This is a genomic window from Parageobacillus sp. NEAU-HV-2 (assembly GCF_059115485.1).
Window position 1 is genome coordinate 56012 of record NZ_JBXUJJ010000001.1, and the last position, 113133, is coordinate 169144.

Annotated in this window: 119 protein-coding genes, 2 pseudogenes and 3 riboswitches (2 of these 124 only partly in view); of the genes and pseudogenes, 85 read left to right on the forward strand and 36 right to left on the reverse strand. The window is 45.4% G+C overall.

Annotated elements, in window-relative coordinates; genetic code table 11:
- The 9 genes and pseudogenes from AC1WMD_RS00380 to ybaK all read left to right on the forward strand — a co-directional run.
- Nucleotides 1-542, forward strand: partial view of a zinc-dependent alcohol dehydrogenase family protein gene (locus AC1WMD_RS00380; RefSeq protein WP_043903647.1) — the 3' portion only. It extends 499 nt beyond the left edge of the window; the window shows 542 of its 1041 coding nt (coding positions 500-1041); the start codon falls outside the window, past its left edge; the stop codon is at nucleotides 540-542.
- A 348-nt stretch (nucleotides 543-890) separates the two neighbouring features.
- The gene (locus tag AC1WMD_RS00385) at nucleotides 891-1175 is read left to right on the forward strand and encodes a C40 family peptidase (RefSeq protein ID WP_052351411.1); all 285 of its coding nucleotides are present in this window, start codon (nucleotides 891-893) and stop codon (nucleotides 1173-1175) included.
- A gap of 11 nt (nucleotides 1176-1186) precedes the next feature.
- Nucleotides 1187-1282: a hypothetical protein gene (locus AC1WMD_RS00390; protein ID WP_088124101.1), complete on the forward strand. Its 96-nt coding sequence runs from the start codon at nucleotides 1187-1189 to the stop codon at nucleotides 1280-1282.
- 328 nt (nucleotides 1283-1610) lie between these two features.
- Nucleotides 1611-1922: pseudogene (locus AC1WMD_RS00395) on the forward strand (acetaldehyde dehydrogenase); the annotation flags it as partial.
- Nucleotides 1923-2337: 415 nt separating this feature from the next.
- Nucleotides 2338-2640 (forward strand): ArsR/SmtB family transcription factor, encoded by a 303-nt coding sequence (locus AC1WMD_RS00400; protein WP_043903648.1) that lies wholly within the window; start codon nucleotides 2338-2340, stop codon nucleotides 2638-2640.
- 448 nt (nucleotides 2641-3088) lie between these two features.
- Entirely contained in the window at nucleotides 3089-4039 is a 951-nt protein-coding gene (locus AC1WMD_RS00405) for an LLM class oxidoreductase (protein ID WP_494255960.1), read from the forward strand.
- 493 nt (nucleotides 4040-4532) lie between these two features.
- A complete protein-coding gene (locus AC1WMD_RS00410) occupies nucleotides 4533-4670 on the forward strand; it encodes a hypothetical protein (protein ID WP_494255724.1) in 138 nt (45 codons plus the stop codon).
- Between the two features lie 84 nt (nucleotides 4671-4754).
- Complete coding sequence (locus AC1WMD_RS00415; RefSeq protein ID WP_088124102.1) at nucleotides 4755-6155, forward strand: acetaldehyde dehydrogenase (acetylating); 1401 nt, start codon at nucleotides 4755-4757, stop codon at nucleotides 6153-6155.
- Nucleotides 6156-6412: 257 nt separating this feature from the next.
- Nucleotides 6413-6889, forward strand: a complete 477-nt coding sequence (gene ybaK / locus AC1WMD_RS00420) for a Cys-tRNA(Pro) deacylase (protein WP_043903650.1) — start codon at nucleotides 6413-6415, stop codon at nucleotides 6887-6889.
- A 240-nt stretch (nucleotides 6890-7129) separates the two neighbouring features.
- On the opposite strand, the gene cdr is transcribed toward ybaK, so the two are convergent.
- Complete coding sequence (gene cdr / locus AC1WMD_RS00425) at nucleotides 7130-8782, reverse strand: CoA-disulfide reductase (RefSeq protein ID WP_494255725.1); 1653 nt, start codon at nucleotides 8780-8782, stop codon at nucleotides 7130-7132.
- Nucleotides 8783-9152: 370 nt separating this feature from the next.
- On the opposite strand from cdr, the gene AC1WMD_RS00430 reads away from it, so the two are divergent.
- From AC1WMD_RS00430 to AC1WMD_RS00445, 4 genes are all read left to right on the forward strand, one after another.
- Nucleotides 9153-9515 (forward strand): VOC family protein, encoded by a 363-nt coding sequence (locus AC1WMD_RS00430; protein ID WP_017436650.1) that lies wholly within the window; start codon nucleotides 9153-9155, stop codon nucleotides 9513-9515.
- 193 nt (nucleotides 9516-9708) lie between these two features.
- Complete coding sequence (locus AC1WMD_RS00435; RefSeq protein WP_043903652.1) at nucleotides 9709-10149, forward strand: Rrf2 family transcriptional regulator; 441 nt, start codon at nucleotides 9709-9711, stop codon at nucleotides 10147-10149.
- A 100-nt stretch (nucleotides 10150-10249) separates the two neighbouring features.
- Nucleotides 10250-10417 carry an NAD(P)-dependent oxidoreductase gene (locus tag AC1WMD_RS00440; protein WP_260676105.1) on the forward strand — a complete coding sequence of 56 codons (168 nt, stop codon included), beginning with the start codon at nucleotides 10250-10252 and terminating at the stop codon, nucleotides 10415-10417.
- A 17-nt stretch (nucleotides 10418-10434) separates the two neighbouring features.
- Nucleotides 10435-11295 (forward strand): VOC family protein, encoded by an 861-nt coding sequence (locus AC1WMD_RS00445; protein WP_494255726.1) that lies wholly within the window; start codon nucleotides 10435-10437, stop codon nucleotides 11293-11295.
- Nucleotides 11296-11356: 61 nt separating this feature from the next.
- On the opposite strand, the gene AC1WMD_RS00450 is transcribed toward AC1WMD_RS00445, so the two are convergent.
- A complete protein-coding gene (locus AC1WMD_RS00450) occupies nucleotides 11357-11836 on the reverse strand; it encodes a DUF6141 family protein (protein WP_043903654.1) in 480 nt (159 codons plus the stop codon).
- A gap of 106 nt (nucleotides 11837-11942) precedes the next feature.
- Nucleotides 11943-12045, forward strand: a riboswitch (guanidine-I (ykkC/yxkD leader).
- A gap of 57 nt (nucleotides 12046-12102) precedes the next feature.
- Between AC1WMD_RS00450 and AC1WMD_RS00455 the strand changes: the two genes are divergently transcribed.
- Nucleotides 12103-12423: a DMT family transporter gene (locus tag AC1WMD_RS00455; RefSeq protein WP_494255727.1), complete on the forward strand. Its 321-nt coding sequence runs from the start codon at nucleotides 12103-12105 to the stop codon at nucleotides 12421-12423.
- A 28-nt stretch (nucleotides 12424-12451) separates the two neighbouring features.
- Here AC1WMD_RS00455 and AC1WMD_RS00460 read toward each other — a convergent pair whose 3' ends face one another.
- From AC1WMD_RS00460 to AC1WMD_RS00475, 4 genes are all read right to left on the reverse strand, one after another.
- Nucleotides 12452-13999, reverse strand: a complete 1548-nt coding sequence (locus tag AC1WMD_RS00460) for a DUF4179 domain-containing protein (RefSeq protein ID WP_494255728.1) — start codon at nucleotides 13997-13999, stop codon at nucleotides 12452-12454.
- The gene (locus AC1WMD_RS00465) at nucleotides 13996-14556 is read right to left on the reverse strand and encodes an RNA polymerase sigma factor (RefSeq protein WP_043903656.1); all 561 of its coding nucleotides are present in this window, start codon (nucleotides 14554-14556) and stop codon (nucleotides 13996-13998) included. Before AC1WMD_RS00465 ends, AC1WMD_RS00460 begins: the two co-directional genes overlap by 4 nt.
- A 118-nt stretch (nucleotides 14557-14674) precedes the next feature.
- On the reverse strand, nucleotides 14675-14983 hold the full coding sequence (locus AC1WMD_RS00470) for an antibiotic biosynthesis monooxygenase family protein (RefSeq protein ID WP_043903657.1): 309 nt from the start codon (nucleotides 14981-14983) through the stop codon (nucleotides 14675-14677).
- 12 nt (nucleotides 14984-14995) lie between these two features.
- On the reverse strand, nucleotides 14996-15886 hold the full coding sequence (locus AC1WMD_RS00475; RefSeq protein WP_494255729.1) for a DMT family transporter: 891 nt from the start codon (nucleotides 15884-15886) through the stop codon (nucleotides 14996-14998).
- Nucleotides 15887-16264: 378 nt separating this feature from the next.
- On the opposite strand from AC1WMD_RS00475, the gene AC1WMD_RS00480 reads away from it, so the two are divergent.
- Together AC1WMD_RS00480 and AC1WMD_RS00485 are read left to right on the forward strand one after the other, a co-directional pair.
- On the forward strand, nucleotides 16265-16537 hold the full coding sequence (locus AC1WMD_RS00480) for a YkvA family protein (protein WP_043903659.1): 273 nt from the start codon (nucleotides 16265-16267) through the stop codon (nucleotides 16535-16537).
- Between the two features lie 14 nt (nucleotides 16538-16551).
- On the forward strand, nucleotides 16552-17226 hold the full coding sequence (locus tag AC1WMD_RS00485; RefSeq protein ID WP_494255730.1) for a TerC family protein: 675 nt from the start codon (nucleotides 16552-16554) through the stop codon (nucleotides 17224-17226).
- Between the two features lie 14 nt (nucleotides 17227-17240).
- Here AC1WMD_RS00485 and AC1WMD_RS00490 read toward each other — a convergent pair whose 3' ends face one another.
- The 4 genes from AC1WMD_RS00490 to AC1WMD_RS00505 all read right to left on the reverse strand — a co-directional run bounded on the left by AC1WMD_RS00490 (nucleotide 17241) and on the right by AC1WMD_RS00505 (nucleotide 21517).
- Nucleotides 17241-18281 carry a ribonucleotide-diphosphate reductase subunit beta gene (locus AC1WMD_RS00490; protein ID WP_494255731.1) on the reverse strand — a complete coding sequence of 347 codons (1041 nt, stop codon included), beginning with the start codon at nucleotides 18279-18281 and terminating at the stop codon, nucleotides 17241-17243.
- Nucleotides 18282-18300: 19 nt separating this feature from the next.
- Nucleotides 18301-20586 carry a ribonucleoside-diphosphate reductase subunit alpha gene (locus tag AC1WMD_RS00495; protein ID WP_494255732.1) on the reverse strand — a complete coding sequence of 762 codons (2286 nt, stop codon included), beginning with the start codon at nucleotides 20584-20586 and terminating at the stop codon, nucleotides 18301-18303.
- Nucleotides 20543-20692, reverse strand: a complete 150-nt coding sequence (locus AC1WMD_RS00500) for a hypothetical protein (RefSeq protein WP_494255733.1) — start codon at nucleotides 20690-20692, stop codon at nucleotides 20543-20545. Before AC1WMD_RS00500 ends, AC1WMD_RS00495 begins: the two co-directional genes overlap by 44 nt.
- A gap of 22 nt (nucleotides 20693-20714) precedes the next feature.
- Nucleotides 20715-20912, reverse strand: a riboswitch (cobalamin riboswitch).
- A 143-nt stretch (nucleotides 20913-21055) separates the two neighbouring features.
- Nucleotides 21056-21517 (reverse strand): hypothetical protein, encoded by a 462-nt coding sequence (locus AC1WMD_RS00505; protein WP_494255734.1) that lies wholly within the window; start codon nucleotides 21515-21517, stop codon nucleotides 21056-21058.
- Nucleotides 21518-21844: 327 nt separating this feature from the next.
- On the opposite strand from AC1WMD_RS00505, the gene AC1WMD_RS00510 reads away from it, so the two are divergent.
- The 6 genes from AC1WMD_RS00510 (at nucleotide 21845) to AC1WMD_RS00535 (ending at nucleotide 29412) form a co-directional block, all read left to right on the forward strand.
- Nucleotides 21845-23923 carry a carbon starvation CstA family protein gene (locus AC1WMD_RS00510; protein ID WP_494255735.1) on the forward strand — a complete coding sequence of 693 codons (2079 nt, stop codon included), beginning with the start codon at nucleotides 21845-21847 and terminating at the stop codon, nucleotides 23921-23923.
- The gene (locus tag AC1WMD_RS00515) at nucleotides 23916-24119 is read left to right on the forward strand and encodes a YbdD/YjiX family protein (protein WP_494255736.1); all 204 of its coding nucleotides are present in this window, start codon (nucleotides 23916-23918) and stop codon (nucleotides 24117-24119) included. The genes AC1WMD_RS00510 and AC1WMD_RS00515 overlap by 8 nt, the downstream gene beginning before the upstream one ends.
- Nucleotides 24120-24252: 133 nt before the next feature.
- Nucleotides 24253-25179: a ketopantoate reductase family protein gene (locus AC1WMD_RS00520; protein ID WP_494255737.1), complete on the forward strand. Its 927-nt coding sequence runs from the start codon at nucleotides 24253-24255 to the stop codon at nucleotides 25177-25179.
- A 137-nt stretch (nucleotides 25180-25316) separates the two neighbouring features.
- Nucleotides 25317-26993, forward strand: a complete 1677-nt coding sequence (locus AC1WMD_RS00525; RefSeq protein ID WP_494255738.1) for a glycoside hydrolase family 13 protein — start codon at nucleotides 25317-25319, stop codon at nucleotides 26991-26993.
- Between the two features lie 416 nt (nucleotides 26994-27409).
- Nucleotides 27410-27940 (forward strand): YfiT family bacillithiol transferase, encoded by a 531-nt coding sequence (locus tag AC1WMD_RS00530; protein WP_494255739.1) that lies wholly within the window; start codon nucleotides 27410-27412, stop codon nucleotides 27938-27940.
- 257 nt (nucleotides 27941-28197) lie between these two features.
- Nucleotides 28198-29412 (forward strand): MFS transporter, encoded by a 1215-nt coding sequence (locus AC1WMD_RS00535; protein WP_494255740.1) that lies wholly within the window; start codon nucleotides 28198-28200, stop codon nucleotides 29410-29412.
- 27 nt (nucleotides 29413-29439) lie between these two features.
- Here the strand turns inward: AC1WMD_RS00535 and AC1WMD_RS00540 are convergent, their stop codons facing one another.
- Nucleotides 29440-30624 carry a class I SAM-dependent rRNA methyltransferase gene (locus AC1WMD_RS00540; RefSeq protein ID WP_043903669.1) on the reverse strand — a complete coding sequence of 395 codons (1185 nt, stop codon included), beginning with the start codon at nucleotides 30622-30624 and terminating at the stop codon, nucleotides 29440-29442.
- A gap of 158 nt (nucleotides 30625-30782) precedes the next feature.
- Here AC1WMD_RS00540 and AC1WMD_RS00545 point away from each other — a divergent pair, with 158 nt between their 5' ends.
- The 15 genes and pseudogenes from AC1WMD_RS00545 to AC1WMD_RS00615 all read left to right on the forward strand — a co-directional run bounded on the left by AC1WMD_RS00545 (nucleotide 30783) and on the right by AC1WMD_RS00615 (nucleotide 42784).
- Nucleotides 30783-31097, forward strand: a complete 315-nt coding sequence (locus AC1WMD_RS00545) for a YbjQ family protein (RefSeq protein WP_494255741.1) — start codon at nucleotides 30783-30785, stop codon at nucleotides 31095-31097.
- Nucleotides 31098-31164: 67 nt separating this feature from the next.
- Nucleotides 31165-31272: riboswitch (TPP riboswitch) on the forward strand.
- Between the two features lie 110 nt (nucleotides 31273-31382).
- A complete protein-coding gene (gene tenA, locus AC1WMD_RS00550; RefSeq protein ID WP_494255742.1) occupies nucleotides 31383-32081 on the forward strand; it encodes a thiaminase II in 699 nt (232 codons plus the stop codon).
- The gene (locus tag AC1WMD_RS00555) at nucleotides 32065-32655 is read left to right on the forward strand and encodes an ECF transporter S component (protein ID WP_494255743.1); all 591 of its coding nucleotides are present in this window, start codon (nucleotides 32065-32067) and stop codon (nucleotides 32653-32655) included. Before tenA ends, AC1WMD_RS00555 begins: the two co-directional genes overlap by 17 nt.
- Before the next feature lie 94 nt (nucleotides 32656-32749).
- Nucleotides 32750-33097: pseudogene (locus AC1WMD_RS00560) on the forward strand (ABC transporter ATP-binding protein); the annotation flags it as partial.
- Nucleotides 33098-33397: 300 nt separating this feature from the next.
- On the forward strand, nucleotides 33398-34126 hold the full coding sequence (locus AC1WMD_RS00565; protein WP_494255961.1) for an ABC transporter ATP-binding protein: 729 nt from the start codon (nucleotides 33398-33400) through the stop codon (nucleotides 34124-34126).
- A gap of 12 nt (nucleotides 34127-34138) precedes the next feature.
- Nucleotides 34139-34921 (forward strand): energy-coupling factor transporter transmembrane component T family protein, encoded by a 783-nt coding sequence (locus AC1WMD_RS00570; protein ID WP_043903673.1) that lies wholly within the window; start codon nucleotides 34139-34141, stop codon nucleotides 34919-34921.
- Between the two features lie 16 nt (nucleotides 34922-34937).
- Complete coding sequence (gene tenI / locus AC1WMD_RS00575) at nucleotides 34938-35579, forward strand: thiazole tautomerase TenI (protein WP_043903674.1); 642 nt, start codon at nucleotides 34938-34940, stop codon at nucleotides 35577-35579.
- Nucleotides 35566-36699, forward strand: a complete 1134-nt coding sequence (thiO, locus tag AC1WMD_RS00580; RefSeq protein ID WP_494255744.1) for a glycine oxidase ThiO — start codon at nucleotides 35566-35568, stop codon at nucleotides 36697-36699. Before tenI ends, thiO begins: the two co-directional genes overlap by 14 nt.
- Complete coding sequence (gene thiS, locus AC1WMD_RS00585; RefSeq protein WP_043903676.1) at nucleotides 36696-36899, forward strand: sulfur carrier protein ThiS; 204 nt, start codon at nucleotides 36696-36698, stop codon at nucleotides 36897-36899. The genes thiO and thiS overlap by 4 nt, the downstream gene beginning before the upstream one ends.
- A gap of 1 nt (nucleotide 36900) precedes the next feature.
- Nucleotides 36901-37668, forward strand: coding sequence for a thiazole synthase (locus tag AC1WMD_RS00590; protein ID WP_043903677.1), 768 nt, complete (start codon nucleotides 36901-36903; stop codon nucleotides 37666-37668).
- Complete coding sequence (locus AC1WMD_RS00595; RefSeq protein ID WP_043903678.1) at nucleotides 37665-38690, forward strand: thiazole biosynthesis adenylyltransferase ThiF; 1026 nt, start codon at nucleotides 37665-37667, stop codon at nucleotides 38688-38690. Before AC1WMD_RS00590 ends, AC1WMD_RS00595 begins: the two co-directional genes overlap by 4 nt.
- 434 nt (nucleotides 38691-39124) lie before the next feature.
- Nucleotides 39125-40390 carry a hemolysin family protein gene (locus tag AC1WMD_RS00600; protein WP_043903679.1) on the forward strand — a complete coding sequence of 422 codons (1266 nt, stop codon included), beginning with the start codon at nucleotides 39125-39127 and terminating at the stop codon, nucleotides 40388-40390.
- Between the two features lie 140 nt (nucleotides 40391-40530).
- Nucleotides 40531-41343 carry an amino acid ABC transporter substrate-binding protein gene (locus tag AC1WMD_RS00605; RefSeq protein ID WP_494255745.1) on the forward strand — a complete coding sequence of 271 codons (813 nt, stop codon included), beginning with the start codon at nucleotides 40531-40533 and terminating at the stop codon, nucleotides 41341-41343.
- Entirely contained in the window at nucleotides 41330-42031 is a 702-nt protein-coding gene (locus tag AC1WMD_RS00610) for an amino acid ABC transporter permease (RefSeq protein WP_043903681.1), read from the forward strand. The genes AC1WMD_RS00605 and AC1WMD_RS00610 overlap by 14 nt, the downstream gene beginning before the upstream one ends.
- A gap of 18 nt (nucleotides 42032-42049) precedes the next feature.
- Nucleotides 42050-42784 carry an amino acid ABC transporter ATP-binding protein gene (locus tag AC1WMD_RS00615; RefSeq protein WP_043903682.1) on the forward strand — a complete coding sequence of 245 codons (735 nt, stop codon included), beginning with the start codon at nucleotides 42050-42052 and terminating at the stop codon, nucleotides 42782-42784.
- Between the two features lie 63 nt (nucleotides 42785-42847).
- Here AC1WMD_RS00615 and AC1WMD_RS00620 read toward each other — a convergent pair whose 3' ends face one another.
- Nucleotides 42848-43057, reverse strand: a complete 210-nt coding sequence (locus tag AC1WMD_RS00620; protein WP_043903683.1) for an alpha/beta-type small acid-soluble spore protein — start codon at nucleotides 43055-43057, stop codon at nucleotides 42848-42850.
- A 243-nt stretch (nucleotides 43058-43300) separates the two neighbouring features.
- Between AC1WMD_RS00620 and AC1WMD_RS00625 the strand changes: the two genes are divergently transcribed.
- Nucleotides 43301-43543 (forward strand): hypothetical protein, encoded by a 243-nt coding sequence (locus tag AC1WMD_RS00625; protein WP_043903684.1) that lies wholly within the window; start codon nucleotides 43301-43303, stop codon nucleotides 43541-43543.
- Between the two features lie 59 nt (nucleotides 43544-43602).
- Here AC1WMD_RS00625 and msmX read toward each other — a convergent pair whose 3' ends face one another.
- The 3 genes from msmX to AC1WMD_RS00640 form a co-directional block, all read right to left on the reverse strand.
- Nucleotides 43603-44715, reverse strand: coding sequence for an oligosaccharide ABC transporter ATP-binding protein MsmX (gene msmX / locus AC1WMD_RS00630; protein WP_043903685.1), 1113 nt, complete (start codon nucleotides 44713-44715; stop codon nucleotides 43603-43605).
- A gap of 298 nt (nucleotides 44716-45013) precedes the next feature.
- Nucleotides 45014-45922 carry a PucR family transcriptional regulator gene (locus AC1WMD_RS00635; RefSeq protein ID WP_494255746.1) on the reverse strand — a complete coding sequence of 303 codons (909 nt, stop codon included), beginning with the start codon at nucleotides 45920-45922 and terminating at the stop codon, nucleotides 45014-45016.
- 90 nt (nucleotides 45923-46012) lie between these two features.
- Nucleotides 46013-46201, reverse strand: a complete 189-nt coding sequence (locus AC1WMD_RS00640; RefSeq protein WP_186003903.1) for a hypothetical protein — start codon at nucleotides 46199-46201, stop codon at nucleotides 46013-46015.
- Between the two features lie 101 nt (nucleotides 46202-46302).
- Here AC1WMD_RS00640 and AC1WMD_RS00645 point away from each other — a divergent pair, with 101 nt between their 5' ends.
- Nucleotides 46303-46707, forward strand: coding sequence for a hypothetical protein (locus tag AC1WMD_RS00645; protein WP_043903686.1), 405 nt, complete (start codon nucleotides 46303-46305; stop codon nucleotides 46705-46707).
- Here the strand turns inward: AC1WMD_RS00645 and AC1WMD_RS00650 are convergent.
- From AC1WMD_RS00650 to AC1WMD_RS00665, 4 genes are read right to left on the reverse strand one after another with little or no spacing between them, the layout of a single operon-like run.
- Nucleotides 46664-47839, reverse strand: a complete 1176-nt coding sequence (locus tag AC1WMD_RS00650; protein WP_494255747.1) for a YheC/YheD family endospore coat-associated protein — start codon at nucleotides 47837-47839, stop codon at nucleotides 46664-46666. The genes AC1WMD_RS00645 and AC1WMD_RS00650 overlap by 44 nt on opposite strands.
- Nucleotides 47836-49185: a spore coat-associated protein YheD gene (gene yheD, locus AC1WMD_RS00655; RefSeq protein WP_494255748.1), complete on the reverse strand. Its 1350-nt coding sequence runs from the start codon at nucleotides 49183-49185 to the stop codon at nucleotides 47836-47838. The genes AC1WMD_RS00650 and yheD overlap by 4 nt, the downstream gene beginning before the upstream one ends.
- Nucleotides 49182-50249 (reverse strand): YheC/YheD family endospore coat-associated protein, encoded by a 1068-nt coding sequence (locus AC1WMD_RS00660; protein WP_494255749.1) that lies wholly within the window; start codon nucleotides 50247-50249, stop codon nucleotides 49182-49184. The genes yheD and AC1WMD_RS00660 overlap by 4 nt, the downstream gene beginning before the upstream one ends.
- Nucleotides 50250-50255: 6 nt before the next feature.
- Nucleotides 50256-51344 (reverse strand): YheC/YheD family endospore coat-associated protein, encoded by a 1089-nt coding sequence (locus AC1WMD_RS00665; RefSeq protein WP_043903690.1) that lies wholly within the window; start codon nucleotides 51342-51344, stop codon nucleotides 50256-50258.
- 260 nt (nucleotides 51345-51604) lie between these two features.
- Here AC1WMD_RS00665 and AC1WMD_RS00670 point away from each other — a divergent pair, with 260 nt between their 5' ends.
- From AC1WMD_RS00670 to AC1WMD_RS00680, 3 genes are all read left to right on the forward strand, one after another.
- Complete coding sequence (locus tag AC1WMD_RS00670; protein WP_043903691.1) at nucleotides 51605-51970, forward strand: YlbF/YmcA family competence regulator; 366 nt, start codon at nucleotides 51605-51607, stop codon at nucleotides 51968-51970.
- A 300-nt stretch (nucleotides 51971-52270) separates the two neighbouring features.
- Nucleotides 52271-53137, forward strand: a complete 867-nt coding sequence (locus AC1WMD_RS00675; protein WP_494255750.1) for a Cof-type HAD-IIB family hydrolase — start codon at nucleotides 52271-52273, stop codon at nucleotides 53135-53137.
- A 99-nt stretch (nucleotides 53138-53236) separates the two neighbouring features.
- Nucleotides 53237-54742 carry a coproporphyrinogen III oxidase gene (locus AC1WMD_RS00680; RefSeq protein WP_494255751.1) on the forward strand — a complete coding sequence of 502 codons (1506 nt, stop codon included), beginning with the start codon at nucleotides 53237-53239 and terminating at the stop codon, nucleotides 54740-54742.
- 380 nt (nucleotides 54743-55122) lie between these two features.
- On the opposite strand, the gene AC1WMD_RS00685 is transcribed toward AC1WMD_RS00680, so the two are convergent.
- Nucleotides 55123-55308, reverse strand: a complete 186-nt coding sequence (locus AC1WMD_RS00685) for a YhzD family protein (protein ID WP_017436761.1) — start codon at nucleotides 55306-55308, stop codon at nucleotides 55123-55125.
- A 529-nt stretch (nucleotides 55309-55837) separates the two neighbouring features.
- Here AC1WMD_RS00685 and AC1WMD_RS00690 point away from each other — a divergent pair.
- From AC1WMD_RS00690 to AC1WMD_RS00720, 7 genes are all read left to right on the forward strand, one after another.
- Nucleotides 55838-56737 (forward strand): ABC transporter ATP-binding protein, encoded by a 900-nt coding sequence (locus tag AC1WMD_RS00690; protein ID WP_043903695.1) that lies wholly within the window; start codon nucleotides 55838-55840, stop codon nucleotides 56735-56737.
- Nucleotides 56730-57968 carry an ABC transporter permease gene (locus AC1WMD_RS00695; protein ID WP_043903696.1) on the forward strand — a complete coding sequence of 413 codons (1239 nt, stop codon included), beginning with the start codon at nucleotides 56730-56732 and terminating at the stop codon, nucleotides 57966-57968. The genes AC1WMD_RS00690 and AC1WMD_RS00695 overlap by 8 nt, the downstream gene beginning before the upstream one ends.
- 89 nt (nucleotides 57969-58057) lie before the next feature.
- A complete protein-coding gene (yhaM, locus tag AC1WMD_RS00700; RefSeq protein WP_043903697.1) occupies nucleotides 58058-59026 on the forward strand; it encodes a 3'-5' exoribonuclease YhaM in 969 nt (322 codons plus the stop codon).
- A gap of 34 nt (nucleotides 59027-59060) precedes the next feature.
- On the forward strand, nucleotides 59061-59186 hold the full coding sequence (locus AC1WMD_RS00705; protein ID WP_088124103.1) for a phosphohydrolase: 126 nt from the start codon (nucleotides 59061-59063) through the stop codon (nucleotides 59184-59186).
- A 111-nt stretch (nucleotides 59187-59297) separates the two neighbouring features.
- Nucleotides 59298-59483: a sporulation YhaL family protein gene (locus tag AC1WMD_RS00710; RefSeq protein ID WP_043903698.1), complete on the forward strand. Its 186-nt coding sequence runs from the start codon at nucleotides 59298-59300 to the stop codon at nucleotides 59481-59483.
- Between the two features lie 106 nt (nucleotides 59484-59589).
- Nucleotides 59590-60672: a 3-phosphoserine/phosphohydroxythreonine transaminase gene (gene serC, locus AC1WMD_RS00715; RefSeq protein ID WP_043903699.1), complete on the forward strand. Its 1083-nt coding sequence runs from the start codon at nucleotides 59590-59592 to the stop codon at nucleotides 60670-60672.
- Between the two features lie 117 nt (nucleotides 60673-60789).
- Nucleotides 60790-61314 carry a tryptophan transporter gene (locus tag AC1WMD_RS00720; RefSeq protein WP_043903700.1) on the forward strand — a complete coding sequence of 175 codons (525 nt, stop codon included), beginning with the start codon at nucleotides 60790-60792 and terminating at the stop codon, nucleotides 61312-61314.
- A gap of 48 nt (nucleotides 61315-61362) precedes the next feature.
- Here the strand turns inward: AC1WMD_RS00720 and yhzF are convergent, their stop codons facing one another.
- Nucleotides 61363-61554 carry a membrane protein YhzF gene (yhzF, locus tag AC1WMD_RS00725; RefSeq protein WP_494255752.1) on the reverse strand — a complete coding sequence of 64 codons (192 nt, stop codon included), beginning with the start codon at nucleotides 61552-61554 and terminating at the stop codon, nucleotides 61363-61365.
- Between the two features lie 161 nt (nucleotides 61555-61715).
- On the opposite strand from yhzF, the gene AC1WMD_RS00730 reads away from it, so the two are divergent.
- Nucleotides 61716-62321 (forward strand): HTH-type transcriptional regulator Hpr, encoded by a 606-nt coding sequence (locus tag AC1WMD_RS00730; protein WP_186003904.1) that lies wholly within the window; start codon nucleotides 61716-61718, stop codon nucleotides 62319-62321.
- Here the strand turns inward: AC1WMD_RS00730 and AC1WMD_RS00735 are convergent.
- The gene (locus AC1WMD_RS00735; protein WP_043903703.1) at nucleotides 62314-62655 is read right to left on the reverse strand and encodes a YhaI family protein; all 342 of its coding nucleotides are present in this window, start codon (nucleotides 62653-62655) and stop codon (nucleotides 62314-62316) included. The genes AC1WMD_RS00730 and AC1WMD_RS00735 overlap by 8 nt on opposite strands.
- 195 nt (nucleotides 62656-62850) lie before the next feature.
- Here AC1WMD_RS00735 and AC1WMD_RS00740 point away from each other — a divergent pair, with 195 nt between their 5' ends.
- Nucleotides 62851-63030, forward strand: coding sequence for a hypothetical protein (locus AC1WMD_RS00740; protein WP_043903704.1), 180 nt, complete (start codon nucleotides 62851-62853; stop codon nucleotides 63028-63030).
- Nucleotides 63031-63077: 47 nt separating this feature from the next.
- Here AC1WMD_RS00740 and AC1WMD_RS00745 read toward each other — a convergent pair whose 3' ends face one another.
- Nucleotides 63078-63164, reverse strand: coding sequence for a YjcZ family sporulation protein (locus AC1WMD_RS00745; protein ID WP_088124104.1), 87 nt, complete (start codon nucleotides 63162-63164; stop codon nucleotides 63078-63080).
- 184 nt (nucleotides 63165-63348) lie between these two features.
- Here AC1WMD_RS00745 and AC1WMD_RS00750 point away from each other — a divergent pair, with 184 nt between their 5' ends.
- Nucleotides 63349-64179, forward strand: coding sequence for a peptidylprolyl isomerase (locus AC1WMD_RS00750; RefSeq protein WP_043903705.1), 831 nt, complete (start codon nucleotides 63349-63351; stop codon nucleotides 64177-64179).
- A gap of 46 nt (nucleotides 64180-64225) precedes the next feature.
- On the opposite strand, the gene AC1WMD_RS00755 is transcribed toward AC1WMD_RS00750, so the two are convergent.
- Entirely contained in the window at nucleotides 64226-64648 is a 423-nt protein-coding gene (locus tag AC1WMD_RS00755) for an HIT family protein (RefSeq protein ID WP_043903706.1), read from the reverse strand.
- 522 nt (nucleotides 64649-65170) lie between these two features.
- On the opposite strand from AC1WMD_RS00755, the gene AC1WMD_RS00760 reads away from it, so the two are divergent.
- The 9 genes from AC1WMD_RS00760 (at nucleotide 65171) to AC1WMD_RS00800 (ending at nucleotide 75686) form a co-directional block, all read left to right on the forward strand.
- Nucleotides 65171-65908: an ABC transporter ATP-binding protein gene (locus AC1WMD_RS00760; protein WP_043903707.1), complete on the forward strand. Its 738-nt coding sequence runs from the start codon at nucleotides 65171-65173 to the stop codon at nucleotides 65906-65908.
- Nucleotides 65905-67104, forward strand: a complete 1200-nt coding sequence (locus tag AC1WMD_RS00765) for an ABC transporter permease (RefSeq protein ID WP_494255753.1) — start codon at nucleotides 65905-65907, stop codon at nucleotides 67102-67104. The genes AC1WMD_RS00760 and AC1WMD_RS00765 overlap by 4 nt, the downstream gene beginning before the upstream one ends.
- A gap of 19 nt (nucleotides 67105-67123) precedes the next feature.
- On the forward strand, nucleotides 67124-67261 hold the full coding sequence (locus AC1WMD_RS00770; protein WP_186003979.1) for a hypothetical protein: 138 nt from the start codon (nucleotides 67124-67126) through the stop codon (nucleotides 67259-67261).
- A 154-nt stretch (nucleotides 67262-67415) separates the two neighbouring features.
- The gene (locus AC1WMD_RS00775) at nucleotides 67416-68816 is read left to right on the forward strand and encodes a hypothetical protein (RefSeq protein ID WP_494255754.1); all 1401 of its coding nucleotides are present in this window, start codon (nucleotides 67416-67418) and stop codon (nucleotides 68814-68816) included.
- A gap of 299 nt (nucleotides 68817-69115) precedes the next feature.
- On the forward strand, nucleotides 69116-70153 hold the full coding sequence (hemE, locus tag AC1WMD_RS00780) for a uroporphyrinogen decarboxylase (protein ID WP_043903710.1): 1038 nt from the start codon (nucleotides 69116-69118) through the stop codon (nucleotides 70151-70153).
- A 14-nt stretch (nucleotides 70154-70167) separates the two neighbouring features.
- Nucleotides 70168-71103, forward strand: a complete 936-nt coding sequence (hemH, locus tag AC1WMD_RS00785; RefSeq protein WP_043903711.1) for a ferrochelatase — start codon at nucleotides 70168-70170, stop codon at nucleotides 71101-71103.
- A 15-nt stretch (nucleotides 71104-71118) separates the two neighbouring features.
- Nucleotides 71119-72543: a protoporphyrinogen oxidase gene (hemY, locus tag AC1WMD_RS00790; protein WP_494255755.1), complete on the forward strand. Its 1425-nt coding sequence runs from the start codon at nucleotides 71119-71121 to the stop codon at nucleotides 72541-72543.
- 96 nt (nucleotides 72544-72639) lie between these two features.
- Nucleotides 72640-73212: a TetR/AcrR family transcriptional regulator gene (locus tag AC1WMD_RS00795; RefSeq protein WP_043903713.1), complete on the forward strand. Its 573-nt coding sequence runs from the start codon at nucleotides 72640-72642 to the stop codon at nucleotides 73210-73212.
- Between the two features lie 71 nt (nucleotides 73213-73283).
- Nucleotides 73284-75686: a YhgE/Pip family protein gene (locus AC1WMD_RS00800; RefSeq protein ID WP_494255756.1), complete on the forward strand. Its 2403-nt coding sequence runs from the start codon at nucleotides 73284-73286 to the stop codon at nucleotides 75684-75686.
- Nucleotides 75687-75839: 153 nt separating this feature from the next.
- Here AC1WMD_RS00800 and yhfH read toward each other — a convergent pair whose 3' ends face one another.
- Complete coding sequence (yhfH, locus tag AC1WMD_RS00805) at nucleotides 75840-75977, reverse strand: protein YhfH (RefSeq protein ID WP_070104932.1); 138 nt, start codon at nucleotides 75975-75977, stop codon at nucleotides 75840-75842.
- Nucleotides 75978-76127: 150 nt separating this feature from the next.
- Here yhfH and AC1WMD_RS00810 point away from each other — a divergent pair, with 150 nt between their 5' ends.
- The 5 genes from AC1WMD_RS00810 to AC1WMD_RS00830 all read left to right on the forward strand — a co-directional run bounded on the left by AC1WMD_RS00810 (nucleotide 76128) and on the right by AC1WMD_RS00830 (nucleotide 81532).
- The gene (locus AC1WMD_RS00810; RefSeq protein WP_043903715.1) at nucleotides 76128-76865 is read left to right on the forward strand and encodes an MBL fold metallo-hydrolase; all 738 of its coding nucleotides are present in this window, start codon (nucleotides 76128-76130) and stop codon (nucleotides 76863-76865) included.
- 167 nt (nucleotides 76866-77032) lie between these two features.
- Nucleotides 77033-78577 (forward strand): fatty acid--CoA ligase family protein, encoded by a 1545-nt coding sequence (locus AC1WMD_RS00815; RefSeq protein ID WP_494255757.1) that lies wholly within the window; start codon nucleotides 77033-77035, stop codon nucleotides 78575-78577.
- Nucleotides 78578-78714: 137 nt separating this feature from the next.
- Nucleotides 78715-79710: an ABC transporter substrate-binding protein gene (locus AC1WMD_RS00820; RefSeq protein WP_043903717.1), complete on the forward strand. Its 996-nt coding sequence runs from the start codon at nucleotides 78715-78717 to the stop codon at nucleotides 79708-79710.
- 57 nt (nucleotides 79711-79767) lie between these two features.
- Nucleotides 79768-80772, forward strand: a complete 1005-nt coding sequence (locus AC1WMD_RS00825; protein WP_043903718.1) for an ABC transporter permease — start codon at nucleotides 79768-79770, stop codon at nucleotides 80770-80772.
- Nucleotides 80738-81532, forward strand: coding sequence for an ABC transporter ATP-binding protein (locus tag AC1WMD_RS00830; protein ID WP_043903719.1), 795 nt, complete (start codon nucleotides 80738-80740; stop codon nucleotides 81530-81532). Before AC1WMD_RS00825 ends, AC1WMD_RS00830 begins: the two co-directional genes overlap by 35 nt.
- A gap of 31 nt (nucleotides 81533-81563) precedes the next feature.
- On the opposite strand, the gene dat is transcribed toward AC1WMD_RS00830, so the two are convergent.
- Nucleotides 81564-82430: a D-amino-acid transaminase gene (dat, locus tag AC1WMD_RS00835; RefSeq protein ID WP_043903720.1), complete on the reverse strand. Its 867-nt coding sequence runs from the start codon at nucleotides 82428-82430 to the stop codon at nucleotides 81564-81566.
- 403 nt (nucleotides 82431-82833) lie between these two features.
- On the opposite strand from dat, the gene AC1WMD_RS00840 reads away from it, so the two are divergent.
- From AC1WMD_RS00840 to AC1WMD_RS00850, 3 genes are all read left to right on the forward strand, one after another.
- The gene (locus tag AC1WMD_RS00840; protein WP_043903721.1) at nucleotides 82834-83031 is read left to right on the forward strand and encodes an adenine deaminase C-terminal domain-containing protein; all 198 of its coding nucleotides are present in this window, start codon (nucleotides 82834-82836) and stop codon (nucleotides 83029-83031) included.
- A gap of 73 nt (nucleotides 83032-83104) precedes the next feature.
- Nucleotides 83105-83824, forward strand: coding sequence for an AzlC family ABC transporter permease (locus AC1WMD_RS00845; protein WP_494255758.1), 720 nt, complete (start codon nucleotides 83105-83107; stop codon nucleotides 83822-83824).
- On the forward strand, nucleotides 83817-84122 hold the full coding sequence (locus tag AC1WMD_RS00850; protein WP_043903722.1) for a branched-chain amino acid transport AzlD family protein: 306 nt from the start codon (nucleotides 83817-83819) through the stop codon (nucleotides 84120-84122). The genes AC1WMD_RS00845 and AC1WMD_RS00850 overlap by 8 nt, the downstream gene beginning before the upstream one ends.
- Nucleotides 84123-84333: 211 nt before the next feature.
- On the opposite strand, the gene AC1WMD_RS00855 is transcribed toward AC1WMD_RS00850, so the two are convergent.
- Nucleotides 84334-84924 carry an SCO family protein gene (locus AC1WMD_RS00855; protein WP_043903723.1) on the reverse strand — a complete coding sequence of 197 codons (591 nt, stop codon included), beginning with the start codon at nucleotides 84922-84924 and terminating at the stop codon, nucleotides 84334-84336.
- A gap of 111 nt (nucleotides 84925-85035) precedes the next feature.
- Between AC1WMD_RS00855 and AC1WMD_RS00860 the strand changes: the two genes are divergently transcribed.
- From AC1WMD_RS00860 to AC1WMD_RS00905, 10 genes are all read left to right on the forward strand, one after another.
- Nucleotides 85036-86307 (forward strand): M48 family metallopeptidase, encoded by a 1272-nt coding sequence (locus AC1WMD_RS00860; RefSeq protein WP_043903724.1) that lies wholly within the window; start codon nucleotides 85036-85038, stop codon nucleotides 86305-86307.
- A 139-nt stretch (nucleotides 86308-86446) separates the two neighbouring features.
- Nucleotides 86447-87733 (forward strand): isocitrate lyase, encoded by a 1287-nt coding sequence (gene aceA / locus AC1WMD_RS00865; protein ID WP_043903725.1) that lies wholly within the window; start codon nucleotides 86447-86449, stop codon nucleotides 87731-87733.
- A 404-nt stretch (nucleotides 87734-88137) separates the two neighbouring features.
- Nucleotides 88138-88344 (forward strand): hypothetical protein, encoded by a 207-nt coding sequence (locus AC1WMD_RS00870; RefSeq protein ID WP_043903726.1) that lies wholly within the window; start codon nucleotides 88138-88140, stop codon nucleotides 88342-88344.
- Nucleotides 88345-88491: 147 nt separating this feature from the next.
- On the forward strand, nucleotides 88492-89034 hold the full coding sequence (locus AC1WMD_RS00875) for a competence protein ComK (protein WP_043903727.1): 543 nt from the start codon (nucleotides 88492-88494) through the stop codon (nucleotides 89032-89034).
- Between the two features lie 172 nt (nucleotides 89035-89206).
- The gene (locus AC1WMD_RS00880) at nucleotides 89207-89830 is read left to right on the forward strand and encodes a TVP38/TMEM64 family protein (RefSeq protein WP_043903728.1); all 624 of its coding nucleotides are present in this window, start codon (nucleotides 89207-89209) and stop codon (nucleotides 89828-89830) included.
- Nucleotides 89831-89844: 14 nt separating this feature from the next.
- Nucleotides 89845-90390, forward strand: a complete 546-nt coding sequence (gene lepB, locus AC1WMD_RS00885) for a signal peptidase I (protein WP_043906485.1) — start codon at nucleotides 89845-89847, stop codon at nucleotides 90388-90390.
- A 283-nt stretch (nucleotides 90391-90673) separates the two neighbouring features.
- Entirely contained in the window at nucleotides 90674-94174 is a 3501-nt protein-coding gene (gene addB / locus AC1WMD_RS00890; protein ID WP_494255759.1) for a helicase-exonuclease AddAB subunit AddB, read from the forward strand.
- Between the two features lies 1 nt (nucleotide 94175).
- Nucleotides 94176-97910 carry a helicase-exonuclease AddAB subunit AddA gene (gene addA / locus AC1WMD_RS00895; RefSeq protein ID WP_494255760.1) on the forward strand — a complete coding sequence of 1245 codons (3735 nt, stop codon included), beginning with the start codon at nucleotides 94176-94178 and terminating at the stop codon, nucleotides 97908-97910.
- A 27-nt stretch (nucleotides 97911-97937) separates the two neighbouring features.
- Nucleotides 97938-99119, forward strand: coding sequence for an exonuclease SbcCD subunit D (locus AC1WMD_RS00900; RefSeq protein ID WP_494255761.1), 1182 nt, complete (start codon nucleotides 97938-97940; stop codon nucleotides 99117-99119).
- Complete coding sequence (locus AC1WMD_RS00905; protein ID WP_494255762.1) at nucleotides 99116-102463, forward strand: AAA family ATPase; 3348 nt, start codon at nucleotides 99116-99118, stop codon at nucleotides 102461-102463. Before AC1WMD_RS00900 ends, AC1WMD_RS00905 begins: the two co-directional genes overlap by 4 nt.
- 50 nt (nucleotides 102464-102513) lie before the next feature.
- On the opposite strand, the gene AC1WMD_RS00910 is transcribed toward AC1WMD_RS00905, so the two are convergent.
- From AC1WMD_RS00910 to AC1WMD_RS00940, 7 genes are all read right to left on the reverse strand, one after another.
- Nucleotides 102514-102735: a spore germination protein gene (locus AC1WMD_RS00910; RefSeq protein ID WP_494255763.1), complete on the reverse strand. Its 222-nt coding sequence runs from the start codon at nucleotides 102733-102735 to the stop codon at nucleotides 102514-102516.
- The gene (locus tag AC1WMD_RS00915; protein ID WP_494255764.1) at nucleotides 102735-103160 is read right to left on the reverse strand and encodes a spore germination protein GerPE; all 426 of its coding nucleotides are present in this window, start codon (nucleotides 103158-103160) and stop codon (nucleotides 102735-102737) included. The genes AC1WMD_RS00910 and AC1WMD_RS00915 overlap by 1 nt, the downstream gene beginning before the upstream one ends.
- A 2-nt stretch (nucleotides 103161-103162) precedes the next feature.
- On the reverse strand, nucleotides 103163-103345 hold the full coding sequence (locus AC1WMD_RS00920) for a spore germination protein GerPD (protein ID WP_494255765.1): 183 nt from the start codon (nucleotides 103343-103345) through the stop codon (nucleotides 103163-103165).
- Nucleotides 103345-103944 (reverse strand): spore germination protein GerPC, encoded by a 600-nt coding sequence (locus AC1WMD_RS00925; protein ID WP_494255962.1) that lies wholly within the window; start codon nucleotides 103942-103944, stop codon nucleotides 103345-103347. The genes AC1WMD_RS00920 and AC1WMD_RS00925 overlap by 1 nt, the downstream gene beginning before the upstream one ends.
- 84 nt (nucleotides 103945-104028) lie before the next feature.
- Nucleotides 104029-104253 carry a spore germination protein GerPB gene (locus AC1WMD_RS00930; RefSeq protein ID WP_043903737.1) on the reverse strand — a complete coding sequence of 75 codons (225 nt, stop codon included), beginning with the start codon at nucleotides 104251-104253 and terminating at the stop codon, nucleotides 104029-104031.
- 14 nt (nucleotides 104254-104267) lie between these two features.
- Nucleotides 104268-104489, reverse strand: coding sequence for a spore germination protein (locus AC1WMD_RS00935; protein ID WP_017436502.1), 222 nt, complete (start codon nucleotides 104487-104489; stop codon nucleotides 104268-104270).
- A gap of 67 nt (nucleotides 104490-104556) precedes the next feature.
- Complete coding sequence (locus AC1WMD_RS00940) at nucleotides 104557-104781, reverse strand: spore germination protein (RefSeq protein ID WP_043903739.1); 225 nt, start codon at nucleotides 104779-104781, stop codon at nucleotides 104557-104559.
- A gap of 173 nt (nucleotides 104782-104954) precedes the next feature.
- Between AC1WMD_RS00940 and AC1WMD_RS00945 the strand changes: the two genes are divergently transcribed.
- From AC1WMD_RS00945 to AC1WMD_RS00955, 3 genes are all read left to right on the forward strand, one after another.
- Nucleotides 104955-105179 carry a spore germination protein gene (locus AC1WMD_RS00945; RefSeq protein WP_017436504.1) on the forward strand — a complete coding sequence of 75 codons (225 nt, stop codon included), beginning with the start codon at nucleotides 104955-104957 and terminating at the stop codon, nucleotides 105177-105179.
- 95 nt (nucleotides 105180-105274) lie between these two features.
- A complete protein-coding gene (locus AC1WMD_RS00950) occupies nucleotides 105275-106867 on the forward strand; it encodes a fatty acid--CoA ligase (RefSeq protein ID WP_494255766.1) in 1593 nt (530 codons plus the stop codon).
- Between the two features lie 64 nt (nucleotides 106868-106931).
- The gene (locus AC1WMD_RS00955; protein WP_494255767.1) at nucleotides 106932-108107 is read left to right on the forward strand and encodes a DUF418 domain-containing protein; all 1176 of its coding nucleotides are present in this window, start codon (nucleotides 106932-106934) and stop codon (nucleotides 108105-108107) included.
- A gap of 10 nt (nucleotides 108108-108117) precedes the next feature.
- Here the strand turns inward: AC1WMD_RS00955 and AC1WMD_RS00960 are convergent, their stop codons facing one another.
- Nucleotides 108118-108291, reverse strand: a complete 174-nt coding sequence (locus AC1WMD_RS00960) for a Spo0E family sporulation regulatory protein-aspartic acid phosphatase (protein WP_088124105.1) — start codon at nucleotides 108289-108291, stop codon at nucleotides 108118-108120.
- Between the two features lie 312 nt (nucleotides 108292-108603).
- On the opposite strand from AC1WMD_RS00960, the gene AC1WMD_RS00965 reads away from it, so the two are divergent.
- Nucleotides 108604-109509 carry a fumarylacetoacetate hydrolase family protein gene (locus tag AC1WMD_RS00965; RefSeq protein WP_043903743.1) on the forward strand — a complete coding sequence of 302 codons (906 nt, stop codon included), beginning with the start codon at nucleotides 108604-108606 and terminating at the stop codon, nucleotides 109507-109509.
- 38 nt (nucleotides 109510-109547) lie between these two features.
- Here the strand turns inward: AC1WMD_RS00965 and AC1WMD_RS00970 are convergent, their stop codons facing one another.
- The gene (locus AC1WMD_RS00970) at nucleotides 109548-110744 is read right to left on the reverse strand and encodes an ornithine--oxo-acid transaminase (protein WP_494255768.1); all 1197 of its coding nucleotides are present in this window, start codon (nucleotides 110742-110744) and stop codon (nucleotides 109548-109550) included.
- A 265-nt stretch (nucleotides 110745-111009) separates the two neighbouring features.
- On the opposite strand from AC1WMD_RS00970, the gene AC1WMD_RS00975 reads away from it, so the two are divergent.
- Nucleotides 111010-111363 (forward strand): YisL family protein, encoded by a 354-nt coding sequence (locus AC1WMD_RS00975; protein WP_043903745.1) that lies wholly within the window; start codon nucleotides 111010-111012, stop codon nucleotides 111361-111363.
- A gap of 123 nt (nucleotides 111364-111486) precedes the next feature.
- Nucleotides 111487-113133: the 5' portion of an EAL domain-containing protein gene (locus AC1WMD_RS00980; protein ID WP_494255963.1), read on the forward strand. 1224 nt of this gene lie beyond the right edge of the window; only the first 1647 of its 2871 coding nucleotides appear in the window; it begins with the start codon at nucleotides 111487-111489; the stop codon falls past the right edge of the window.

Below are 113133 nucleotides of genomic sequence, written 5' to 3' on the forward strand. Positions count from 1 at the left end.
GGCAAACAGTTGCCATTATCGGAGCTGGTCCCGTAGGTATGGCAGCGCTATTAACCGCTCAGTTTTATTCCCCTGCAGAGATCATTATGGTTGACTTAGACGATAACCGTCTAGAAGTTGCCAAAAAATTTGGTGCCACCCAAGTGGTGAATAGCGGTGACGGTAAGGCGGTTGAAAAGATTATGGAATTAACCGACGGAAAAGGTGTAGACGTCGCGATAGAAGCCGTCGGAATTCGACCTACATTTGATATTTGCCAAGAAATTATAAAAGCAGGCGGCCATATAGCCAATGTAGGTGTTCATGGAAAAAGTGTTGAGTTTCATATTGAAAAATTATGGATACGTAACATTACGCTAACAACCGGTCTTGTCAATACGACTTCTACACCGATGTTATTAAAAACGGTGCAGTCGAAAAAATTGAAACCGGAACAATTAATTACACATCGCTTTGCCTTTTCCGATATTATGAAGGCTTATGAGGTATTTGGCAACGCAGCAAAAGAAAGAGCATTAAAGGTCATTATTTCCAATGAATAAGCTTTCTTTTGTTCCAAAAAACAATTTTTGATCATTAGAACCCGTATCATTACTCATTATGCAATGATACGGGTTCTTTTTCGATACCATTGCTCACCCATTTTTTACTTAGTTCCTGTCATGGCCTGAAAAATTAATCAAATGTTTATTTACATTTTCTTCTATCATCCATGAAAGGTTTTGATAAGATTTGTTTGGTGGCACATGTACCTAGACAAGCCAATTATATCTCCTTATTTGCCGATTCCCATTAAAATAGGTGTTTTTTATAAAAAACTCGTCCAATCAAATGACAGGAGATCGGAATGTTATGGATTATATAGCGACTGTTTAAAGAGGGTGATTAATATGTTGGCAGACCGAATTATTTTGACAGGTAAGAAATATCTTGGAACTCCGTATGTATTTAATGCTCCATCCTATCGCACAGATATGTTTGATTGTAGTTCATTTACCCAGTACGTTTTTGGTGTGAACGGCATTCCTCTTCCTAGAAACTCCCGGCAACAATTCTTAGTAGGTACCCCTGTTCCTTTACAGCGGATTCAAAAAGGTGACTTATTGTTTTTTACGACAGAAAAAAGAAAAAAAGAAAAGGAATTGCTAAAATCGGACATGTTGCGATCTATATAGGAAACAATCGAATGCTTCATACGTACCGCCAAGGAAAAAAAGTAACCATCACAGAATTAAGCTCATATTGGAAGAAAAATTTTATCGGTGCTAAGAGAGTGTTGTAAATTTCAATTTTAAATTGCAAGCAGATCTGCCACAATGGGCTTTAAAGGGAAGGCCATGTTAAATAATATTTATTGATATTAGAGATATGATACTTCCCTTATATTCCATTTTATTAGAAACGCCCTAAAATACGGTTGCATCTCTCCAAACCCTTAATCTTGTGGATGTTGTGGCAAAATTACACTAAAAACTCAAAATTAAGTTATACATACAGCAATAGTGATTAAATCCATACTACCAATGTGGCTGTTTCAGTAAATCATATCCTACATAAGCCACGATATTGCCTCCTTTGTTGTTCTCCAGTTTATTGTTTCCTTTTCCACACTGCTTGAATTGGGTGGGCTTGGCCACACCTTAGGAATTTACTGTGAAGACGAAAAGATTATAGAAGCATTCGCTATCGATAAACCGGTTGCACGTATTATTATAAATTCCGGTACGACGTTTGGCGGAATCAGTGCCACTACGGCAGTTCAGCCATCCTTGACATTGGGATGTGGTTCTTTTGGCAATAATATTACTTCTGACAATATTGAGCCACAGCATTTGCTTAATATTAAACGTTTGGCATATGGAATTCGCGAGATGCCAAAACAAGAGGCAGACGTAAAAGTGGAAAATCCTGCACTAGTCTAAAAGCAGGAAAGTGATCGTTATATAACAAACCCAGCGGCAAGCTGGGTTTGTTATATGTTCTGACTAATTGGCAAATCCAAAGATCATTTTGAACAACTGGATCTCACAATATTTATGGCCCAAATAAAATTGGTGCAAAGGCTACTATGCAGTTCCAGATTTCATTGTAAGTAGATAGGGGATTGTAGATTTCTTGGTGATGTGCTAATCTATCCATACGAGAGGCATAAACTTCCGTATTTGGATAGTTTGTTTGCATATCCTATTCTAGGAGTCGGTTCATGTCTTTTTTTATGGTGTTTATATGTATTTATAATTTTTGAATTTATGTTAATTAATTTACTCAAGCGCAGGAATGTATAATATGAATGTAATATAATTATTATATGAAAATTTGATGAACTTGGAGGTAGCAATGGAACTTTCAGAAGTGTTTAAAGCCTTGTCGAATGAAACGAGACTGCAGATCGTACAGTGGTTAAAGAATCCTGAACTCCACTTTCCAAAACCGCAACACGGGGATATACATGAAGATGGAGTTTGCGTGAGCGACATCCATAAAAAAGTCGGATTGTCACAATCTACAGTGTCCCTTTACCTATCCATGCTGCAAAATGCCGGATTGATAAAAGCAAAACGAGTTGGGCAATGGACTTATTATAAAAGGGATGAGGAGAACATCAAAAAATTGATCGAATTGTTATCTAGAGATTTGTAGACCAATCCCACTCATACAAAAGTATATAGCCACCAAGCGCGTGACTTGAGTCATGGGGATGGAGTGGAAAATGGTTTTGAACCGAGCCGATAGGGTGCTAAACACCAGTGAGGTGTTTGTCCATGATAACTTAACGGAACAAGAGTGAGTGCCTTCATGCAGGTGTAGGAAAAACTCTTTAGTACGCCAAAACCTGCCGACTTTAGTTGTGCAGAGGTTCAGTGCTTAGATTTTGATCTTGAATCTCTTTTGTTTTTGTATTATTATATCTATAGTTCTAGATATTTATAAATACAGATGGGTACTGAATCTCTTTTATTTTTTATATTTTATATCGATAATTCTAGATATTTATAAAAATAGATTAGACAAAGGCGATAAACCGATTTGGTAAACATAAATTTGCGCATATTAAAAAGCAAAAAAATGTAAATGTGGAGGAACGATGATGAACCGATTTGAAAAACACAAAGGATATTCACGCATGTTTAAAGAAAATCACCTCACTCTCGGTTTGTTCTTTCCTATAGAATCATACGAAGGCAGCATTCCCAAAATGGACATTGAAAAGCAAGTGAAACTGGCAAAAAGAGCAGAAGAGCTCAATTTTGCTGCATTGTTCGTTAGAGACGTTCCGTTGCATGACCCTTATTTTGGGGATGTGGGCCAAATTTATGATCCTTGGGTTTATTTAGGATATATAGCCGCTCATACCGAAAAGATTGCTTTGGGAACTGCAAGCATTATTCTCACCTTGCGTCATCCTTTGCATGTTGCCAAAGCAGCCGCTTCGGTTGACAAACTGTCTGGTGAACGTTTGATTCTCGGGGTGGCGACCGGGGATCGTCCTATCGAATTTCCAGCATTTTCCGTTGATCCTGAACAGCGCAGTACTATGTTTCAAGAAGCCGTATTGGTAATGAAAAAAGCGTGGAAGGAGAATTTTCCGGTCATCGAATCACCACGAGTTCATATGTCGAGCGGGGACCTTTTGCCGAAACCGCGTTTGTCGGACATTCCGGTGCTGGTAACCGGCCATAGCTCTCAGTCCGTGGAATGGATTGCCGAAAACGGCGATGGTTGGATGTATTATCCTCGCAACTTGCGATTCCAAGCGGAACTGATTAAAAATTGGCGCTCTCATACCGATCAGTTTAAACCGTTCACTCAATCTTTATATGTAGATTTGACAGAGGACCCAAATCATCCGCCAATTCCTATTCATTTAGGATTTCGAGTCGGGCGCAATATACTCATTGAATTTCTTGAAGGTCTTAAAAATATTGGTGTCAATCACGTGATTATCAACTTAAAATATGGCCACCGTCCTGTTGAAGAAGTGATTGAAGAATTAGGGGAGGAAGTTGTTCCGCACTTTCCGGCATTAACGGAAAAGTGACTTAGTGAAATGAAATATTAAGGACCCGTGCGATTCCGTTTCTAATCATTCTTGAGATCGGAATCGCCGGTTCTTGGATGTTTTATGAGGATGGTTATGCTTGTTCGTCTACTAGTCTTGATTTGAGCGAAATGAGGTTGCTCAAGATTTTAATGACACGGGAATGATGAAAAACATTCAGGAGTGGTGTGTCTCAAAAGCCGGTAGTTCGATCATGAATTGGGATGTACAGGACAAAAAACGGCGGAGAATATCAACTGTCTCTAAATGTGCGTGAAAACCTGCCGAGCAAAACTTTAGACTTTTATGTAACCGCTTTATGTAACCGTTACCAATTTTGCGCGTCCGATATTGCCTTATCCTTACGATGAAAGGCGGGTACTATTTAATAGTTTTGTATATGCAGATTGAGCGGTTAAGGCATTACAGTAATCGTCAGATGATGCGAAACAATCAAAAAGAGTGATTTATCCCTTAGATCGAGGTGGCTGATATGCATCGAATGATGCAAGAACATCATTATTTCAGCGGAGCGGATCACGATGTTGCCAAGGGCTTGCATTTAGAGGGGGTGATGGTAGGCCGCAAAAGATATAAAGTTGCTGCTCATGCGAACAGCATGGAAAAATAGTCGTTCGATGTTATGCCAAAATCGTCCCGCCAGTTACAAGAAATCTGGGAAGGGCGAGATCAAATAAAAGGGAGAGAATCAAAGATGATACGTGATATTGATTTACAATCCATTCAGGAAGTAAGAGACTACCTTGAGCAAGCAAAATCAGCGCAAAAAATCCTTGAAAAAATGACGCAAGACGAGATTGACCAAATTGTTGAAAGCATGGCAAACGCAGCTAGAGAGGAAGCTAGCCGTTTGGCAGCTATGGCGGTCGAAGAAACCGGGTTTGGTAATGTAGCAGATAAAACGTTGAAAAATCTTTTCGCAGCGAATGACGTTTACAACTCTATCAAAGATGTGAAAACTGTCGGGATTATTCGTAAGGATGACGAAAATCGCGTATGGGAAGTTGCTCAACCTGTAGGGATCGTTGCAGGAATCGTCCCATCCACAAACCCAACTTCCACAGTTATTTTTAAATCATTGATCGCAGTGAAAGCAAGAAATGCTATTATTTTCAGTCCACACCCAGGGGCTGCAAAATGTACAGTAGAAGCGGCAAGAATCATGCAAGAAGCGGCAGAACGCGCTGGGGCGCCAAAAGGTTTGATTTCTTGCATCAAGCAACCAACATTGCCTGCAACAAATGAGTTAATGAGACATAAATTAACCGGCGTCATTCTCGCAACAGGCGGTCCTGGTTTGGTGAAAGCAGCTTACAGTTCTGGAAAGCCTGCCTATGGCGTAGGACCTGGAAATGTGCCTGTTTACATTCATGAAAGTGCCAATATCGCAAAAGCTGTTCAACTAATCATCCAAAGCAAGACTTTCGACTATGGAACAATTTGTGCTTCCGAACAAGCTCTTTTAGTTGATGAGTCTATTAAAGAAAAAGTCGTTGCTGAGTTAAAACAACAAGGCGCTTACTTCTTGAATGAAGATGAAAAACGTAAAGTTGAATCTGTTATTATGGTAAACGGAGCATTAAATGCTAAGATTGTAGGAAAAACGCCTCAAGTAATTGCGGGAATGGCTGGAATTGAGGTTCCGTCCGATGTGAAAGTGCTTGTTGCGGAAGAAACAGGAGTGGGTAAAGAATATCCATTCTCCATTGAAAAATTGTCTCCAATTCTAGCATTCTATACAGTGAAAGATATGGAAGAAGCAAGCGATCTTGCACAAAAACTGCTTGAAGCGGGCGGACTCGGCCACACAGTTGGAATTCACGCTGAAGACGAAAAAGTGATCGAAGCGTACACGATCAATAAACCAGCAGGACGTATTATTGTAAATGCTGGTACAACATTTGGCGGAATTGGTGCTACAGTGAATGTAAAACCATCCTTGACACTTGGATGCGGTGCTATCGGTAACAACGTTACATCTGACAACGTTACAGTGCATCATTTGTTCAACATTAAACGTGTTGCATTTGGGGTTCGCGAGATGCCAAAAAAGGATGAAGGCGCGCAAAAAGAACCTGCATTAACTGGAAAGTAATCATCATATAACAAACCCAGTGATCAACTGGGTTTGTTATGTTTTTGGGGCCATTGTTACATAGAGCAGATTTTGATTCTTTGAACGAAAAAAGTTGAAATTGCTAGGCAGCTAACCAGCGCAGGAAAATAGGCGGCGAACGTTGAATCGGAATGAACGGGTAACCACCTATTGTTTCATATTGCAAAGTGGAAATGGGGATATTCATTGTAGTATCATGAGTGTTGATTATCCAGCATTTACTGGAGGGAAGAAAAATGGCGAAAGAAAAAACCAACGCGATGCGTGTTCTTGATAAAAAAATGATTCCTTACAATGTCATTACTTACGACAGTCAGGATGGAAAAATTGACGGCATATCTGTTGTCCAAAAAATTGGGAAAGACCCGCAATTGGTATATAAAACATTAGTTACGCAGGGGAAGAGCGGGAACGTTTATGTGTTTGTCGTCCCTGTAGAATCGGAACTGGATTTGAAAAAAGCTGCGAAAATAACGGGAGAGAAAAATGTCGCGCTGGTGCCGATGAAAGAGATACAAAAGTTGACGGGCTATATTCGTGGAGGGTGTTCGCCGATAGGGATGATAAAACATTATCCGACCTTTATCGATTCCAGTGCTTCTCAATTTGAGCATATCATCGTTAGCGGCGGCAAAATCGGTGTGTTAATTGAACTTAGCGTGAAAGATTTGCAAAGCATAACAGAAGCTACGTTTCATGAAGTGGTAAAATAAACGCCTAAAACCGCTGACTGTTTACCATTTTTCCCGAAAAGTCTCCTTTTTCTAAATGAAGGGAAGGGGAAGATGAATCGGAAGTTTTGTTGTATAAAAACGAATAGGCGTTCCATACAAGAGTTTTTCTATGCATAAACTTCTTCGATGGAGATAATAAGAAACTCCCACCTCTTAATGGAATGAAGGTGGGAGTGGTTCATTATTTTTTTGCGCTTTCCGGCGGCATATCTTTAAACATTAATGTTTTGCACCAAATACGGAAGAGTACAATTTATAGCCGCCATCTAAATTTTTCGCGCGGAAACCGTTGTCGCGCAAAATTCGTGTCGCTAAATATCCACGCAAGCCGACTTGACATGTTACGTAAATGGTTTTGTCTTTCGGAAGTTCCGCTAAACGTTCGCGCAGTTCATCAAGCGGAATATTTATGGCACCATGGATGGTTCCACGTGCGGCTTCTTTTGGTGTACGAACGTCGATGAGCGTGCCTCCGTTTGCAATGATTTCATCAATTTCATGCCATTGCACGGTTTCCACCATTCCATCGAGGATGTTCGAAGCGACGTAACCCGCCATATTCACCGGATCTTTTGCGGAAGAAAACGGCGGTGCGTAGGCGAGTTCTAAATCCGGCAAATCACGAACCGTTAAGCCGCCTTTAATAGCGGTTGCGATGACGTCAATACGTTTGTCGACGCCATCTTTCCCAACAGCTTGCGCACCGTAAATTTTGCCTGTTTCTTTGTCAAAAATCAATTTCAATGTCATTTGGGTTGCATTTGGATAATAGCCCGCATGGCTCATCGGATGAACATGGACAACTTCGTATGGAATGCCAAGTTGTTTTAAGATTTTTTCATTATTTCCTGTTGCTGCAACGGTTAATTCGAAAATTTTCACGATGGCGGTTCCTAATGTGCCATTGTATTTCACATCGAGTCCGTGAATATGGTCCGCTACCAGGCGGCCTTGGCGGTTCGCCGGCCATGCAAGAGGGACGAACGTCGCAAAACCGTGAATGTAGTTTTTTACTTCGATAGCATCGCCGATGGCGTAAATGTTCGGATCCGATGTTTGCAAATATTCATTGACTTTGATAGTGCCGCGCACCCCAAGCTCAAGGCCGGCGTTTTTCGCTAATTGACTTTCTGGCTGCACCCCGATGGCCAAAATAATCATATCGGTTTCAAACGTGCGGCCGCTATTTAGAATAATACGTCGGCCGTTGTCTTCGAAAGCTTTCACGCCATCTTCCAAAATCAAATTTACGCCATTTTCTCGCATATGCGCGTGAACGATCGATGCCATCTCATAGTCAATCGGTGCCAACACTTGATTCGACATTTCCACAAGCGTTACGTTTACCCCGCGTTTAACTAAGTTTTCTGCCATCTCGACACCGATAAACCCTCCGCCAATGACTACGGCGCTTTTTGGTTTTTCGTGATCGATATACGCTTTTATTTTATCTGTATCAGATAGATTGCGAAGCGTAAATAACGCGTTGGTTTCATGAATTCCAGGAATTGGCGGTATCATCGGCTTTGCGCCAGGCGACAAAATTAACTTATCGTATGTTTCTTCGTATTCTTCGCCAGTGCGGATATTTTTGACTGTAACGGTTTTACGGTCACGATGAATCGCTGTGACTTCGCTTAAATTGCGAACATCAATACGAAAACGCTTCGCCATCCCTTCAACCGTTTGGACTAATAGTTTGTTTCTATCTGTAATGACTTCACCGATATAATAAGGCAGGCCGCAGTTGGCAAACGAAATGTATTCGCCTCTTTCAAACATAATAATTTGGTATTTTTCGCTTAATCGGCGTAAACGGGCTGCTGCGGTAGCTCCCCCTGCTACCCCGCCGACAATCACAATTTTTCTCATGAACATTCCCCTCCATTATTTGGTTGCGAAGTTGCATTTACATATAGATGGCTATTATTGCAAGTGTGAAAGGTCTTATCTGTTTTTGTATTGATTGATTCTTTAAATATATACCCTATACGGTATATTAAAGATAGTTATTGTTTTTGTCAATGATGTTCACATTTATTTCATATACTGTAGTACGTAAGAATGATTTTACGCAATCAATGGAAGCGGCGATTGACTTGCATGGGGAAATATCCGAGCTCATAATGAAAAATGAAGGCTCTTTTTTTCGCTGAAAATGAGTACGCAAAAGACAAAAATATGATACCATTACAAAATGGACAAAATAAGACATCTTTGAATTTATAGAGGAGGAAACTCGATGATTAAACGCATTGCAACTGTTGCTATTTATGTAGAAGACCAGCAAAAAGCGAAAGAGTTTTGGACAGAAAAAGCAGGGTTTGAAGTGGTCGCTGAGCATCCAATGGGGCCGAATGCTTTTTGGCTGGAAGTAGCTCCAAAAGGGGCACAAACAGCATTGGTCATTTATCCAAAATCAATGATGAAAGATTGGAATGAAAGAAAGCCGTCTATTGTGTTTGAGTGCGATGATGTGCTAGGTACATATGAAACGATGAAAGCTAAAGGTGTGGAATTTTTAGGAGAACCGCAAAAAATGCAATGGGGCACATTTGTACAATTCAAGGATAACGATGGAAATGAATTCATTCTAAAAGGCTAGAGAATTGTTTTATATTGTTTTTTTGCTATACTGCCATAATCATGGGAGTATTTTTATTATGGCAGCTGAGAACTACTAGGCTGTGTTATTTTCATTGGTTGAACCAAAAACCTTATTTAGGAGGAAAGGTTCATTTTCTAATATTGACTTTATGTCATGTTGTAACTACAATGGTTACAAGAGGAGGAGCATGATGAAAATTAGCAGCCGTTTTACTGTTGCAGTCCACATTTTAGCTTTATTAGCATTGGAAAAAAACGCGCACTGTACATCGGAATGGATTGCCGGAAGCGTTAATACGAATCCGGTCGTTGTCCGACGCGTAATCGGGCAGCTAAAAAAAGCAGGATTTGTTCAAGTCCGCCCGGGGACGGGGGGAGCGTTTCTTACGAAGGATACGCAAGAGATTACCCTGCTTGACATTTATCGGGCGGCCGAAGTAGTAGAAGGGGGAGAGTTGTTTCAAATTCATGAACATCCAAATCCGCAATGTCCAGTAGGGGCAAATATTCAAGCCGTTCTTGAAGTCATCTTGCATCGGGCGCAAGCGGCAATGGAAAACGTTTTGCGGGAAATCCGCCTGCACGATATTGTGACGACATTAGCGCAAAAAATCGAAGCGAATCGTCCATAATTTTTTTAAACTGGTTGTAACTATAATTGTTACAACGATATTTTCTCCTCTATTACTTCAAGAAAAAGAATTAAATGGGACAAACGTAAGTCCAGCGGCGATGATTGCACCGGGAAAGCGGACGGGAACGTACTGTACAGATACAAAACGGCTTGTTGTCGATGCAAACGGTGAAAGCCGGATTTCGGCGGAAGACTTTGCAGTAGCAATCCTCGATGAAGTCGAAAACCCGCGCTTCAGCCAGATGCGGTTTACCGTCGGATATTAAAGATGGGAGTGATCCTAATGAACGATATCATTCATCCTCAAACAACGATCGGACATGTTCATCTTATCGTATCCAATTTGGAACGGTCGCTTCGTTTCTATACAGAAATTATCGGTTTTCGCATATTAAAACAACATCAACACGAAGCGGTATTAACCGCAGATGGGGTTACCCCGTTAGTGGTGCTCGAGGAAAAAGCGGATGCGGTGCCGAAGCCGCCGCGGACAACGGGACTGTATCATTTCGCGATTTTAGTGCCTGACAGAAAGAGCCTCGCGCAGTCGCTGCTTCATTTATTGGAGAGCGGTTATCCGCTGCAAGGAGCATCCGATCATTTGTTCAGCGAGGCAGTGTATTTGGCTGACCCGGACGGAAACGGCATTGAAATATACGCCGATCGGCCGGTGGAAAAGTGGGAAAAGACGGCAAACGGAGAATATAAAGGGGTGACCGAGCCGTTAGATGTGAACAAATTGCTTGCGCAAGCGGGAACAAAAGCGTGGTCGTGCCTTCCAAAGCAAACGCGGATTGGCCATATCCACCTCCATGTCGCCCATATAGATGAAGCTTATGCTTTTTATGTGCAAGGGTTAGGCTTTGAGCCAACGATCCGCATGGGAACGCACGCGTTATTCGTATCCGCGGGCGGCTATCATCATCATATCGGACTGAACACATGGGCTGGAGTCGGGGCACCAAAACCGCCAGCGAACGCTGTAGGACTACGTGTATTTTCCATTGTACTTCCAGATGAAACAGAAAGACAGAAAGTAGCGGAACGGCTGCAACATATCGGTGCATCGGTGCGGCGAAGCGAAAATGGCATATTGACAAGCGATCCGTTTGGCAACGAAATCGAGTTGATCATTCAGCAATAGTTTTATGCGCTTTTTCATATGAAGGCAGATTGGATGACATACAAAAGAGAGTGTTCACCTGTTAGCGGTGCAAACACTCTCTTTGTATATATTTCGCAAGTTCTTCCGGTTTTTGCGAGCCAAGGTACAAACCGTCTCCGTCTGTCAGTTCGATCCATATTCCCTTCTTTCCTTTCATCGTGTAAGCACGGCCTTTTTTCAAGCTCCAGCGAATTCCCCAGCCGCCGTAGGACATAGGATGATAAGGCTGGACTTGAACGTTTTTGATTTGTTGATATGGAATAACACGGGAGTGAAATGGGAAAAAACGAATGACGAGTCCTTCTTTTTCCGTTTTTGTGACTAGTTTCAGCGACAAAAAGAAGAGAGGAAAACAAATGTCGAACAACAGAAACAAGCCCCACATTCCTGTATCGCTTGCCGGCTTCGCGCCAAATGGGATGCCAAATATGATTTGCTGGATAAATCCGTACCACATAACAGCGGTGACAATAAGGACAAGCGCGTTCGCATACCAAGGCGGACGCTGTACTTCGCGCATATACGCTTTTTCCTCCTTTCCTTTTCTCTATTATTGTATTCTCTGAACATAAAGAAAACTCCTTGCATTTACCTAACAGTATGTTACAATGAAAGTCGCATATGAATAAAAAGTTTTCTGGGGTTCCGTGGCTGCTCGGCGGCCAGTCTGCGACCGAGAGAAAACGCGCGGCATTTCCGCGTACACGGAGAGATAAAAGCCCGGGAGAGTATCGTTTCGATATTTCTTCGCGGCTTTTTTATTTTGGACAAAAAGGAGTGATGAACATGGCGTGGGTATACTTAGTCATTGCCGGCATTTTCGAAGTGGTATGGGCGGTTGCGTTAAAATATACGATGGGATTTACACGGCTTGTGCCGTCCATCATTACGGTTTTCGGTGCGCTTGCCAGCTTTTATTTTTTGTCGATGGCGACAAAAACGTTGCCAATCGGAACCGCCTATGCAGTATGGACGGGAATCGGAGCGATGGGGGCGGTCATGATCGGCATGCTCTTTTTAAACGAGTCGGTGACCGTGCCGAGGATGATCTTTTTGTTGTTTATTCTTGTCGGGCTGATCGGATTAAAGTTGACATCCGGGCAGTAAAAAAGCAGGGGAGTGCCCTGCTTTTTTATTATTCATTGCTGGCAGGAAGTGAAACATGCCAATTCTCGCTTGGATCAAATACGATCACCGATTTTAAAGTAATTGTCAGCTGTTTCGGGATCTTGTCCATTCCCTCTACTTCGACATTGCTTTTTATTTTATACATCATTTTCTTTTCGTCGTAGCTGATGATCGTTGGCAGCCAGGAATTTTTTTGGTTGATTGTGTAGACTTGCTGTGTCTCATCTCTTAGTTGGAAGTCCATTCCTAAATATGTGTTTGTTTCTACATCTAATATCCCAACGGATTCGTTCTCTTTATTTGTTTCTAATCGCAACTGATGAATCGTAAGGGTATTTCCTTTATAGCGAAGAGAAATTGGCTGCTTTTTCAATTCTTCCACAGAGAACGTCAACGATTGATTTGGGAATTCCGTTCTTTCGATCCCGCGAAATACAAATGTGTATGTTCCTTTTGGTGAAAACGGGAGGAACGAATAGCGCCAACGGACGACATTTGGCTGTCGGGAAGGAAATTCTTTTTTATAAACAAATACCTCTCTTTTTGACGTTTCGATGTCCCATCTTGGTAAAGTTGTTGCGACAATATTTCCGTTGCTATCTACAATATCGAATAGCGGCTCATAAAACATTTGGTCACCAAGCAAGTATTCTGGGTGGCTTTTTAGCCGTTCTTTTCCTTCCTCTGTCCATGACGTTTCTAACTCAATGCTCGTTAATGTAGGAGAATAGACAAGTTTTTTCACCGTAATTTGCAATCCGTCGTCAGTGACATATGTTTGGCCAATCGGTACTGTTTTTGTAGCCAACATGCTTTTATCGATGTTGACTGGAATTTTCAGCTTCCATTGACCATTGACCGTACCAATTTGATTCAGATCGATATGGATAAAAAGCTGTTTTGCTTCGAGGGCTTTATCGTTTAATGAGAACATAAGATCAGCGTAATGGTCGTGAGGGAATACTTGATCAATAGATTGCGAAACCATTCTCCCCGTGTTTGTTTGATATGTCCTATTTGTGGATACGACCTCCCCTTTCTCATTAGTAATGTAAAATTCATTGGCATGTTTAACAAAATACATTGTTTGCTTTGGTCCCCATTGCTCTTTTTCAAAAAGAATAGTTGGGTCGATCAATTTTCCGTTTTTGTTTTCAAGACTATACGTAAAGATAAGGCGATTCGTATCCGCCATTACTTCTTTGATTCTAAACGTAATACCGTGATCAGTGACAGCGGCTTCTGTTTTTTGCGAGAATCCTTCTTTTGCAGCGGTTTGCAAGCCTTCATCCAGCTCAGGACGGATGAAAAAGGATTTAATGTAGGCGGCAAATGTCGGAGAAATATAAGCCCCTGTTGAAATTCCGATGAAGATGGAAGCGGCAGCAACTGCTAGCCATTTTCGCCATCTCGGTTTACGTGTGAGTCTCGGATTTTGTTGTTTTTCTACTTGGAAAGGAAGTTCTTTGGCAAAAGCAAAAATGCTTTCCGGAACGGGAATGTGATCGATCGAGCTTTCTATCTTTTGCTTTACTAAATCATCATGGGAACTCATCGAAGCTCCTCCTTCCGTTCTTTTTGAAAATATTGATAAAGCAAATTTCGCGCTTGGAACAGCCGCGATTTTACCGTGCCTTCTTTGATTTGAAGAAGTTCGGCAATCTCGCTAATTTTCATGTTTTGATAGTAATAAAGCACAAGAATAACGCGATATTTTATATCGAGCTTAAGAATATGCGCCAAAAGCTCCTGCTCCTCTTCTTTACTGATCACTTCGTCAACGGGCAAGTGATGAGAATTCGATAAAAACGGAAGCACATCGCTGATTTCAGTGTATTGCCTTTCTTTTCCGATTTTGCGCGCCAAATCAATGGCGCGATGTGTGACAAGGCGATAAAACCATGACGCGAAATGACGGATTTCTTTATTTTCGTTGATGGCACGATAAACTTCGAGTAAACTATTTTGCACTACGTCTTCGGCATCGTAGTGCGAGCGAAGAATCGTAAAAGCGAGCCGGTACGCTTTTGCTAGATGCGGGGAAACAAGCAGATAAAAAGCGTCTTTGTTTCCTTGTCTGCATTGAAACAAAAGATGTTGTTCATCATGCATACAACCATCCTTTCTTTTGTCAGAGTTTTATCTGCATATAAGGCGAAGTCGAGGAAGAAAAGGTTCAATTTTTTATTATGCATTGAAAAAGACTGCTGACGAAATGCAGCAGTCTGGGTTACTTTTCAAAACCATATTCCCGTTCTACTTTGCACACCCGGACTGAATAGCGCTCGTACCATTGCTGCTTTCCTTTTTCTTGCGCGATTTGGTGCGCCGCGTGCGCCTTCCATTGTTCAATGGCCTCTAAAGAATCCCAATAGGAAACGGTGATGCCGGCGCCGCTTTCATTGTGGACGCTGTCGACGCCAAGAAAACCAGGCTGTTGGGAGGCCAGTTCAACCATTTGTTTTGCCATCGCATCATATCCGTGATCTCCTTCGGTTCGCTCCGAGGTGAAAATCACTGCGTAATATGGCTTTTCCATCGTTTTTCCCCCTTATCCTTTTATGTACTCTTGTCGCCTCACAGTGATTTTGACATCTGACAAGAGGAAAATGCTTGTTAAAATAATGGCTAGGCCGCCGAGCATGCCAATCGTGATTTTTTCGTGAAGGAAAATCATTCCCCAGATGACGCCGAAAACAGGTACAAGAAAGGTAACGCTTAATGTTTTGGTTGGTCCAACGTTTGCTAGTAAGTAAAAATAAAATAAGTAAGCGATCGCCGTGCAAAAAACGGCCAGTCCGAATATCGAATACATGACGAGCGGCGATACTGGTTTTGTTGGAATAGCGAAGGCTGCCAACGGAATGAGCACAGCAGCGGCACCTAATTGCTGCCCAATCGACAACGATAAGGAAGAAACTCCCGTAAATGTCTTTTTAGCATACACACCGCCGCATCCGTATGAGAACGCGGCCAAAATCGACAGTAACGCAGAAAAAACGGTCTGCGTTGACAGTGGAACAGGGCTCCAGCCGACTAGCGCAAACACGCCGACAGTGCCGAGGACGATGCCGATCCATTTTTTTGCATAAAGAGGCTCATGAAGAAACCATCGCGAAACAAGCGCGGTAAACAACGGGGTGGTCGAATTCAAGATGGCCGCTACGGAAGCAGGTAAATGCAGCGTGGCAGCGGCAATGAGCGTAAACGGAATTGCCGCATTCAGCGCCCCAACGATAAGATATTCCTTCCAATAAGCTTTCAGCTCTACGCTTTTTTTGAACATCCATACATACAATAACAGCACGATGCCGGCGATAAGCACGCGCAACTCGATCGTAAGTACAGGCCCGATGGCAGGGGCAGAGATGCGCATAAATAAAAAAGAGGCTCCCCATAAAGCCGCAAGCAGAAAAAGCGCCATGATTTCTTTTGCGTTCATATTCGTCTCTCCCAATGACTTTTTTCTGAATTATATCATATTTTTTCTATTAGCACAGAAGATATTGATTAGAGCAGTTTTTTGTTGACAACATATATAAAAATTGAATATCATTAAAATGTAAAAGTAAATACATGGTTTCTGTGTTAAAGGGGAGTAGCTTTAACAACAAAGTCGTCAGTTCAGGGCAACACCCTCGGCTTTGTTGGCAACGGTAACGTTGTTAGCGAGACCTTTACCAATATTGGTAAAGGTCTGTTTTTATGAAAGGCCTTTACCAATCGGTAAAGGTCTTTTTATTTTCGCGAAGAAAGGAGGAGTGGAGAAAATAAGAAAGAGGTTCGGGAAAGATGAAATGTTTATATAGGGGGGATATAGATGAGGAAAATATGGAAACGACTGCGTTTCATTGTTAAAATTCGTCGGTTTCTCCCGTTTTTAATAGAGTTTTTTCGATCTCAAGAAGTACCTGCGTTGAAAAAGGCGCTTTCCATTTTACTTCTAGCGATCTATATGGTGTTTCCATTTGACATTATTCCGGATTGGTTGGGGTTGTTTGGCATCATTGATGATGTAACCGTACTATTATTTATCTTTCAGCAAATCATCAAAATGGCTCCTTCTCATTTAAAAGATAAATACGGTGTGTAAAGGAGGAATGGTAAGTGGAATTTTTAACAGCGCTTTTATCGATTGTCATTATTGACCTTGTATTGGCGGGCGACAATGCGATCGTCATTGGTTTGGCGGCACGAAATTTGCCGAAGCATCAACAGAAAAAAGCAGTCATTTGGGGAACGGTAGGTGCGGTGGTGATCCGTGCGCTTGCCACCTTATTTGTCGTATGGCTACTAAAGGTTCCTGGATTGCTGCTAATTGGCGGTACATTGCTTGTATGGATCGCTTATAAGCTGCTTGTTGAAGAGAAAGGCCATGACGTCGAAGCGGGAGGAAGCTTATGGGAAGCGATCCGCACGATTATTATCGCCGATGCGTTAATGGGATTGGATAATGTGCTGGCAGTGGCTGGAGCTGCACATGACAACTTCTTATTAGTCATACTTGGGTTAATGATTTCCGTACCGATTATGGTATGGGGAAGCACGATCATTTTAAAATGGATCGAGCGTTTTCCGATTATTATTACCATCGGAGCGGGAGTGCTTGCATGGACGGCCTCAAAGATGATTGTGGATGAGCCGTTTTTAGATCAGTACTTTGCGAATCCGATTGTCAAATATGGATTTGAAATTCTTATCGTCGCTGGGGTGATCGCCGCTGGCACGTTGAAAAAGAAGAAGGGTGAAAACAAATTAGAAACAAAAGCCGCCAACGGATGATTGGCGGCTTTTGCTTATAATTCATCAAATCCGTTATCGATATTCACTTTTGTATATTGCCTTGATTTTTGTTCGAAAAAGTCTGATTTGCCGAGATCGACTTCTTCATACGCTTTAATCCAGCGCAATGGGTTTGTACGATAGCCGTCAAACGGACGGTCAAAGCCAAGCTGATGGGCGCGGACGTTGGTGTAAAATTTAATATAGGCGCTCAAATCATGCATATCAATGCCATCGATATCGTTGCCGATGATGTAATTGGCCCATTCGATTTCCAGTTCTGCTGCTTTGATGAACGTTTCTCGTACAAAGCCAGCAAGTTCCGGTGTATTGTATTCCGGGTATTCCTTTAGCACTTCTGTAAAAATTTTTGCAAATAAATCGACATGAATATGTTCGTCTCGATTGATGTAATTAATCATCGTGCTTGTCGCGACCATTTTTTGATTGCGCGCCAAATTGTAAAAGAAAGCAAAGCCGGAGTAGAAAAACAATCCTTCTAAAATCACGTCATAGACAATCGATTTTAGTAAGTTTTCCACGTTCGGATTTTCGGCAAACGCTTTGTAGCCGTTTGTGACAAAATCGTTTCGTTTCCGCAAAATCGGCTCGTTCCGCCAAAATTCAAATACTTCATCCTGCTTGTTTTTTGGCACGAGACTTGAAAGAACGTAAGAATACGAATGGTTATGAATGACTTCTTGCTGCGCGAGCATAATCATAAGCGCGTTAATGCTTGAATCGGTAATATAATCGGCGACCCTGCCGGCGTAGTCGGTTTGAATGCTGTCAAGCAGTGCGAGCAGGCCGATAATTTTTAAAAACGCGTCTTGTTCACGCTCGGTTAGCAATGGAAATTGCTTGACATCTTGCGACATATTGATTTCAAACGGCGTCCAAAAGTTGGCCAGCATCCGTTTATATTTGGCGTACGCCCATGGGTAAGCGATATCGTCCCAATTTAGGACGTTTGAGCTTTTGCCGTTAATAATTCGCGTTGAGCGGTTGGGTGCTTCCGGGTCCATGATGACCCGTTTCGTTAATAGATGTGCCACGTTTCATTCCTCCTTGGCATTAACTTGCGCATGATTCGCATTCGTCAATCGTGCTGGAAGTGGAACGGACGTAATACGTTGTTTTTAGTCCTGACTTCCAGGCGGTGAGATGAAGGTCTAACAGTTCTTTCGCTTTAATCGTGTTCATGACGTAAAAGTTGAACGAAATCGATTGGTCGATATGGCGTTGCCGCGCTGCGTTTTGTTTAATGCTCCAATGCTGGTCGATATGGTACGCCGATTTATAATACCATGTTGTTTTTTCATTTAAATCAGGTACAGTGACGGGGATTTTGTAATCTTTCTTTTCTTCCGCGTACACTTTTAAAAAGATCGGGTCAATGCTGGCGGTGCTGCCGGCGATAATCGATGTGGAAGCGTTTGGCGCAACAGCCAGGACGTAACCATTGCGCATGCCGTGTTTGGCGACTTGTTTTTTCAGTGTGTCCCAGTCGGCATTGTCGTTGCGGCGGTAGCCGCGCTTGTCAAAATAGGCACCTGTCTGCCAATCGGAGCCTGGAAATGCGGGATAACTACCTTTTTCCCTCGCCAATTCCATGCTTGCTTGGATCGCCAAATAGGTGATTTTTTCATACAGCTTGTCCGCGTATTCAACTGCTTCGTCCGATTCCCAGCGCATGCCTTTTAACGCAAGCAAATGGTGCCAGCCGAACGTGCCAAGCCCGACGGCGCGGTATTTTTGATTCGTCAGCTGCGCTTGCAGGACAGGAATGTTGTTTAAGTCAATGACGTTGTCAAGCATGCGCATTTGAATCGGAATGAGCCGCTCAAGCACATTGTCGGTGACGGCGCGGGCAAGGTTAATCGACGACAAGTTGCAGACGACAAAATCGCCGGGGATTTTTTCAATGATAATTTTTCCGTCTTCCGTATATTGCTTTTCCACAACAGTCGGGCTTTGATTTTGCGCGATTTCCGTACAAAGGTTGCTGCAGTAAATCATGCCGAGGTGCGCGTTCGGATTTTTTCGGTTCACTTCGTCGCGGTAAAACATAAACGGTGTCCCCGACTCCAGTTGGCTACGCATAATGCTTTTCATAATTTCAATCGCCGGTACTTTTTCTTTCGAAAGACGCTCTTCATGGACGCATTGCCAATATTTTTCACGGAAGCTGCCGCGCCCTTTTTCTTCATCGTAAAAATCCTCCAGGCTAAATCCCATCACTTTCCGCACTTCATGCGGATCAAACAAATACCAGTCCCCGCGCTTTTCCACTTGTTCCATAAATAAATCAGGAATGCAGACGCCCGTAAATAAATCGTGTGTTCTCATCCGTTCGTCGCCGTTGTTTAATTTTGCGTCCAAAAAGGCGAAAATGTCTTTATGCCATACATCTAAGTAAACGGAAATCGCACCTTTGCGCTGCCCTAATTGATCGACGCTGACGGCGGTGTTATTAAGCTGCTTCATCCATGGAATCACGCCGGAGGAAACGCCTTTAAAGCCTCTGATGTCGCTGCCGCGGCTTCTGATTTTTCCGAGATAGACGCCGATTCCGCCACCCGATTTCGAAAGGTTGGCGATATCGGTATTGCTGTCGTAAATGCCTTGCAGGCTGTCGTCGACTGTATCGACAAAGCAGCTTGACAGTTGTCCGTAGCTTTTTCCAGCGTTTGCCAAAGTCGGTGTGGCAACGGTCATGTACAAGTTGCTTAACGCCCAGTACGCTTCTTGGATAAGGGCAAAACGGCGCTGCTTTGGCTCTTTGGCCATTAGCGTCATCGCGATGATGAGAAACCGCTCTTGCGGAAGCTCATACAAGTTGCGTTCGTAGTCGCGAGCAAGGTAGCGATCGGCGAGTGTGCGCAAGCCGATGTAGGTAAACAGCTTGTCTTTTTCTGGATCAATAAGTTTGGCAAGTTCCATGATTTCTTCTTTTGTATAATCTTCCAAAAGGGAACGATGATACACTCCCTTTTCGACAAGTGCAGCAATTAAATCATAAAGGCTGCCGTAACGTTGAGCTTCGTCGTATCCGCGCTGTTTTGCCGCTTCTTTATATAATTGTTTTAAATAAATGCGGGCGCAGACAAACGTCCATTCCGGTTCTGTTTCGCTAATATAGGAAAGCCCCTCTAGTATGAGATAATGAAAGAGCTGCTCGACAGAAATGGTCTCTTTATGTTCGATCACGCGGATGATGCGTTCGATATAGTCATCTGTCTGTAAGTGCGGAAAATCGCTCGTCGTGCGGCGAATAAAGGAAATGAGTTTCTCGTGGGAAAATGGCTCCGCTTGTTCATTTTCTTTCGTAATCATCGTATTGCTTGTTTGCAATGCCATCGTTTTCTCCTCCTTGTCGTCCATAAAAAAATCCACTCGGGTCGACGAGTGGATGAAACGACAGCATAAAAAGGGTAGGAGAAGCCCTTTTCCACCATCGTTTCATCTTCCCGCTCCCCGGAGAACATGAAACGCAACCAAGCAAGGCAGGTCTCCTGACTCGTGCTTCTTCCTACTTTGGATCCTTCCCATACGCGCGCCCAAACGAGCTTTCGCATACAGTGGATGCTCCATTTCGTCCGCACATACAGTTGCGGGGGCAGTTCTGGATTCGCACCAGATTCCCTATTAAGTCCGAACGGACACCATTGCTTGTGGTTTTACTATATATAGTTGTTGGTTAAATAAAAAACACAATATATAGTGCTTTGTCATTGGTATAAGCATATAATAAAACGCTGGAAAATTCAACTATGATTTTACGACAAAAAGAAAAATGAGAAATGCTGTTTTGTTGTCCAAGCATTTCTCATTGGTGCGGGGGATGGAATTTTAGCAATACAATTTGAAGCAGCCGCCCGATACATATCCCGGGAATGGCAAACAGCATCGGCAGCCAAATAGGACCGAAAAATATGCCAAAAAATGTGATGTGCGAGGAATACATTAGACCAACGGTAACAAAATAGGCGGAAAATACAAACGGCAGGAACGAATAAGGGGTTTGTCCTCCGCCCGCATCTTTGAACGCGTCCCACATCGCGTAAAAATATAAACATGGATAAAACATGAGCCACTCAAAGTCAATGATGTGGATGGCCTCACGAGTATTCCCCAAAAAACTTAACCGAATGGCCTCGTTAAACCGCGATTGAATGTTAATAAGAAACTCTAAGAGGATAAATAAAACGCCTTTAAAATATTTTCTATTTAAAATTTGCCCAAATCCAGGTAGTGCAATGCTCCACAATAACGGTTCCATTGCTTTCACGTTTTCTAACCCTTTACTAAAATAATTTTCTTGACGATGATATTGTTGGTTATTGTGACGAAAACAAAATAGAGCAAAAAAATGAAAATTCCACCTCCTTAATGGTTGGCTGTAATTACATTATTTAGCAAACAGCACGATTTTATGCTATTTCACAATAATAAAACAAATATTTTCTATTTTTTTGAATATAAACGTAATGGAATAAAATTCTTGACTATATATTATTAATTATCGCAAATAAAAAAATATTCTTTAAATTTTTCAGAATAATGAATATAATATTAATGTAATGAATTTTTAATGAACAACAAAGGGGGAAAAAGTGTGAAAGGGCTTAAATCCGTTTTGCTTTGGGGTCTTATTTCTGTACTTGGAGCAGCAGGATTTGCGATCCTCGCATTAAGCCGTGGCGAAACGGTTAATGCGGTTTGGATGATTGTTGCCGCTGTATGTACGTATGCGGTGGCCTACCGCTTTTACAGCAAGTTTATTGCCCGCAAAGTATTTGGGCTCGATGACACTCGCAAAACACCTGCCGAGGTGTTTAATGACGGAAAAGATTATGTGCCGACGAACAAATGGGTGTTGTTCGGCCATCACTTTGCGGCGATCGCCGGCGCCGGCCCGCTCGTTGGACCGATTTTGGCGGCGCAAATGGGATATCTGCCGGGAACGCTGTGGATTGTGATCGGCGTTGTTTTAGGCGGAGCTGTACAAGACTTCGTTATTTTATTCGCTTCGATGCGTCGCAATGGCAAATCGCTTGGCGAAATGGTGAAAGAAGAAATCGGCCCTGTGACAGGCTTCATTGCTGCGCTTGGTATTTTAGGAATCATGATTATTTTATTGGCTGTTTTGGCATTGGTGGTTGTGAAAGCGCTTGTGGGAAGTCCGTGGGGCATGTTCACCATCGCTGCGACGATTCCGATTGCGATTTTGATGGGAATCTACATGCGCTTTATTCGTCCGGGACGCGTAGCAGAAGCTTCTTTAATCGGATTTGTTCTGCTCCTTGTTTCATTGGTTGCCGGACAGTATGTAGCGGAAAATCCAACGCTAGCGGAAATTTTTACATTAAAAGGTGAAACGATCGCGATTTTAATGATCATTTACGGATTTGTTGCATCAGCATTGCCAGTATGGTTATTGCTTGCGCCGCGTGACTATTTAAGCACATTCTTAAAAATCGGCACGATTGTCGGCCTTGCTTTAGGCATTTTGGTCGTGGCGCCAGATTTGCAAATGCCGGCGGTAACGAAATTTATCGACGGCACTGGCCCGGTATTCGCGGGGAACTTATTCCCATTCCTGTTTATTACGATCGCCTGCGGTGCCGTATCCGGATTCCATGCCCTTGTTTCGTCCGGTACGACGCCGAAAATGATTGAACTCGAGAGCCACTCTCGCCCGATCGGCTATGGCGCGATGTTGATGGAATCGTTCGTCGCTGTCATGGCGATGGTGGCAGCATGCGTGCTGACTCCGGGAGCATATTTTGCGATCAACAGCCCGCCTGCTGTCATCGGCCAAGATGTAGTGCAAGCAGCGAAAGTCGTATCGTCATGGGGATTTACCGTGACGCCTGACATGCTGTCAGAGCTTGCGAAAAATGTCGGCGAGCAAACGATTTTATCGCGGACTGGCGGTGCGCCGACACTGGCGATTGGAATGGCGGTTATTCTCTCGAATGTAATCGGCGGCAAAGCGTTAATGGCCTTTTGGTACCATTTCGCGATTTTGTTTGAAGCGCTCTTTATTTTAACGACGATTGACGCTGGTACGCGCGTCGGCCGCTTTATGATTCAAGATATTATGGGCACTTTCTACAAACCGCTTGGCAAAACCGATTCGCTAGTTTCCAATATTATTGCGACGACGCTGTGTGTGTTCGGTTGGGGCTATTTCCTATACCAAGGGGTAGTCGATCCGCTTGGCGGCATCAACACGTTGTGGCCGCTGTTCGGCATTGCCAACCAAATGCTGGCGGGAATTGCGTTGCTATTCGGTACGACCGTGCTGTTTAAAATGGGCAAAAAAGCGTACGTTTGGGTAACGCTGGTCCCGACTACTTGGCTTTTAGTTGTCACGCTCACCGCAGGATATCAAAAGCTGTTCCATAGCAATCCAAAAATTGGTTTTCTCGCCCATGCGGATATGTTTAAAAATGAATTAAATCAAGGAAAAATCTTGGCTCCTGCGACCAATGAGGCGCAAATGCACCAAATCATTATGAACGACTACATTGATGCAACGCTTTGCGCGATTTTCATGCTTGTTGTGATTGCCATGTTGATTTCGGCAGTAAATATGTGGATAAAAGTATTGCAAAACAAACATGTACCGTTGAAAGAAGCACCTTACATCCCACGGGATGGAGGAGAAGGGGCAAAACATTATGCTTAAGCGGCTGCAAACCATTTTATCTTATCGAAAGCAATTTCTTGATTTGCTTGTCGGCGTTCCCAATTATGAAAAATATGTCGAGCACATGAAAACACACCATCCGGGAGAGCCGATCAAATCAAGAAAAGAGTTTTTCTGCGAAGTGCAGGAAGCGCGCTACAACGGGAAGGGTGGAAAAGTTTCGCGTTGCTGCTAAGCAGATAAGAAAGGAAAGAGGGGAAGAACACGTTCCCCTTTTTCCTTTTATAACGCTTTATGTTTGGCGGTCGTGCGGAAATGAACAGCGCGACTGTTTCCTATTTTTATGTTTTCAAGGAGGGAATACATAGATGCGCATTCTTGTCGTCGGCGCCGGCGCGGTCGGCGGTTATTTTGGCGGAAGATTGCTCGAAAAAGGAGTGGACGTGACATTTCTTGTCCGGGAGCGGAGAAAAAAACAGCTGCAGGAGAAGGGACTAGTGATTCATAGCGTTCACGGCGATGCGGTGCTGTCTCCGAAGCTGCTTGTAACGGGTGAGCAGGCTGAGCCGTTTGATGTCGTCATTTTTTCCAACAAAGCGTACCATCTGCCGGAAGCGGTTCGCGACGCGAAACGGTATGTTGGCGAAGCAACGTTGATTTTGCCTCTGTTAAACGGCATGGCGCATATGGACATGCTTTGGGAGGAGTTTGGCAAAGACAATGTGCTCGGCGGGCTTTGCTTTATTGAAACAACATTAAATGAACATGGGGAAATCATACAAACGAGCGCTTCCCATGATGTCCGCTTTGGCGAATGGTCCGGGGAGCGGACGGAGCGCGTTCTTGCGTTGGAACAATTATTTTCCGGCTGCAACGCCCGTTTCCGTTTAAGCGAGCACATTGTAATAGATATGTGGAATAAATATTTATTTATCGCAACGATGTCCGGAGTGACGACGCTGTTTCGTGCGCCAATTGGCCCAATTCGGTCGGGAGAATACGGACAAGAAGTTGTTGGTGGTTTGCTGAGAGAGATTGCAGCTATTATGCAAGCGCATGGCGCGCCATTGACAGAAGAAATGATCGATCGGCAATTGGCCCAGTTAAATAAAATCGAAGCGGCGATGAAATCATCGATGCAGCGCGATATGGAAAAAGGGCAGCTGATTGAAGCCGACCATTTGCAAGGCTACTTGCTTTCATTGGCAAAACAATACGAAATCGAAACGCCGCTGTTAAAAGTGGTGTACCATAATTTAAAAATTTACGAGACGAATCACTCCAAAACAGAGTAAGGAAGGGAAAAAGCGCAGCCTTCGATATGTGTCGAAAAGAAGGCTGCCTTCTTTTTTGCAAAAAAGATTGTATATTGCCATCATGTAGTGTACATTTCATAGTGAAAACGTATGCACAAAAATAGGAGGATACAGCCTTGGAGAAAGCTTGGTGGAAAGAAGGAGTGGTATATCAAATCTATCCAAGGAGCTTCATGGATGCGAATGGGGACGGAATCGGCGATCTCCGTGGAATTATCGAGAAGCTTGATTATTTAAAAGACCTTGGAATTGATATTATATGGATATGTCCGATTTACAAGTCGCCAAACGCCGATAACGGATATGATATCAGCGATTACCATGCGATTATGGAAGAGTTCGGAACGATGGAAGATTTCGATGTGTTGCTGAAGGAAGTTCACCGACGCGGCATGAAGCTGATTTTGGATTTAGTCATTAACCATACAAGCGATGAACATCCATGGTTTATCGAATCGCGTTCATCAAGGGACAACCCGAAGCGGGATTGGTATATTTGGCGTGATGGAAAAAACGGCCGAGAGCCGAACAACTGGGCAAGTATTTTTGGCGGCTCCGCCTGGGAGTACGATGTGAAAACCGGCCAATATTATTTGCATATCTTTGATGTAAAGCAGCCAGATTTGAACTGGGAAAATGAAGAAGTGCGCAAAGCGCTTTATCAAATGGTGAATTGGTGGCTCGCTAAAGGCATTGACGGCTTCCGCGTTGACGCGATTTCCCACATTAAGAAAAAGCCGGGATTACCGGATTTGCCGAATCCAAAAGGGTTGGATTATGTTCCGTCTTTTGCTGGTCATATGAACCAAGAGGGGATTATGGAATATTTAAAAGAGCTGAAAATGCAAACGTTTGCGCGCTATGACATTATGACGGTCGGAGAAGCGAACGGCGTGACTGTCGACGATGCCGAACAATGGGTCGGCGAAGAAAACGGCATTTTCAATATGATTTTCCAATTTGAACATTTAGGGCTATGGCAAACAGGAACGGATGGTGGCGTCGATGTGCGCCAATTAAAGCGCATGCTGACGAAATGGCAAAAGGGGCTCGAAAACCGCGGCTGGAACGCGTTGTTTTTGGAAAACCATGATCAGCCCCGCTCCGTTTCGACATGGGGAAATGACAAGGAGTACTTGGTCGAAAGCGCCAAGGCGCTCGGCGCACTCTATTTTTTAATGCAGGGAACTCCTTTTATTTATCAAGGCCAGGAAATTGGGATGACGAACGTTCAATTTCCGAATATTGAAGACTACAATGATGTCGCCATTAAAAGAATGTATCAAATTGAACGGGAAAAGGGCCGCTCCCATGAAGAAATTATGAAAGTGATTTGGAAAACGGGGCGCGACAATTCGCGCACGCCAATGCAATGGTCCGACGCGCCAAATGCTGGTTTTACGACGGGAACGCCATGGATGAAAGTGAACGAAAACTATAAGACTATTAATGTTGAAGCACAATTGCGCGACCCGAACTCCGTGCTTTCGTTTTACAAAAAAATGATACAGCTTCGCAAGACGAATGAAGTGTTCGTTTACGGAACATATGACTTGCTTTTAGAAAAACATCCGGCGATTTATGCGTATACAAGAACGCTCGGCAGTGAAAAAGCAGTCATTATTGTGAACCTGAGCGACCAGCCAGCATTGTACCGTTATGACGGCATCCGCTTAAGTTCCGATAATTTGGTGTTGCAAAACTACGACGTCCGACCGCATAAAAACGCAACCCGCTTTAAGCTAAAGCCGTATGAAGCGCGCGTGTATTTGCTTCGACATGAATCAAGCTAGCGCTCTATGTCTTTTAATCTAGCGACAGGGGACAGCCAGAGAATTATGAAGGTGGAGGCGGCAAATCCGAATTCAGGACAGCTATTCCAGCTTCAGATCAAGTAGCAATTTGACCTAATCGCTTCAACGTACTAGGCTTGTCAAATTTTTTAGTCTCTGAGTTTTTGCAATGTCCTTTTAAATCTATGACTGCGATAATTCGAGTTCAATGCATGCGATCTAATGTCGCATGTTTATGAAGCGGCAATCATTTTTGTTTCGGCTTAGTTATCTATGGGGAAATTTGCTAACCAAACAAAAAAGCTGTTTGCCTGTATTAGAAGAGACAGGAATGCTTTTTAATGTTGTTATCTACATTTTTAGGAAGGATTTTTTATATTGGTGCGGAATATGGATAAGAAAGGAGGAGGGAAATCATGGATGACATTCGCTATCCAATAGGAAAGTTTAAAGCCCCGGAAGCATTTCGAAAAGAGGATGTCGGGCGGTGGATTGCCGATATTCGCCAAGTGCCTAGCGCATTGCGGGAGGCGGTCAGCGGATTGAATGAAGAACAGCTGAACACGCCGTATCGCGATGGTGGGTGGACAGTTGCTCAAGTTGTGCATCATATCGCCGATGCGAGCATGAATGCGTTTTTGCGCACAAAATGGACACTGGCGGAGGATGTTCCTTCGATTAAACCGTTTGAGGAGAATGATTGGGCAAAGACGCTAGAAGCCCGTTCACTATATGTCGAGCCATCGCTGCAATTGCTCGAAGGCCTTCACGAGCGGTGGGCGTATCTACTAGAATCGCTGAGCGACGAGGATTTTCAACGGAATTTTTATCATGAAGGTACAAAAGAGAACGTCCCTTTATATGTATTAATCGCCATGCACGCATGGCATGGCAAACATCATACGGCGCAAATTGTCTCGTTGCGACAACGTAAAGGATGGAACTAAAAGCTGCCCGGGCAGGCAGCTTTTTTATCTTAATATAATGAGAAGGGAGAAAAACTTATACTGAAAACCGCTGTGCCGCCTCGCACATGTGGTATATATTTGGAGGAAAGTGGCTTTGTGAAATAGTAGTAAAAAAATAAGGTGAGCATATCTTATGGATTTCCAATAAGCTTTTCTCATAAAAAATTAATCTATTTATGTTACACTAAACTGTATTGAGTGTTTGGTTTAAAATGAATGATTGGAGGGAGTTTGTGGTGGGTGAACCACAAAGTCAAACAATAGATGCGACTAAGGAAAAAATTTGGACGAGAGATTTTGTGCTCATTTGCTTAGCCAACTTTTTTGTGTTTCTTGGCTTTCAAATGACATTGCCGACTATCCCGCTGTTTGTCGAGCATCTTGGCGGCAATGACCAGCTGATCGGCTTAGTGGTCGGGATTTTCACCTTTTCGGCATTAATTGTGCGGCCGTTTGCCGGCCATGCATTAGAAGCAAAGGGACGGCGTTTTGTATTTTTGATAGGGCTGGCGATCTTTGTCCTTTCGGTGGGATCGTACAGCTTTATTACAAGCATTTTGCTGTTGTTTATGATGAGGGTTATTCAAGGGATCGGCTGGGGCTTTTCCACTACTGCATCAGGCACGATTGCCACGGACATCATCCCAGCTAGCCGCAGAGGCGAAGGAATGGGATATTACGGACTGTCAGGGAATATAGCGCTTGCGTTTGGACCATCGCTTGGACTATTGCTTGCCGGAATGCTGTCTTTTGCACCCCTTTTCTTGATTTGCGCCGCGTTAGGATTGGCTTCCTTACTGTTCGCTGCGAATATTACATATAAAAAAATCGAACAGCCGCAAAAGCTGGCACACCACAAATGGGACATTTACGAAAAAAGTGCGTTAGAGCCTTCGATTCTGCTTTTTTTTCTAACCGTGACATTTGGCGGAATTGCTTCGTTTCTGCCGCTATATACCGCGGAAAAAGGAATTTCAGGGATTCAATGGTATTTCCTGATCTATGCGCTTGCCTTAATGGTAACAAGAACGTTTGCCGGCCAATTGTATGACAAAAAAGGACATCAGGCCGTATTTATTCCGGGTGCCGCGCTTATTTTGCTGGCAATGTTATTGTTGGCATGGCTGCCGAACAACATGATTTTATTTACGGCAGCGATTCTTTACGGACTAGGATTCGGAACGGTACAGCCGGCGCTGCAGGCATGGTCTGTCGAACGAGCGGAGAGAGATCGTAAAGGAATGGCAAACGCGACCTTTTTCGCCTTTTTCGATTTAGGAGTCGGGGTCGGCGCGATGGTCTTCGGGCAAATCAGCCATTGGTTCGGATATGCAAGCATTTATCTCACCGCAGCGCTGTCGGTGTCTTTTTCCATTTTGTTTTATTTATTTGTGCTGAAGAGAGAAAAGACGCTGTATAAACAGCGTGAAAAAAGGGTGGCCCAAAAGTGATGATCACTTTTAGGCCACCCTCTTTTCTTACCGGCGCGAATGCACTTCATAAATCGCAAACTTTAAATAATCTCCTTCATCAGCGGCCAGCAGCTTCGGATGGTCGTAGCCGGCGCCGTTCCAGTATACTTGCCGCAAAATTTTCTTCGCGTCAAACGCCGCTTCGGCGATCATCGCTTGGAAAAGATCGGCGTGAACATGGTACGAGCAGCTGGCGGTAACGAAAAAGCCGCCGTCTTTGACCAGCTTCAAGCCGTTTAAGTTAATATCTTTATAGCCGCGCAGCGCTTTCGGAACGGCATGCGCGGATTTTGCGAACGCCGGTGGATCGATGATGACAACATCCCATTGTTTTCCGTCGCGAACCGCTTCGCGCAAATAGTCAAAGGCGTTGGCGACGACAAATTCGACGTTCGTAAAGCCGTTTAAGGCTGCGTTGCGCTTCGCTGTTTCAATCGCGTGTTCGGAAATATCGACCGCGGTGACATGTTTTGCCCCGTATAAGCAGGCGTTCAGCATAAACGAACCGGTATGGGTAAAGCAGTCAAGCACTGTCGTGTTGCTGTCAATGAGCGGTTTAATTGCCGCCCGATTTTGCCGCTGGTCGAAGAAAAATCCTGTCTTTTGTCCATTTTCAATATCGACAATATATTTGACGCCGTTTTCTTCAATGAGCACTTCCGTTTCCGCTTCGCCGTACCAAAAGCCTTTTTCCTGCTCTAGTCCTTCGAGTTCGCGGACGTACACGTCATTGCGCAAATAAATCGCCCGTGGCTGAAACACTTCCAATAAGCCGCGCAAAATCCAGTCTTTTCGTTTTTCCATGCCGAGGGAAAGAATTTGCGCGACAAGCACGTCTTCGTACTTATCCACGATCAGCCCTGGCAAAAAGTCGGCTTCCCCATAAATGGCGCGGCATGAGCGGACGCCGGGAATCATCCGTTCGCGATACGCCCATGCTTGGCGGATGCGCTCGACAAAAAATTGCTCATTTAACTCATCCTCGGGATTTTGCGTCAACACGCGGACAATCATTTGCGATTTTGGATTAATATAGCCTTTGGCTAAAAAGTAGTTCTGATGATTGTATACATCGACGAAATCTCCCGGTGCAAAATCGCCTTCAATATGATCAACTTCGCTTTGAAAAATCCATGGATGACCTTGTTCGAGCCGTTTTTTTCGGTTTCGTTTTAAAAATACTTTCGCCACATTCTCCACTCCAATATGATGTAGTCATTTGCGTTTTTAATAATACCGAATTGCGGGCAAAGACGCAATGAAGACAACGTTTGTCGACATTTGACAGGGTTATTTTTTTGAGATATCGAATAATGATAAACATAGCATAGAAGGAAAAGAGGGATGCCATGATCATTGCGACAACGGATTACATACCGGGAAAACAAGTGAAAGAGTATATCGGGTTTGTCCAAGGCAATACGGTGCAGTCCAAACATATCGGCAAAGATATTATGGCCGGGCTGAAAACGATCGTCGGTGGGGAGATTAAAGCGTATACGGAAATGATGGATGAAGCGAGAAAGATCGCGATTGAACGCATGGTGGAAGAGGCGAGGCGCCAAGGGGCGAACGCGGTGATCGGCGTGCGGATCACAACGGCGGCGATTATGGCGAATACGTCGGAAATTTTGGCATACGGCACGGCAGTGATGGTGGAATAGGAAAAAGGGTTGACAACCATTTTCCAAGTGATATGATAAACTCAAACAAAAAAATTTCATAACGGACGCAATCCACTAGGGGGGCCTTTAGAAAGGCTGAGATCAAAGTGTGCCTTTGAGACCCTTAGAACCTGATCTGGGTAATACCAGCGTAGGGAAGTGGAGCAGCGCAGTCGCGGATCGATATTTTGCTGTAGTTTTGACGACTCGTATGCAACGCCACTTTCTTTACGCCTTTGTAAAGGAAGTGGCGTTTATTTTTTACGAAAAAAGGGGGAGAAGAGGATGTCATTTGCAAAAGAAGTGAGGAAAAAGGCTGACCCGATCTGGCAGGCAAGCTTTCATCACCCGTTTGTCAAAGAATTAGGAGAAGGGACGCTTGATCTCACCCGTTTCCGCTATTATGTGATGCAGGATGCCTATTATTTGCGCCATTTTGCGAGAGTGCAAGCGATCGGGGCGGCGAAGTCTCCAGATCTAGCGACAACCGCAAGGCTGGCGCATCATGCCCAGAGCACATGCGAAGCGGAATTGTCCTTGCATGAGACGTTTGCCGAACTGCTTGGCATTACTGACGAAGAAAAAGCGGCTTTTATCCCGGCGCCAACGGCATACGCCTACACGTCCCATATGTACCGGGCGGCGTATGAAGGGCATTTAGGCGACGTCATTGCCGCGATTTTACCGTGCTACTGGCTTTATTATGAGATTGGCGAAAGATTAAAAGATTGCAAGCCAGACGAGCCGATTTATCAAAAATGGATTGGTACGTATAGTTCTGATTGGTTCCGCAGTTTAGTAGAAGAGCAAATCGCCCGTTTGGATGCGATCGCCGAAGCGGTCACGGAAGCGGACCGCAAGCGGATGGAGCAGCATTTTCTGATCAGCAGTGAGTATGAGTACGAATTTTGGGAAATGGCTTATCGTTTAGAAACATGGCCATCAGCAAGAAAGGAGATGCAAGCGTATGTCCACAACAACTAAAGGATTGAAACTCGCTGATATTTTAACAACGATTGTGATTGCGGTGGTATTCGGCATCATTTATAAAGTGTGGGGACCGTTGTACGACTTTGTGAAAGTGTTTGGCTTTCATCTTGACCAATTGATTTATGGCATGTGGTTTATCGCCGCGTCAGTAGCTTATTTGCTCATTCGCAAGCCAGGAGTTGCCCTGTTGGCGGAAATTGCCGCTTCTTCCGGTGAATTGATCATGGGCTCTGAATGGGGGCTTGAAGTGCTTATTTACGGAGTGATTCAAGGGTTGTTGGCGGAAGCGGTGTTTGCGGCATTTCGTTATAAGAGATTTGACGCATTGGCTGTGTCGCTCGGCGCGATCGGGGCGACCATCGGCTCGCTGGTGATGGATTTTTACAAAGGATACATTGAAGCGCTGGCACCTTGGAACTTGGCGTTATTCTTGATTGCCCGCTTTGTCGGCGCGGTGGTGATTTCCGGATTTTTCGCCGTTTCGCTAGTAAAAGCGTTAGAGAAAACGGGGGTAACGCAAATGTTGCGTCCGGCTTCGAAAGATGATTATGATGCGCTCGATCGCTGAAAAAGGTGGCGGTGAAGCAATGAAACCGATCGTTGCTGTAGAGCGGCTCCGCTTAAAATTTCCAGGCAAAGATACGCTGTTGTTTAAAGATTTATCACTTACCATTTACGAGGGAGAAAAAGTATTGCTGCTCGGTCCGTCCGGGTGCGGCAAATCGACGTTGTTGCAAGTGCTGTCTGGATTGATTCCGCATTCGATCGACGTGCCGATGAAGGCGGAGCGCTTGCAGCTCCCGACGAACTGGGGATATGTGTTTCAAGATCCGGATACGCAGTTTTGCATGCCGTTTGCGGACGAGGAAATTGCTTTTGCCCTTGAAAACATCGGCGTGCCGAGAAGCGAGATGCACCATCGGATCCAAACGCTGTTAGAAAAAGTCGGGCTGTTTATTGAGCCGCATACCGATATTCACACGCTGTCAGGCGGGATGAAACAGCGGCTGGCGCTGGCGTCCGTATTGGCATTGGAGCCGGATGTGCTGTTTTTGGATGAGCCGACGGCGATGATCGATGAGGAAGGAACAAAAGAGATTTGGCAGACGGTGAAACGGATCGCTAAAGAGAAAACGGTCATTATTGTTGAACATAAAATCGATCATGTGCTCGATTTTGTGGACCGCATCGTTTTATTTAACGATGACGGGGAAATTATCGCCGATGGCAAGGCACAAACGGTGTTTGCCAACTATAAAGACATCATCGCTTCTCAAGGAATTTGGTATCCGGGCGTATGGGTGGAATATATGGCAAAGCGGCAGCGCCGGAAAACGGAAAGCGGCGGGGAGAAAAGGATATATCTCCGCCAATTTCAAGGCTATCGCTCCAATGAGGTGAAAATCCTTGTTGAAGAAGCGACCGTACATGCGGGGGAATGGATTGCTGTCACGGGCAAAAATGGCGCTGGAAAAAGCACGCTCTTGCATGCGCTCATGAAGCTGATCCGCACCGATGGAACATATGAGCTGTATGGCAAAGACAGCAAGCAGCTTAAACAGCTGCACCGTTTGCTTGCCTTTGTCTTTCAGAATCCGGAATTCCAGTTTGTCACCAATTCCGTACGCGAAGAGCTTGCTTATTCGCTTCGATTGGAAAAACGGAAAGAGGCGGAGATTGCAGAAACGGTGGAACAGCTGCTGCGGCAGTTTCATCTTTATGGGCAGCAAGACCAGCATCCATACCAGCTTTCCATGGGGCAAAAACGCCGTTTAAGCGTCGCCGCTTCAATTGTAAGCGGACAGCAAATTTTTCTTCTCGATGAACCGACGTTTGGCCAGGATGCGAAAAATACATTTGCGCTTCTCGAGCTGTTAGAGTCGTATCGCAGACAAGGGACAACCATCATTATGGTCACCCATGATGAAAATATTGTGAAGCATTTTGCCACTAGGAGATGGGTGATCGAAGACGGGCGGCTCGTCAAGGATGAATCGATTTCCGGACAGCGGTCAAAAGCAGCCGCGCTGCTTGTGTAGGAGGAACAGACGATGAAATGGAACATTCATTATCGGGAAACATGGCTGCACCAAACAAACCCAAGTTTAAAACTAATCGTGCTTCTGTTTCTGTTTTTGGCTGTATTGTTCATTCATAATCCAAATGTATTAATCAATTTTTCGCTCGCGCTGCTTTTGCTGTTTATGTTCTCTACCGGCTACCCGTGGAAGTTTTTGCTGCTATTGTTTTTGCCGTTTCTTCTTATCTTTGTTTCGACCGCTTCGTCGATGATGATGTTTGGCGAGGGGACGACAACATGGTTTCGCTGGGGGCTGATCCATGTGACGGAGGAAAGCTTTTTGCGCGGGCTGCATCTTGGCTTCCGCGCCCTTTCCTTCGCTCTTCTTGGCCTTTTGTTTTCCTTAACGACGAGACCGGTCCGTCTGTTTTATTCCTTGATGCAGCAGCTAAAGTTAAAGCCGAAATACGCTTACAGCTTTTTGGCGGCCGTACGCTTGCTTCCGATTATGCTCGAGGAATTTCAGACCGTGCATAATGCGTTAAAAGTGCGGGGAACGGTGAACCGCGGATGGCTGGAAAAAATGAAGCGCTATGCGATTCCGCTCCTGTCGCAAAGCATCCGCCGCGCCCAGCGCATCGCGGTGGCGATGGAAGCGAAGCGCTTTTCTAGCAGCACGGAGCGGACGTTTTACTATGAAATCGGCTTTAGCAAATGCGATATCGCGCTTGTCGCTCTATTTGCCTTTGTGGCGGCGGCGGCTTATTACACCGGCGTGCATTACCCGTATATTCCAGTTACCGATGTACGCTAGAAAGCAAGGGATGACAATGACAAAACAGCTTCATCTCATTTCGACGGGAGAACAGTCTGTCGAACAGTTTGCTTCCATTTGCGCCCGCGTTCATCCGTATGTCGATGCGATTCATGTACGGGAAAAAAGGAAAACAGCGCGCGAGGTTTCCGCGTTTGTTGCCGCTCTCATCGGCAACGGGGTCCCGTCGCAAAAAATCATCGTTAACGATCGCGTCGATGTGGCGGTCGTATATGGCGTAAAAGGGGTGCAGCTTGCGTACCACAGCTTATCCGTCCGTCAAGTAAAGCACCATTTTCCTAGGCTGGTTGTCGGCTGCTCGGTCCATTCGCTTGACGAGGCGAAGGAAGCAGCGAAAAGCGGCGCAGATTTTTGTATCTACGGACATATTTTTCCGACCGCAAGCAAGCCAGGGATGCGACCGCGCGGAGTCGAATCATTACGGATTGTTGCGGGCGGCGTTCATATTCCGATCATTGCGATCGGCGGCATTCACGCGGGGAATGCGGCGCAAGTGCTGCGGGCGGGTGTCGATGGGATCGCCGTGATGTCGGCGGTGTTTTTGGCGAGAGATCCTGTCGCAGAAGTAAAGAAGCTCGCTCATATAGTCAAACATGGGCAATGTACAGGGGAGAGGGATGTTGATGGAACGTCATGATTACGATGTATTGGTGGTTGGCGGCGGAATTATCGGCGCATCGATTGCATTTCAACTGGCAAAACGCCAATTTCGTGTCGGCGTGCTCGAAAAAGAGCGGATAGCAAGCCAGGCATCCAGCGCAGCGGCGGGAATGCTTGGAGCGCAGTCAGAATTTTCCGAAGAGAGCCCGCTTATTCCTCTCGCGATCAAAAGCAGGGAGATGGTTCCTAAGCTTGCGGAGGAATTAAAGGAACTTACCGGAATGGACATTGGGCTTGTACAGAAAGGCATGCTGAAAGTGGCAGTGACGGAGGAAGAAGCAGCAGCCCTTCGCCGCCATTACGAATTTTGGCGGCAGACAGATGATCCGCCGCGCTGGCTCTCGGCGGATGAGACAAAGGAAATCGAGCCGCATGTTTCCGGCAATCTTGCGGCAGCGATGTATATTCCAAAAGACGGTCAAGTAAGCGCTCCCGATTTTTCGCTTGCATTGGCGCACGCTTCGCTAGCCTATGGAGCAAAGTGGTATGAGTACACCGAAGTGATGCGTTTAGGAAAGTTAGGCGATTCGTACGTAATCGAGACGAATCGCGGAACGTTTGCCGCCAATATTGTCGTCATCGCCTCAGGGGCATGGTCTTCCATGCTTCTTGAACAAACAGGTCTTTCGCTTTCGATGTATCCGGTCAAAGGGGAATGCTTGTTTGTGAAAACGGAAACGCCGCTCCTGAAAACAACTGTATTTGCCAAAAGCGGTTGCTATATCGTGCCGAAACGCGGAAACCGGCTGCTCATTGGGGCGACTTCGACGCCGCACACGTTTGACCGGAAAGTATCGGTCCAAGGGATAATGAGTCTGATTGAACGCGCATGCCGTCTTCTTCCGGAACTGGAAAAGGCGGAATGGGAAAAGGCATGGAGCGGCATCCGCCCGCAAACGGGCGATGGTCTGCCGTACATAGGAGAACATCCTCATTACCCGCGCGTTTGGGTGGCGACCGGCCATTACCGTAACGGCATTTTGTTAAGCGCGATTACCGGCGTGTTGTTGGCGGATTTAGTAGAAGGAAAAGAAACAGATGTCGATCTTGCTCCGTTTTCGCTCACGCGACATCAAATAAAGGTGGGGAAGGAATGAAGCTCATTATTAATGGCGAATCGATTTATGTTCCCGAGCAAGTGAAAACGGTCAGCGATTTGCTTGCCCATTTTCAATTGCACAACAAGCTGGCCATTGTCGAAGTAAATTTAACCATTATTGAAAAAAGCCAATATGACATGACAACCTTATGCGACGGCGATCAAATCGAAATTGTCCATTTTGTAGGAGGCGGTTGAGATGTTAAAAATCGGGCCATATGAATTTCAGTCGAGATTATTGCTCGGAACAGGGAAATATCCAAGTTTGGAAGTGCAGAAGCAAGCGGTCGAAGCATCGGGAGCAGAAATTTTAACGTTTGCTGTCCGGCGCATGAACATTTTTGAGCCGAGCCAGCCTAACTTTTTGGAAAATTTAGATTTAAAAAAGTATAAACTGCTGCCAAACACCGCGGGAGCGAAAACGGCGGAAGAAGCGGTGCGAATCGCGCGGCTCGCCAAAGCTTCGGGATTATGTGATATGATTAAAGTAGAAGTGATCGGCTGCGAGAAAACGCTGCTGCCAGATCCGGTGGAAACGCTAAAAGCAACGGAAATGTTGCTTGAGGAAGGATTTATCGTTCTTCCGTATACTTCCGATGATGTCGTGCTGGCCAAACGGCTGCAAGAGCTTGGCTGCCATGCGGTAATGCCGGGTGCTGCGCCGATCGGTTCCGGGCAGGGCATTGTCAATCCGCTTAACTTAAGTTTCATTATCGAGCAGGCGACGGTACCGGTGATTGTGGATGCCGGAATCGGCAGCCCGGCTGATGCGGCGTTGGCGATGGAGTTAGGGGCGGACGGCGTGTTGTTAAATACGGCCGTTTCTGGTGCAGCTGATCCAGTCAAAATGGCTAAAGCGATGAAATTAGCGGTGGAAGCGGGACGTCTCGGCTATGAGGCGGGCAGAATTCCGAAAAAACGGTACGCTACCGCAAGCAGTCCAACGGAAGGAATGAGTGTTGTTTGAACGAACGTTATTCTCGTCAGGAGTTGTTTGCGCCAATCGGCGAAGAAGGACAAAGGAAAATTAGGCAAAAACATGTGCTCATTATCGGTGCCGGTGCGTTAGGAACAGGCAATGCCGAAGCATTGGTGCGCGCCGGCGTCGGCAAAGTGACGATTGTCGACCGCGACTATGTCGAATGGAGCAATCTTCAGCGTCAGCAGTTATACAGCGAAGCCGATGCAAAAGAACGCCTGCCGAAAGCGATCGCCGCTAAGCAACGGCTTCAGGAAGTAAACTCCGATGTCGAGATCGAGGCGATTGTCGGCGATGTGACGGCGCAAGAGCTTGAGGAGCTGATTACTACAAGAACGCCTGATCTTTTCATTGACGCGACCGACAACTTTGATACGCGTATGATTATCAACGACGCCGCCTACAAATATCGCATCCCTTGGATTTATGGCGCCTGTGTCGGTAGCTATGGCATTAGCTACGCGTTTATTCCCGGAAAAACGCCATGTTTTCACTGCCTGCTTGATACGGTGCCGACGGGCGGCCTAACGTGCGACACGGCGGGAATTATCAGCCCGGCGGTGCAAATGGTCGTCAGTTATCAAGTGACGGAAGCGCTGAAAATTTTAGTCGAAGACTGGGCAGCGTTGCGCAACAAGCTCGTATCGTTTGATTTATGGAAAAATCAGCATACGGCGATACGGATTGATTCGGTGAAAAAAGAAGATTGCCCGACTTGCGGCTTCAATCCGTCCTATCCGTTTCTTTCCTATGAGCAGCAAACAAAAACGGCGGTGCTGTGCGGGCGCAATTCGGTGCAAATCCGCCCCGCTGTCAAACGAAATTATGATTTGCAAGAGCTGGCCGCTTTGTTTGCGAAACAAGGATTGGCCGTGGATGTCAATCCATATCTTGTTTCCGTATCGCTTGGAAACGAGCGGCTTGTCGTCTTTTCCGACGGGCGCGCGTTGATTCATGGGACAAAAGATATTCAAGAGGCGAAATCGATTTATTACCGCTATTTAGGCTAGGGGCTTCAAGAAAGGGAAGCCCCTTTTGCCTTGCTCTTGGCGATTAGCTAAAAGGAGGAACATGGAACTAAAACCCTCGACGCATTCCCTTTCTATAAAGCGAAGCATTAGGCTAAAGTAATAAAATTGTCAAAAAGTCGTATAAAATGTCTGCCACATAGAAAAAGTGTTATGTTACGATATAATGGGGACGAATAATGAGGAGGGGACAAAATGGAAGAATTATCCATTACCTTAAATATTGCTTCTTTGCTGGCAATAGTATATTTTATCGGTTCATGCTTGATTGAGTCGTAAAAACTGCAGAGGCCACTCTGCAGTTTTTATTCTTTGCATGTTTAGACGATAGGCATTTCGTGAAAAATTTGATATGATAATCATATAAATGGATAATAATAGCATAATCATGTTTTATTTAGGAGTGTGAAGATTCTTTGGGAGAGTTGCCTCTAGGGTTGTTAGGGTGGTTTTTCCTTTGCATGATGTTAAACGCTTTCTTTTCTTCGGCAGAAACCGCATTGTCGTCCGCCAATAAAATTCGTCTGAAGAATTATGTGGAAGAAAATCACCGTGGCAGTAAACGGGTAAATTACATTATGGAACATTTAGACCACGTCTTATTGACTGTGCTTGTAGCCAATCGAATCACCGGTATTGTGGCGGTCGCTTTTTTAGTAGACATGGCGACAACCATGCTTGGGGAGCGCGCGGGTTTGGTCGCTGCAATTATCGTGATGACTGTGCTTCTCGTGGTCTTTGGTGAAATTTTGCCAAAATCGATTGCGAAAGTGCATGCAGAATCGTTATCGATTCGTTATGCAGGCATTATTTACGTATTGATGAAGCTGCTTTCTCCCGTCACGACGATGTTTCATGCAGTAAGGGAACATGTCGCAAAATGGTTTGCTAGCGGGGCGGTTGTTCCCGCGGTGACGGAGGAAGAAATTAAAGTAATGATTGATTTAAGCGAGGAAGAAGGAATTATTGACAATAAAGAAAAGGAGCTTATTCATCGTTCGCTCGATTTTGATGAAATTTTAGTGGAAGAAATTTTTACGCCACGGTCTGATATGGTTGCTGTCGAAGTAAACCAGCCGATCGAGGAAATCCGCGATGTGTTTTTAGAGGAAAAATACTCTCGCATCCCGGTATATGAGGGAGATATTGATAATGTCATCGGAATTTTGTCAGAAAGCGACTTTTTTAGTGAGCTCGTGCAACAAAAAGAGGTCAACATTCGCAAGTTATTACGCAAACCGCTGTTTGTCGTGGAATCGATGAAAATTTCCGATTTGCTGCCGGAATTTCAAAAAAGCAAGGTGCATATGGCCATTGTTGTCGATGAATTCGGCGGTACCGCCGGGTTAATTACGCTCGAAGATATTATTGAACAAATTGTTGGCGAAATATGGGACGAACATGATGAAGCGGTAAAAAGCATCCGGCAAATCGATGAGAACAGCTATGAGTTTAACGCTGAATTGCCGCTTGATGAATTTTGCGAAATGATGAAAATTGATACGCCAGAAAGCGCGTCGCACACGTTAGGCGGCTGGATATTTGAAATGTTTGAGCGCGTGCCGAACGTCGGTGAAACGCTGCATTACGGACCGCTTACGTTTACGGTGCGGCACGTAGAAAACCGTCGGATTCGCAAAGTGCTTGTTTCGCTTAACAAGTCGTTGGCGGAAAATATATAAGGAGCGTAAAGCTCTTTTTTTTTGGGCTTGAAGGGGAATAATGATGGAAGAAACGTTTTTCCATTTGACAACTAGCCTATGGCTTTTTTATGATAACATATGTTGCTAAAACCAATCGGAATGATGGAGGTTTGGAATATATGAAAAAAACTTTATTACGCAGTTTGTTCTTTTTTATGGCGGCTTCCATTTTGTTATTGGCCGCATGCGGCAATCAACAATCACAAGAGAAGCCGAGTAAGCAAGAAAATGATTTATTAGCGCAGGTAAAAAAATCTGGAGAATTGCGAATCGGGACAGAGGGCACCTACCCGCCGTTTACGTTTCACGATAAAAGCGGAAAGCTAACCGGTTTTGATGTGGAATTGGCAACAGAAGTAGCGAAGCGTCTTGGCGTCAAACCTGTGTTTATGGAAACACAGTGGGATGCGATGTTCGCGGGATTGGACGCAAAACGCTTTGATATGATTGCCAATGAAGTCGGAATTCGCCCGGACCGGCAAAAGAAATATGATTTTTCTGATCCGTACATTACTTCTATGGCGGTGTTAGTCGTTCATAAAGATAATAATAAAGTATCTAAGTTTGAAGACATAAAAGGGTTAAAAGCGGCACAATCGATGACAAGCAATTTTGCCGATTTAGCACGGTCTTACGGAGCACAAATTGTCGGTGTGGAAGGATTTAATCAAGCGGTCGAATTGTTAAGCTCTAAGCGGGTGGACGTTACCATTAACGATAATCTATCCGTTCTTGATTTCCTAAAACAAAAACCAGACGCGCCAATTAAAATTGTGGCAAAGCATAAGGACGCATCACAAAGCGGATTTATGTTCCGCAAAGGCAGTGACACATTGGTAGAAGCTGTGAATAAAGCGTTAGAGGACATGAAAAAAGACGGAACATACGCAAAAATTTCAGAGAAATGGTTTGGTGAAGATGTATCTAAGTAATGTGATGGCAGACCCTGAAAGAGTAGACAGATTGGTATCCATTGCACAAAGTTCCCTTCTCCCACTGGTGAAGGGGGCTTTGTATTATACGATTCCACTGACGATTATTACGTTTATCATTGGATTAATATTGGCGATTGCGACAGCATTGGCGCGCATTTCCGGAGTAAAAGTATTAGAAATGATCGCGAGAATATACGTATCCGCCATCCGCGGGACACCGCTTCTTGTTCAGCTGTTTATTATCTTTTACGGCCTGCCGAACATCGGCATTACGATTCCTTCATTTCCTGCGGCCATCATCGGCTTTTCGTTAAACGTTGGCGCGTATGCTTCAGAGATTATTCGCGCCGCAATCTTATCCATTCCGAAAGGGCAGTGGGAAGCGGCGTATTCGTTAGGAATGACGCCGGGGCAGGCGCTGCGCCGGGTAATATTTCCGCAGGCAGCGCGCGTTTCGATTCCGCCGCTGTCAAATACGTTTATCAGCTTAGTAAAAGATACATCGCTTGCATCGCTCATTCTCGTTTCGGAAATGTTTCGCAAAGCACAAGAAATTGCCTCGACGAACTATGAATTCTTATTATTATACACGGAAGCAGCAATCATTTATTGGATTATTTGCTTTCTACTATCGATTGTACAAAATCGAATCGAAGAGCGTTTAAATCGTTACATTGCACGATAGCGATAAGGAGATACGATGATGATTTCTGTTCAAGGCTTATATAAGCAATTTGGCGACGTAGAAGTATTAAAAGGAATCGATATCACGGTGGAAAAAGGGAAAGTAGTGGTCATTATCGGTCCATCGGGTTCAGGGAAGACGACGTTTTTGCGTTGTTTAAACGTGCTTGAAACGCCGACGAAAGGGAAAATATCGATAGCAAATAGGCAGCTTGATTTTTCGAAGTCTGTGACGAAGCGAGAGATTCATGAATTTCGTCGCTTAACAGGAATGGTATTCCAAAGCTATAATTTGTTCCCTCATATGACGGCGCTTGAAAACGTCATGGAGGGGCCTGTCACGGTCAAACGAGAAAAGAAAGAGCGTGCACGCGAGAAGGCGATGGCATTGTTAGAGAAAGTGGGACTCGGAGATAAAGCCCATCATTATCCGTTTCAGCTGTCTGGAGGGCAGCAACAGCGCGTCGCGATCGCGCGGGCGCTTGCCATGGAACCTGAAGTCATGCTGTTTGATGAACCAACATCAGCATTGGATCCGGAGCTTGTCGGTGAAGTACTGAAAGTCATGAAAAGTTTAGCAAATGAAGGGATGACAATGATCGTCGTCACTCATGAAATGAGGTTTGCGAAAGAAGCAGCCGATGAAGTGGTTTTTATGGACGGAGGAATCATCGTGGAAAGAGGAGCTCCAGAACAGCTGCTCGTTTCTCCAAAACATGAACGTACAAAACAATTTTTGCAACTCATCAAGTAACAAGACAAATGAAGCCCCAGGCAAGACGCCTGGGGCTTAAGCCATGTATATGAAGTTGTTTTATTAGCGAGCGCCGAATTGGCCGCCAAGTTGTTGTTGTGCCATTGCGACAAGACGTTTTGTAATTTCGCCGCCAACAGAACCGTTAGCGCGAGAAGTTGTGTCAGGACCAAGATTCACACCAAATTCTTGAGCGATTTCATACTTCATTTGGTCGATTGCTTGTTGTGCACCTGCAACTAACAATTGGTTCGAATTGTTGTTACGTGCCATGTGTCATCATCTCCTTGTTTAAAGTTTTGATGGCTGGGTTTGCTGGATTTGCACCAGCACCGCATGCTATAAAGCATGCTGCCAAGCTTGGCTGAACCCAACGGATTATTGGTTGTTGGTACTAATAGTTTGAGATGTTTTGTTTTGATTATTCACGGATTTTTTATGGTAATTTTTAACGTTTTACCGTTACCGAAATTAGGGAATATGTAAAATAAGGGATTGTGTTTAGGAGGAAACAGCATGAACATTTGCCCACTATGCAACAGATTACGTAAGGTGACGGTATATTGCCCCCATTGTCAACAGCCAATGGAGGATCAAGGAAAGGTAACCGATTATTTTGATGACTATAGTCCTTATATGGATATCGATATGATGAAAATAGTGGATGGATATCCGTACACATTAGCCAACCATGAATGTGTGCATTTGTTTTACTGTCCACACTGCCGGCAGGAAGAAGTGCGTTTTATTAAAGAATAGGCTCTAGCGATGACGCTAGAGCCTGTGCAGTATTTATATGAAAATGAGGGGAAACCATATTATTTTTCATCAGCAGCACGGATTCGTTTTTCCGTTTCGATATCGAAAAAGTGCGCTTTGTTCATGTCTAAGGCAAGGTCTAATTGGTGGCCTGGTTTGATTTCCGTGCGGGCATCGATGCGCGCGACAAACTCTTGTCCATTAATATTGGAATAAATCATCGACTCTGCACCAAGCAGCTCGGCTACCTCAACGTGGGCGGTAATTTTCGTATTTGGCGATGCTTCAAGGAAGAGTGGTTCATCATGGATATCTTCCGGACGAATGCCTAAGATGACTTCTTTGCCAACGTAGCCTTGATCGCGCAGCACTTTCATTTTTCCTTCCGGAATGCCGAGGCTAATATTGCCGACAACAAACTTGCCGTCCTGCAGCGTTCCTTTAATAAAGTTCATCGCTGGGGAGCCGATAAAGCCGCCGACGAAAATATTTTCCGGTTTTTCATATACTTCTCTTGGCGTGCCGACTTGTTGAATAACCCCGTCTTTCATTACTACTAGCCGTGTTGCCATCGTCATTGCTTCCGTTTGGTCGTGGGTGACGTAAATCGTTGTCGTTTCCAAACGTTGATGCAATTTCGCAATTTCGGAACGCATTTGTACGCGCAGTTTGGCATCCAAGTTGGAAAGCGGCTCGTCCATTAAAAATACTTTGGCGTCACGGACGATGGCACGGCCTAGCGCGACGCGTTGCCGCTGACCGCCGGAAAGCGCTTTTGGCTTGCGGTCCAGATATTGTTCCAGTCCAAGAATGCGCGCTGCTTCACGGACGCGGCGTTCGATTTCCGCTTTTGGGAATTTGCGTAATTTTAAGCCGAATGCCATGTTATCATAGACGCTCATATGCGGATAAAGTGCATAGTTTTGGAACACCATCGCAATATCGCGGTCTTTTGGCGGAACATCGTTCATCCGCTTGCCGTCGATATACAAGTCGCCTTTTGAAATTTCCTCAAGACCGGCAATCATCCGCAATGTCGTCGATTTTCCGCAGCCGGACGGACCGACAAAAACGATGAATTCTTTGTCTTGAATATGTAGGTTGAAATCTTTTACCGCTGTGACGTTGTTATCGTAAATTTTATAAATGTGCTCTAAACGAAGTTCTGCCATTGTCAAGCCCCCCGTCGTGAAATCGGTTTCAATCGCTTTAAGCATACAGAAAAATGGCAAGATTCGTAAATGGACAACTTGCACAAAAAAGAGCCGTCATTTTGGGCAAGATGCCAAACGGCAAAGACGATAGGAAAACGATATAAGTTTCACCTGAAGATCGGCTTCTAGTAAGAAAAAATGGAGCATCCACTTTTTGCTTGTCAAGCAGCCGAACCATGTTCACTTTTCTTCTTATGAAAAACACAAAAAGGGAGACATTCAGCTGCATTTTCAACGTGTTTGGCTTCCATTGGACTCAGCAGCGTTTATTGATATATTGCTGCAACAATATCGCCAAATAAACGGCTACCGCCCCTTTAAAATGTTTAATATCGATCCCCGTTTTTTCAATAAATTTATCAATGCGGTATTGCAGGCTGTTGCGGTGCATATATAATTTTTTCGCGGCCATGGAAACGTTAAGATTGCATTGCAGAAATGTCTGCATGATCCGCAGCCATTCATCGTCTAATGTTTCAAGAAAAGGAAGTGCTTTTTTAACTTCTTCCAGTTCGGGATGGCCATGAATCAACAAAAGCGGAATCACATCTTCCATTTGATAAACCGTCTGTTTCGGCATATATGCCTGGGCTAACTCGAAGCAACGCTTTTCATAGCGGAATGATTCGTAAAGCTGCTCATCGTACGGATGGATTTGTCCGATAAATAAATGGATGGTAGCGTAAAAATCGGTTGCCAGCGTATCGATAATATCAGCAAACGGCAAAGGCTCTGCCGCTTGCTTTTGCTTTTTCTCAATAATGACGCCACGGTGTTCATGTTCCCAAACGATCGTAATCGGGTCAGGGAACAATCCGCTGACGGCATCGTAAAAGTCGCCTTTATTTGCGACCGAGCGTTTTGTTAGAAAATGAATAAAACGGCAATACGGAGGCGGGGAGAAGAGATGCTGCAGCATCGCTGCATCCTCGTGCACGATCCAGCGCAGCCATGCCTGCTCTTCTTCGCTCATCGTATGATTTGCGTCAAGAATCGGGGTGAGAAAGATCGATAATAACTGTTTTTCTTGTTTGGATAGGCGGCGTTTATCGATGCCGATTTTATCCCCCTCTTTTGTATAAAACCATTCATATCTAGCAGCGTCGGCGACCTGTTCGTTAATGACGATCGCGTCCTTGTAATAAGATTTTAGCCGTTCCAGCATCGATACGTTTCCTTTCTTTTTTATGTTAATTTCATTATAATACAAAAAACCGATTTTCCCCGTGAAAAGGAAAATCGGTTTTTTGCATGATTATGTTGTTTCATGAGGCGGCTCTTCTTTGACTAAGTCACGTGCCTCTTCAATATTGACGGCGTCTTCACGGCCGTGGACATAGCCGCCCGCCATGCCTTCATTAATCATTCGATCGATATCCAAATAGTATTCGTCGCGGCCTTCATATTGAGCATCTTGGCGCTCCTGTTCGTTTCGTTCTATCATGATGTTCCCTCCTTGTTTTTTAGTTTGTGTGAAAAAAGCATAGAATATCCACACTCGTCATATATATGGCAAAAGGTAGGACAAGCAAGGAGGGGAAGGCGATGATACGCATGGTGAAACAACTGTTGCACGTTACCGCCACATCCACCCAGCTGGCGGAGCGGCTCATGGAAACAGTGGAGGAGGAAATGTGGCGGCAGCAATTCATCCGATATTTAGAAGATGCCAAGCGGCAATGTCAACTTTGGCAATACATTCATTACTTGCTTGCCGGGACATATGAAGAAAGCGACAGGGAAGAGGCGGTCCATGCTTTTTCTTCTGAACTGCTGCACAGGCTCTGCTTGCACGAATGGAAAAAAGCAATGTTATGCCGCAAAGCAAGAGAAGGTTTGTCAGGCGCTGCACAAAAGGCGACTGATCACGTTCTGCAGCAAGCGATGCAATACAGCCGCTTATTTTTTATGATGGCGCAAACCCAGCTAGTTCCGCAAATAGAGAGATAAGTTGTTTCGCACCGTTCTGCTGAATATCTGGTTCGTCAAAGATCATCGGCTTGGCGTTGAGCTCATATACGTACAATGTGCCGTCTTTGCCGACGCCGATATCGGCAGAAAACTCGCCGACAAAGCCGAAATGGCCGCTTATTTCTTTTCCGCAGGCGTCAAGGAGGCCGTGGAGCGTTTTTTCGTCGACGCGATGCCTTACCTCGGAATACGGTAAAATGGTTCCGCCGTTTAAGACGTGGGTTGTCAGCTGCTGCGTTTGTGCCAACCGGACGCCGATGCCGCTGATGGTATAGCTTCCATGTTTATAATGAACGAGAACGCGTAAATCATAGCGTTGCCCGTTCCATGTGTCTGTATCGATCGACTGCTGGGCAATGTAGCGTGTCGCCGCCAAAAGCGGCTCCAGTTCGTCAAGGGAGGAGAGCGTTTTTTGGCCGTTGATGTGCTCATAAAGGATTGTGTTCGTTAACAGAGAAACGGTGAGTCGGAAAATCCCTTTTCCTTTCGCCCCGTCGTTTGGCTTCATATAAACGCTTCCGTACGTTTGCAGCATGTTTCGTATGTCATCGATATGCTGCACTAGCACCGTATGTGGCAAATGGGCCTGCAATCGTTCATTTTTCGCGAGTGTCTCATATACTTCCCATTTTGTAAAAAAAGAACGGTTAAAAAAGGGGATGCGGAGGTTTTCAAAAAGAGTAACGGTCTGTTGGTATACAGCTGATTTTTCTTCGCGCCGGCTTTTAATACGGTTATAAAAAACATCAGGAAGCGGGATGGTAACGGGCACCCATCGATCCAACGCTGGAACGAATACATATCCGCGAACGGTATGTTCACCGATCGCTCTGACCGGACAAACGGCGCCGATCCCCCCGGCTTCTTGCAGGCAATGGGTGATAAGTTCGATATAGCGTTTTTTCCTGTTGAGCAGGGCCGGAATGGATGATTCACTAACTAGGATGCCGACGAGCGGCCCAATTTTTCCGTTTTTCTCTTTTACCGAAAAGGAGAACGATGGCGTATCGTTAGAAAACGGCAGTAACCCATTGCATCCAAACGTGTAGGCGCGGCCATTGTCTTGATGAAACCATGTGCCTCTGTCTTGATTGTAATAAATGACGGTCATTGCAATAACGCCTCTGGCTCGGCAATGATTTTTTTGCTTAAATAGACAGCATAAGCAAGGGAAAGCATTGCCGTCCGCTCATCATCCTGCTTTAGCTTTGGATGGTTAAAAATCGATCTTCCCGGTTTGGAATTGGCTTCAAACATCCAAATATGCTGCTTTTGGTCAAGGCCGATGTCAAAGCCAATTTCACCGATCGTGACGTCCATCTTCTCTTCCAAGCCACGGCTTAACGTGAGAGCAGCGTCATGAAGCTGTTCGAGAATGCGCTGGCGGACGGAGGAGTCAGGAAAAATTTCTTCCATTGTTTTAACGATGCCGCCGTTATTCATATGAGTTGTTACGCTTCGCTTTCCGGCGATTTTTGCTGCGATCGCACTTACTTGCCAAACGCCTTGCTCATTTTTATTCGTATGAATGCGGAAATCGACCTTTCTGCCGTTGACTTCAATGAGCCGAATCCCTTGCTGGATAATATAATGATCCAATTTTTTATGCGAAAATAAGTGTTGCCATAGCGAAGACAACGTCGGAAAAGTGCGCATCCGGTTGTATCCATGTTCGTCGCGAAATCGGCATTCGTATCGGCCGTTTTTCTTTACAAGATGGTAAATGCCAAAACCAAGGCTGCCATTGGCTGGTTTTAAATATGCTTCGCCATAATGGTCTAAAAAACGTTGAACATCTTCCGCGGTAGGATGAAGCAAAGTATCGGGAAGATAGGGCCGGGAGAGCGGATGCTCCTTTAGCAGGCAGTATACTTCCCATTTATTAAAAAAGTTTTCATTAAACCAAGGAATGCCATATTGGTTTTTTAGCGTTTCTTTAATCGTTTGGAATGTTTCGCTGTTTTCAATGCGGCGGTTTGGCAGGCGGTTGTAAATAACGGTTGGCAGGGGCACTTCCCGCTGCATCCAGCCGCTTTCTGTATAAAAATAGCCGGTTACCGTTCCTGTTTCCCAGTGAATATGATGGGCGCCAAACAGAAAAGCAAACCCGCCGACTTTCTTCTCCTGGGAGAGCAATTTCGCAAAGAAGAAGCTCCGCTTCCCGACAGGACGAAGAGGCGATTTCGTAAACCCAGCAGTAAAAATGCCAACGAGCGGACCGAGATGAACGGTATCGTCATCGAGAACGAGATGGACATCCGCGGCAAACGGAATGTACAAGCGTTTTGCTACGTCGCTTGTCACGATAATGTGTTTGTCTAAAAGTGGAGAGGAAACAAAACGGCAAGGGGTAGAGATACTTCCAAACGCTGCCATCGTCTGACCAGAGAGAGAAACAGCGGATGGAAGATAGATCGTATTTTCTTCTTTTTCCTGAATCATTAATGAATAGGTCATGAGATATTCACCTCGTTGGCGAGAAACAAACAATATTGCAGCGGTGCCTCGTATACGTCATCCTTTTTGTCAGGATGAAGCGCGGCCACAATCTTTCTGCCTGGCTTGGAATTGACATCGATGATCCATACACCGCCTTCTTTCGTAATACCAATATCAATCCCTAATTCGAAGAGAGGGCCGAATTGTTCATCCACGTAGGCTGGGAGGGCGCGAATAATGGTTTCGATGCCATCGATAATCAAAATACGCTGTGAAGAAGGAAAGGAACGGATCCATTCGGAAAAATCACAAATGTCGGCACCGGCGCGGATGTTGGCGATAAACGTCCCCGGGCGCCCGACCCGCACGGCTCGGCACCGCTCTATCCATTTGCCGGTTCCATCTTTTTGGAACAGGAAGCGGACGTCAAATGGTTCGTTTGCTTTTGTCTGCAACGGCAAAAACGGCTGGATCAAGTAGGAATGGTGCTGCAGTAATGTATCGGTCCATTGCTCGAGTTCGCTTTTTTGTTCGACCAAAGCGGTGGTCTGCCCGGATGCATCGCAAATATGAAGCTTTCTTTCTGCTTTTTGGATGACATAAATGCCGCGGCCGCCCGCCCCGTGCTCCGGTTTGCAAATGACTGCTTGCTCGCGGCGGATCATGCGTAAAATGTCGGCATCCGACTGCAAACGGGCCGTTTTCGGCACGTACGGGGACAGCAGCGGATGCTCGATCATTTTCTCATATACGTCCCATTTGCCTGGGAATCCGTATCCTAAAAAGACAAGGTCCGGCCGGCGTTTCAGCCATTGCATGATTGGCTTGCATTTTTTCGAACGGATATCGGAACGGTAAAAACAGCGGTCGTATAAAAACGATGGAATATCAAACGTGCTTTGAACCCACGACTTTGTTTTGTCATTAAAAGCGTGGCCATGCACTTTTTCTGTTAGCGGGTCGATATCAAGCGGAGTAAAACGGTAGACGGCAATGCCGTAACGGCCGGCTCGTTTCGCGATTTCCGTACAGTATTCCATTTCCTGTTGTTCCTCAATTGTAATAAATCCAAGAGAAATCAAGGCGATTCACTCCTTTTCGTCGATCAGTGACAGACAATAGTCGATAATGGCTTTCGCCGATGGGCGAATAAAGCGTTTCGATATCGACATGTCGGTCTGTTTCGATGGCTTCGTGTTCACTTCAATAATCCATGGTTTATGTTCCCGGTCTATCGCTAGATCAATGCCAAATTCCCCATACAATCCTTCCGCTTCACTGGCTAAAACGGTTGATACTTCGATGGCGATATCTTTTAACAGCATTTTTTGCTGAAATGCTTTCCTTCGTTCATACCATTGTTGCAGCACGTTGTCGATCGGGACGATTTCTCCGCCGCGGGCAAGATTGGCGACAAACTGTTCTTGATTCGCCATGCGTGCGATGGCCGATGTCACGCGCCATTCGCTGTCATGGACGCGGTGGCACAAGAGGCGGAAATCGATCGGCCGCCCGTCGATCGTTTGCATATCGATTCCTTGCTGAATGATCGCCGCCGACTTTAGCCGTTCTTTTAAGGCGGTAAACAGCTCGGAAGTGGAAGCATATTGCTGCGTCGCATCTTTCATTGACGTCGAGTAGTCAAGAAGGAAGCCGGTTTCCTTGTTTTCAATGCGAAAAATATGCCGTCCTTGACTGCCGTGAATCGGTTTAATAAATACGACGGGAAATCGTTCAACAAAGCTATCAAGCGTTTGTTTATTCCTGAATAATTCCGTTTTTGGCAAATAAGGATGCAAGTACGAATGGTTTGCTAAATATTGATGCACTTCCCATTTATGCAAAAAGCGATGGTTAAACATAAGAACGTTCTCGTCTTTCAGTTTTTCGATCAGCTGCTCAAATAAATAGGAATGTTCGGCCTTCCGTGAGTGGAGGCGGTTATAGATCACGTTCGCAGGAGGTACTTCTGTTTTTTTCCATTCCCCATCAATCCAGCGGTAGCCGTTCTTTTCGTTCTCTAAATACATCGACAAAGAAGTGACATAGAAAATAAGCTGGTGCTGCATGCTATAGTTTGCTAATTCCTCGCAAAAATCGTGAATCGATCCGAAATGAATGCACGAATCTTTATAGAAAATTTCTGTCAACACGGCGACCGTTGGCAGCTGATTCATCGTTCTCCCTCATTTATGCCTTCGTTGTGCGAACCCTATAATGAAAGATTAGGCAAACGTTTATATCGTATCGTATGATGATCGCCTCATTTTGGTGATTATCTTATAGATGGGAAAGGAGAGAAACATGGAGACTTATTTGGATGCGCTGCTAGGAGGCATATGTAAGATTTCCCTTTGTTTTTTGCTAGGCATATCGCTTTTTCTTGGCGCATACGTTATGATAGGGATACGTTACTTTTTTATAGGAGGCTTTTTTTATGTCCAATCACAATCAACTATATGCCCTTGCCGAGCAGCTTGAGAGAGCAATCCGCGCAAGCAGCGATTTTCAGCAGTTAAAACAGGCGTACGAAGCGGTGCGCCACGATGAAACGGCGTACCGCCTATTTACCAATTTCCGCGATGTGCAAATGCGGCTGCATGAAAAACAGATGACCGGGGCGGAAATTTTGCCGGAAGAAGTCGAACACGCGCAAAAAGCGATGATTCTCGCCCAGCAAAACGAAAAACTCGCGCAGCTGATGGCGCTCGAACAGCGGATGAGCATGGTCTTGGCTGACATCCAACAAATCGCGATGAAACCCCTCGAGGAGCTGTACCGTTCCTTCATGGAAACGGAATAATGATGAACACTCATATTGAGTGTTCTTTTTTTGTCCGTTTTATCATAGCTATGAAGTGATAGGAAGAAAAGCGGAGGGCGCCTGCTCATCGGCGAAACGCGCTGGAGGGCCCGCGAGGAGGCTCAGACCAAACAAAGTTTGGTCTTGCGTGGGTTACTCAGAGAAGTTAACTCAATGTGTTGCCGCCGCAGCGGGACTGAAGCTAGACAAGGGAGAAAAGCGGAGGGCGCCGAGATTAGCGCCGAACGCAACAAGAAAAGCGGGCAAGATCGACTTTTTTCACAAAAGGGGGAGACAGCAGTGGCTTACAAATTGCTTGCTCTTAATATTGACGGAACGATTTTAAAAAACAACGGCCGGCTGCAGCGCGAAACAAAGGAAGCGGTTGAATACGTCAAGAAAAAAGGAGTGTATGTCACGCTTTTGACAAGCCGCAATTTGTTCGCAGCGCGGAAAGTCGCAAAAGCGTTAAAATTAGAGAGCCAACTCATTACGTTCCAAGGCGCCATCATCGGCAAATCGTTGAACGAAAAACTGTTTGAAGCGCTCATTCCCGAAGAACGGACGTTTAATATCGTGCAGGTGCTAGAAAACTTTAACTGCAATATTCGTTTGATGCATGAGCGGTATTCGCTTGGCAATCGGAAAAAAGTGAAAAAAAATTTAGTTGTCAAAACGGTATTATCATCTGGAGATCCATTTTTTTATCCGACACAGTTTGTCGATTCGCTTGGCGATGTGCTCATGGATGAACCGCTGGCGGTTCCGAAAATCGATGTGTATTTTGCCAGCGACGAGGAGCGGGACGAGGCCGTCGCCGTGCTGGCCAAAGCGTTTCCAACTATTGACATGATTATGCAACCAAACGGGAAAATGGAAATTGTCCCGCAAGGAGTGTCTAAACTCGCGGGATTGCGCCGGCTGGGCAATCATTTAGGTATTTCTTTAAAAGAAATGGTTGTCATTGGTGATGGCATCGATGACATGCCGGCGATCGAAGCGGCTGGTTTAGGCGTCGCAATGGGCAACGCGCCAGCAGAAGTGAAAAAAGTCGCTGACTGGGTGACGCGCTCGAACGAACAGCTTGGCGTCGCCTACATGATCAAAGAACATTTTCGCAAACAGCATCGTCCGGATTTTTTGCGAAAGCTGAAAATGAAACGATAAATGGAAAAGCTGGGATGGATCCCAGCTTTTTGCGCTTTTTTTACTTGACGAGCAAAAAGTACTTTCTGTACACTTAAGTAAGCTTGACAGGGAAAGGTGATGTTATTGCGCATTGAAATTCAAGGATTACACGATATCGAGCGATTTCAACGACCGCTGGAAGTCATTACAGGGTTGTTTTATGAAGAATATGAACTGACATTTGCGCCGCTTCCTGACGCGGATATAACGGTCACGCTTTCGGTAAGCGGTGACGAGCACGTTCATGTGCACGGAATTTTAACGGAACGGTCGACGGGGAACATTTATCAAGCGGCTCATGAAAAAGACGTATCCATTTACCAAGAGGAAAAAGACCGTTGGAAACAACTGAAAAATGCGGTATTCCACGTGTATTTAGCGTTATTCCAGCAATACACTGGCCTCATTCAGCAATGGGGCATTTTAACGGGTGTGCGTCCGGTCAAGCTGTTGCATCAAAAATTGCGCTCCGGGTTTTCGCAAGAGGAAGCACACCGCCAGCTTCGTGAAGATTATTTAGTCACCGATGAAAAAATTGCCCTTATGCAGGACATCGTCGACCGCCAGCTTACGGTCGTGCCAGATTTATACGATCTCGCCCATGAAGTAAGCATTTATATCGGCATTCCGTTTTGCCCGACGAAATGCGCCTATTGCACGTTTCCGGCCTATGCCATTAATGGGCGCCAAGGTTCCGTCGATGCCTTTTTAGCCGGGCTGCATTACGAAATGCGCGCAATCGGCCGCTTTTTAAAAGAGCGCGGCATTAACATTACGACGATTTACTACGGCGGCGGCACGCCAACGAGCATCACCGCCGACGAAATGGACCGGCTGTATGCGGAAATGTATGAATCGTTCCCGAATGTTGAGCGCGTCCGTGAAATCACGGTCGAAGCGGGGCGTCCTGACACAATTACGCCGGAGAAGCTGAACGTCCTGAAAAAATGGAACATTGACCGCATCAGCATTAACCCGCAGTCGTACATTCAAGAAACGTTAAAAGCGATCGGCCGCCACCATACGGTCGACGAAACGATCGAAAAATTTCATCTCGCCCGCGAGATGGGGATGAACAACATTAACATGGATTTAATCATCGGCCTTCCGGGAGAAGGGATAAAAGAATTTTCCTATACATTGTCACAAACGGAAAAACTCATGCCCGAATCATTAACGGTGCACACCCTTTCCTTTAAACGGGCATCGGAAATGACGAAAAACAAAGCGAAATACAAAGTCGCCGACCGCGACGAAATCAGCGAGATGATGAAAGCCGCCCAAGATTGGACGAAGCGGCACGGCTATGTTCCATATTATTTGTACCGGCAAAAAAACATTCTCGGCAACCTTGAAAACGTCGGCTATGCGCTCCCGGGCCAAGAAAGCATCTACAACATTATGATTATGGAAGAACAGCAATCCATCATCGGGCTTGGCTGCGGCGCGTCGAGCAAATTTGTCGATCCGAAAACGCGGAAAATCACGCGCTTTGCCAATCCGAAAGAACCGAAAGTGTACAACGAGCATTTTGTCCACTATACAGAAGAAAAACTGAAAATGCTGGAAGAGTTGTTTGGATAAGCGGAACGGATGGGCTTCAGACAAATGTCTGGGGCCTGTTTTTGTTGGTTTATTGTAAAAAAAGCGATTTTATAGACGTAAACGAAGACGAGAGGTCATTTGTTAAAGAAACTTAGGATAACAATAGCCATCGTCATAAGAACAAAGCCAATCATAACATACCCAACCCATCTAATTCCTTTAGGCTGTGAATCGAGCCGAAAGTTCTTTCGGTTCCATACACCTCCTGTGATCCTTTGCAAGTCTTCGATAGGTGCAAAGACATTGTCGTCATCATGGTGAAGAGGTTCCGTTGATTGTGTTTCATGCATATCTTTCACTATTTTCGCCCCTTTCTGTTCAAAACCCGATTGCTTTTGGCAACCGGGCTTTATTCATTGTCAGCGGTGGAATAAAATCAGTTTTCCGCTTGATGTTACACAGCGGTGCGTTTTATCGTGGCAGTTATGTTCGCGCAATTTTTGTTCACCGATTTTTTTCGCTTCGTCATCGTTCGCGGCTTCGAACGTTTCGTCCAGCAGTTTTTCCCCGCTTTTGTCGAAAGCCGTTAATATATACGTTGGCATGGGAGCTCCTGGTTACTAAAATCTATAAAAATCGACTCATCGCGATGGAACCAGCCAAACTGCTTGCCGCTCGGATTTTCACCGAGTTCCATCAGGAAGGGAATTCCCTTGTCATTCACCTGCTGTGAAAGACACCCCGTGGATCGCTGTCAGCGACGGCACCTGTCGTGCACCATTCCTTCCATCGGTCAGTACACGACAACGATTTTAGTAACCAAGTCTACACCTCCTTAGTTGAATTTGGTACTGGTTAAGCCAGCAGAATTTGTGCAAGATATTCCATAATGACCATTCATGTTCCTCTTTGAAGTTCTCTATCTTTTTTAACATCATACTTAGATATTGTCGCTGTTTCGTTCCGCTTTTTGATTGCTTATAGGATTCTACCATCGCCCCTCCTTTGTTCAATGGTGGTTCATATTATTATTTTTCTATTTTTAAAAAAATTCCTTCTAAATGATGAAACTTTTCGCTATGATAAACGTGTATGATATCAGTGGAAATTTTATCTAAAATTGGGGGAGTGAGAATGTCGTTACAGTTAGATCGTGTGACAAAGCGGTTTGGCACAGTGACCGCGGTCAACGATGTCACGTTAACCATTCCAGAAGGAAACTTGTTCGGATTTCTTGGCGCGAACGGGGCGGGGAAAACGACGACGTTTCGCATGATTTTAGGCCTGCTGAAACCGACGGAAGGAACGATTACGTGGAATGGAGAAAAAATCGACTACTCGAAAAGCCATCTCATCGGCTATTTGCCGGAAGAGCGCGGACTATATCCGAAGCTCAAAGTAAAGGAGCAGCTTATTTATTTAGGCAGGCTGCGCGGCATGGATAAGGCAGCGATTATAAAAGAAATGGAAGCATGGCTTGAGCGGTTTAACGTACCAGAGTATGCGGACAAGCGAGTAGAAGAACTTTCGAAAGGGAATCAGCAAAAAATTCAATTTATCGCCGCTGTGTTGCATAAGCCGAAGCTATTAATCTTAGACGAGCCATTCAGCGGACTCGATCCGGTCAATGTCGAGCTGTTAAAAGAAGCGGTTGTTGACTTAAAGAACAGCGGCACGACGATTGTCTTTTCGAGCCACCGTATGGAACATGTCGAAGAGTTGTGCGAGCATCTTTGCATTATGCATCGCGGGCGGCCGGTCGTATACGGGGCATTGAAAGAAGTGAAACGGTCCTTTGGTAAAAAGAACATTATTATTCACGCCGATATGCCGCTTGACGAACTGGCGGAGTTTCCAGGGGTCATCAAAATGAAGCGGACAGCGGAAGGCGTTCATTTGCAAATCGAAAACGAAGACGTGTCGCAAAAAATTCTTTCCTATATTGCCAACAAAGGATTTATTCGCAAGTTTGCGCTAGAAGAGCCTTCGTTAAACGATATTTTCATTGAAAAAGTAGGTGCGGCGTATGAATAAGTTTTGGATTGTGCTTGGGCATACATATGTGACCAAGCTGAAAGCGAAATCGTTTATCATCACAACGATCATTACGAGTCTCTTTGTCTTTGCGATGGCGAACATCCAGCATATTATTGAATTTTTTACGAAGGATGAAAAAACAACGGTGGCGGTCATCGATACCACGGGAGCGTTTTACGAACCGCTTAAGGCACAGCTAAAACAAGGAAAACACGATGATCTCAAGTTAAAGAAGGTGACCGATTCGGAAGAAAAGGCAAAGGCGGACGTCCGCAATGGCAAATGGGATGCGCTCCTGATCCTTTCGGCTGACGATAAGCAGCTGCCGAAAGCGGCGTATTACGCGAACACGATTGCCGACAGCGATACGCCAAGCAAGCTCGAGCAAGTGCTCCAGCAGCTAAAAACGGCGATCGCGACGGCAAAAATCGGTCTGAAGCAAGAGCAAATCGCGCAATTATATGAACCGGTACCGTTTGAAAAAGTGGCGTTGGAAAAAAACGCGAAAACGGAAGAAGAGCTGAATCAGGCGCGCGTTCTCGTTTACGCGCTGCTGTTTGCGATGTACATGTTTGTTCTCATGTACGGCGGCATGATTTCCACAGAAGTGGCGACAGAAAAATCGTCGCGTGTCATGGAAATTTTAGTTTCCAGTGTCTCACCGATACAGCAATTATTTGGGAAAATCATTGGAGTCGCGCTCCTTAGCTTAACGCAATTTGTGATTTTATTTACGGTCGGTTTCGTGGCGCTAAAAAGCAGCGGACAAGAATTGTGGAAATTTCTCGGTTTTGATCATCTTCCTGTCTCGACATTTGTGTATGCAATTATTTTCTTCCTTTTAGGATATTTCTTATATGCGACATTATTTGCCGTGCTCGGTTCGCTCGTCAGCCGCGTGGAAGACGTGCAGCAAATGATTACGCCGGTGATGATTGTTGTCATTGCCGCGTTTATGATTGCGATGTTTGGCTTAAACGCTCCAGAATCGTCCTTTATTATGGTGACATCATTTATTCCGTTTTTCACGCCGATGATTATGTTTTTGCGGGTCGGATTGCTTCCTGTTCCATTTTGGGAAGTGGCGCTCAGCCTCGTTCTGCTCGTTGCGACGATCGGCTTGCTTGCCTTTTTCGGCTCGAAAGTATATCGCGGCGGGGTACTCATGTACGGAAAAGCTGGTTCACTGAAAGATATGAAAAAAGCGGTGCAATTGACGAAAAAGTAAGGCCTTGCGGGAAGCAAGGTCTTATTTTTGGCGTCTGCGCAATTGTGGTATACTAACTATACGTGAACAAGGAAACGGAGGAGAATAGGTTGGCCAAGGGAATCGTTCATTATGAGGTTGGCGAGCAAGTCGATGTGTATTTGCTTATTAAATCGGTGACAAAAGGAATCGCCAGTAACGGGAAGCCATTTTTAACGCTGATTTTGCAAGATAAAACAGGGGATATTGAAGCGAAGCTATGGGATGCGTCGCCGGAAGACGAAAATGTTTATGTGCCCGAGAGCATTGTTAAAGTGTTTGGCGACATTCATAATTACCGCGGCAAATTGCAGCTAAAAATCCGCTCAATTCGCCCCGTCCATGAAGGAGATGCCGTCCGCGTTTCCGATTTTCTCGAAACGGCCCCAATGAAACGGGAAGACATGATGGAAAAAATTACAGAATATATATTTGCGATGCAAAATCCAAATATCCAGCGGATTACGCGCTATTTATTAAAGAAACACGAACAAAAATTTTTCGAGTATCCGGCGGCGACAAAAAATCATCATGAGTTTATTTCCGGATTGGCGTACCACGTTGTTTCGATGCTCGAATTGGCAAAAGCGCTTGGGAATTTATATCCATCATTGAATAAAGACTTATTATATGCTGGCGTGATTTTGCACGACCTCGGCAAAGTGATCGAGCTGTCCGGACCGGTATCGGCGTCGTATACGTTGGAAGGTAATTTGCTTGGCCATATTTCGATTATGGTGAGCGAAATCAGCAAAGCGGCCGAACATCTTGGCATCAGCGGCGAGGAAGTCATCGTGTTGCAGCATATGGTGCTTTCCCATCACGGCAAGGCGGAATGGGGCAGCCCGAAGCCGCCAATGGTAAAGGAAGCGGAGATTTTGCATTACATTGACAATTTGGATGCGAAAATGAACATGATCGACCGGGCGCTGGAAAAAGTAAAGCCGGGCGAATTTACGGAACGAATTTATGCACTGGAGAATCGGTCTTTTTACAAACCGATTTTTTCTTCTGTTTCAAATCAAGAAAAAGGGGTATAACATAAGTAAGTCCCTAAAAAAGGAGGGATTGCTTATGATTGAACCCATTATTGAGATCATGAAAGACGCGGAACATGAGCGAAAAAAAGAGGAATTAAAGCAACTAAAAAAAGAATTGCAGCGAGCAAGGAAAAGAACGAAAAAGAAAAAAGACGAATAACCTGCGTTGTCCCAAAAAGGAAAGAGGCGGCAAAACCCGTCTCTTTCTTTATGCATATCCCACCTTTTCCTTGCGTATAGTTTAGTAAGACAAGCTAGAAGGGGGATACGGATGCTTAGCATGCCATGGTGGATTTATTTAGTCGTCGCCGGCATTATTTTTAGCGGCTATATGACAGTAAGAACGGCGGCGCAAGAGCGCGAAATCGAACAAGCCTTTATCGAAAAAGAGGGAGAAATTTATATGGAGCGCATCCGCAAGGAGCGGGAGCGGCGCCAGCAGGCGAAGTCCTTGTAGCAAACAAGGACTTTATTTTTTTTAAAAATTCCCTTTATTTTTTTCAATTTCATGTTAGGATAATAATAACTATTACACACTAAAGAAATAAAGCGGGGGATAAGACATGAAGAGAGCCTATAATTTCAACGCCGGGCCTTCCGCGCTGCCGCTTCCGGTATTAGAGCGGGCGCAAGCAGAACTGCTTAATTTTCAAAACACAGGGATGTCCGTGATGGAGCTGAGCCACCGCAGCAAAGAATACGATGCGGTGCACAATAGCGCCAAAGAGCGGCTGAAACGGCTGATGAACATTCCTGATACTCATGACGTTTTGTTTTTGCAAGGAGGAGCGAGCCTGCAGTTTTCGATGGTGCCGATGAATTTCCTATCTGAAGGGAAAATCGGCAATTACGTATTGACGGGATCATGGTCGGAAAAGGCGCTCAAAGAAGCGAAAAAAGTCGGAGCAACGCATATCGCCGCCTCGAGCAAAGAAGCGAATTACACGCATATTCCGAAGTTTGAAGACATTCAACTTTCCGAAAACGCGGCGTATTTACATATTACCTCGAACAATACAATTTTTGGCACTCAATGGAATGAATTTCCAAATATGCCGGTCGACCTTGTCGCCGATATGTCGAGTGATATTTTAAGCCGGGAGATCAACGTCGGGCAGTTTGCTTTAATTTATGCTGGAGCGCAAAAAAATCTCGGCCCGTCCGGCGTGACGGTCGTCATTATTCGCAATGACTTATTAGAACGCATTCCAGACAACTTGCCGACGATGCTCGATTACCGCACGTACAGCAAAAGCAATTCATTGTATAATACACCGCCGACGTTTGCGATTTACATGCTTTCGCTCGTGCTCGAATGGGTGGAAGAAGAGGGCGGTGTGAAAGCGATCGAAGCGCGCAATCAAGAAAAAGCGGCCATTGTATATGAGGCGATTGATGCCAGCAATGGTTTTTACGCGCCGCATGCCGAGAAGGAAAGCCGCTCGCTCATGAATGTGACGTTTACATTGCCGAATGAAGAATTGACGAAGAAGTTTTTAGCGGAAGCGAACGAAAAAGGTTTTGTTGGACTAGCGGGACACCGCTCGGTCGGCGGCTGCCGCGCTTCGATTTACAACGCTGTTCCGTTGGAAGCGTGCGAGGCATTGGCGGCATTTATGAATGATTTCCGTCGTCGTTTTGACTGAAAATTTTTACTTCACTTTTATACTGCAAAGTGATATAATGATAGAAAAATTCTCGCCATACGTGCAAGGAGCACGAGGAAGAGGAGCCTAGAAAAGGAGAGATGAGGAGAGATGAGCATGAATACGAGAGTATTAGTTTCTTTGGCGCTGTTAGTGGGAATCGGGGCGGTATTGCACGCGGTCATTCCGGGGATTTTCTTCGGAATGAAGCCGGATATGATGTTGACGATGATGTTTTTGGCGATTTTATTGTTTCCAGATATGAAAGCGGTAGGGCTTGTCGGAATAGTGACTGGAATTATTTCCGCGTTGACTACCAATTTTCCAGGGGGACAAATTCCGAATATCGTCGATAAGATGATTACCGCCTTTGTTGTGTTCGCCATTGCCTTAGCGCTGAAAAAATATAGTCAAACTGTCGTTTCCGCGGCAGTGCTGACGGCGGTTGGGACGGTGGTTTCCGGCACGGTTTTTCTGACGGCCGCACTGCTATTGGTCGGGTTGCCGGGCAATGCCACGTTTTCTGCTTTATTCCTCGCCGTTGTCCTGCCGGCGGCCGTGATTAATACGATTGTGATGGTGATTATCTACCCAATTGCATCGTCGATTCTCAAGCGGATGAACATAACAGCGCACGTGTAAATGGTAAAAAACCCGATCATCATCTTGGTCGGGTTTTTTGCTATCACCTCATACGTACCGGAGAAGCCAAGCGGTGATGAAGAAAAGAAACGCTATTCCAATATAGACGAAGGCACGCTGTTTTAAGAGGTTTTTCGGTGGGTACATTTTTGCTTTTGCTAATGAAAAAAGAGTATTTATGAAAAGACAGAAAAATAGGAAAAACATGATAAAAAAAAATGACTGCACATATGTCATCATATTCTCCTCCTAATATTCACTATATGCTCACGCTTTTGTGACTATGAACATGCATGAATTGTCATAAAAATAAAAAAATAAACATTTTTATCTTTATTACTTTTTATTTTACTGATATAATGGAAAGTAAAAAATACGGTGAGGGAAGAGTGGGTGGAACGATGAAAGCGACAGAGCAACATTATTCCATAAAAGAGGCGATGCTATTTAGCCAACGGATTGCTCAGTTAAGCAAGGCGCTTTGGAAATCGATCGAAAAGGACTGGCAGCAGTGGATTAAACCGTTTGATTTAAACATTAATGAGCATCACATTTTATGGATCGCCTATCATTTTAAAGGGGCATCGATTTCAGAAATCGCTAAATTTGGCGTCATGCATGTTTCCACAGCGTTTAATTTTTCGAAAAAATTAGAAGAGAGAGGCTTGCTTTCCTTTTCAAAAAAGCAGGACGATAAGCGCAATACGTATATTGAGTTGACGGAAAAAGGGGAAGAAGTGTTGTTAAAGTTAATGGAATCGTATGATCCGACGAAAAATGCGGTGTTTAACGGAGCCCTGCCGCTGCGCGAACTGTATGGAAAATTTCCGGAAATTTTAGAAATGATGTGTATTATTCGCAACATTTATGGCGATGATTTTATGGAAATTTTTGAAAGGACATTTGAAAATATTAAAGAAGACTTTATTGAGCAGGATGGAAAGCTAGTGAAACGAAATGCGAAAGCGGAAGAGAAAGAAAAAGAGTTGACCGGCCAATCTAACTAACTGTTTTCATTAATTTTTTAAATTCGCTCATCAGCGGAACGAACATTTGCTGCTTAAGGAGAGCGTCCACAGTCTGCTCGAGCGGAAGGCTTGGATGGAGCATCCCCGCAAATTGAATGAGAAGCGGAGTGAACACCATCAACCCTTCCGCTTTTTGTTTTTCATATACTTCGCTTAATTGTTTGCAAAGAGAAAGCACTTCATCGACTTCTTTTTTTGTTAAATTGGCTTTAATGACAAGATAATAAAACGGTTTTTTTGTTTCATCAATCATTTCCATCAGCAATGATTGGTGAAATTCTAGCTTGGCGATTCGTTCCTCTAGCGTTCCCATATATGTACCCCTTTTGTTTCATATAATGGACAAGTTGTTAAGTATATTTTACCGAATTTACGAAAATCAACCAATCAAAAAGTTTTTGGAGTTGGAAGGATTTTCACGCCAAAAAAGCATATTGATTTATAACATGAAACATTGTAAAGTAAAAGCCATGAATATGTATGCTATGAATAAGGAGGGGAACGAGGTTTGGCGCTTTATTTTATACCCCTTGCTGTGATTATTTTGTTTCTTATTAACCAACTAACGTCAAGTCTTTGTGCACAAAGGGAAATCCCGGAGGAAAAACAGCCGAGCGTCTTTCGAACGATTAATGTCCTTATTACTATTTTATTAATTTCTTCTTATTTCGAGGTGCTATTTACATAAAAAGCTGACAGCATGTGCTGCCAGCTTTTTTGTGCATATGCCTAGCATTAGAATAAGCATGCACATCCAACGATAATCAATAAAATAAACAACACGACAATTAACGCAAAGCCTCCTGCATAAGGTGCGCCCATCATAACACCCCCTTTCAAAAAGGAGCGGTTCCGTCTGAATGCTTCACCATCATCATATGTTAGACAAACGCACGTGTATGGGCGGATGACTAAGATGAAAAAGGTTTTTTTCTTTCCAGAAAATATGTTATAGTTATTGTTGTAATTTTTTTTGAAAAAAAATGGTGTAGGAGTTGTGAAGCAAATGAGAAAATGGATGATTGCAGCAGCCGTTGCCTCCGTTTTTGCTCTATCGGCGTGCAATAACGGTGACTCGGAAGTGATTGTAAAAACAAAGGACGGCAATATTACGAAAGAAGAATTTTACAATGAAATGAAGGCTCGCGTCGGCAAAGAAGTGATTCGCGACCTTGTCCACGAAAAAGTGCTAAGCAAAAAATACAAAGTAACGGACAAAGAAATCGACAGAGAGATCGAAAACTTAAAAGAAGCGTATGGGACGCAATACGATTTAGCCGTTCAGCAAAATGGGGAAAAAGTGATTCGCAATATGGTGAAGCTGGATCTGTTGCGGACAAAAGCAGCTGTGGAGGATATTAAGGTAACGGAAAAGGAATTAAAAGACTACTACGAAAACTATAAACCGAAAATCAAGGCGAGCCATATTTTAGTGAAAGACGAAAAAACAGCGAAAGAAGTCAAGGCAAAGCTTGATAAAGGCGAGGATTTCGCAAAGCTGGCAAAAGAATATTCACAAGACCCTGGTTCGGCGGCAAATGGCGGCGATTTAGGCTGGTTTGGACCGGGAAAAATGGTGAAAGAATTTGAAGATGCGGCCTATAAGCTGAAAGTCGGACAAGTCAGCGATCCAGTGAAAACAGACTATGGCTATCATATTATCAAAGTGACGGACAAAGAGGAGAAAAAACCGTTTAATGAAATGAAAGAGCAAATTGAATTCGAAGTAAAACGAAGCAAATTGGATTCAGCAAAAGTACAATCCAAAGTAGAAAAACTGATAAAAGATGCGAAAGTGGAGATTGAAGATAAAGATTTGCAAGATGCGATAAAATAACGACCAAAAACAAGAAGGAAGCGGGAGGAGAACCGCTTCCTTTTGTTTAGGACAATCCTTTTTGGATCGTCGTCGCAATCGTTTGCAAATCGTCAAACGTATAGTCGCTGGCGTGAGATTTCCATACAGCGCCAAAACCGTCGCCTTTGCCGTAGCGAGGGATGAGATGGACATGGTAGTGAAAGACCGTCTGTCCGGCCTGCTCCCCATTGTTGTTCAGCAAATTGAGACCAACTGGGGAGAATTGCTTCTTAATCGCATTGGCGATTTTCGGAACGGCGCTAAAAACGTGGCTTGCCACGTCTGGAGTGAGTTCATAAATATTTTCTTTATGTATTTTTGGAATAACAAGCGTATGGCCTTTCGTCACTTGGCTGATGTCGAGAAACGCCAGCACATGTTCATCTTCATATACTTTTGCCGCAGGAATGTCACCGTTTACAATTTTGCAGAAAATGCAATCACTCACTGAAAAAGCCACCTTTCCTATTTTTTTCTTCCATTTTACCATAAAAAAATCGGGATGTAATCCTAGATAGATTACATCCCGATTGGTGAAAAGGGGCGAGGATTATTATTCATCAAAATGGCGTTTGATGAACACCTCATTTGCAAGAAAATGGTTAAAGAGTGAGCTTTCCTTTGTTCAAGATGACCATCCCCTTGTTCGTTGCGTAGAGGTTCGTTGCTTCACAGCAATGGCAAGATGGTCCTGTTTTTCGCAAATACTCCATTTATAAAGGAGTATTGCGCTGTCTCACTTTTTACAACGGTGTTACTTGGACAAATGTGTCTTTCGTGAACACCTCATTTCAAGTGGATGATTCATCAAATCCTTTTTTGGTTTGCTCCTCATCCCCTCTTCGCTATTTATCATGCCCAGGGTGGGGCAATATATGCGAAAGGGGGATAGATAATTTTTGGAAAAACATGAACCGCTTTGGTACAATGAAAGCGGAACTGACAATTCAGGATGGAAAGGAAGCGGACGATGGCGCTTTTAGAAGTCCAGCATTTATATGGGGGATATACAAAGCAAAACGTGCTCGAAGACGTGTCGTTTACCGTCGACCGCGGCGAGATCGTCGGTTTAATCGGTTTAAACGGCGCAGGGAAAAGCACAACGATTAAGCACATTATCGGACTACTGGAGCCGCGAAAAGGGACGATTACGATTAACGGCAAAACGTTTTCCGAACAGCCGGAGGCATACCGCTCGCAGTTTACCTATATTCCGGAAACACCGGTTTTATATGAAGAATTGACGCTTGAAGAACATTTGCGCTTAACCGCCATGGCTTACGGGCTCGACAAGGCGGAATATGAACGGCGCCTGCCTGCGCTGTTAAAAGAATTCCGTATGGAAAAAAAGCTAAAATGGTTTCCCGCCCATTTTTCCAAAGGGATGAAACAAAAAGTAATGATCATGTGCGCGTTTTTAGTGGAGCCGCCCCTTTATATTATTGACGAGCCGTTTCTTGGCTTAGATCCGCTCGCCATTCATGCGTTGCTCGAGCAAATGCAGCGAATGAAGCAAAAAGGGGCAGGTATTTTAATGTCAACGCACATTTTAGCAACGGCAGAAAGATATTGCGACTCGTTTGTCATTTTGCATAATGGGAAAATCAAAGCAAAAGGGACGCTCGAGGAAATGCGTGATCAATTCGGCTCAAAAGCAGGCACGCTGGATGAATTATATATTGAATTGACAAAGGAAGAAAGCGTATGATGGACGGAAAGCAGTTGTGGAGAGACCGGCTTGGACAGGAAATACGAAACATACGGCTTTATTTGCGCTATATGCTAAATGGCCATTTATTGTTCGTATTGATGGTCGCTCTAGGTGGAGGGGCGCTTGCCTACCATCGTTGGGTGCAAACACTGCCGTCGACATTTCCTTACGCCACGGTGGCGGCAGTTGTCTTTTCCTTTGCCTTGACTTTTGGTTCGATACGCACGTTGTTTCAGGAAGCCGATATCGTGTTTTTACTGCCGGCGGAAGCAAAGCTTCGTCCCTATATACAGCAGGCTTTTGTCATGAGTTTTGTTTTGCATGGATATGGTCTGCTTTTGCTTTTGTTGGTGGCTGCGCCGCTTCATCATCGTTTTTCCTCCGTTTCTTTATGGCTGTTTTTTCTCGTGCTGCTTATGCTAAAAGGATGGAATTTATGGATCAGCTGGAAAGGAAATTATTTTATTGAACCGTCCTTTCACCGCCTCAGCATGGTGGTCCGCTTTGGCATGAATGCCCTTTTTCTTTACTTTTTGCTTGTTGGCGCTCCTGTTCTGTTTTTGCTTGCTTTAACGATGATCATCATTGGTGTCGCTGTTTATTTGCAACAGGAGACAAAGCAAAAAGGCTGGAAATGGGAGCGGATCATTGAGCAAGAAGCAAAAGCGGTACGCACATTTTACCGTATCGCCAATATGTTTACCGATGTTCCGCAATGGAAAGAGGAGGCGAAACGGCGACGTTGGCTCGATTTTATCGTCGAGATGATTCCGTATGGGCAACAAAATACGTTTCTTTATTTGTATGTGAGAACATGGATCCGTGCTGGCGGATATTTGGGGCTTTATATTCGCTTAATCGCAATTGGATTGTTGTTGCTCTATATTGTTCCAACAGAATACGGAAAAATCGCCGCGTCGCTATTTTTTCTTTACATCACCGGTTTTCAATTATTCGCATTAATCGACCATTACCGGACAAACATGTTGATCCGATTATATCCGCTTCCTAACGACGTACGGAAACAGGCATTATGCCGCCTCCTCTTTTTCTTATTAATCGTGCAAAACAGCGTGTTCAGCTTGTTTTTATTCCTGCTTTATGCCGGCTGGACATGGATCGCGTCATGGGTGGCAGGAGCTGTTTTTAGTTATTGGCTATTGTTTCATTATCTTTCCAAACGTCGGAAGTAGGTGGGAAAAGGATGAAAAAATGTATATCACGACAGGAACAACTAATTATTTGCAAAAAGTGAAGCACATGCATGCGAACGAAACGATGTTATTGTTGGAAAGAGAAGAAGATGCTGTTTTGATTCATGAAACCTATTCGGTCATTCAAGAAAGATAAAGCAATCCCCCGCTTTTTGCGGGGATTTTTGCCATCATGTGAAAAAATATATAAGTGTTTCACACCTTTATTCTCCTTTCATATGCTGTAGTACACCAAGTTAGGTAAATGTCCCATTTACCAAGTTGGGAATACAGCAGAAAGGGGAATGTCGATGGGTGTCGAGTTGACAGCGCTGCATTGGATTTACTTGGTGTTTATCGTGCTCATTATTGGGTTTATGATAGCACGAAAAGATACATCGCTTGTCTGCATCGTCGGAATCTTTTTATTGGTAGTGACGGCGACCCATTCGCTGAGCGCGGCGATCAGCGGAGTGTTTAACAGCTTTATTTACGCGATTACCGAGCTGCTGCCGACGATTTTAGTCATTTCTATCATTGTGGCAATGAGCAAAGTGCTGACGGCAACAGGAATCAATGACGTAATAATTTCGCCGTTTACCCGGTTTATTCGCACTCCCGGATGGGCGTATTGGACGATCGGGATATTGATGATGGTCATTTCTTGGTTTTTTTGGCCGTCTCCTGCGGTGGCGCTGGTGGGAGCGGTGCTGCTGCCTGTCGCCATTCGCGTCGGGTTGCCGGCGTTAGGGGCGGCGATGGCGATGAATTTATTTGGCCATGGCATCGCCTTATCGGGAGATTTTGTGATTCAAGGAGCGCCGAAGCTGACCGCCGATGCGGCGGGGCTGCCGGTTTCCGATGTTATTTCCGCCAGCGTTCCGCTCGTATTTGTCATGGGAGTTGTCACGACGATTACCGCCTTTCTTCTGCTTCGCCGCGATATGAAAAGAGGAATTTTTGCCAACGAAGAACATGAAATTGCCGTTACGGCCGATTCTGCTTTAGAAAAAACAAGACAACTTTTGTCCAGTCAAGTGAAAAAACTGTTGGCGATTATGATACCAGTTTTGTTTGTCCTCGACGTTGCTGCGATGTTTTATCTGCACTTGCAAGGTGGGGAAGCAACCGCTCTCATTGGCGGGACAGCGATTTTTATTTTAATTTTCATCTCTATTTTCGCCCACCGCCAAGAAAGTTTTGAGGAGATTACTAATTATTTCATTGAAGGGTTCCAATTTGGCTTTAAAGTGTTCGGACCAGTGATTCCAATCGCCGCATTTTTTTATCTTGGTGACGCGGGGTTTGTTAAAATCATCGGAGAATATTTACCAAAGATGTCGCAAGGAATTGTGAACGATTTAGGCATTGCGCTGGCTCATGTTGTGCCGCTGAACAATGAAATCGGCGCGGTGACGTTAACGGTTGTCGGCGCGATAACCGGTTTAGATGGTTCGGGATTTTCCGGCATTTCCTTGGCGGGGTCTGTTGCTCATTTATTTGCCACCGCGATTGGCGGCGGCGCCGCGACATTAACCGCGCTTGGACAAATTGCCGCGATTTGGGTTGGCGGCGGTACATTAGTTCCTTGGGCGCTGATTCCGGCTGCCGCTATTTGCGGTGTCGACCCTTTTGAACTGGCGCGGCGCAATTTGATACCGGTTGCCGTCGGGCTTATTGTTACGACGATCGTTGCGATGTTTCTTATTTGACACAAATGTAAAAGCTGTCCCCGTAGGAGGGGGACAGCTTTTTTGTTATAATTGAAAAGAAAAAATTTGATAATACGTGGAGGAGCGCATAGCCAAAAGCTTGGAGCAGACAATATATTTCGATAAAAGAACAGTGTAGATAAATCGTCAATTTTTTGACAGTTTCCCTTGTTAGCTATACATTAGAAAAAGAAACTTGTATAGTTGTAATTGTAGTTTTGCTGTTAATTAAGTTTTTTAACCAGTTTGTAATGAAAACTGTAAGGATCGATCGTGGAAGTGAAGAAAGGCGGATGAAAATGGTAAAACCAATGAAAGATACATTTTTGCGCGCTTGCCGCGGCGAAAAAACGGAGTATGTCCCGGTTTGGTACATGAGGCAGGCGGGCCGGTCACAGCCGGAATACCGGGCGCTGAAGGAGAAATATTCTCTGTTTGAAATCACGCATCAACCAGAGCTTTGCGCTTATGTAACAAGGCTTCCGGTCGAACAATATGATGTGGACGCAGCTATTTTATATAAAGATATTATGTCCCCACTGCCGGCGATTGGCGTGGAAGTGGAAATTAAAGGAGGGGTCGGGCCGGTCATTGCCAATCCGATTCGTTCGCTCGCCGATGTAGAAAAACTCGGGGAAATCCATCCGGAAGAAGATGTGCCATATGTATTGGAAACGATTAAACTGCTGACGACAGAGCAGTTAAACGTGCCGCTGATCGGTTTTGCCGGCGCACCATTTACGCTGGCAAGCTACATGATTGAAGGAGGCCCGTCGAAAAACTATCACAAAACGAAAGCGTTTATGTACGCAGAGCCAAAAGCTTGGTTTGCGCTCATGGACAAGCTGGCCGATATGACGATTCGCTATGTAAAGGCGCAAATTCATGCCGGAGCGAGCGCGATTCAAATTTTTGATTCGTGGGTCGGCGCGGTCAATGTCGAGGATTACCGCACCTTTATTAAGCCAGTCATGGCGCGGATTTTTGCCGCGCTGCGCGAGGAAAACGTTCCGCTCATTATGTTTGGTGTCGGCGCCAGCCATTTAGCGCTCGAGTGGAATGATCTGCCGCTTGATGTGATTGGGCTCGATTGGCGCCTTTCGATTCGCGAGGCGCGCAAAAAGGGGATTACAAAAGCGCTGCAAGGCAACTTAGATCCGGCTGTGCTGCTTGCCCCTTGGGAAGTGATTGAAAAGCGGGTGAAGCAAATTTTAGACGAAGGCATGGAGCAGCCGGGATATATTTTCAACTTAGGCCACGGCATTTTCCCGGACATTCAGCCGGAAACGCTAAAACGGTTAACCGCGTTTGTCCATGACTATACAGCGGGAAAATAAAGAGGTGTGAAAGCATGGCAAAAAAGCAAATCGGGTTATTAGTAATGGCATACGGAACTCCATACAAAGAAGAGGATATTGAACGGTACTATACACATATTCGCCATGGAAGAAGACCTTCCGATGAGCTGCTTGAAGATTTAAAGCAGCGCTATAAAGCGATTGGCGGCATTTCGCCGTTGGCAAAAATTACGCTCGAACAGGCGAAACAGCTAGAAGATCGACTCAATGAAATACAAGACGATGTGGAGTTCCGCATGTACTTAGGATTAAAACATATTGAACCGTTTATAGAGGATGCGGTAAGAAAGATGCACGAAGACGGAATCGAAGAAGCGGTAAGCATCGTTCTTGCACCGCATTTTTCCACGTTCAGTATTCAATCGTACAATGAAAGGGCAAAATCGGAGGCGCAAAAGTTAGGCGGGCCGGTCATTTATACGATTGACAGCTGGCATGACGAGCCGAAATTTATCGATTATTGGGTGGAAAAAGTAAAAGAAGTGTTTGCCTCGATGCCAAAAGAGGAACGGGAAAAAGCGGTGCTTATTGTATCGGCGCATAGCCTTCCGGAAAAAATTATCACTGCCGGCGACCCGTATCCAAAACAGCTGGAAGAAACAGCGAAGTGGATTGCTGAAAAAGCAGGTGTGAAACATTATGCGGTCGGCTGGCAAAGCGCCGGCAATACACCGGAACCTTGGCTGGGGCCGGATGTGCAAGATTTGACGAGACAGTTGCATAAAGAAAAAGGATACACATCATTTGTCTATGTTCCGGTTGGATTTGTCGCCGATCATTTAGAAGTGCTGTATGACAATGATATCGAATGTAAGCAAGTAACCGAGGAAATCGGCGCGAAATACTACCGTCCGGAAATGCCAAATGCGAATCCGGAATTTATCGATGCGTTAGCGAACGTTGTATTAAAACGGATCAAACTTTTATAAAGAAGGCGATGGACAGTGAGTGAAGGAAAACGTACGGTAGTGATTATCGGAGGGGGCATCACAGGTATTGCTGCCGCTTATTATTTGCAAAAAGCGGTGAAAGAAAAGCAGCTTCCGCTAGAATGCAAGCTGATTGAGGCGACGCATCGCTTAGGCGGAAAAGTGCAAACGGTGATCCGTGATGGGTTTGTTATTGAACGCGGCCCCGATTCCTTTTTGGCGCGCAAAACAAGCGTTTCCCGACTTGTACATGAGGTGGGGCTAGAAGACGAAATCGTCCATAACGCGACGGGAAAATCATACATTTTAGCAAACGGCAAATTATATCCGATACCAGGCGGAGCGGTCATGGGAATTCCTACCCAGCTCGGCCCATTTATTACGACGGGATTGTTTTCTCCGCTGGGAAAACTGCGGGCCGCGCTCGATTTTGTGCTCCCGCCGACGAAAGCGGAAGGAGACTTATCGTTAGGCCAATTTTTCCGCCGCCGTTTCGGCGATGAAGTCGTTGACAATTTAATCGAGCCGCTGCTGTCCGGTATTTATGCCGGCGATATTGACCAAATGAGCTTAATGTCGACATTTCCACAGTTCTTTCAAGTAGAGCAGCAGCACGGCAGCCTGATACTCGGCGCGAAACGGACTACCCCAAAAGCGCAAAAAGAGCGGAAAGGCGCGTTTCAAACGTTAAAAACCGGGCTGCAATCATTGGTGGACGAAGTAGAAAAACGGTTGGAACTAGGCAGTGTGGTAAAAGGAGTGCGGGTGGAACAGGTGAAGCGGGACGGAGCGGAATACCGGCTGCGTTTAAGCACTGGAGAGGAGTGGAAAGCGGACAGCATTATTATTGCGACACCGCACTCCTCTGTTCCCACAATGTTTGCGGGTTACACATTTTTTGCGCCGTTTCAGTCGGTGCCGTCCACATCGGTGGCGACCGTCGCGCTCGCCTTTTCGGAAAGCGCCATTGAACAAGATATTGACGGAACGGGCTTTGTCGTTTCCCGTCGCAACGATTATACGATTACCGCCTGCACGTGGACGCATAAAAAATGGCCGCATACCACACCGCCAGGAAAAGCGTTGCTGCGCTGTTATGTCGGCCGTCCGGACGATGAGGAAATCGTCGAGCAATCTGACGATGAAATCGTCCGCGTCGTGATGGATGATTTAAATAAAATTATGCGCATTAACGGGCATCCGGAGTTTTTTGTCATATCCCGCTGGAAACAGGCGATGCCGCAGTATACGGTCGGCCACAAAGAACGGCTGGCGAAAATAAAAGAACAGATGGCTACAGAACTTCCTGGCGTATTTTTAGCGGGAAGCTCCTACGAAGGATTAGGGTTGCCGGACTGCATCGATCAAGGAGAAAATGCAGTTCGCGCTGTGCTCGATTATTTGCAGCTGAATGTGAAAAAATTTGCCGAGGTTAACTAAATAACGTTAACCTCTTTCTTTTTTATGGCTCATATGCTATGATGGGTACGTAATGACCAAATCGTCCATTTAGTCAATTTCCGAAGGATGAGGAAGATGACAATCGATCGAAAACGGCAAATTATCGAAGCGGCGGCACAATCGTTTTCCCAGTTCGGCTACAAGGCGACAACGATGGAACAGATCGCCAAGCTTGCCAATGTCGGGAAAGGAACGATTTACACGTTTTTTAAAAACAAGGAAGATTTGCTCGATGAAATTATTTCTTCGCTGATTGTCGAAATAAAAGAAGCGGCGGAGCAGGCGATGGATCCGCATCTTCCTTTTTCAGAAAACGCCCACCGCGCTTTATACCGCATTTTGGAGTTTCGCCAGCAGCACCAATTAACAGCCAAGCTGCTTCAAGAAGTGCGGAGCATTGGAACGTCGGCGGTCCAAGAAGTGTTGAAAAAACTAGACCGAGCGATTATCGAATTCATTCGCGAAAAAATCGATATGGCGATCCGCAAGGGCGAAATTCGTCCATGCGATTCGGAAATTACTGCGTTTTTAATGTTAAAAGCGTATATTGCTCTCATTGTCGACTGGGAAAAAGATCATGAGCCGCTGCCAAAGGAAAAAATCGCGGAATTATTTGAGCTTTATTTTCTGAAAGGATTGTCCAATTAGATAATCCTTCTCTTTTTTATCCAAAATGACCAAATGGACAAAATGGTCATTTGTACAAAGGAGGGGAAACAATGAAAGGCATTTCGTTATTATGGCAAGAAGTACAGGCGATTGTCCGCAATCGAAAAGCGCTCATTCCTATCATCGCCATTTTGTTCATCCCGCTCTTATACAGCGGCATGTTTCTATGGGCGTTTTGGGACCCATACGGTCATTTGGACCGATTGCCAGTGGCCGTAGTCAACAATGACAGGGGTGCGGAATTCAATGGCGAAACACTAAAGCTTGGAGACGAATTAGTCGACAACTTAAAGGAAAATAAAAAATTCGCTTGGCAGTTTGTGTCCGAGAAAGAAGCAAAAAAAGGATTGGAAGAGCAAAAATATTACATGGCCGTCATCATACCGGAAAACTTCTCCGAAAACGCAACGACTTTGCAAGACGAACAGCCGAAACCGATGAAGCTTATTTATATGCCAAACGAAGGATTTAACTTTTTAGCAGCGCAAATCGGCGATTCGGCGGTAGAAAAGATTAAAGAAGAAGTCGCCAAAAACGTCACGAAAACATACGCGGAAACGATGTTGGACAACGTGAAAGAAATGGCGGGAGGGCTCGAGCAAGCGAGCGATGGCGCCAATCAGCTGCATGATGGCGTGAAACAGGCAACAGACGGGGGAGCAGCGCTGCAAACCGGTCTTCACTCCGCCAAAGACGGAAGCGGTAAATTAAAGGAAGGTGCGCATACAGCGAAAAACGGCGCTGCGGAACTATATAAAAACTTAAAACTGCTCGCGGAACATTCGCTGACGTTTGAAAACGGACTGCAATCGGCTAGCAGCGGCGCCGATCAGCTTCGTGCGGGGCTTGGGCGATTGCAAGATGGATTTCTGAAAATGCAGGACGGCCATTCGCAATTGCTAGCGGGAGCGAAACAGGCGGAAACTGGCGCGCAAAGGCTGTCGGACGGTCTGCATGAGTCGCTCAATGGAATGGAACAGATGAAAGAAAAAATGCCGCAGTTAACGGATGGGGCGCAGAAATTACAAGAAGGAGCCGTCCAGCTTGCATCGTCCATGGAACAATGGAAACAAGGAGCAGATCAAACAAAAGCAGGAGCAGCGCAAGTAAGCCAAGGGTTAGAACAAGCGGTGGCACAATTAGATGACTTGATCTCCAAAACCACAGACCCGACAGAAAAAGCGTTATTGCAAACGATGAAACAAAATTTACAACCGCTTGTGCAAGGCAGCAAGGAAGTTGCCGGCGGAATAAATGAACTGGCCAATAGCGCCACCGCATTGAAAGCTGGCGCAGACCAGCTTGCCGATGGGGCCGCCGGGCTTCATCAAGGACAGCTGGCGTTGAATGAGGGAGTAGAAAAACTTTTGGCCGGCCAGCAGCAATTAGCAAGCGGTGCGGATGCGCTTGTGGCCGGACAGGCAAAAGTAGTGCAAGGATTGACGACGTTTGGTGAAAAATTAGCGGAAGGAAAAACGGGGGTAGATCAACTCGCCGCTGGAAGCAGAGAATTATCGTCCGGTCTGCACCAGCTTGCGCAAGGGTCCGGAAAATTGACAGCTGGCACGAATCAGCTTGCCGCTGGCTCGGGACAGCTGGTAAGCGGCATGACTGAGCTCGACAACGGTGCTTCAGCCTTGTCGGCAGGAATCGATAAACTGTCGAACGGTTCCGACCAACTGGTGAACGGCATGAACAAGTTGGACGCTGGTTCGAAGGAGTTGGCCGACAAGTTAAAAGACGGTGCGAAAAAAGCGAACGACGTAAAAGCCAATGATGATGTATATAACATGTTTGCCGATCCGGTGAAAAAAGAAAATGAAAACATTCATCATGTGCCAAACTATGGAACCGGCTTTACGCCATATTTTCTATCATTAGGATTATTCGTCGGCGCGCTGCTCATATCGATTGTGTTTCCATTGCGTGAGCCAGCCGGTGTGCCAACGTCAGGAATCAGCTGGTTTATAAGTAAATTCGGTATTTTAGTTGCGATCGGCATCCTTCAGTCGCTGTTAGCGGATGCGGTATTGCTTGGCGCGCTTGATATCCATGTGCAAAGCGTTACTAAATTTATTCTGTTTACGGTCATTACGAGCATTACGTTTATTTCTTTAATCCAATTCCTTGTGACGTTGCTTGGCGATCCGGGACGATTTATTGCGATTGTGATTTTGATTTTGCAGCTGACAACAAGCGCAGGCACGTTCCCGCTTGAAGTCATCCCGAAATCGCTGCAGCATTTTAACACCTGGCTGCCGATGACGTACTCGGTATTCGGATTGAAAGCCGCCATTTCTACTGGTGATTTTGCGTTTATGTGGCATAACGCGGCAATTTTAGGTCTGTTTGCGGCAATTTTCATCATTGGCACGGTCATATACTTTACCGTTCAGCATCATCGCCAGTTTTACACGCTATTGAAAAACAAAGTGGAAGCTCCTGAAGCCTAATGTTTCAGGAGCTTTCTTTATAAAAAAGAAAGACGCTTCATTTTGACAGAAGCGTCTTTAATGGCTGTGGGCAGAAGGGGTGATCTGCCTACAGTTGGGGATCGATAGTCGCAAATAAAGTTGGCATTCGTGACGCAAGGGTTGATGCCAGCTTTATTGATGATAAGCGACACCAAGACAATCAGGGCATGTGTTGCCGTAGCACTCATGTTGCTCTTCAATTTCTTTGCCGCATTGCATGCATTTTTTTGGCGGTAGATTTTTGAAAAATTCTAACACTTTCACTAACATTTTGATCGCCTCCGTTGTTTTGTTACTTGTATTGTATTATAACAGTATTCATTTTGTCAATAACTGTTTTAAAACAAATTTCAACAAAGATGCAAAACGAATGAAATTGGTGTATGATGGTAAAAGAGGAATACATAAAGGAGGGGACGTATGAAAGTTACCGTCATCGGCTATTGGGGAGGATTTCCGGCCGCCAATGAAGCAACGTCCGGTTATTTGTTTGAACACGACGATTTTCGGTTGCTCGTTGACTGTGGAAGCGGTGTCTTGTCCAAACTGCAAAATTACGTGCCGGTAGAAAAACTGGATGCTGTCGTCGTCTCTCACTATCATCATGATCATGTTGCCGATATCGGTCCGCTGCAATATGCTCGCCTCATTAAGAAAAATCTCGGCACGGATCTGCCTGTGCTGCCGATTTACGGCCATCCATATGATCAAGGAGAATTTGCCCGTTTAACACACGAAGGAATGACGAAAGGAATCGCCTATCATCCAGAAGAGCCGCTTCAAGTGGGACCGTTTCACATCACGTTTATGAAAACCGTGCACCCGGTGATTTGTTATGCAATGCGGATTGCAGCAGGGGAAGCAACGGTCGTGTACACGGCAGACTCCAGCTATTTGCCGGAATTTGCCCCGTTTGCGAAAAATGCCGATTTGCTTATTTGTGAATGCAATTTTTACGCTGGACAAAACGCTGCACCCGCTGGCCATATGACAAGCGAAGAGGCAGCCACCATTGCCCGCGACGCCGACGTAGCGGAACTGTGGCTTACTCATTTGCCGCATTTTGGCGATCATGCGCAGCTTGTTGAAGAAGCCGGGCGGCAATTTTCCGGAAAAATACAGCTAGCGAAAACAGGTCTTGTGTGGGAAAAAGAATGATATAAATGTTCCTATCTTCGGGTTAACGGGGCCATTGGAGCTTGGAGAAGGAGGGCCAACTTTTTCTTGCCCTCTCTTTTTATTTTTTTTTATAATTAGTTTAGTTAGAATTTTTTTAATTATAAAATGAATGATAATTCATTCATTATTTTTGGGGAGGGAGCTTAATGAATTTATCGTTACGATTGGCAGAAGTAGCCAAGCAGCTACCTGACAAAACAGCGTATGTATTTGAAGGGGAACGCAGTACATACGGGGAACTGAATGCCGCCATTTCTAAATTCGCAAGCGGCTTATATAATATGGGAATCCGTCAAGGCGACCATATTGCGCTTCTGCTTGGAAATTCGCCGCAGTTTGTCATCGGCTTGTACGGAGCGCTGCGGTTAGGGGCGACGGTCATTCCGATCAATCCGATTTATACGCCGGATGAAATCGGATATATTTTATTGAACGGAGATGTGAAAGCGGTTATCGCGCTTGATTTGCTTGTTCCGATGTTTGCCCAGGCGCAAGGGAGCCTGCCGCTTCTTAAGCAGGTGATCATTTGCGAGACGCCGCAAGGAAAGGAAAAAGGGATTTCGTTGCCGGAATCAATGAAATCGTTTGCAGACGTCCTGCAATCCGGTGATGTGCATTTCCAAGGTCCGGAGCTGCAAGATGACGATGTCGCCGTGATTTTGTACACGTCAGGAACGACCGGAAAGCCGAAAGGAGCGATGCTGACACATAAAAATTTATATAGCAACGCCCAAGATATTGCCAATTACTTAAAAATTGATGAAAACGATCGCGTGATTGCGACGCTGCCGATGTTCCACGTATTCTGTTTGTCGGTGGCTCTGAATGCACCGCTGATGAACGGAGGAACCGTCCTCATTGTTCCGAAGTTTAGTCCGGCGAAAATTTTTCAAATTGCCCGCGAACAACAAGCGACCATTTTTGCCGGCGTGCCGACGATGTATAATTTTCTATATCAATATGAGGGAGGAAGCGCGGAAGACTTCCGTACATTGCGCCTCTGCATTTCCGGCGGCTCATCGATGCCGGTCGCATTGTTAAAAAATTTCGAGCAAAAATTCAACGTCATTGTCTCGGAAGGCTACGGCCTATCAGAAGCATCGCCGGTTACGTGCTTTAACCCGCTCGATCGCCCACGTAAACCCGGTTCGATTGGGACAAGCATTATGAACGTGGAAAACAAAGTGGTCAACGAATTTGGCGAGGAAGTGCCGGTAGGGGAAGTCGGCGAACTTGTTGTCCGCGGTCCAAACGTGATGAAAGGTTACTATAAAATGCCGGAAGAAACCGCCCATGCACTCCGCGACGGCTGGCTCCACACCGGGGATTTAGCGAGAATGGATGAGGAAGGATATTTTTATATTGTCGATCGCAAAAAAGAAATGATTATTGTCGGCGGCTATAACGTTTATCCGCGTGAAGTAGAAGAAGTGCTGTACAGCCATCCGGATGTGGTCGAAGCAGCGGTGGTTGGCGTGCCGGATCCCGATTACGGCGAAGCGGTAAAAGGGTTTGTCGTTTCGAAAAACCCGCAGTTAACGGAAGAAGCGTTAATCGAGTATTGCTGCCGCCATCTTGCCAAATATAAAGTCCCTAGTTCAATCGAGTTTTTAGACGAACTTCCAAAAAATACGACCGGAAAAATTTTACGCCGTGTCCTAAAAGAACGGTTAATTTCCTCCCATTCATAAAAAGTACTGAATTTTCGGTACTTTTTCTTTTTTTTTGAATAATATCATTGAAAATAGAATCATAAATTTATATAATTTAATGCATAAAAGCTAAAAAGCATAAAAACTAAAAAGCAATAAAGTGATAAGGGGATGGGATGATGAAAAAAAGGATTCAGCGTTTGGCAATGTTATGCTCGGCAAGCTTTTTGCTTTTGAGTGGATGCGGAGCAAAAGAAACGAGTGAAAACAAAGAGGGGGCAGAAAAGAAAACGTACCATATCGGCGTGACGCAAATCGTCGAACATCCTTCGCTCGATGCGGCTTTTAAAGGCTTTAAACAGGCGCTGAAAGACAAAGGGTTGTCCGTTTCCTATGATGTGCAAATCGCGCAAGGAGACATGAATAACAATCAGACGATTGCGAATAACTTCGTATCGGAGGGAGTGGATTTAATTTTTGCCAATTCCACACCAAGCGCCCAAGCGGCGTTGAATGCGACGAAAGATATTCCGATCGTGTTTACTTCGGTCACCGATCCGGTCGGAGCACAGCTCGTGCAATCGATGGAAAAGCCGGGAGGCAATGTGACGGGGACGACCGATACGCATCCGGATGCGATTCCAAAAACAGTGCAATTCATTGACAAGTATATAAATGGCAATCGCATTGGCATGGTTTATAACGCCGGGGAGCAAAACTCGGTCGCTCAAGTCGATGTGGTCAAACAAGCGATCAAAGGCACAGATTTGCAAATTGTTCCGGTTTCTGTATCGACGTCTGCAGAAGTAAAACAGGCGACGGAATCGCTTGTCGGAAAAGCGGACTGCATTTATATCATTACTGATAATACTGTTGTCTCTGCGCTCGAGTCGGTCATTCAAGTGGCGAGCGAGCATGATATTCCGCTGTTTGTCGGCGAATTGGATTCAGTGAAGCGCGGCGGCTTTGCCGCTTATGGTTTTGACTATTACGACATTGGCTATGAAGCTGGGGAAATGGCGGCACAGATTTTAAAAGAGGGGAAAAAGCCAGCGGATTTGCCAGTACAATATCCGCAAAAATTAAAGCTGTTGATTAACAAAAAAGCGGCGAAAGACATGGGTATCGAACTGAACCCAGAATGGGATTCGATTGCGGAATATATAGAATAAACATATATCCCTCCTTGGCATCAAGGAGGGATATGTTTCAAAAAGGTGGGGGCATGCATGTTAACAGCGATTTTTGGTGCTATGGAAGCAGGATTCATCTATGCCATTATGGCGCTAGGTATATATTTATCATTTAGAATTTTAGATTTTCCTGATTTAACGGTGGATGGCAGCTTTGTCACCGGGGCGGCCGTCGCCGCTGTGCTCATTATTAACGGAACAAATCCGTTTTTCGCTTCCGCCGTCGCATTGGGTGCAGGATTTATCGCTGGGGCGGTTACAGGACTGTTGCATACAAAGGGAAAAATTAATCCATTATTATCGGGCATATTAATGATGATTGCCCTTTATTCTATTAATCTGCGCATTATGGGACGCTCGAACGTGCCGCTTTTACAACAGGAAACGGTCATGACGATAATCGCCGAGGCGTGGCAAAAAACAGGGATAGACAATGTGTTAAACAGCATCATTGCTTTTTCCGGATTTCAGCCGCGGACATGGGCGATATTCATCACGATGGCGCTGCTCGCTGTCATCGTCAAGCTGCTGCTTGACCTGCTATTGAAAACGGAAATCGGGCTGGCGCTGCGCGCGACTGGAGACAATCAGCCGATGGTGTCGAGTTTTTCGGCCAATACCGATTGGCTCATCATTTTTGGCCTTGGGTTATCGAACGCACTCGTCGCCTTTTCCGGGGCGCTTGTCGCCCAATATGGCGGATTTAGCGACGTCGGCATGGGAATCGGGATGATCGTCATCGGACTAGCTTCCGTCATTATCGGGGAGGCGTTGTTTGGTACGCGCTCAATTGCGCGCGCTACATTGGCGGTTATTGGCGGCGCGATTGTCTACCGCATTATTTTAGCGCTCGCATTGCGGGTGCAGTTTTTGGAAACGGGAGATGTGAAGCTCATTACCGCTGTCATTGTCATGATTGCGTTGATCGTTCCAAACATCGCCGCTATGCAAAAAGAAAAGCGGCGGAAAAAGCGGAAAATGGAAAAACAAGCAAGGGGGGAGCACGTTGCTGGAGCTCAAACAGATTACGAAAGTATTTAATGAGGGAACTGTAGATGAGAAAGTAGCGCTGCGAACGATTAATTTAACGCTTGCCCCCGGCGATTTCGTTACGATTATCGGCAGCAACGGCGCCGGAAAATCGACGATGATGAACATTATTTCCGGACGGCTGTTTCCCGATACGGGCGTGGTGCGGATCAATGGCAAAGATGTAACAGCCATGAAGGAGCATGAACGCGCCCGCTATATCGGCCGCGTATTTCAAGACCCGCTTGCCGGCACAGCACCGCATATGACCATCGAGGAAAACTTGGCGCTTGCTTACAACCGCACGAAGCGGCGTACGTTAAAATTCGGCGTGACGAAACAAAAGCGTGACTTTTTCCGCGAGACGTTAAAGACGCTTCACTTAGGACTTGAAAGCCGATTGAACGCCAAAGTCGGAATGCTATCCGGCGGGGAGCGGCAGGCGCTGTCGCTGTTAATGGCGACGTTTACGAAGCCGGATTTGCTGCTTTTGGATGAACATACGGCCGCGTTGGACCCGGCGCGCGCCGAGCTCGTTACGGAGCTGACGAAAGAAATCGTTGAAAAATATCAGCTGACGACGCTGATGGTGACGCACAATATGGAGCAGGCGCTCCGCCTTGGTAATCGCCTCATTATGATGGACCGTGGGCAAATTATTTTCGAAGCGAGCGGCAAGGAGAAACAAGCATTGACGGTCGAGCGGCTGCTGCAAGAGTTTCAGCGTATCCGCGGCAGCCAATTCGCCAGCGACCGCGCCGTGCTAGGATAATAGATAAAGCGGGGAGTCCATCCCCGCTTTATTATTTTCCGCTTTTAACGGCAAGACCCGCCGCTTTTTCATAAGCAGCCTGCAGCTTTCTCGTCACCTCTCCCGGTTTGCCATCGCCAACGACTTGTTCTTCGACTTGGATGATTGGAATAATCGATGACGTGGTGCTGGTGAGAAATATTTCGTCCGCTTCGGCGATATCGTTAATAGAAAACGCTTCTTCTACTAATGGAATGCCAAGCTCGCTGCAAAATTGCTTTACTTTCATGCGAACAATGCCGTTTAAAATACGCTCTGTCGCCGGATGGGTGTATACTTTTCCCTCTTTAACTAAGAAAATATTCGAAGAGCTGCCTTCGGTAATGATGCCGTCGCGGTGAAGGATGGCTTCAAACGCTTGTCGCTCCACGGCTTCCTGTTTGGCGAGCACGTTTGGCAGCAAGTTTAAACTTTTAATGTAGCAATATTCCCAGCGGACATCTTTTGTCAAAATCGTCCGCACTCCGGTTTCGATTTCCTGCATTTTTCTTGGCATTTCCCGAATATAGGCGTACAAATTCGGACGGTTCTCCGCCGGAAACGCGTGGTTGCGCGGGAAGCTCCCTCTTGTCACCTGAAGATAGAGAATCGCGTCTTCTTTCACATTGTTCATTTCCCGCAGCAGTTCCAGCTTTTCCATCAGCACATCTTTTTCAAAAGGAACAGAAAGGCGAATCGCCGCCGCGGAACGGTATAGGCGGTCGATATGCTCCTCAAGCAAAAAATACGTTCCTTGATAGATGCGCGCGACTTCATAAACACCATCGCCAAACTGCAATCCCCGTTCTTCCATTGGGTAGGTTACTTCATGACGGGGGAGAAATTGTTTTTCCGTTAGTACGTACAGCTTTAATGTCATCGGTTTCAGCTCCTTTTTTTAGTATTATAAAAATTCAATTTATTTTCAGTATATCACGAACAAAAAAGGAGCTGTTTGTGATAAAGCATTTCGTTTTTCTACTAAGGTGAAATATGTCCTGCTGGGATACCGCTATTTTCGTTGGTGCTTTTTTGTTAGCCGCCAAAAGGTCAATGTCTACCTTTCACAGTCGCGCAGGTGGATGGTTGACGGATCGGAAAAGCCGTAATACAATGAGAGCAATTTATTTTCTATTAATGAAGAAAGCTTCTGCAAACGGCATCTTGTATAAACATCATAGAAAGGGAACGTGCAGTGAAAAGAGAACAGTTGCAAAAAAGAATCGCGGTAGCAGCAAAAAAGAGCCTGCAGATATTGTTGTGAAAAATGGAAAAATCGTTATGTGTTTACACATGAAATCGTATATGGACAGCTTGAACGATTGCATCAGTCGTTGAAAGATATCGGCTCACCGACATCATTTAATCCGTTCGTCACGTTATCCTTTCTGGTATGGCCAGTGATTCCAGAGCTGAAAATGACGGATCGTGGCTTATTTGATGTCAAAAGGTTTCAACATATTTCGGTTGAAGCACGATGAATTGGCCATTGCGAAAAATAAACAATTTTTAGATAATATTACAAAAGGGCTAGACAGAAACGGGGGATTCATCGTGGAAACGACATTGGCAGCGGGCAAAGCGTCGCTGTTCCGCCAAGGGATGCAAGCAGGCGTGAGCATCGCAATCGGTTATATGCCGATAGCGCTGACGTTCGGGCTGTTCGCAAAAACAACGGGACTAACGCTCGCGGAAACGGTGCTGATGAGCGTCATTGTGTTTGCTGGTGCTTCCCAGTACATTGCGTTAAACTTGCTTTCCATTGGCACGGGGACGTTTGAAATAGTGCTGACAACGTTTATTTTAAATATTCGCCACTTTCTCATGTCCGCTTCGCTAAACGAAAAAGCGGAGCCGGATTTGCTTTGGAAAAGGGCGCTTTATGCGTTTGGCATTACGGACGAAACGTTTTCCGTGGCGGCGATGAAAGAAGGGTCTGTGACCGCTTCTTACATGTTTGGACTTATTTTGATGTCATATGGCAGCTGGGTGGTGAATTCGGGCATCGGCCATCTTGTCGGTGCCAACTTGCCGCAAAGCTTGAAAGAGAGCATGTCGGTTGCGCTATACGCGATGTTTATCGGCCTGCTTGTCCCATCTTTGAAAAAACAGCGGAAAACGATTTGGCTTGCCGGAATGGCCGCAATCATCAATTCACTGTGCGTGCTTGCGCTGCATATTTCCAAAGGCTGGTCGGTCGTGATCGCGACGTTAACGGCGGCGATCATTGTTCAATGGCTGGCGAAAGAAAGCGGGGAAGAAGAGAATGCATAGCACAATCGTTTGGATGATTATCGGCATGGGGATAGTGACATACATTCCACGTATGCTTCCGCTTGTCGTGTTGCAGCGCGTCAAGCTGCCGCCGTTTTGGCAAGGGGTATTAAAAAACGTTCCATCCGCGACGTTAGGAGCGCTCATCGTTCCAGGCATCTTTTTCATTCATAAAGACATCTGGTTTGGCATTCTTGGGTTTATAAGCGCATTTGTCGCGGCATGGCTCGGCGCGAACGTTATTCTTGTCGTGCTTGTGTCTGTCGCGGTATTAAGCGTGTATGCGTTGCTTGGATGAAAAATGGAGGGATAGAAGAAGGAATAGCGGAAATACAGTGAATAAGGAGAAAAATGTAAAAAGGTAAGCACATATTCGAACATGAAATATGCGGCTTACCTTTTTCTCATTGGTAAACTTTCTGTGAAGGATTATGAAAAAATGTGCCGTTAAAACTAAAACGGAAGCGACGAGCCATCTTGTGGGAATTTTCATTCCGGTTGTTTTTTTGTTACTGAAGCTCATCCATAATCGTTTCGTACACTTCCTGTACGTGAAAGCGATTTTTCCCCATGCCAAACTGTTCGATAACGCGTCCGTTTTCATCTAATAAATAGGTTAATGTCGTATGGATCAGCATACCGTTGCCGGGGTCGCGATATTGAAAGTCGAAAGCGTCGGCTACCTTTTTCGTATCGGCTTCGCTTCCGCGTAAAAACATCCAGCCTTGCTGGGCGTTGGTCACGCCGAATGTTTTTGCGTACGTCCGCAGTTTTTCAGGAGTATCGCGCTTCGGGTCGATCGTAATCGTGATAAACTCGACCTTTTTGCCAAAAACGTGCGCTTGTTCCAGTTTCGAACGCAATTTCGTCATTTGAAAGGTTGTATTTGGGCAAATATCCGGGCAGTTTGTATACATAAATTCCAGCAAGCGGATTTTCGGTTTCATTTCGTTAAAATGATACTCATCTCCCCAAGCTGTTTCCATCACTACATCATCAGGCAGCCCCATTTTTGCCTGTTTGTATACGGTGAAATAAAGGATGCCGGCACCGACGCAAATAATAAACAAGCTGATTAATGATAAATACAATTTTTTCACGATGACCACTCTCCTATGTTTATCATACAAGAAAACGATAACAGATACGAAAGATATTTATGACACTTCTTTGACGTTCTTAATGATTATAGTTGTTAAGGAGGACATGGCATGAAAAAATTAGTCTATTGGGCGCTTGCCGTTTATGTGCTGTACGGGATCGGCATGGCATGGTATTTGCTTGTTGTCGCCGATATATCGATCCCGCCGCAGTGGAAAGGAACAAGCGCGGATCCTGCCACATTTCTAACGCCGAAAGAGCTAAAGTTAAGCGAGGAATATTCGCGGTGGAAAGATTTGTTGTTTTTTCTTTCTGTTCCGTACGAATGGCTAATCTATTTTGGATTGTTGGCATTTGGTGTCGCCCAGGCGCTGCGAACATGGGTAGAGCAGACGGCGAAATGGTTTCCTGTACAATCGGCTCTGTATGCGTTTTGGCTGTCTTTGATTATCACAGCGCTTTCGCTTCCCATCCAATTTGCCGGCTATCATCTTTCCCGCACCTATGGCGTCAGCACGCAATCGTTAGCAAGCTGGTTTCGCGACAGGCTGACCGATTTTTTCGTCCATACCGTGCTGCTTGTTTTGATTGCGGCGACATTGTATTGGCTGATTCGCCGTTTTGAGCGGCGCTGGTGGCTGTATGCGTGGATGCTGTGTGTGCCGTTTATGATTTTTTTTATGTTCATTCAGCCAGTTGTCATTGATCCGTTATATAACGAGTTTTATCCATTGAAGGATAAAAAGCTAGAAGCAAAAATTTTAGCGTTGGCAAGCGAAGCGAATATTCCTGCCGAGCATGTATTTGAGGTAAATATGTCAGAGAAAACGAATGCGTTAAACGCCTATGTCACCGGAATCGGTTCCCACGCGCGCATCGTGCTGTGGGATACGACATTGCAGCGGCTTAATGAAGATGAAGTGTTGTTTATCATGGCCCATGAAATGGGGCATTATGTGATGAAACATATTTATTGGGGGCTTGCCGGTTATATTGTTTTGGCGCTTTTTGGACTGTGGCTCGTCAGCAAGCTGATAAGATGGAGCCTTGGCCGATGGGGAAGGCGCATCGGAATCCGACGGTTGAGCGATATCGCTTCTTTTCCATTGCTGTTGCTTCTAGTTTCATTGCTTAGTTTTGCCGCCAGTCCGCTTGTGAATGCGGTGTCGCGCTATGAAGAACACGCGGCGGACAAGTACGCAATTGAACTGACAAAGAATACAGATGCGGCGATTTCTTCGTTTCAAAAGCTGACAAAAGCAGGGTTAAGCGAAGTCAATCCACCGCTTCTCGTGAAGCTGTTTCGCTATACGCACCCAACGATGCTAGAGCGAATCGTCTTTTTGGAAGAGTATGCGCCGCCTTTGCGGGAAAAGCGATGACAAAGCAGAAAGGAACTCCTTTCTGCTAACTTTTTTCAAAAATTTAAAAAAAACTGTTTTCTTTTTCGTTTATCTGTTATATAATAACTACGTACAAACCGGTAATGTGTTATAACAATATAGAGATGGGGGAAGGAAAATGGCGAGTTTTGAAGAACGTGTCAAACAATTAGAAGAAAGCTGGAAAAATGAAGAACGCTGGAGAGGAATCGTCCGTCCGTACAGCGCCGAAGATGTTATTAAATTGCGCGGTTCGATTGATATCGAATATACATTGGCGCGCCGCGGAGCAGAGAAACTTTGGAAATTGTTAAATACAGAAGATTATGTTAATGCGCTTGGTGCGTTAACTGGAAATCAAGCAGTTCAGCAAGTAAAAGCGGGATTAAAAGCGATTTATTTAAGCGGCTGGCAGGTGGCGGCAGATGCAAACCTTGCCGGACAAATGTATCCGGACCAAAGCTTATATCCGGCAAATAGCGTACCGCATGTGGTGAAGCGGATTAATCAAGCGCTGCAGCGCGCCGATCAAATTCAATATTTGGAAGGAAGCGGAGATATCGATTATTTCGCACCGATTGTCGCCGATGCAGAAGCTGGTTTTGGCGGTCAATTAAACGTATTTGAATTAATGAAAGCGATGATTGAGGCGGGTGCAGCCGGCGTCCACTTTGAAGATCAGCTTTCTTCGGAGAAAAAATGCGGCCACTTAGGCGGAAAAGTGCTGCTTCCAACGCAAACAGCGGTACGTAACTTAATTGCGGCACGTCTTGCAGCAGATGTCATGGGGGTACCGACCGTGTTAATTGCTCGTACGGATGCAAATGCGGCGAATTTAATTACGAGTGATGTTGATCCGTACGACCAAGAATTTATTACTGGCGAGCGGACGCCAGAAGGCTTTTACCGCACGAGAGCAGGGCTTGACCAAGCGATTGCCCGCGGCTTAGCGTATGCGCCATATGCCGATTTAATCTGGTGCGAAACAAGCGAGCCAAACTTAGAAGAAGCGCGTCGTTTTGCAGAAGCGATTCATGAAAAATTCCCAGGCAAATTACTTGCTTACAACTGCTCGCCATCATTTAACTGGAAGAAAAAATTGGACGACGAAACGATTGCCAAATTCCAAAAAGAACTTGGAAAAATGGGTTACAAGTTCCAATTCGTTACACTTGCTGGTTTCCATACATTAAACTACAGCATGTTCGAATTGGCACGCGGATACAAAGAGCGTGGTATGGCGGCATACGCAGAATTGCAACAAGCGGAATTTGCTGCAGAAAAATATGGTTACACAGCTACGAAACATCAGCGCGAAGTTGGTACCGGCTACTTCGACGAAGTAGCACAAGTGATTTCCGGCGGTCAATCATCAACGGTTGCGCTAAAAGGTTCGACGGAAGAAGAGCAATTTACGACGGCATAAGGGGAAATGGGGGAGTTTTATATAAAGAAGGGCATGCTTTACATAAGCGTGCCCTTTTGTGCTACATAGAAGTTACAATAAGGCGAGAGCCGGCAAGGAAAGCATACATATACCTACACAAAATGTGCAAAAAAGGAAATAGTAAGCGCAAAACGAGTAACATGGAGCGTATGTTCCAATTATAATTCCGAAAAGCCCTATAGATTTGCCATCAATTCTGATAGTTTGGCTAAAATACATGTAAAAAAGCTCAGCTGGTAAACAATCGAAAGCAGCGAAAAGATCGTTATGCCCGTTTTTTTCATGGTGTTACTTCCAGTTATTCAATGAAAGCGTCAACATCCCTTCAAGGCTTGTATCATTTGAAAAAAAATGACGCATCCTAATCGTAGGAGGCGGATCATATGGAAAAAGAACAGGAAAAAAGTGAAATGCCGTTCGAACCGGTGTTGCATTCAGAGTTCCGCATGAGCACGGATTTTCATTTTCAACAGGCGTTTATGAATGAGGAAACATATGCGGGAGATTCAGTCGGAGAGCATACCGAGCTCGAACAGGCGAATGAATATTTCGCGGCAAAAGAAATTCATCAAGTGTTTCATAATTCTTGAACAATCCCATGACTTTTGTCATGGGTTTTCTATATGATTGTATAGTGAAAAAATGGTTTAACTTTTTTGAAAATATAGAAAAATATAACTATTAATGGTATGATGGAATCGGATACAATGTCGCAATAAGAGAGGAGAGAAAGTAGGATGAAGGTAAATGAGTTTGTCGTCCTCGATAAATTTATTATCAGCCGCTATACGATGGCGGTTTTGCCCCACCACTTCCACGGCGATTCCTATGCGAAAGTGATCGAGGAAGACGGAGAGTATATCGTGAAAACGAGACCGATCGATATTATTAAACGAAGCTGCGATTATTATGGAGCTAGTTTTCGCGGTCGGAAAGAGGGAACGAGAGCCGTCATCGGCGTTACCCATAAAGCTCCAATCGCCATTGAGCCACTCAACGAAATTTATGTTTTCCCAACGATTTCCCCAAGTGATTCCCGCTGTGTTTGGCTGTCGCACATTCACGTATATAAATATGAGCCTACCAAAAATGATCAGACGATCGTTTATTTCACAAATGAAAAAAGTGTTTTACTCGATGTTTCCTATCATTCGTTTGTCAATCAACTGTACCGAACCGCCCAGCTTCGAACGAAGCTGTCGGAGCGAATGGAGGCAAGAGAGCGCAAATTGCAATATGTGTTTCGGATGAATCGTTCTAAAGATTGGTTGCAGCAGTAAGTCACTGTCGAAACCAAGGCGAAACGCTATTTCAATGGGATTTTTTCGCAAACGAAGCAGAAAAAAGCAGTGCCACCTATTAAATATTAATAATACTGTAAAGATTAGTTCAAATTCCCCATAGAAGTGTGTAAAATAAATATATAAAAATGCATTTGAATGGGGAGTATACATGGACGTCGAAACATTAAAGCAATGGTTTACTCTCGAAAACGTACTATCGATGTTAGAACAGTACCGCTCGTTCGGAGTGCTTCCAGGGATTGTGGCAACATTATTGGAATCATTTTTTCCCATCTTGCCTATGTTTGTATTTGTGATGGCCAATGCCGCCGCATTTGGTTTATGGAAAGGATTTCTTATTTCTTGGATCGGCGCCTGCCTTGGCTCGATTCTCGTTTTTTGGCTGACGAGGAAAATCGGACAGAAACGTTTTTTTCATTTTGTCAGCCGCCATCGGAAAGTTAGACAGTTTATGCATTGGATTGAAAGACATGGCTTTGGTCCTGTGTTTTTGTTATATTGCTTCCCCTTTACTCCATCAGCGTTGGTAAACATTGTCGCGGGATTGTCACGGATCAGCCGGCAGCAGTTTATTTTAGCGGTGTTATTGGGAAAAATGGTTATGATTTTTACAATTAGTTTTATCGGATATGACATTGTGGCGCTTGTGAAGCAGCCGCTGCGCACAGTCGCGATTGCAGTTGTCGTTATATTGTTATGGTATGCCGGAAAAAGGGTGGAAGCGAGATTTTCGCTTGCCGAGAAACAGCACAATGAGGGAGGCGCAGAATGACAGGTGATGGGAAAATGAAGAAAAACGAAAGACGGTGGCGCAATCTAGCTCTTTTTGTCGGGGTGCTTACGGTGATTTTCATTCGGTTTTTTTGCTTCACCAATTATATGGTGGAAGGAAAATCGATGATGCCAACATTACAGGAAGGAAATTTGCTCATTGTCAATAAGCTGAGTTATCAAATCGGACATATTCATCGGTTTGATGTCATTGTTTTTCATGCCAATAAAAAAGAAGATTACGTCAAACGCGTCATCGGACTTCCCGGCGATCAAATCGAATATAAAAACGATGTCCTCTACATTAACGGAAGAAAAATGAATGAGCCGTATTTACAGCCGTATAAGCAAAAATTGATTGGTGGAAAGCTGACAGGAGATTTTACGTTAGAGGAACTGACAGGAGAAAAAAGGGTGCCGGAAGGATGTATTTTTGTCCTTGGTGACAACCGGCTAAGCAGCTGGGACAGCCGCCATTTTGGGTTCGTGAAAATCAGTCAGGTAGTAGGGAAAGTAGATTTGCGCTACTGGCCTGTGCGGCAGTTCGCAGTCCAATTTTAAAAATGGAAAACATAAAAATCGCCAATGAATAGGCTGATTGTTTGGCAGGTTGTCTCGTCGTGTGTGCCGTTTGCAATATCATTTTCAAAGGTATTCAGCGATGCAAATTGCGCGTGGGATGCCTTTTTTCTTTCGCTGAATGGAAAATAAAATGTGTTGCGATAGCAGTGCTTTCTTTTTACACTGGTTATGTAGGAAGTGGAAAGGAAGCGCACTTTTTTCTTCCAAAATACGAACATATGTGCTAAAATGAAGGAAATAATGGAAAATGAAGGTGATATCCATGTCGCTTCGATTTCTGCTGGGAAGATCAGGAAGCGGAAAAACGGCAACGTGCTTAAATGAAATTCGCCGCAAATTACAAGAAGAGCCGAAAGGGAATCCGATTATTTATCTTGTCCCGGAACAAATGACGTTTCAATCCGAATACGCGTTAATACATACACCTGGGCTTGACGGAATGATCCGTGCGCAAGTATTTAGTTTTACGCGCCTGGCGTGGAGGGTTTTGCAGGAAACGGGTGGAATGAATCGATATCATATTAACGATGTCGGCATGCAGATGATGATCCGCAAAATTGTGGAACATCGCAAGCAGCAACTGCAATTATTTGGGCGCGCGGTGGATAAAACCGGTTTTATTCAGCAGCTTTACGACATGATTACAGAGTGTAAACGGTATTGCCTTACACCGCAGCAGCTCCGCCAACACGCGCAAGAGTTGGAGGAACATCTCAAAAAGCCCGCTGAAAAAGTGCTGGCGGATAAGTTAAACGATATATCGATGATTTATGAGGAACTGGAAAAAAGTTTAGCCAATCACTATATCGATTCGGAAGATTATTTGCGGCTGCTTGCGGAAAAAATTCCGCAATCGCGTTATTTACGCAACGCCGAAATTTATATCGACGGGTTTCATCAATTTACCCCGCAGGAGTATATGGTGCTTGAGCAGCTGCTGATTCATTGCCGGCGCGTCACCGTTTCATTGACGGTGGATGCGCCTTATGATGAAAGGCTGCCAAACGAATTGCATCTGTTTTATTTAACGGCAAAAACATACCATGACATTCGCGAAATCGCGCTGTTAAATGGGATTGCGATCGAAGATCCAGTAGTGCTGGGCGGAAATAGACGCCACCAAGAAGCAGCGCTCGCCCATCTTGAAGCGCATTATCATGATCGTCCTGCCGCTGTCTATTTGGAAAAGAGCGATGCGATTTGCGTGTATGAAGCGGCAAACCGCCGGGCAGAAATCGAGGCGATCGCTCGTGAAATCGTTCATCTTGTCCGCGACAAAGGTTACCGCTATCGTGATATCGCCGTCATCGTCCGCAATACGGAAGCGTATCGCGATTTCATCAAAACGATTTTTTCCGATTTTCATATTCCATATTTCATGGATGAAAAAGAACCTATGCACCATCATCCGCTCATTGAATTGTTGCGGGCGAGCATGGAAATTATGACGTCGCGATGGCGTTATGAAGCCGTGTTTCGCGCGATTAAGACCGATTTGCTGTTTCCGGTCGGCGAAGATGTAGCCGCGCTACGCGAAGCGATGGACAAGCTGGAAAATTACGTGCTCGCGTACGGCGTGAAAGGAGATAAATGGACGAACGGCGAACGTTGGACATACCGCCGCTATCAGGCGTTGGAAGGGTTGGCGATTCCGCAGACGGACGAAGAGAAGCAATATGAAGAAATGCTGAATCAATGGCGCGAAATGGTGACTACTCCACTTCTTCGGCTCGAGCGCCGCATGCGTCGAGCAAAAGACGGACGGGGTCTTTGCGAAGCGATTTATCTATTTTTAGAAGAATTGCAAATTCCTAAAAAGCTAGAGAACATGAGCAATGAAGCACAAGAGCAGGGAAAGCTTGTTGAGGCCAGACATCATGAACAAGTATGGAATGCGGTCATCGACTTGCTCAACCAGTATGCGGAAATGCTCGGAAATGAAACATTGCCTGTTACGGAGTTTGCAAAAATTATTGAAACGGGGCTCGACCGTCTTGAATTTGCGCTTGTCCCGCCGGCAATGGATCAAGTGATTATCGCGCAGCTAGACCGTTCGCGCCTCATCGATATAAAATGCGCATTTGTGATCGGAGTCAATGACGGGGTGATTCCGGCCAAAGCAAAAGAAGACGGGTTAATCGCCGAGGCGGAGCGGCAGCTATTGCATGAATTAGGTGCGCGAGTAGCTCCGGGGGGAAGAGAGCAATTATTTTATGAACCTTTTTTCATCTATTTAGCGTTAACGTGTCCAAGTGAACGTCTATATGTCACTTATCCGCTTGCCAATGAAGAAGGAAAAGCACTGCCTCCTTCGATCGTCATCAAGCATTTGGCTGATTTATTTCCGAATTTGCAAAAACGTGTATGCGGAAACGATCCGCTTGATGCGGCGCTTACGGAACAAGCATCGTTTGTGACCGCACCAGGCGCGACACAAACTTATCTCGTCGCACAGCTTCAGGCATGGAAGCGCAATTATTCCATTGCCCCGCTATGGTGGGACGTATACAACTTTTTCATCAGCGACCCAAATTGGAGCAAGCAGGTGCAAAAAGCGATCTCCGGGCTATTCTATACAAACGAAACAGCCCCGTTGAAAAAAGAAATCAGCAAGCGGCTATACGGCAAAAAAATTCAGGCGAGCGTATCGCGCATGGAACAATTTCAAAAATGCCCGTTTTCCCATTTCGCTTCCCACGGGTTGCGCCTCAAGGAGCGGACCATTTTCCGGCTTGAAGCTCCGGACATCGGCCAGCTGTTCCATTCCGCGCTAAAAATGATATCCGACCGCCTGCGCGAAGCAAATACCGATTGGCGGCATTTATCCAGACAGCAATGCGAACAGCTGTCCACCGAAGCGGTGGAGCAGGTCGCCCCTCTCATTCAGCAGCAAGTATTATTCAGCTCGAATCGCTATTACTATATGAAGCGGAAGCTGCAAAACGTCATTGCCAGAACGGCGCATGTGTTAAGTGAGCACGCTAGGGCAAGCGGCTTCGTGCCCGTCGGTTTGGAGCTGGAGTTCGGCCCTAACGGCGTGCTTCCGCCGCTAGCGTTCCGGCTTCCCGATGACACCGTGATGGAACTGGTCGGGCGAATCGACCGCGTCGATAAAGCGGAAAGTTCAAGAGGGGTTTTATTGCGCGTGATTGACTATAAATCTAGCGCCAAAACGCTCGATTTAACAGAAGTATACTATGGACTCGCCTTGCAGATGCTTACCTACCTGGATATTGTGCTTACGTATGCCGAACAGCTAGTCGGACAAGAAGCTTTCCCTGCCGGCATCCTTTATTTCCATGTGCATAATCCGATGATAAAAAGCAATCAATTCCTGCAAGATGAAAAAGAGATTGAGAAAAAGCTGCTCGAACAGTTTAAAATGCGTGGTCTGCTGCTAGAAGATGCGGAGGTCATCCGCTTGATGGATATGCAAATTGAGGAAGGAAAATGGTCGCTCGTTGTTCCCGCGCAAATTACTAAAAAAGGTGCGATTCATTCGAAGTCTTCGGTTGTCAGTGAAACAGATTTCGCCTATCTGCGTCAACATATTCGCCAGCTGTTCCAAATGATTGGCATTCAAATTGTTGACGGGGTCGTTGATATCGCTCCGTACAAGCTGAAGGAACAAACTCCTTGCGAGTTTTGCTCGTTTAAGTCAGTTTGCCAGTTTGACGAATCATTCCAAGGCAATCGTTACCGGCTGTTAACACCGAAGGACAATCAGGCGATCATGAAAAAAATATCGGAAGGGAAGGACTGAAATGAGCGTCACGCTTCGCCCAAAGCCGGCAGGAAGCCGTTGGACGGATGAACAATGGAAAGCGATTGCCGCTGACGGACAGGACATTCTCGTCGCGGCAGCGGCGGGGTCTGGAAAGACTGCTGTGCTTGTCGAACGGATTATCCAAAAAATAATGGCAGAAGAAGACCCAATTGATGTAGACCGGCTGCTTGTTGTTACATTTACGAACGCAGCGGCGGCGGAAATGAAAGCAAGAATTGCAGAAGCGCTTGAACGCGAGCTGGAGAAACAGCCGAGTTCGCTTCATTTGCGGCGGCAGCTCAGCCTATTGAACCGCGCTTCCATTTCTACCATCCACTCTTTCTGTTTGGATGTGATTCGCAAATATTATTATTTCATTGACCTGGATCCTGTATTTCGCATCGCCGATGATACAGAAATCGAACTGTTAAAAGAGGAAGTGATGGAAGAGCTGCTCGAGGAGGAGTACGGAAAAGCGGATAATGAGCTGTTTTTCCAAGTGGTAGACCGCTATACGGGAGACCGGAGCGACGCCGAGCTGCAGGAAATGATTTTAGCCATCTATGAGTTTTCCCGCTCACACCCAGAGCCGCAGCAATGGCTTGATCAGCTTGCCGCTATGTATGACATCGAGGAACATACATCAGTGGAAGAGCTCCCGTATTATTCTTATTTGAAAAAATATGTAATGATGGAGCTGTCCGCGGCAAAACGGCTCATTACAAGGGCGCTCCGTTTGACGCAATCGCCGGGAGGGCCGCTGCCGTACGCAGAAAATTTTCATCAAGATTTACAGTTTATTCAACACTTAGAAACGTTGTTTGACCAGTCATGGGACGAGCTGTACGAAGCGCTGCAGGCTTTGTCGTTATCGCGGTTAAATTCGTGCCGCGGCAGTGAATATGACCCGCAATTAATCGAGGAAGCAAAATCATTGCGCGAACAGGCGAAAAAGAAACTGGAGTTGCTGCGCGATAATGTCTTTTCCCTTCGACCGGCCACATGGCTTCGGCATATGCGCGAAATGAAGCCGGTTGTCGAAACGATCGTGCGCTTGGTCAAGCGCTTTGCGGAAATGTTTCAAGCATATAAGCGGGAAAAGGGAATTGTCGATTTTTCCGATTTGGAGCATTATTGTTTGCAAATTTTACGCCATCCTGACTCTGCGGATGGACAATGGCTTCCTTCCGACGCGGCTTTAGATTACCGCGCACAGTTTGTCGAAGTGCTTGTCGATGAGTATCAAGATACGAATATGGTGCAGGAGGCCATCTTGCAGCTGGTCAAAAAAGGAAATGAACGCACTGGAAATCTATTTATGGTCGGTGACGTCAAACAGTCGATTTATCGTTTCCGTCTGGCGGAACCGCTGTTGTTTTTAAGCAAATATAAACGGTTCACATCAGACGGAAGCCAATCGGGAATGAAAATCGATTTGGCGAGCAACTTTCGCAGCCGCTCCGAAGTGCTGCACGGGACCAACTTTATCTTTCAGCAAATTATGGACGAGAACGTCGGCGAGATGGACTATGACGAAGCGGCGCAATTAAAATATGGAGCCACTGATTATCCCGATTACGAGCAGGCGGTTCCGGAATTCATCATCGTAGACCGAAACAGCAAAGATGGGGAAGAAACGGAAGAACTGAGCGCTGTCGACTTGGCGCTGGCGGATCTTGAAGCGCGCGTGATGGCGAAAAAAATAAAAGAAATTGTTTCCAAACCGTTTTATGTGTATGACCGCAAAACAAAACAAATGCGCCGCGCTATGTACCGGGACATTGTCATTTTGCTGCGGTCGATGACAAACGCGCCGCAAATCATCGAAGAATTTCGCGCGCACGGCATTCCGGTGTACGCGGACTTATCTTCCGGCTATTTTCAGGCGACGGAAATATCGATTATGTTGTCTCTGTTAAAAGTGGTCGACAATCCGTATCAGGATATACCGCTTGCCGCCGTGCTGCGTTCGCCGATCGTCGGCTTAAACGAAAATGAGTTAGCGCTGATTCGCATTAGCGATAAAAAAGGGACATTTTATGAGGCAATGATCGCCTTTTTGCAGAAACCAGCAGAGAGTACGGAAGAAGAAGGGCTGCAGGAAAAATTGCGCCCGTTTGTCGAACAATTACAGCAGTGGCGGACGATGGCGCGGCAGCGTTCGCTGGCCGATGTGATTTGGCAGCTGTATCGGGATACGCAGTTTTACGATTTTGTCGGCGCCCTGCCTGGGGGAAAACAGCGGCAGGCGAATTTGCGCGCTCTTTATGACCGCGCCCGCCAATATGAGACGACGTCATTCCGCGGATTGTTCCGCTTTTTGCGGTTTATCGAGCGCCTGCAAGACCGCGGGGACGATTTAGGCGCGGCGCGCACCCTTGGCGAACAAGAAGATGTCGTGCGGATGATGACGATCCATAGCAGCAAAGGGCTTGAGTTTCCGATCGTGTTTGTAGCCGGGTTAGCCCGTCCGTTTCATATGCGCGATTTACACGGCCCGTATTTGCTTGATAAAGAACTTGGCTTTGCTTCGCGTTTTGTGGACCCGAAGCTGCGCATCAGCTATCCGACATTGCCGCAAATGGCAATCCGGGAGAAAAAACGGCTTGACTTTTTGGCGGAAGAAATGCGGATTTTATATGTGGCGCTAACAAGAGCGAAAGAAAAATTGTATTTAGTCGCCGCGGTAAAAGATGCGGAAAAAGAAATAACCAAATGGAAAAGTGCCGTAACGGAGGAAGGATGGCTCTTGCCTGATGATGTCCGCGCTTCTGCCCGTTGTTATTTAGATTGGATCGGCAGGGCGCTTATCCGTCACCGCGATGGAAAGCGGTTGGCCGATGTGCCCGGTGTGTGCGAAAAAATCGCTTTCCACCCATCTGTCTGGCATATGGAAGTCATTCCGGCGAGTCAGTTAAACGATGAAAATGGGGAAGCGGAACAGGCAAATGAACAAATAATGTCTGCGCTGAAAAAAGGAGAGCCTGTCCCGAACATGGGGGAACGGAAAGAAGAAGTCAAACGCCTTCTTTCGTGGCGGTACGCGTATGAAAAAGAAACGGTGGTGCGCGCCAAGCAAACGGTATCGGAGTTAAAGCGGCAGCGCGACATTTTCGGGGAAGACGCGGATCGGCTGCTGCTTCAGCACACTGTTACGCCGATTTTTGAACGTCCGCTGTTTATGCAGGAGAAAAAATTGACACCAGCGGAAAAAGGGACGGCCATGCATATCATCATGCAGCATGTAGACATAACGGCACCGGTTACGGAAGAGTCCGTTCGCGAGCAAATCGCAAAGCTCGTGCAACGGGAGCTGCTGACACATGAACAGGCGGAAGCGATTGATGTTTCCAGCGTTGTCGCGTTTTTCGCAACAGACATTGGCCAGCGCTTGTGTACCGCTGGTGAAGTGTATCGCGAAGTTCCGTTTAGCTTCGCGCTTCCAGCTAAAGAAGTATACGGCGACGGCATTGGCGAAGAAAGACGAGTGTTGGTGCAAGGAGTGATCGACTGCCTGTTTGCCGACGAAAAAGGGCTTGTCTTAATCGATTTTAAAACGGACACCGTCACCAATCGGTTTGCCGGCGGATGGAGCGAAGCGAAGCAGGTGATTGCATCCCGATATGAAACACAAATGCGCTTATACCGGCGCGCTGTCGAGCAAATTTGGCGCACGCGTGTCGATGAATGCTATTTATATTTGTTTGACGGATCTCATCTTCTTTCCGTTTAAAAAATGGTAAAAGGGGGAGGGGCAGCGATGCGCATTTTGCATACCGCAGACTGGCATTTAGGGAGAACGCTGGAAGGAAGAAGCCGGCTGCCGGAGCAGGAGCAGTTTTTAGATGAATTAGCGGACATCGTCGAGAAAGAAAACATTGATGTCATATTAATGGCGGGCGATGTGTTTGATTCGGTAAACCCTCCGGCAGCGGCAGAACAATTGTTTTACGAAAGCCTTGCCCGCCTTTCCGATAAAGGAAAACGGCCGATCGCGGTGATCGCCGGAAACCACGATCACCCCGAGCGCATTAGCGCGGCGCGGGCATTGCTCAATGATTACAATATCTTTCTGCTCGGCTGGCCGGATACATCGATTTATCGCATTGACGTACCGGCGTGCAACGAAACGATGCTGCTTGCCCCGCTTGCCTATCCGTCCGAATCCCGCCTGGCGCAATTGCTGTCGAAAGAACATTCCGAGGCGGCACTGCGCGATCGGTATGATGAGCGAATCCGCCATTTATTTGAAGTCATGGCCGCTTCTTTTACGGAAAAGACGGTTAATATCGCCATGAGCCACCTTTATGTGGCGGGAGGAAGCACCTCGGATTCGGAGCGTCCGATCGAGGTCGGCGGCGCTTATACAGTAGCTGCAACAAGTCTGCCAAAACAAGCGCAGTATGTTGCGCTCGGCCATTTGCACCGCCCGCAAGATGTCAAACGTGCGGAAACGGCAGCCCGCTACTCGGGCTCCCCGCTTGCCTATAGCTTTTCCGAGGCGGGCTATGCCAAATCGGTGACGATCGTCGATGTAAAGCCAGGGACAAAAGCGGCCGTTTCGGAAATTCCGCTCTCTTCCGGCAAGCCGCTTGTGAGATGGAAGGCGACGGACGGGCTTGCGCAAGTGTACCGCTGGTGTGAGGAAGGAAAAGACGCGTCGAGTTGGATTGATTTGGAGATTCACCTTTCTGAGCCGCTGACAATGGAAGAAATTTATCGTCTACGCAAGCTGCATCCCGGTTTTGTACATATTCGTCCTGTTTTCACTGATAAAGAAGAGCATGACACCGGTGTAAAACATGAGCAATTATCATTAGAGGAAATGTTCCGCCGCTTTTATGAACGTCAAACGGGCGGGCATAAACCGGATGATGAGCTGGTCCGCCTCTTTTTAGAGCTGGTGGCGGACGAGGAAGAAGAGGGGGAGGCGGAAGAATGAAGCCGATTTCGTTGACGATCGCGGGGCTGCATAGTTTCCGCGAGAAGCAGACGATCGACTTTCAATCTTTATGCGAAGGCGGCGTTTTTGGTATTTTCGGCCCGACGGGAAGCGGCAAATCGACGATTTTAGACGCGATGACGCTCGCCTTGTTTGGCAGTGTCGAACGGGCGCCAAACCATACACAAGGGATTATGAACCACGCGGAAAACGAGCTGTTTGTTTCTTTTACCTTCGAATTGGAAAACGCGTCTTGTACAAAGCGATATACAGTAGAGCGCAGCTTTAAAAGAGGGGATGAATGGCGGACAAAAAGCGCCGTCTGCCGCTTGATCGAGCACGGCGAGGAGCCGGTGGTGCTCGCTGATAAATTAACGGAAGTCAATAAGGAGATCGAACAGCTGCTCGGATTGGCGATGAAAGATTTTACGCGCGCCGTCGTGCTGCCGCAAGGAAAATTTGCCGAGTTTTTATCACTAAAAGGCGCTGAGCGACGGCAAATGTTGCAGCGTCTTTTCCATTTGGAACCGTATGGCGACCAGCTAAATAAAAAATTGAAAGAAAAATTGGCCAGCGTTTCAAACGAGTGGAACGAGGTGGCTGCTGAAAAAGCCGGTTTGGGCGATGCTTCCAAAGAAGCATTGGAACAGGCAAAACAGCAGTTCAACACCTTGCAGGGGTTATTGCAAAAGCGGAAAAAAGAGCTGCATGATATGGAGAAAACGGTAGAACGGGCCAAACAATTATGGACGTGGCAAAAGGAAAAAGAAGAGCTTCAAGCGGAGCTGGCGCGTTTTGCCGAACAAGAACGACATATTCGTCTATTAGAAACAAAAAAAGAACGGGCGGAACAGGCGGAGCGGATATGGCCGTACTGGGAACAGTATGAAAAAACGCTTCGCTTTATGGAAGCTGCTTTCGCCAAACAAAAGGAGCTGCAGCATAAGCTTGCCCAGGCAAAGGTGCTTTATGGACAAGCGATGCACCGCTATGAACAAATTCGCCAAGAAAAGGCTTCCCAGGAGCCGCGTCTATTGGCTAAAAAAGAACAGCTCGCGCAGGCGAAGCAACTGGCAATGCAAATCCGCGCGCTAGAATCGGAAATTAGCGAGCTTGAAAAACAAATACATTCCATCGAATTAGAGAAACAAAAAGCGGCGGAACAGCGCGGGGAAGCAGAAAAATGGTATGAGCGCGGCTTAGCGAAACAGCAAATGCTGAAAGAAGAGATGCAAAAGCATGTTCGTTCACTAGAATCAAAAGAGCGGATCGAGCAGGCGTATGATGAAAAACAGCAAATCGAAAGAGCGGCAGACGCCCTCCGCCATGCGCAGCAACAGCTGGCGCAAAAGCAGCAGGCATGGGAGCAGGCAAACAAAGAATGGGAAAAAAGAAAGCGGTATGCGGAAACAGCAAAAGAGAAATTACATATTTTATTTCAGCGCATCGAAAAAACATATCATTCGGTTTGCGAGCGGCAATGGCAGTTGGAGAAGCTCCTATACCGGTACGAGCAACAGCTCGAGCAAGAACGGAAAAAAGCAGAAGAGGCGAAAACGGCGGAACTGGCCGCCATTTTGGCCAAACAGCTCCGTCATGGAGAGCCATGCCCTGTCTGCGGCTCGCGCGAACACCCTCATCCCCGTGTACACGCTGATTCGGCCGATGCTCAGACGGTCTTAGTAATCGAGAAACATATTAAACAAGGACAGCTCGATATGCAAACGCTCCTTTCTCTCAAAGCCCAGCTCGAGCAGCTTGCGCAGTTTGTCGGCAATGAATGGATCTTTGAGCGCTTGGATGTGAGCCAATGGAAAGTGGAAGAGGACGTCAATATTACCGTGGAAGCGAAGGCGCTGCAACAGGACTGTCTGCAGTTAAGGGAAGCTGTCCATCAGGCATTACAGCAATGGCGCAATGCGGAATCGGCGCAGCAGGCAACCGAGCAGCAAATCCAACTTCTGAAAAAAGATATACAACAGCTGCAGAGCGAATGGCAGCGTCGAGTGGACGAATATAACCAGCTAGAAACAGGCTGGCGCGAAAAATATCCTGATTTTTCCCTGACAGCGATCGATGAACTGCGCCAACAAATGCGCAAGCAGGAAGAGGTGGTCCGCCATTTGCAAAAGCGGATTGATGACAGCGTTTCGTTTCTTGAAAATAAATTGCGGGAAAAAGAACGGCTGGCAGAGGAAGAGCGGAAGCTGGAAACAGAAAAAGTGCGTCTCGCTTCTTTAGGCCAAACGAAACGAAAGTTAGTGGAAGACTATCGGCAACAATTAATAGAAAAGGCAGGGACAGAAAGCATCGAACCGCAGCTTTGCCAAGTAGAAGAGCAACTGCGCCAGCTGCAAGCGGAAGAAGAGCAAGCTTATCAGACATGGCTGCACATGCAGAAACAATATCAAACACTAGAAGCCGAGGAAAAAGCGGCTGGGCAGTCGCTAGAGGAAGGAAAAGTGCGGTATGAAGAGGCGAAATCACGCTGGCTTCAAGAACTGGGAAAAACGATATTTGCTGATGAAAAGGAAGTAAAAGAAGCAAAGGTTGCAGAGGAAGTATATTCCGAGTGGAAGCAGCAAATCGATGACTATTGGCGGAAAAAGCAGCAAGTGCAGCATCGTCTCGAACAGCTGGCAGAGGCGATGCAGGGGGAAACGATCGATAAAGAGCAATGGGAAGAGCTGCAGGCGGTATACAGGGAGATCAAGCAGCAGGTCGACGAGGCGATCCAGCAATTAGGCGCCGCACAAACGAAAGTAGAAGAGTTAACAAAAAAACATGAGCGGTTTATCGAATTAGAGAAAAAGCAGGAGCAGCTAACCGCCCTGATCGATCGTTATAAACATCTGCAATCCATTTTAAAGGGAAACAGCTTTGTGGAGTTTATGGCAGAAGAACAGCTCATTCAAGTCACAAGAATGGCATCGGAACGGCTGCACTCGCTAACGAGACAGCGCTATTCGCTCGAAATCGACTCACAAGGAGGGTATTTGATCCGCGATGACGCCAACGGCGGCGTCAAGAGGCCGGTGACCACTCTGTCAGGAGGGGAAACGTTTTTAACGTCATTGTCGCTTGCTTTGGCGTTATCGGCGCAAATTCAATTGCGTGGAGAATATCCGCTGCGGTTTTTCTTTTTGGATGAAGGGTTTGGCACGCTTGATGCCGAGCTCCTTGACACCGTGATTTCCGCGCTGGAGAAGCTTCACATGCAACGGCTTTCCATTGGAGTCATTAGCCATGTGCAGGAAATTCGCTCCCGTTTGCCGAAACGGCTGATTGTCGAGCCGGCAGAGCCGGGTGGGCGCGGAACGAGAGTGAGATTAGAAGTCATGTAACTGCTATGTACATGCAAAGCCGCCTGCTTCTTTTTGAAACGGCGGCTTTGTTAGTTATTGGCGGCGACGTTGCTGTCAAACTGATCCGGGTCAAACGTGTTGGTCAAACTGAAGCCATTATTGGTAACGACAAAATCTCCAGTATTAAATCCTCCCGAACCGGCTTGCGTTTTTGTTGCTGCTTTCGGAGCGATATACAGGCAATCCCCCATTTGTACAACCGCTCCGCTGCTAACATTATTAATTTTAATTGGTCCGACGACAGAAGGCATTATTTCTCATCCTTTACTGTTGGCGAGGTTGTTTGTGTATTTCCCATAGAAGGTGCTGAAGAATTCGGCGCAAGCTGGCGGATATGTTTAATTCTTGCTTCCGCATCAACGGTAGATGTTGAACCGATATGCACCACACCGGCCGTGGAAACCGCTAGTACACGAACGGAACGGACGGAGATAACGGGAGATTGATGAAGTGTTTGCAGCGAAATGTTGCGGCGGTTCGATTGAATTTTTGGAATCGGTTTTGTAAAAATAGGAAAGCTAATTTCCCCTTCGTTTCCAAAAAATAGCTCATATTGCCGCTGGACAGCTAAAACGCGAGCACGGGGAGTAATTTTTTGCGAATCGCCAATCTGTAAAACGGAACTAAAAAGGAGCGTTTCCTCATGAAAGAATTGGACGATCGATGTTCGTTTCATCATTACCCTCCTCTTTGGACGAGCGGAACGAACGGTCCGATGATTAATGATTCTGGAGGAGTGTCAAAAGCGGACGCGATATTAATGACATCCGCATCGCCGATTAAAAAAACGGCGGAGCTTGTTACAGCTATTACATGAATATCTCCAACATGAACATCACGGTTGATCACAGTATAATTCATCATTCTCCACCTTGCTTTGGCAAATGTTTTAGAAAAAGGTCAATCGATTGTTCAATATCCATCTTTACTTTTTGAAAAATTTCGTTTACGACGGTCTCATCATTGTCTGATTTAGGAACGTATCCGTTATTCATTTTTTGATGCAAATAAAAACGAATTCGTTCGTCTACTTGCCGGGCAATGTCTTGCAAAATAAAATGTCGATACGTGTCATCAAGACGATGTGCGTACTGTTTTTCAAATTTTTTTATTGTCTCCTTTGCTTCCTTTCCTAAATAAGCATAAACTTTTTCTTGAATGTTGCGGAATAAGACGGGTTCCGGCTTCGGAACGACTGTTTGTTTTGGTTGAACGGCAAAATCTTCGATAACGTTGCCAGCCCCGTTAGGAGTGATGCCGATATTTAACGTTCCTTCCAATGTTTCCACTTTTAATTGATCAAATTTATATTCGATTCGCTCAATAGTGGTGCGAGGTTGCTGTTCCAGTTCTTTTAGCTGATTTTCTAGTAGGAGAAGCCGCTGTTCTAACGTCTGTATTTTTTTTGTTTGCCATGACAAATAGCGCCGTAGCTTTACCAAATAATCATATAGGAGCATAATCGTGAACTCATCCTCTCCAAAGTCCCTTCTTACTTCAATATATGGACGACCAGTTATTGTCATCACCATTTTCATGATTTTCTAACGTGTGGCTGAATGGAGAGGAACGAGAGGAGCGGCTGCTTCTCCTGCGAGCGGAACAGTAGCGGCCGCCTGCGGAGCAGGTTCCGTGTACCCTCCTGTGTTCATTAATGTAGAAAGCGCTTGGATGCTGCCTGCGCTGCCGATTTGCAGTACGGATGAGTTCGTGACAGAGCCAATTTTCAATTGGTAAATACATATACTTTGATTAATGTAAAAATTCAATTTCTTCTCCTCCTTTAAGCGTTGGCTACCACATTTTCATCGGCGACATCCGCGTCATTGGTATTTGTATTGCTATAATAGTTGTAAATATGCAGACCATCCCCCGTGTTAAACGAACCGGCGCCGGCAAATGTTTTGGCAACGCTTTGGGGCGAAATCGCAAACACGTCTCCAATATGAAACACGCCGCTGCTTGAGATGCTATTTAATTTGACAACTCCGACAAATGCTGGCATAAGGTATACACCTTTCTTTTATGTCTTACATTTAGTGTATGGGCACAGCAGCAAAAAGGTGAGCGTTCTAGTTGTTTGCCACATTGTTCGAGTCGGCGACGTCCGCATCTCCTGTGTTTGTAAAACTGACAAACGTGTTGGTTTGTAAAAAATCGCCATTATTGCTTCCGCCGGAGCCAGTGTTAGATTTTAGCGTGCTTTTCGGGGCAATTTGCAATACATCTCCAAAATTTACGGTGCCATCTCCGCTCACATGTGTAATTTTAATTGGACCGCTAACAAATGAAGGCATAGGGCTCCCCCTTTTTCTCGTTGCTTACTGTCAGTGTATGAATGGGGAAGGAAAACGGTTCAATATAGGATGGGTGTCCAAGCGAATCTATTTTTTGATCATATGCTAATCATTGAACTACCCTCGCTTTTACTTCCCTGTATTTTAAGAAAAAATGAAAAGGAGAATGAGTGATGCCGGCAATGATTATTGGCGGAATTAAAGTGACGAACGTGAGTGGAAATGGCACGGTCAATATGGGAGATGTGCTGCAAATCGCTCCGAAAAGCACAACAAAATCAAATTCAGGGGCAGGAGGAGGAAATTCAGGCGATTTTCTGCAGACGAATACGTTTTGCAGTGTCGTTAATCTATTAGACCCTGATGCGGTAGACTCAGGGGTGAAAGGCAATAATTAGGTGGTCGTGATGGACAAAGACCATCTTTTTCTTTTGCGAAAAGTTATATATACTATAATTATGAATTTTCTAAAACATAGTTAGGAGATGGGAGAATGAATGTGCCATTAGTGTTGACACAGTTTTTAGATCGGGCTGTTTCCCTGTATGGAGACAAAACGGCCATGATTTGTTCCGGACGAACAGTTACATACAGACAGCTAGGCGAGCGCGTAAATCAACTTTCTCACGGTCTAAAACAGTTAGGGGTAGAAAAAGGGGATCGCGTGGCATATTTAGCGCCAAACACGCTCGAAATGCTAGAAGGATTTTACGGCGTCTTTCAGCTCGGTGCGATTATAGTGCCGTTGAATACGCGCCTCAAGCCCGACGATTATTTGTTTATTTTAAATCATAGCGAAAGCAAAGTGTTGTTTGTCGATCAAGACTTGTACCACTTAATTGCGCCGATTAAAGATCAGCTGCAAACAGTAAAGACGATTATCGTTCATCAAAAAAATAAAGAAACAAATGAAATCGATTACGACGAATGGCTCGGGCAATATCCAGCTGTGCCCGTTGACCGTCCGGATATCGATGAGAACGATGTATGCAGTCTTTTATATACGAGCGGAACGACGGGAAATCCAAAAGGAGTCATGCTGACGCACCGCAACAATTACCTTCATGCGTTGATTGCGATGCATCATCTCCGTGTTTCCGATCAAGATACGCATTTGCACGTATTGCCGATGTTTCACGTCAACGGCTGGGGGGCGCCGTTTTATTATACGGCCAACGGAGCGACACAGATCGGCTTGCGCAAGGTTGATCCAAAAGTGATTTTTGATTATATTCAAACATATCAGGTTAGCGTCATGCATATGGCGCCGACGGTATTAAATATGCTGTTGCAGTACTATGATGAGCATAAGCCGGCGATTGACCACCCAATCCGCGTCGTGATTGCCGGTTCAGCGCCGCCTCCAGCGTTTGTCACGCGCGTCGAACAAGATCTTGGTTGGGAGTTTATTCAAGTATACGGCATGACAGAGTCTTCTCCGCTTAACACGATCTCAACGATTCGCCCGCATTTACGCCATTTGCCGCTGAAAGAACAATATCGTATAAAAGCAAAAGCGGGGTATCCGATGATCGGTTGTGAAGTAAAGGTGGTAGATGAATACGGTGATGAAGTGCCGCATGATGGAAAAACGATCGGTGAAGTCATTATAAGAAGTAACAATGTCATGAAAGGCTATTGGAAAAATCCAGAGGCAACCATGGAGACGATCCGCAACGGCTGGCTGTATACCGGTGACATGGCGACAGTCGATGAATACGGAAATATTGATATTGTTGACCGAAAAAAAGATATTATTATTAGCGGCGGAGAAAATATTTCTTCGATTGAAGTAGAAGGGGTGCTGTACGAGCATCCGGCGGTGCTGGAAGCAGCGGTGATCGCGGTGCCGCACGAAAAATGGGGAGAAACGCCGCATGCATTTGTGGTCGTGCGCCCGGGACATGAAGTGACAGAGCAGGAATTAATCGCTTTTTCACGGGAAAAGCTCGCCCATTTTAAAGCGATTACCGGCGTCACTTTTGTTGAGGAATTGCCAAAAACGGCGTCCGGGAAAATTCAAAAAGTTCATTTGCGCAAACAATATTGGGATTCGGTCGGAAAAACTGGCCGTTACGTAAACTAAAAATGGCGTCCGCGATATGCGGAGCCTTTTTTCTATTAAAGCACGCAGAAAGAAAGGAGAAAAAATGAGCCAACCATCCAGTGAACAGCGGATTATAGTTATCGACGTGCTGCGCGGCTTTGCCCTGCTTGGCATTTTGCTCGTGAATATGCCGCATTTTTCTTCACCGGTACTATATGATAGAAAAGAATTCAACGGACTGGACCGTTGGACAGCAGTGATTGTCGACATTGCTTGTGAGGCGAGTTTTTACCCGTTGTTTGCCTTTTTATTTGGTTTTAGCATGGTTTTATTTCGCCATCGGCTGCAGCAAAGGCATCTCCCGTTTGAATTCATTTTGGTACGGCGGCTTATTGCTTTATTGGCGATTGGGGTAGTCCATGCTTTTGGCATTTGGTTTGGCGATATTTTAATTCCTTACGCCCTTGCCGGAGCAATATTGCTTTTGTTTTTCAAAACCCGGCCGCGCGTATGGCTTATCGGGGCGATGATTTGCTTTTTTATCCCTCATCTGTTGATGCTGCTGTTGCTTGGAATGACGGTCTTTTCCGGGAAGGAAGGGAGCGGTGAAGATCAAGATGTTCAGCTGGCGGCAGAAGCAATCGATCATTACCAAAACGGATCGCTATCTGATATTTTCTGGCAGCGGTGGAATGATTGGATGTACGTCAACGGCTCAGGAGGGCTGCTGTTTACGGTGATGACGGTGCTACCGCTTTGCCTGATTGGCGGATATGTCGCGCAAAAACGATGGATCGAGGAGGCGGAGCGCCATACGGCGGTGTTTCGTCATGTAGCGCTGCTCTCGCTGATAGCAGGGCTATTTTTAAAAACATTGCCATACTTTACCGTAAACAATGGCTTTACAATGTATATCCAAAATATATTCGGTGGAACGTCATTAGCATGTTTTTACGGAACGGCTATTGTCCTATTGTTTCAAAAAAGGCGATGGAAACAACAACTAATAGTTTTTCAATATATCGGAAAAATGTCGCTGACAAACTATTTGCTGCAATCGCTCTGTTGCACGTTGCTGTTTTATCATTATGGATTTGGCTGGTATGGCAAAATGGGCATGTTTGCCGGCGCGCTGCTTGCGCTTTTTCTCTATAGCGCGCAGTTGGTGATCAGCCGCAAGTGGCTTCGGCATTTCCACTTTGGCCCGGCCGAGTGGGTATGGCGTTGGGTGACGTATGGAAAAAAGCCGCCTCTGTATAAACAAAAAAGCCCCTCGTAAAGGGGCTGTATTATTGAGGGACGGGCGAGGAAGGGAGAGGGGTTAGTACAGTTTGCTGTAAATAACGATTGATCAGTTCATCTAGTTCTTGACTGCATTGAATGGTTTCTTTTGCGGTAAATCCGTGCGTCAATGCTAATTCGATCATCTGTTGCCGTTTTTCCTCAATTAGAACAAGAACCATTGCATTCACCATCAATCTTTTTTTATTCTGAAGGAATTCTCTTTCTTTATATATGGAAACCCTTGAGAATAAACCCTGTCCCATGCTGCAAAATGGCGTCATGCTTTTGGCATGATTCAAAAGTCATGATCGTCAATGAGGAAAAGAACTAAACATTATTATACATATAGCGACGAAAAAAGAAAGACATTCGCTAAAACAAGCAATAAAATTTCTAATTTAGACAAATTTCAACAAATAGTAGGGTTTTTGTGTAAAATCGAGAATATAAACAAATATGCATAAATTTTCAATATTAAAGGAGAGTGGACAATGAAGTTTGTAACAGCAGAGCATCGTGGTGAGACGTTTGTCGGCGTCGTTGAACAAGATGGAGGAAAAGTCATTCACTTGCGCCTTGCCGAACAGGCGATGGACCAGCGCGCGACGATCCCTTCATCATTGCTTGAGTGCATTAAGCAAGGGGATTCGTTTCTAGAGCGGGCAGAAGAAATCGTTGCCTGGGCAAAAGAAAATCGAGCTGCGCCATACGTCTATGATTTGGCCAGCGTACATTTGCTTGCCCCGATTCCGCGGCCAGCGAAAAATATTTTTTGTATCGGCAAAAACTATGCCGATCATGCAATGGAACTGGGTGGAAAGTCGCATATTCCAGAACATCTTATTGTCTTCTCCAAAGTTCCGACTACTGTTATTGGACATGAAGAAACGATCTTGCGGCATGCCGGGGTGACCGATGAAGTCGACTATGAAGGAGAGCTTGCCGTTGTCATCGGCAAACGGGGACGAGCGATTCGCAAAGAAGAGGCGCTCGATTACGTGTTCGGCTATACAATCATTAATGATGTGACGGCGCGCGATTTGCAAGAACGCCATGAGCAATATTTGCTTGGAAAAAGTTTAGATACATTCTGTCCAATGGGACCGTGGATTGTGCACCGGTCGCTCATTAAAAATCCAAATAAACTGCAAATTGAGACGAAAGTAAACGGAGAAGTTCGCCAAAAAGCAAATACGGAGCAATTCATTTTTAATATCGAGACGATCATTGAAACCATCTCCCGCGGCATTACGCTAGAACCAGGGGATATTATCGCAACCGGAACGCCGGCAGGAGTCGGTAAAGGGATGAAGCCGCCGCGCTTTTTGCAAGTCGGTGATGTCGTAGAGATTACCGTCGAAGGAATCGGAACGTTGCGAAATACCGTTGGGGAGTAAAAAACGGGGCGTTTTCTGTCCTTGCCCCGTTTTTCTTTTTACGATTCAGCAAATACTTTTTTCACCCGCTCGATCGCCCAATCCAATTCTTCTTTTGTAATGACAAGCGGTGGAGCGAAGCGGATGACCGTATCATGCGTTTCTTTGCACAACAATCCTTCTTCTTTTAGTTTTTCGCAATATGGGCGGGCGGAAGTATGGAGTTCTACGCCAATAAACAATCCTCTGCCGCGCACTTCTTTAATGTCAGGATGCTGAATTTCTTGCAGTTTTTCGATAAAGTAATTACCTAATTCCAAGGAACGTTCCGGCAGTTTTTCTTCAATAATGACATCGAGCGCTGCGATCGATACCGCACATGCAAGCGGATTTCCGCCAAAGGTAGAGCCGTGCGAACCAGGATTGAAAACACCGAGTATGTCGCGGTTAGCCGCAACACAAGAAATTGGGAATACACCGCCGCCTAATGCTTTGCCGAGGATGTACATATCCGGAACGACGTTTTCCCAGTCGCAGGCGAACATTTTTCCGGAACGGCCGAGACCAGATTGAATTTCGTCAGCAATATAAAGGACGTTATGTTGTTTACATACTTCATATGCTTCTTTTAAGAAGCCATTCGGCGGGATATTAATTCCTGCTTCGCCTTGAATCGGTTCGAAAATAAACGCTGCCGTATTTGGTGTTATTGCTTTCTTTAACGCTTCCACATCGCCGTATGGAATGATTTTAATGCCCGGAAGCATCGGACCGAATCCACGTTTATATTCTTCGCTCGAAGACATCGATACCGCTGTCATTGTCCGGCCGTGGAAATTGTTTTCACAAACGATGATTTCCGCTTGATCTTTTTCTACCCCTTTTACGTCGTACGCCCAGCGCCGTGCTGCTTTAAACGCGGTTTCCACCGCTTCGGCGCCGGTATTCATCGGCAGCACCATATCTTTGCCTGTCAGCTTTGCCACTTTTTCATACCAAGGACCAAGCTGGTCGTTATGGAAGGCGCGCGAAGTTAAAGTAATGCGGTCCGCCTGTTCTTTTAATGCCTGAATGATTTTCGGATGGCGATGCCCTTGGTTAACGGCTGAGTAAGCACTTAACATATCCATGTAACGATTGCCTTCCGGATCTTCTACCCATACCCCTTCCCCTTTGCTGAGAACGACTGGAAGCGGGTGATAGTTATTGGCGCCATATTGCTCAGTTAAACGAATAATTTCGGTTGTTTTGCTCATGAGCGTTCCTCCTTAAATAGATAATAAAATTATAATTTTTGCGCTATTTCTTATTATAGCAAAAAAGAAATATCTTTGGCGGAAAATGGAGTTGGTCTCGCCGATATAGGTAAGATGGATTTTCAACAGTATGAGGATAAAAGCATCGCGATCTCTGTTAAATTCCTTTCATGTCGAAAGAAATGCTTTTTTGTTGTATAAAGTTTGTTTTTTTCTATACGTGCATGCTATGATGGAAATGAATGTGCGAAAATGGAGGGATTTTATGACACACGCGCATATTACGAGCTGGCTGATTATGATCATATTGTTTTTGATCACGGTTTCATTGCAACGTTCAGGGTCTTCGAAAGCGAAAATGGTGCAAATGGTGCTGCGGTTGTTTTATATCATTACGATCATAACGGGTGTGCTTTTATTACATAGCCTTGCCTCGATTTCCATATTATATGTGCTTAAGACGCTTGCTGGTTTATGGGTCATCGGGGCGATGGAAATGGTTTTAGCGGCGATGAAAAAAGGGAAAAGCACGGCCGTTGCCTGGGGACAATGGGTTGTTGCGTTCGTCCTTGTCCTATTTTTAGGCTTGATGTTACCACTGGGGTTCGATCTCTTTTAAAACAGGCGGCAATTCCGTATGGAGTTGCTGCTTTTGCTTATGCATAAAATGTGGTATGTTAATAGAAAGAACATTTCATAAATTTTTGTAATATTCGAATAAGTGTGGTGAAGCATAATGAATATGCACCAGTTTCGCTGCCATAATGTCAAAGAGTTATGTCATTTGATCGAGCAGTACCACATTGCTCAATATGACCATCTTTTTGTGCAAATTGCCGTAAATAGCACAGACGAAGGAGATGTTCGGGAAATCGTCGAACTGATTGAACGCCGTCTTCCGCATGCCCAATTATTAGGGATGATGGCGCATCGTGAACATGTTGGCGATGATGCACGATTTTTTATATGTTTTACCTCATTTGAGAAGACGAGCGTTCATTCCGTTTTATTGCCTTATGAAGAATTTGCTCACCCACTTGAGCTTGTTACGTATATATCCGATACTCTCATCACAGAGGAAACGAATCTTCTTCTTTTGTTTACGGACCAAGCAAGCAATCTTCAGCCGCTTGTCCGCCATTTGCCGTTAGTAAACGAAAAAATGGCTGTCATTGGCGGCTGTGTGCCTAAAGGCGGAATGCTGTTTTCCCGGGAAGGATTGGTTGCCGGCGGAGTAGTGGCAGTTAGTTTTAGTGGCGCTTCTTTACGCATTCAATCGTTGCACCCGTTTTTATGGGAGACGGTCGGCACAGCCTTCTCCATAACGAAATGTCATGAAAATATATTATATGAACTTGACGGAAAGAAAGCGGCCATATTGCTGCAACGTTATTTAGGAAAGGAATTTATCGAGCGATTGCCTTTTTCGGGGACGGAATTTCCGCTCATTGTCGAAAGAAATGGCCATAAAGAATGTTTACCGGTTGTAAAGGTAAATGAAGACGGTTCTGTTGAATTAAACGGCGACATCGAGCAAGGTGAGAAAGTAAAGTTTAGCTATGTTCATGCTCCGTCATTATATTGGAATATGCATGATGCCTTCCATCAATTAACAAAAAAATGGCCGGAAGCGATTTTTTTCTATCAAGGCACCGCATTGCAAGGATACGCACATCCTATGCTGCAGCAAGCAGCGGCGACGTTAGAGCAAGTCGCTCCAACTTTTGCCCCGTTTGTCTTTGCCGAACTTGTGATAAAAGATCAATATTCTCCGATACGATTTGCAGCGTTTAGCATGATTGCTTTATCCGAAGGAAGCCAAAATCGCAATCGTGACAACGTTTCTTCGTCTTTGTCGGTTTCCGAGGCATTTCAAGGGATCGTGACGCTTGCTCATTTAATATCCACTTCTTCTCGTGACATGGAGCAGCTTCACGTTCGCGCACAAATATCAGAGCAGCGGTATAAATCGCTGTTTGAACATAATACCGATATTGTGTATTCCACCGATTTGCACGGCAATTTGACAAGCGTGAATCCTGCGTTTGAGCAAGTGCTTGGCTACAAAAAAGAAGAAATTTTATATACGAACTCGCTAAAATATATCCATCCCAATGATATTCCCCGCGTCAGTCGCTATTTTTATCGGGCGCTGCGCGGAAAGGTGCAAACTTACAATTTGGAGATTCCGACCAAATCAGGAGAGAAGCTGCTGTTTCAAATTAAAAATGTCCCTATTGTTGTCGGTGGAAAAAAAGTAGGGATTTACGGAATCGGCCGAAATATTACGGAGCAGAAAAAGGCAGAAGAAAAGATAGCTTATTTAGCATATTATGATCCGGATACCCATTTGCCGAACCGAACTAAATTGATGGAAATCATCGACGAG

Excerpts from the sequence above, each read along its gene's own strand:
- AC1WMD_RS00385 (WP_052351411.1), top strand. The coding sequence starts at position 891 with ATGTTGGCAGACCGAATTATTTTGACAGGTAAGAAATATCTTGGAACT.
- AC1WMD_RS00390 (WP_088124101.1), top strand. The coding sequence starts at position 1,187 with ATGCTTCATACGTACCGCCAAGGAAAAAAAGTAACCATCACAGAATTA.
- AC1WMD_RS00400 (WP_043903648.1), top strand. The coding sequence starts at position 2,338 with ATGGAACTTTCAGAAGTGTTTAAAGCCTTGTCGAATGAAACGAGACTG.
- AC1WMD_RS00405 (WP_494255960.1), top strand. The coding sequence starts at position 3,089 with ATGAACCGATTTGAAAAACACAAAGGATATTCACGCATGTTTAAAGAA.
- AC1WMD_RS00410 (WP_494255724.1), top strand. The coding sequence starts at position 4,533 with ATGCATCGAATGATGCAAGAACATCATTATTTCAGCGGAGCGGATCAC.
- AC1WMD_RS00415 (WP_088124102.1), top strand. The coding sequence starts at position 4,755 with ATGATACGTGATATTGATTTACAATCCATTCAGGAAGTAAGAGACTAC.
- ybaK (WP_043903650.1), top strand. The coding sequence starts at position 6,413 with ATGGCGAAAGAAAAAACCAACGCGATGCGTGTTCTTGATAAAAAAATG.
- cdr (WP_494255725.1), bottom strand. The coding sequence starts at position 8,782 with ATGAGAAAAATTGTGATTGTCGGCGGGGTAGCAGGGGGAGCTACCGCA.
- AC1WMD_RS00430 (WP_017436650.1), top strand. The coding sequence starts at position 9,153 with ATGATTAAACGCATTGCAACTGTTGCTATTTATGTAGAAGACCAGCAA.
- AC1WMD_RS00435 (WP_043903652.1), top strand. The coding sequence starts at position 9,709 with ATGAAAATTAGCAGCCGTTTTACTGTTGCAGTCCACATTTTAGCTTTA.
- AC1WMD_RS00440 (WP_260676105.1), top strand. The coding sequence starts at position 10,250 with ATGATTGCACCGGGAAAGCGGACGGGAACGTACTGTACAGATACAAAA.
- AC1WMD_RS00445 (WP_494255726.1), top strand. The coding sequence starts at position 10,435 with ATGAACGATATCATTCATCCTCAAACAACGATCGGACATGTTCATCTT.
- AC1WMD_RS00450 (WP_043903654.1), bottom strand. The coding sequence starts at position 11,836 with ATGCGCGAAGTACAGCGTCCGCCTTGGTATGCGAACGCGCTTGTCCTT.
- AC1WMD_RS00455 (WP_494255727.1), top strand. The coding sequence starts at position 12,103 with ATGGCGTGGGTATACTTAGTCATTGCCGGCATTTTCGAAGTGGTATGG.
- AC1WMD_RS00460 (WP_494255728.1), bottom strand. The coding sequence starts at position 13,999 with ATGAGTTCCCATGATGATTTAGTAAAGCAAAAGATAGAAAGCTCGATC.
- AC1WMD_RS00465 (WP_043903656.1), bottom strand. The coding sequence starts at position 14,556 with ATGCATGATGAACAACATCTTTTGTTTCAATGCAGACAAGGAAACAAA.
- AC1WMD_RS00470 (WP_043903657.1), bottom strand. The coding sequence starts at position 14,983 with ATGGAAAAGCCATATTACGCAGTGATTTTCACCTCGGAGCGAACCGAA.
- AC1WMD_RS00475 (WP_494255729.1), bottom strand. The coding sequence starts at position 15,886 with ATGAACGCAAAAGAAATCATGGCGCTTTTTCTGCTTGCGGCTTTATGG.
- AC1WMD_RS00480 (WP_043903659.1), top strand. The coding sequence starts at position 16,265 with ATGAGGAAAATATGGAAACGACTGCGTTTCATTGTTAAAATTCGTCGG.
- AC1WMD_RS00495 (WP_494255732.1), bottom strand. The coding sequence starts at position 20,586 with ATGGCATTGCAAACAAGCAATACGATGATTACGAAAGAAAATGAACAA.
- AC1WMD_RS00500 (WP_494255733.1), bottom strand. The coding sequence starts at position 20,692 with ATGAAACGATGGTGGAAAAGGGCTTCTCCTACCCTTTTTATGCTGTCG.
- AC1WMD_RS00515 (WP_494255736.1), top strand. The coding sequence starts at position 23,916 with ATGCTTAAGCGGCTGCAAACCATTTTATCTTATCGAAAGCAATTTCTT.
- AC1WMD_RS00520 (WP_494255737.1), top strand. The coding sequence starts at position 24,253 with ATGCGCATTCTTGTCGTCGGCGCCGGCGCGGTCGGCGGTTATTTTGGC.
- AC1WMD_RS00530 (WP_494255739.1), top strand. The coding sequence starts at position 27,410 with ATGGATGACATTCGCTATCCAATAGGAAAGTTTAAAGCCCCGGAAGCA.
- AC1WMD_RS00545 (WP_494255741.1), top strand. The coding sequence starts at position 30,783 with ATGATCATTGCGACAACGGATTACATACCGGGAAAACAAGTGAAAGAG.
- tenA (WP_494255742.1), top strand. The coding sequence starts at position 31,383 with ATGTCATTTGCAAAAGAAGTGAGGAAAAAGGCTGACCCGATCTGGCAG.
- AC1WMD_RS00555 (WP_494255743.1), top strand. The coding sequence starts at position 32,065 with ATGTCCACAACAACTAAAGGATTGAAACTCGCTGATATTTTAACAACG.
- AC1WMD_RS00565 (WP_494255961.1), top strand. The coding sequence starts at position 33,398 with ATGGCAAAGCGGCAGCGCCGGAAAACGGAAAGCGGCGGGGAGAAAAGG.
- AC1WMD_RS00570 (WP_043903673.1), top strand. The coding sequence starts at position 34,139 with ATGAAATGGAACATTCATTATCGGGAAACATGGCTGCACCAAACAAAC.
- tenI (WP_043903674.1), top strand. The coding sequence starts at position 34,938 with ATGACAAAACAGCTTCATCTCATTTCGACGGGAGAACAGTCTGTCGAA.
- thiO (WP_494255744.1), top strand. The coding sequence starts at position 35,566 with ATGGAACGTCATGATTACGATGTATTGGTGGTTGGCGGCGGAATTATC.
- thiS (WP_043903676.1), top strand. The coding sequence starts at position 36,696 with ATGAAGCTCATTATTAATGGCGAATCGATTTATGTTCCCGAGCAAGTG.
- AC1WMD_RS00590 (WP_043903677.1), top strand. The coding sequence starts at position 36,901 with ATGTTAAAAATCGGGCCATATGAATTTCAGTCGAGATTATTGCTCGGA.
- AC1WMD_RS00605 (WP_494255745.1), top strand. The coding sequence starts at position 40,531 with ATGAAAAAAACTTTATTACGCAGTTTGTTCTTTTTTATGGCGGCTTCC.
- AC1WMD_RS00610 (WP_043903681.1), top strand. The coding sequence starts at position 41,330 with ATGTATCTAAGTAATGTGATGGCAGACCCTGAAAGAGTAGACAGATTG.
- AC1WMD_RS00615 (WP_043903682.1), top strand. The coding sequence starts at position 42,050 with ATGATTTCTGTTCAAGGCTTATATAAGCAATTTGGCGACGTAGAAGTA.
- AC1WMD_RS00620 (WP_043903683.1), bottom strand. The coding sequence starts at position 43,057 with ATGGCACGTAACAACAATTCGAACCAATTGTTAGTTGCAGGTGCACAA.
- AC1WMD_RS00625 (WP_043903684.1), top strand. The coding sequence starts at position 43,301 with ATGAACATTTGCCCACTATGCAACAGATTACGTAAGGTGACGGTATAT.
- msmX (WP_043903685.1), bottom strand. The coding sequence starts at position 44,715 with ATGGCAGAACTTCGTTTAGAGCACATTTATAAAATTTACGATAACAAC.
- AC1WMD_RS00635 (WP_494255746.1), bottom strand. The coding sequence starts at position 45,922 with ATGCTGGAACGGCTAAAATCTTATTACAAGGACGCGATCGTCATTAAC.
- AC1WMD_RS00640 (WP_186003903.1), bottom strand. The coding sequence starts at position 46,201 with ATGATAGAACGAAACGAACAGGAGCGCCAAGATGCTCAATATGAAGGC.
- AC1WMD_RS00645 (WP_043903686.1), top strand. The coding sequence starts at position 46,303 with ATGATACGCATGGTGAAACAACTGTTGCACGTTACCGCCACATCCACC.
- AC1WMD_RS00650 (WP_494255747.1), bottom strand. The coding sequence starts at position 47,839 with ATGACCGTCATTTATTACAATCAAGACAGAGGCACATGGTTTCATCAA.
- yheD (WP_494255748.1), bottom strand. The coding sequence starts at position 49,185 with ATGACCTATTCATTAATGATTCAGGAAAAAGAAGAAAATACGATCTAT.
- AC1WMD_RS00665 (WP_043903690.1), bottom strand. The coding sequence starts at position 51,344 with ATGAATCAGCTGCCAACGGTCGCCGTGTTGACAGAAATTTTCTATAAA.
- AC1WMD_RS00670 (WP_043903691.1), top strand. The coding sequence starts at position 51,605 with ATGTCCAATCACAATCAACTATATGCCCTTGCCGAGCAGCTTGAGAGA.
- AC1WMD_RS00680 (WP_494255751.1), top strand. The coding sequence starts at position 53,237 with ATGTTATTGCGCATTGAAATTCAAGGATTACACGATATCGAGCGATTT.
- AC1WMD_RS00685 (WP_017436761.1), bottom strand. The coding sequence starts at position 55,308 with ATGCCAACGTATATATTAACGGCTTTCGACAAAAGCGGGGAAAAACTG.
- AC1WMD_RS00690 (WP_043903695.1), top strand. The coding sequence starts at position 55,838 with ATGTCGTTACAGTTAGATCGTGTGACAAAGCGGTTTGGCACAGTGACC.
- AC1WMD_RS00695 (WP_043903696.1), top strand. The coding sequence starts at position 56,730 with ATGAATAAGTTTTGGATTGTGCTTGGGCATACATATGTGACCAAGCTG.
- AC1WMD_RS00705 (WP_088124103.1), top strand. The coding sequence starts at position 59,061 with ATGATTGAACCCATTATTGAGATCATGAAAGACGCGGAACATGAGCGA.
- AC1WMD_RS00710 (WP_043903698.1), top strand. The coding sequence starts at position 59,298 with ATGCTTAGCATGCCATGGTGGATTTATTTAGTCGTCGCCGGCATTATT.
- serC (WP_043903699.1), top strand. The coding sequence starts at position 59,590 with ATGAAGAGAGCCTATAATTTCAACGCCGGGCCTTCCGCGCTGCCGCTT.
- AC1WMD_RS00720 (WP_043903700.1), top strand. The coding sequence starts at position 60,790 with ATGAATACGAGAGTATTAGTTTCTTTGGCGCTGTTAGTGGGAATCGGG.
- yhzF (WP_494255752.1), bottom strand. The coding sequence starts at position 61,554 with ATGATGACATATGTGCAGTCATTTTTTTTTATCATGTTTTTCCTATTT.
- AC1WMD_RS00730 (WP_186003904.1), top strand. The coding sequence starts at position 61,716 with ATGAAAGCGACAGAGCAACATTATTCCATAAAAGAGGCGATGCTATTT.
- AC1WMD_RS00735 (WP_043903703.1), bottom strand. The coding sequence starts at position 62,655 with ATGGGAACGCTAGAGGAACGAATCGCCAAGCTAGAATTTCACCAATCA.
- AC1WMD_RS00745 (WP_088124104.1), bottom strand. The coding sequence starts at position 63,164 with ATGGGCGCACCTTATGCAGGAGGCTTTGCGTTAATTGTCGTGTTGTTT.
- AC1WMD_RS00750 (WP_043903705.1), top strand. The coding sequence starts at position 63,349 with ATGAGAAAATGGATGATTGCAGCAGCCGTTGCCTCCGTTTTTGCTCTA.
- AC1WMD_RS00760 (WP_043903707.1), top strand. The coding sequence starts at position 65,171 with ATGGCGCTTTTAGAAGTCCAGCATTTATATGGGGGATATACAAAGCAA.
- AC1WMD_RS00765 (WP_494255753.1), top strand. The coding sequence starts at position 65,905 with ATGATGGACGGAAAGCAGTTGTGGAGAGACCGGCTTGGACAGGAAATA.
- AC1WMD_RS00770 (WP_186003979.1), top strand. The coding sequence starts at position 67,124 with ATGTATATCACGACAGGAACAACTAATTATTTGCAAAAAGTGAAGCAC.
- AC1WMD_RS00775 (WP_494255754.1), top strand. The coding sequence starts at position 67,416 with ATGGGTGTCGAGTTGACAGCGCTGCATTGGATTTACTTGGTGTTTATC.
- hemE (WP_043903710.1), top strand. The coding sequence starts at position 69,116 with ATGGTAAAACCAATGAAAGATACATTTTTGCGCGCTTGCCGCGGCGAA.
- hemH (WP_043903711.1), top strand. The coding sequence starts at position 70,168 with ATGGCAAAAAAGCAAATCGGGTTATTAGTAATGGCATACGGAACTCCA.
- AC1WMD_RS00795 (WP_043903713.1), top strand. The coding sequence starts at position 72,640 with ATGACAATCGATCGAAAACGGCAAATTATCGAAGCGGCGGCACAATCG.
- AC1WMD_RS00800 (WP_494255756.1), top strand. The coding sequence starts at position 73,284 with ATGAAAGGCATTTCGTTATTATGGCAAGAAGTACAGGCGATTGTCCGC.
- yhfH (WP_070104932.1), bottom strand. The coding sequence starts at position 75,977 with ATGTTAGTGAAAGTGTTAGAATTTTTCAAAAATCTACCGCCAAAAAAA.
- AC1WMD_RS00810 (WP_043903715.1), top strand. The coding sequence starts at position 76,128 with ATGAAAGTTACCGTCATCGGCTATTGGGGAGGATTTCCGGCCGCCAAT.
- AC1WMD_RS00815 (WP_494255757.1), top strand. The coding sequence starts at position 77,033 with ATGAATTTATCGTTACGATTGGCAGAAGTAGCCAAGCAGCTACCTGAC.
- AC1WMD_RS00820 (WP_043903717.1), top strand. The coding sequence starts at position 78,715 with ATGATGAAAAAAAGGATTCAGCGTTTGGCAATGTTATGCTCGGCAAGC.
- AC1WMD_RS00825 (WP_043903718.1), top strand. The coding sequence starts at position 79,768 with ATGTTAACAGCGATTTTTGGTGCTATGGAAGCAGGATTCATCTATGCC.
- dat (WP_043903720.1), bottom strand. The coding sequence starts at position 82,430 with ATGACATTAAAGCTGTACGTACTAACGGAAAAACAATTTCTCCCCCGT.
- AC1WMD_RS00850 (WP_043903722.1), top strand. The coding sequence starts at position 83,817 with ATGCATAGCACAATCGTTTGGATGATTATCGGCATGGGGATAGTGACA.
- AC1WMD_RS00860 (WP_043903724.1), top strand. The coding sequence starts at position 85,036 with ATGAAAAAATTAGTCTATTGGGCGCTTGCCGTTTATGTGCTGTACGGG.
- aceA (WP_043903725.1), top strand. The coding sequence starts at position 86,447 with ATGGCGAGTTTTGAAGAACGTGTCAAACAATTAGAAGAAAGCTGGAAA.
- AC1WMD_RS00870 (WP_043903726.1), top strand. The coding sequence starts at position 88,138 with ATGGAAAAAGAACAGGAAAAAAGTGAAATGCCGTTCGAACCGGTGTTG.
- AC1WMD_RS00875 (WP_043903727.1), top strand. The coding sequence starts at position 88,492 with ATGAAGGTAAATGAGTTTGTCGTCCTCGATAAATTTATTATCAGCCGC.
- AC1WMD_RS00880 (WP_043903728.1), top strand. The coding sequence starts at position 89,207 with ATGGACGTCGAAACATTAAAGCAATGGTTTACTCTCGAAAACGTACTA.
- lepB (WP_043906485.1), top strand. The coding sequence starts at position 89,845 with ATGAAGAAAAACGAAAGACGGTGGCGCAATCTAGCTCTTTTTGTCGGG.
- addB (WP_494255759.1), top strand. The coding sequence starts at position 90,674 with ATGTCGCTTCGATTTCTGCTGGGAAGATCAGGAAGCGGAAAAACGGCA.
- addA (WP_494255760.1), top strand. The coding sequence starts at position 94,176 with ATGAGCGTCACGCTTCGCCCAAAGCCGGCAGGAAGCCGTTGGACGGAT.
- AC1WMD_RS00900 (WP_494255761.1), top strand. The coding sequence starts at position 97,938 with ATGCGCATTTTGCATACCGCAGACTGGCATTTAGGGAGAACGCTGGAA.
- AC1WMD_RS00905 (WP_494255762.1), top strand. The coding sequence starts at position 99,116 with ATGAAGCCGATTTCGTTGACGATCGCGGGGCTGCATAGTTTCCGCGAG.
- AC1WMD_RS00910 (WP_494255763.1), bottom strand. The coding sequence starts at position 102,735 with ATGCCTTCTGTCGTCGGACCAATTAAAATTAATAATGTTAGCAGCGGA.
- AC1WMD_RS00915 (WP_494255764.1), bottom strand. The coding sequence starts at position 103,160 with ATGAAACGAACATCGATCGTCCAATTCTTTCATGAGGAAACGCTCCTT.
- AC1WMD_RS00920 (WP_494255765.1), bottom strand. The coding sequence starts at position 103,345 with ATGAATTATACTGTGATCAACCGTGATGTTCATGTTGGAGATATTCAT.
- AC1WMD_RS00925 (WP_494255962.1), bottom strand. The coding sequence starts at position 103,944 with ATGCTCCTATATGATTATTTGGTAAAGCTACGGCGCTATTTGTCATGG.
- AC1WMD_RS00935 (WP_017436502.1), bottom strand. The coding sequence starts at position 104,489 with ATGCCAGCATTTGTCGGAGTTGTCAAATTAAATAGCATCTCAAGCAGC.
- AC1WMD_RS00940 (WP_043903739.1), bottom strand. The coding sequence starts at position 104,781 with ATGCCTTCATTTGTTAGCGGTCCAATTAAAATTACACATGTGAGCGGA.
- AC1WMD_RS00945 (WP_017436504.1), top strand. The coding sequence starts at position 104,955 with ATGCCGGCAATGATTATTGGCGGAATTAAAGTGACGAACGTGAGTGGA.
- AC1WMD_RS00950 (WP_494255766.1), top strand. The coding sequence starts at position 105,275 with ATGAATGTGCCATTAGTGTTGACACAGTTTTTAGATCGGGCTGTTTCC.
- AC1WMD_RS00955 (WP_494255767.1), top strand. The coding sequence starts at position 106,932 with ATGAGCCAACCATCCAGTGAACAGCGGATTATAGTTATCGACGTGCTG.
- AC1WMD_RS00960 (WP_088124105.1), bottom strand. The coding sequence starts at position 108,291 with ATGGTTCTTGTTCTAATTGAGGAAAAACGGCAACAGATGATCGAATTA.
- AC1WMD_RS00965 (WP_043903743.1), top strand. The coding sequence starts at position 108,604 with ATGAAGTTTGTAACAGCAGAGCATCGTGGTGAGACGTTTGTCGGCGTC.
- AC1WMD_RS00970 (WP_494255768.1), bottom strand. The coding sequence starts at position 110,744 with ATGAGCAAAACAACCGAAATTATTCGTTTAACTGAGCAATATGGCGCC.
- AC1WMD_RS00975 (WP_043903745.1), top strand. The coding sequence starts at position 111,010 with ATGACACACGCGCATATTACGAGCTGGCTGATTATGATCATATTGTTT.